The sequence below is a fragment of the Rhizobium aouanii genome, from assembly GCF_037002925.1.
GTDB classification, from domain to species: Bacteria; Pseudomonadota; Alphaproteobacteria; order Rhizobiales; family Rhizobiaceae; genus Rhizobium; species Rhizobium aouanii.
Genome location: NZ_JBAMYD010000023.1, coordinates 1 through 92271, shown reverse-complemented (window position 1 = coordinate 92271; position 92271 = coordinate 1). Strand labels below are relative to the sequence as shown.

84 protein-coding genes are annotated in these 92271 nt (G+C 61.6%); 35 read left to right on the top strand and 49 right to left on the bottom strand.

Annotated features, from left to right (window positions below; translation table 11 throughout):
• Window positions 1-84: 84 nt before the first annotated feature.
• A complete protein-coding gene (locus tag V8P77_RS30690; RefSeq protein ID WP_168341949.1) occupies window positions 85-723 on the bottom strand; it encodes a 2-dehydro-3-deoxy-phosphogluconate aldolase in 639 nt (212 codons plus the stop codon).
• A 154-nt stretch (window positions 724-877) separates the two neighbouring features.
• On the opposite strand from V8P77_RS30690, the gene V8P77_RS30685 reads away from it, so the two are divergent.
• From V8P77_RS30685 to trhO, 4 genes are all read left to right on the top strand, one after another.
• Complete coding sequence (locus tag V8P77_RS30685) at window positions 878-1366, top strand: CYTH domain-containing protein (protein WP_335915968.1); 489 nt, start codon at window positions 878-880, stop codon at window positions 1364-1366.
• Window positions 1344-2252 (top strand): CHAD domain-containing protein, encoded by a 909-nt coding sequence (locus tag V8P77_RS30680; RefSeq protein ID WP_335915967.1) that lies wholly within the window; start codon window positions 1344-1346, stop codon window positions 2250-2252. Before V8P77_RS30685 ends, V8P77_RS30680 begins: the two co-directional genes overlap by 23 nt.
• Window positions 2253-2396: 144 nt before the next feature.
• Window positions 2397-2873 carry a VOC family protein gene (locus tag V8P77_RS30675; RefSeq protein ID WP_335915966.1) on the top strand — a complete coding sequence of 159 codons (477 nt, stop codon included), beginning with the start codon at window positions 2397-2399 and terminating at the stop codon, window positions 2871-2873.
• Between the two features lie 71 nt (window positions 2874-2944).
• Window positions 2945-3874 (top strand): oxygen-dependent tRNA uridine(34) hydroxylase TrhO, encoded by a 930-nt coding sequence (gene trhO, locus V8P77_RS30670; RefSeq protein ID WP_335915965.1) that lies wholly within the window; start codon window positions 2945-2947, stop codon window positions 3872-3874.
• 8 nt (window positions 3875-3882) lie between these two features.
• Here trhO and V8P77_RS30665 read toward each other — a convergent pair whose 3' ends face one another.
• Together V8P77_RS30665 and V8P77_RS30660 are read right to left on the bottom strand one after the other, a co-directional pair.
• Complete coding sequence (locus V8P77_RS30665; protein WP_335915964.1) at window positions 3883-6105, bottom strand: putative bifunctional diguanylate cyclase/phosphodiesterase; 2223 nt, start codon at window positions 6103-6105, stop codon at window positions 3883-3885.
• A gap of 202 nt (window positions 6106-6307) precedes the next feature.
• Entirely contained in the window at window positions 6308-7681 is a 1374-nt protein-coding gene (locus tag V8P77_RS30660; RefSeq protein WP_335915963.1) for a GH1 family beta-glucosidase, read from the bottom strand.
• 237 nt (window positions 7682-7918) lie between these two features.
• Between V8P77_RS30660 and V8P77_RS30655 the strand changes: the two genes are divergently transcribed.
• The gene (locus V8P77_RS30655) at window positions 7919-8323 is read left to right on the top strand and encodes a DoxX family protein (RefSeq protein ID WP_335915961.1); all 405 of its coding nucleotides are present in this window, start codon (window positions 7919-7921) and stop codon (window positions 8321-8323) included.
• Window positions 8324-8515: 192 nt separating this feature from the next.
• Here V8P77_RS30655 and V8P77_RS30650 read toward each other — a convergent pair whose 3' ends face one another.
• The 5 genes from V8P77_RS30650 to V8P77_RS30630 all read right to left on the bottom strand — a co-directional run bounded on the left by V8P77_RS30650 (window position 8516) and on the right by V8P77_RS30630 (window position 14872).
• Complete coding sequence (locus V8P77_RS30650; RefSeq protein ID WP_003543019.1) at window positions 8516-9703, bottom strand: Gfo/Idh/MocA family protein; 1188 nt, start codon at window positions 9701-9703, stop codon at window positions 8516-8518.
• Window positions 9704-9928: 225 nt separating this feature from the next.
• Window positions 9929-10981: a sugar phosphate isomerase/epimerase family protein gene (locus V8P77_RS30645; protein WP_335915959.1), complete on the bottom strand. Its 1053-nt coding sequence runs from the start codon at window positions 10979-10981 to the stop codon at window positions 9929-9931.
• 250 nt (window positions 10982-11231) lie between these two features.
• Window positions 11232-12179: a substrate-binding domain-containing protein gene (locus tag V8P77_RS30640; RefSeq protein WP_025396077.1), complete on the bottom strand. Its 948-nt coding sequence runs from the start codon at window positions 12177-12179 to the stop codon at window positions 11232-11234.
• Window positions 12180-12262: 83 nt separating this feature from the next.
• Entirely contained in the window at window positions 12263-13267 is a 1005-nt protein-coding gene (locus tag V8P77_RS30635) for an ABC transporter permease (protein ID WP_335915957.1), read from the bottom strand.
• A 78-nt stretch (window positions 13268-13345) separates the two neighbouring features.
• A complete protein-coding gene (locus tag V8P77_RS30630) occupies window positions 13346-14872 on the bottom strand; it encodes a sugar ABC transporter ATP-binding protein (protein ID WP_335915956.1) in 1527 nt (508 codons plus the stop codon).
• Window positions 14873-15042: 170 nt separating this feature from the next.
• On the opposite strand from V8P77_RS30630, the gene V8P77_RS30625 reads away from it, so the two are divergent.
• Window positions 15043-16074: a LacI family DNA-binding transcriptional regulator gene (locus V8P77_RS30625; RefSeq protein WP_335915955.1), complete on the top strand. Its 1032-nt coding sequence runs from the start codon at window positions 15043-15045 to the stop codon at window positions 16072-16074.
• A gap of 81 nt (window positions 16075-16155) precedes the next feature.
• Here the strand turns inward: V8P77_RS30625 and xylA are convergent, their stop codons facing one another.
• The 5 genes from xylA to V8P77_RS30600 form a co-directional block, all read right to left on the bottom strand.
• Window positions 16156-17466: a xylose isomerase gene (gene xylA, locus V8P77_RS30620; RefSeq protein ID WP_335915954.1), complete on the bottom strand. Its 1311-nt coding sequence runs from the start codon at window positions 17464-17466 to the stop codon at window positions 16156-16158.
• A 191-nt stretch (window positions 17467-17657) separates the two neighbouring features.
• The gene (xylB, locus tag V8P77_RS30615) at window positions 17658-19112 is read right to left on the bottom strand and encodes a xylulokinase (protein WP_335915952.1); all 1455 of its coding nucleotides are present in this window, start codon (window positions 19110-19112) and stop codon (window positions 17658-17660) included.
• A 19-nt stretch (window positions 19113-19131) separates the two neighbouring features.
• The gene (locus V8P77_RS30610; protein WP_335915950.1) at window positions 19132-20157 is read right to left on the bottom strand and encodes a LacI family DNA-binding transcriptional regulator; all 1026 of its coding nucleotides are present in this window, start codon (window positions 20155-20157) and stop codon (window positions 19132-19134) included.
• A 208-nt stretch (window positions 20158-20365) separates the two neighbouring features.
• A complete protein-coding gene (locus V8P77_RS30605) occupies window positions 20366-21964 on the bottom strand; it encodes a DHA2 family efflux MFS transporter permease subunit (protein WP_335915949.1) in 1599 nt (532 codons plus the stop codon).
• Window positions 21965-21991: 27 nt separating this feature from the next.
• Window positions 21992-23203 (bottom strand): HlyD family secretion protein, encoded by a 1212-nt coding sequence (locus V8P77_RS30600; RefSeq protein WP_335915947.1) that lies wholly within the window; start codon window positions 23201-23203, stop codon window positions 21992-21994.
• 150 nt (window positions 23204-23353) lie between these two features.
• Between V8P77_RS30600 and V8P77_RS30595 the strand changes: the two genes are divergently transcribed.
• The 5 genes from V8P77_RS30595 to lysS all read left to right on the top strand — a co-directional run bounded on the left by V8P77_RS30595 (window position 23354) and on the right by lysS (window position 29175).
• Entirely contained in the window at window positions 23354-24046 is a 693-nt protein-coding gene (locus V8P77_RS30595) for a TetR/AcrR family transcriptional regulator (protein ID WP_335915946.1), read from the top strand.
• Window positions 24047-24139: 93 nt separating this feature from the next.
• Window positions 24140-24979 carry an AraC family transcriptional regulator gene (locus V8P77_RS30590; RefSeq protein ID WP_335915944.1) on the top strand — a complete coding sequence of 280 codons (840 nt, stop codon included), beginning with the start codon at window positions 24140-24142 and terminating at the stop codon, window positions 24977-24979.
• A 212-nt stretch (window positions 24980-25191) separates the two neighbouring features.
• Entirely contained in the window at window positions 25192-25947 is a 756-nt protein-coding gene (locus V8P77_RS30585) for a TerC family protein (protein ID WP_335915943.1), read from the top strand.
• A 242-nt stretch (window positions 25948-26189) separates the two neighbouring features.
• The gene (gene gltX, locus V8P77_RS30580; RefSeq protein WP_335915942.1) at window positions 26190-27656 is read left to right on the top strand and encodes a glutamate--tRNA ligase; all 1467 of its coding nucleotides are present in this window, start codon (window positions 26190-26192) and stop codon (window positions 27654-27656) included.
• 22 nt (window positions 27657-27678) lie between these two features.
• Window positions 27679-29175, top strand: a complete 1497-nt coding sequence (gene lysS / locus V8P77_RS30575) for a lysine--tRNA ligase (protein ID WP_335915940.1) — start codon at window positions 27679-27681, stop codon at window positions 29173-29175.
• 168 nt (window positions 29176-29343) lie between these two features.
• On the opposite strand, the gene V8P77_RS30570 is transcribed toward lysS, so the two are convergent.
• The gene (locus tag V8P77_RS30570; protein WP_335915939.1) at window positions 29344-30096 is read right to left on the bottom strand and encodes an SDR family NAD(P)-dependent oxidoreductase; all 753 of its coding nucleotides are present in this window, start codon (window positions 30094-30096) and stop codon (window positions 29344-29346) included.
• Between the two features lie 132 nt (window positions 30097-30228).
• On the opposite strand from V8P77_RS30570, the gene V8P77_RS30565 reads away from it, so the two are divergent.
• Window positions 30229-31119 carry an AraC family transcriptional regulator gene (locus tag V8P77_RS30565; protein WP_335915938.1) on the top strand — a complete coding sequence of 297 codons (891 nt, stop codon included), beginning with the start codon at window positions 30229-30231 and terminating at the stop codon, window positions 31117-31119.
• A 12-nt stretch (window positions 31120-31131) separates the two neighbouring features.
• On the opposite strand, the gene V8P77_RS30560 is transcribed toward V8P77_RS30565, so the two are convergent.
• The gene (locus tag V8P77_RS30560; RefSeq protein WP_335915936.1) at window positions 31132-31821 is read right to left on the bottom strand and encodes a hypothetical protein; all 690 of its coding nucleotides are present in this window, start codon (window positions 31819-31821) and stop codon (window positions 31132-31134) included.
• A gap of 179 nt (window positions 31822-32000) precedes the next feature.
• Here V8P77_RS30560 and V8P77_RS30555 point away from each other — a divergent pair, with 179 nt between their 5' ends.
• The 7 genes from V8P77_RS30555 to V8P77_RS30525 all read left to right on the top strand — a co-directional run bounded on the left by V8P77_RS30555 (window position 32001) and on the right by V8P77_RS30525 (window position 38844).
• Window positions 32001-32909, top strand: coding sequence for a LysR family transcriptional regulator (locus tag V8P77_RS30555; RefSeq protein WP_003566676.1), 909 nt, complete (start codon window positions 32001-32003; stop codon window positions 32907-32909).
• Window positions 32910-33025: 116 nt separating this feature from the next.
• Window positions 33026-34186, top strand: coding sequence for an ABC transporter substrate-binding protein (locus V8P77_RS30550; RefSeq protein ID WP_335915933.1), 1161 nt, complete (start codon window positions 33026-33028; stop codon window positions 34184-34186).
• Between the two features lie 232 nt (window positions 34187-34418).
• Window positions 34419-35405, top strand: a complete 987-nt coding sequence (locus V8P77_RS30545; protein WP_335915932.1) for an ABC transporter ATP-binding protein — start codon at window positions 34419-34421, stop codon at window positions 35403-35405.
• Entirely contained in the window at window positions 35402-36364 is a 963-nt protein-coding gene (locus V8P77_RS30540; protein WP_335915931.1) for an ABC transporter permease, read from the top strand. The genes V8P77_RS30545 and V8P77_RS30540 overlap by 4 nt, the downstream gene beginning before the upstream one ends.
• Window positions 36354-37166, top strand: a complete 813-nt coding sequence (locus V8P77_RS30535) for an ABC transporter permease (RefSeq protein ID WP_335915930.1) — start codon at window positions 36354-36356, stop codon at window positions 37164-37166. Before V8P77_RS30540 ends, V8P77_RS30535 begins: the two co-directional genes overlap by 11 nt.
• Window positions 37167-37179: 13 nt before the next feature.
• Window positions 37180-38607 carry a gamma-aminobutyraldehyde dehydrogenase gene (locus V8P77_RS30530; RefSeq protein WP_335915929.1) on the top strand — a complete coding sequence of 476 codons (1428 nt, stop codon included), beginning with the start codon at window positions 37180-37182 and terminating at the stop codon, window positions 38605-38607.
• A gap of 63 nt (window positions 38608-38670) precedes the next feature.
• Window positions 38671-38844, top strand: coding sequence for a DUF1328 domain-containing protein (locus V8P77_RS30525; RefSeq protein ID WP_003552965.1), 174 nt, complete (start codon window positions 38671-38673; stop codon window positions 38842-38844).
• A 302-nt stretch (window positions 38845-39146) separates the two neighbouring features.
• Here the strand turns inward: V8P77_RS30525 and V8P77_RS30520 are convergent, their stop codons facing one another.
• From V8P77_RS30520 to tal, 3 genes are all read right to left on the bottom strand, one after another.
• Entirely contained in the window at window positions 39147-39593 is a 447-nt protein-coding gene (locus V8P77_RS30520; protein ID WP_335915927.1) for a DoxX family protein, read from the bottom strand.
• A gap of 49 nt (window positions 39594-39642) precedes the next feature.
• The gene (locus V8P77_RS30515; protein ID WP_335915926.1) at window positions 39643-40311 is read right to left on the bottom strand and encodes a DUF1345 domain-containing protein; all 669 of its coding nucleotides are present in this window, start codon (window positions 40309-40311) and stop codon (window positions 39643-39645) included.
• Between the two features lie 93 nt (window positions 40312-40404).
• On the bottom strand, window positions 40405-41370 hold the full coding sequence (gene tal, locus V8P77_RS30510; RefSeq protein ID WP_003543075.1) for a transaldolase: 966 nt from the start codon (window positions 41368-41370) through the stop codon (window positions 40405-40407).
• Between the two features lie 425 nt (window positions 41371-41795).
• Between tal and V8P77_RS30505 the strand changes: the two genes are divergently transcribed.
• Together V8P77_RS30505 and V8P77_RS30500 are read left to right on the top strand one after the other, a co-directional pair.
• Window positions 41796-42773, top strand: a complete 978-nt coding sequence (locus V8P77_RS30505; protein ID WP_335915925.1) for a sugar-binding transcriptional regulator — start codon at window positions 41796-41798, stop codon at window positions 42771-42773.
• 6 nt (window positions 42774-42779) lie between these two features.
• Entirely contained in the window at window positions 42780-43295 is a 516-nt protein-coding gene (locus V8P77_RS30500; protein WP_335915924.1) for a hypothetical protein, read from the top strand.
• Window positions 43296-43309: 14 nt separating this feature from the next.
• On the opposite strand, the gene V8P77_RS30495 is transcribed toward V8P77_RS30500, so the two are convergent.
• Both V8P77_RS30495 and V8P77_RS30490 read right to left on the bottom strand, forming a co-directional pair.
• Window positions 43310-44182 (bottom strand): methylated-DNA--[protein]-cysteine S-methyltransferase, encoded by an 873-nt coding sequence (locus V8P77_RS30495; protein WP_335915923.1) that lies wholly within the window; start codon window positions 44180-44182, stop codon window positions 43310-43312.
• Window positions 44183-44360: 178 nt separating this feature from the next.
• Window positions 44361-44858 (bottom strand): DUF2244 domain-containing protein, encoded by a 498-nt coding sequence (locus tag V8P77_RS30490; RefSeq protein ID WP_029871804.1) that lies wholly within the window; start codon window positions 44856-44858, stop codon window positions 44361-44363.
• On the opposite strand from V8P77_RS30490, the gene nth reads away from it, so the two are divergent.
• Complete coding sequence (nth, locus tag V8P77_RS30485; protein WP_222355188.1) at window positions 44857-45663, top strand: endonuclease III; 807 nt, start codon at window positions 44857-44859, stop codon at window positions 45661-45663. The two genes, V8P77_RS30490 and nth, sit on opposite strands and share 2 nt — an antisense overlap.
• On the opposite strand, the gene V8P77_RS30480 is transcribed toward nth, so the two are convergent.
• Window positions 45628-46206 carry a TetR family transcriptional regulator gene (locus V8P77_RS30480; RefSeq protein ID WP_335915922.1) on the bottom strand — a complete coding sequence of 193 codons (579 nt, stop codon included), beginning with the start codon at window positions 46204-46206 and terminating at the stop codon, window positions 45628-45630. The genes nth and V8P77_RS30480 overlap by 36 nt on opposite strands.
• A gap of 83 nt (window positions 46207-46289) precedes the next feature.
• Here V8P77_RS30480 and V8P77_RS30475 point away from each other — a divergent pair, with 83 nt between their 5' ends.
• The gene (locus V8P77_RS30475) at window positions 46290-46715 is read left to right on the top strand and encodes a VOC family protein (protein ID WP_335915921.1); all 426 of its coding nucleotides are present in this window, start codon (window positions 46290-46292) and stop codon (window positions 46713-46715) included.
• Window positions 46716-46718: 3 nt separating this feature from the next.
• Here the strand turns inward: V8P77_RS30475 and V8P77_RS30470 are convergent, their stop codons facing one another.
• Window positions 46719-47432: a sulfate transporter family protein gene (locus V8P77_RS30470; RefSeq protein WP_335915920.1), complete on the bottom strand. Its 714-nt coding sequence runs from the start codon at window positions 47430-47432 to the stop codon at window positions 46719-46721.
• Between the two features lie 234 nt (window positions 47433-47666).
• Here V8P77_RS30470 and V8P77_RS30465 point away from each other — a divergent pair, with 234 nt between their 5' ends.
• Window positions 47667-48521: a MurR/RpiR family transcriptional regulator gene (locus V8P77_RS30465; protein ID WP_335915919.1), complete on the top strand. Its 855-nt coding sequence runs from the start codon at window positions 47667-47669 to the stop codon at window positions 48519-48521.
• Window positions 48522-48586: 65 nt separating this feature from the next.
• Here the strand turns inward: V8P77_RS30465 and V8P77_RS30460 are convergent, their stop codons facing one another.
• The 9 genes from V8P77_RS30460 to V8P77_RS30420 form a co-directional block, all read right to left on the bottom strand.
• Entirely contained in the window at window positions 48587-50170 is a 1584-nt protein-coding gene (locus tag V8P77_RS30460) for an FGGY-family carbohydrate kinase (protein ID WP_335915918.1), read from the bottom strand.
• Window positions 50170-50859 (bottom strand): HAD family hydrolase, encoded by a 690-nt coding sequence (locus tag V8P77_RS30455; RefSeq protein WP_335915917.1) that lies wholly within the window; start codon window positions 50857-50859, stop codon window positions 50170-50172. Before V8P77_RS30455 ends, V8P77_RS30460 begins: the two co-directional genes overlap by 1 nt.
• Window positions 50860-50953: 94 nt before the next feature.
• Window positions 50954-52435 (bottom strand): mannitol dehydrogenase family protein, encoded by a 1482-nt coding sequence (locus tag V8P77_RS30450; protein ID WP_335915916.1) that lies wholly within the window; start codon window positions 52433-52435, stop codon window positions 50954-50956.
• Between the two features lie 81 nt (window positions 52436-52516).
• Window positions 52517-53515, bottom strand: coding sequence for an ABC transporter ATP-binding protein (locus V8P77_RS30445; protein WP_335915915.1), 999 nt, complete (start codon window positions 53513-53515; stop codon window positions 52517-52519).
• An 18-nt stretch (window positions 53516-53533) separates the two neighbouring features.
• Complete coding sequence (locus V8P77_RS30440) at window positions 53534-54364, bottom strand: carbohydrate ABC transporter permease (protein ID WP_335915914.1); 831 nt, start codon at window positions 54362-54364, stop codon at window positions 53534-53536.
• A 1-nt stretch (window position 54365) separates the two neighbouring features.
• Complete coding sequence (locus V8P77_RS30435) at window positions 54366-55238, bottom strand: carbohydrate ABC transporter permease (protein WP_335915913.1); 873 nt, start codon at window positions 55236-55238, stop codon at window positions 54366-54368.
• Between the two features lie 138 nt (window positions 55239-55376).
• The gene (locus tag V8P77_RS30430; RefSeq protein ID WP_335915912.1) at window positions 55377-56687 is read right to left on the bottom strand and encodes an ABC transporter substrate-binding protein; all 1311 of its coding nucleotides are present in this window, start codon (window positions 56685-56687) and stop codon (window positions 55377-55379) included.
• Between the two features lie 146 nt (window positions 56688-56833).
• Window positions 56834-57787 (bottom strand): sugar-binding transcriptional regulator, encoded by a 954-nt coding sequence (locus tag V8P77_RS30425; RefSeq protein WP_064650889.1) that lies wholly within the window; start codon window positions 57785-57787, stop codon window positions 56834-56836.
• 150 nt (window positions 57788-57937) lie between these two features.
• Complete coding sequence (locus tag V8P77_RS30420; RefSeq protein ID WP_206103077.1) at window positions 57938-58516, bottom strand: exopolysaccharide biosynthesis protein; 579 nt, start codon at window positions 58514-58516, stop codon at window positions 57938-57940.
• A gap of 275 nt (window positions 58517-58791) precedes the next feature.
• On the opposite strand from V8P77_RS30420, the gene V8P77_RS30415 reads away from it, so the two are divergent.
• Window positions 58792-59703, top strand: coding sequence for an ROK family protein (locus tag V8P77_RS30415; protein WP_335915909.1), 912 nt, complete (start codon window positions 58792-58794; stop codon window positions 59701-59703).
• A 44-nt stretch (window positions 59704-59747) separates the two neighbouring features.
• Here V8P77_RS30415 and V8P77_RS30410 read toward each other — a convergent pair whose 3' ends face one another.
• The 10 genes from V8P77_RS30410 to V8P77_RS30365 all read right to left on the bottom strand — a co-directional run bounded on the left by V8P77_RS30410 (window position 59748) and on the right by V8P77_RS30365 (window position 72898).
• Window positions 59748-61658 (bottom strand): beta-N-acetylhexosaminidase, encoded by a 1911-nt coding sequence (locus V8P77_RS30410; protein WP_335915907.1) that lies wholly within the window; start codon window positions 61656-61658, stop codon window positions 59748-59750.
• A 214-nt stretch (window positions 61659-61872) separates the two neighbouring features.
• Complete coding sequence (locus V8P77_RS30405; RefSeq protein WP_335915906.1) at window positions 61873-65019, bottom strand: efflux RND transporter permease subunit; 3147 nt, start codon at window positions 65017-65019, stop codon at window positions 61873-61875.
• A 27-nt stretch (window positions 65020-65046) separates the two neighbouring features.
• A complete protein-coding gene (locus V8P77_RS30400; RefSeq protein WP_335915904.1) occupies window positions 65047-66186 on the bottom strand; it encodes an efflux RND transporter periplasmic adaptor subunit in 1140 nt (379 codons plus the stop codon).
• Between the two features lie 48 nt (window positions 66187-66234).
• Window positions 66235-66843, bottom strand: coding sequence for a TetR/AcrR family transcriptional regulator (locus tag V8P77_RS30395; protein WP_168346388.1), 609 nt, complete (start codon window positions 66841-66843; stop codon window positions 66235-66237).
• Window positions 66844-67124: 281 nt separating this feature from the next.
• Window positions 67125-67556 carry an OsmC family protein gene (locus V8P77_RS30390; RefSeq protein ID WP_017962203.1) on the bottom strand — a complete coding sequence of 144 codons (432 nt, stop codon included), beginning with the start codon at window positions 67554-67556 and terminating at the stop codon, window positions 67125-67127.
• 148 nt (window positions 67557-67704) lie between these two features.
• Window positions 67705-68484, bottom strand: coding sequence for an SDR family oxidoreductase (locus V8P77_RS30385; protein WP_335915902.1), 780 nt, complete (start codon window positions 68482-68484; stop codon window positions 67705-67707).
• A complete protein-coding gene (locus tag V8P77_RS30380) occupies window positions 68485-69375 on the bottom strand; it encodes an aldose 1-epimerase (RefSeq protein ID WP_335915901.1) in 891 nt (296 codons plus the stop codon).
• Window positions 69372-70322 carry an L-arabinose ABC transporter permease AraH gene (araH, locus tag V8P77_RS30375; RefSeq protein ID WP_011653625.1) on the bottom strand — a complete coding sequence of 317 codons (951 nt, stop codon included), beginning with the start codon at window positions 70320-70322 and terminating at the stop codon, window positions 69372-69374. The genes V8P77_RS30380 and araH overlap by 4 nt, the downstream gene beginning before the upstream one ends.
• The gene (gene araG, locus V8P77_RS30370; RefSeq protein ID WP_335915900.1) at window positions 70319-71845 is read right to left on the bottom strand and encodes an L-arabinose ABC transporter ATP-binding protein AraG; all 1527 of its coding nucleotides are present in this window, start codon (window positions 71843-71845) and stop codon (window positions 70319-70321) included. The genes araH and araG overlap by 4 nt, the downstream gene beginning before the upstream one ends.
• Before the next feature lie 69 nt (window positions 71846-71914).
• Window positions 71915-72898, bottom strand: coding sequence for an arabinose ABC transporter substrate-binding protein (locus V8P77_RS30365; RefSeq protein WP_335915899.1), 984 nt, complete (start codon window positions 72896-72898; stop codon window positions 71915-71917).
• A 212-nt stretch (window positions 72899-73110) separates the two neighbouring features.
• Here V8P77_RS30365 and V8P77_RS30360 point away from each other — a divergent pair, with 212 nt between their 5' ends.
• The 4 genes from V8P77_RS30360 (at window position 73111) to V8P77_RS30345 (ending at window position 76492) form a co-directional block, all read left to right on the top strand.
• Entirely contained in the window at window positions 73111-73866 is a 756-nt protein-coding gene (locus tag V8P77_RS30360) for a FadR/GntR family transcriptional regulator (protein ID WP_335915897.1), read from the top strand.
• A gap of 66 nt (window positions 73867-73932) precedes the next feature.
• Window positions 73933-75081 carry a galactonate dehydratase gene (gene dgoD, locus V8P77_RS30355; RefSeq protein ID WP_335915896.1) on the top strand — a complete coding sequence of 383 codons (1149 nt, stop codon included), beginning with the start codon at window positions 73933-73935 and terminating at the stop codon, window positions 75079-75081.
• A 152-nt stretch (window positions 75082-75233) separates the two neighbouring features.
• Window positions 75234-75635: a DoxX family protein gene (locus V8P77_RS30350; protein WP_168265076.1), complete on the top strand. Its 402-nt coding sequence runs from the start codon at window positions 75234-75236 to the stop codon at window positions 75633-75635.
• 77 nt (window positions 75636-75712) lie between these two features.
• Window positions 75713-76492: an SDR family oxidoreductase gene (locus V8P77_RS30345; protein WP_335915891.1), complete on the top strand. Its 780-nt coding sequence runs from the start codon at window positions 75713-75715 to the stop codon at window positions 76490-76492.
• Between the two features lie 22 nt (window positions 76493-76514).
• Here the strand turns inward: V8P77_RS30345 and V8P77_RS30340 are convergent, their stop codons facing one another.
• Together V8P77_RS30340 and V8P77_RS30335 are read right to left on the bottom strand one after the other, a co-directional pair.
• Complete coding sequence (locus tag V8P77_RS30340; protein ID WP_335915889.1) at window positions 76515-77732, bottom strand: adenylate/guanylate cyclase domain-containing protein; 1218 nt, start codon at window positions 77730-77732, stop codon at window positions 76515-76517.
• Window positions 77733-77797: 65 nt separating this feature from the next.
• On the bottom strand, window positions 77798-78826 hold the full coding sequence (locus tag V8P77_RS30335) for a LacI family DNA-binding transcriptional regulator (RefSeq protein WP_335915887.1): 1029 nt from the start codon (window positions 78824-78826) through the stop codon (window positions 77798-77800).
• Between the two features lie 94 nt (window positions 78827-78920).
• On the opposite strand from V8P77_RS30335, the gene V8P77_RS30330 reads away from it, so the two are divergent.
• The 3 genes from V8P77_RS30330 (at window position 78921) to V8P77_RS30320 (ending at window position 82028) form a co-directional block, all read left to right on the top strand.
• Entirely contained in the window at window positions 78921-80108 is a 1188-nt protein-coding gene (locus V8P77_RS30330) for a phytanoyl-CoA dioxygenase family protein (protein WP_335915886.1), read from the top strand.
• 91 nt (window positions 80109-80199) lie between these two features.
• Complete coding sequence (locus V8P77_RS30325; RefSeq protein WP_335915885.1) at window positions 80200-81021, top strand: SDR family oxidoreductase; 822 nt, start codon at window positions 80200-80202, stop codon at window positions 81019-81021.
• A 95-nt stretch (window positions 81022-81116) separates the two neighbouring features.
• Window positions 81117-82028: an SMP-30/gluconolactonase/LRE family protein gene (locus V8P77_RS30320; RefSeq protein ID WP_335915884.1), complete on the top strand. Its 912-nt coding sequence runs from the start codon at window positions 81117-81119 to the stop codon at window positions 82026-82028.
• 1 nt (window position 82029) lies between these two features.
• Here the strand turns inward: V8P77_RS30320 and V8P77_RS30315 are convergent, their stop codons facing one another.
• From V8P77_RS30315 to V8P77_RS30295, 5 genes are all read right to left on the bottom strand, one after another.
• Window positions 82030-82779, bottom strand: a complete 750-nt coding sequence (locus tag V8P77_RS30315) for a ThuA domain-containing protein (protein WP_335915882.1) — start codon at window positions 82777-82779, stop codon at window positions 82030-82032.
• A gap of 43 nt (window positions 82780-82822) precedes the next feature.
• Entirely contained in the window at window positions 82823-83905 is a 1083-nt protein-coding gene (locus tag V8P77_RS30310) for an ABC transporter ATP-binding protein (protein ID WP_335915880.1), read from the bottom strand.
• A gap of 19 nt (window positions 83906-83924) precedes the next feature.
• Entirely contained in the window at window positions 83925-84836 is a 912-nt protein-coding gene (locus V8P77_RS30305; protein WP_027689374.1) for a carbohydrate ABC transporter permease, read from the bottom strand.
• Window position 84837: 1 nt separating this feature from the next.
• Window positions 84838-85725: a carbohydrate ABC transporter permease gene (locus V8P77_RS30300; protein WP_335915876.1), complete on the bottom strand. Its 888-nt coding sequence runs from the start codon at window positions 85723-85725 to the stop codon at window positions 84838-84840.
• Window positions 85726-85830: 105 nt separating this feature from the next.
• A complete protein-coding gene (locus V8P77_RS30295) occupies window positions 85831-87123 on the bottom strand; it encodes an ABC transporter substrate-binding protein (RefSeq protein ID WP_335915875.1) in 1293 nt (430 codons plus the stop codon).
• A 196-nt stretch (window positions 87124-87319) separates the two neighbouring features.
• On the opposite strand from V8P77_RS30295, the gene V8P77_RS30290 reads away from it, so the two are divergent.
• From V8P77_RS30290 to V8P77_RS30280, 3 genes are all read left to right on the top strand, one after another.
• The gene (locus V8P77_RS30290) at window positions 87320-88327 is read left to right on the top strand and encodes a Gfo/Idh/MocA family protein (RefSeq protein WP_335915874.1); all 1008 of its coding nucleotides are present in this window, start codon (window positions 87320-87322) and stop codon (window positions 88325-88327) included.
• Window positions 88328-88336: 9 nt separating this feature from the next.
• Window positions 88337-89335 (top strand): LacI family DNA-binding transcriptional regulator, encoded by a 999-nt coding sequence (locus tag V8P77_RS30285; RefSeq protein WP_335915873.1) that lies wholly within the window; start codon window positions 88337-88339, stop codon window positions 89333-89335.
• Between the two features lie 101 nt (window positions 89336-89436).
• The gene (locus tag V8P77_RS30280; protein WP_335915872.1) at window positions 89437-91680 is read left to right on the top strand and encodes a glycoside hydrolase family 2 protein; all 2244 of its coding nucleotides are present in this window, start codon (window positions 89437-89439) and stop codon (window positions 91678-91680) included.
• 101 nt (window positions 91681-91781) lie between these two features.
• Here V8P77_RS30280 and V8P77_RS30275 read toward each other — a convergent pair.
• Window positions 91782-92271, bottom strand: a 490-nt coding sequence (locus V8P77_RS30275; protein WP_507237392.1) for a TOBE domain-containing protein, incomplete at its 5' end; no start/stop codon positions are given.

The following is a 92271-nucleotide window of genomic DNA, read 5'->3' as shown; positions in this document are numbered from 1 at the left end:
ACCCATCTATCCGGTTCAATCTGTTACCCATCTATCGGCTGGACACAGGACAGAGGGGGGGTGTCGCCACCACCGAACAAAGGTTTAGGCCTTCAGCGCCGCCGCCTCTGCCGCGAGCTTGGTAATGCCGGCCCAGTCGCCTGCCGCGACCAGTTCCTTTGGCGCCACCCACGAGCCGCCGACGCAAATGACGTTCGGCAGCGAGAGATAATCATTGGCGTTCTTCAGCGAAATGCCGCCGGTCGGACAAAACAGCGTGCCGGCAAGCGGTGAGGACAGCGCTTTGAGATAGGCAGCGCCGCCGGCTTGCTCGGCCGGGAAGAATTTCAGCACCTGGTAGCCTTCTTCGCGCAGCGCCATGACTTCGCTGGCGGTCGCAGCCCCGGGGAGCAGCGGCACGTCGGAATCGGCGGCGGCATCGAGCAGTTCCTGCGTCGTGCCCGGGCTGACGATGAACTTCGAACCGGCCTCGACGGCGGCTTTCCAATGGGCGACATTGAGGATCGTACCGGCACCGACTTCGGCGCCCTCGACCTCTGCGGCGACGGCGCGCACGGCCTCGAGCGCCGCCGGCGTGCGCATGGTGATCTCGATCGCCTTCAGGCCGCCCGCGACGAGCGCGCGGGCCAGCGGCACCGCCGTCTTCGCATCGTCGACGATCAAGACCGGAACGACAGGCTGGAGTTTCAGGATGGAAAGGAGCTTCTCTGTTTTCTCGCCCATGGTCGCGCGACCTCCTTGAAACAATTGAATTCGGACCCCGAATAACGCCCCGGCGGAACCTTGTCGAGATAAAACCGGACCGCATGACGAGAAGGGTATGAAATGCGTGGAAATTGGGCTACCGTGCCGCAATCGTCACAAAAGGTTCACCGATATGGCGAAAGAGATCGAGCGGAAGTTTCTTGTACGCAGCGATGGATGGCGTTCCGCCGTCGAGACGAAATCTGTCTTCAGGCAGGGTTACATCGCCTCGATGGACGATCGTTCCGTGCGCGTGCGCATCCTCGACGGCAGGAAGGCGAAACTGACGATCAAGATCGGCCGCAGCACCATCACCCGTGACGAATTTGAGTACGATATTCCGATCGCCGATGCCGAAGAGCTGTTGCAGAACGCGATCGGCGTCGTCATCGAGAAGACGCGCTATCGCGTTCCGCATGAGGACTTCGTCTGGGAAGTCGACGTCTTTACCGGCGAGCATCGCGGACTGGTGATTGCCGAGGTGGAGCTGACGGCGGAAACTGATGATCCGGCCCTGCCCACCTGGCTTGGCCGCGAAGTGACGGGCGATTTCCGCTATTCCAATCAGGCCCTTGCCACAGAATACGGGCACGACAGGCATGGCCTATCGCATTCGGCCTGACGCCGATTTCACCAAGGCATTCCGCAGCGTCGCGACGGAGCAGCTGGAACGCGCCGTCACTTTCCTTGAGGAACGCCCGGACGGCGCGCATGAGGCGATCCATTCTTTCCGCAAGAACCTGAAACGGCTGCGCTCGCTCTACCGCCTCGTGGCCCGCGAGGTGCCGGATTTTCAGGCCCAGGAAAATGCGAGACTGCGCGATACCGCACGCTCGCTTTCGGCGATCCGCGACGCTGCCGCCCTCATCGGCACTGCGGAATATCTGCAGCATGCAGCCCGCGGGAAAGAGGAGAGCGAGGCGCTCGGCCGCATCGTCACCATTCTCGAAGGGCGCCGTGATTGGATGGCGGAAGCCGAAAGCGGCCTGGAACAGCGGCTCGCGGAAACCTCCGTCCTTCTGAAGGAAGCGATCGCCGCCCTGGATGCCGTCTCCTTTGATGGCGGCCACCGCAAGAATGCCCGCATGCTGGCAAAGAGCTGGCGACGCACGGCGCGGAAGGCCAAGACCGCGCTTGCGGCTTGCCATGGCGAGGCATCGGCCGACGATTTCCACGATCTGCGCAAGCGCACCTACGACTATCGGCTCTATCATGCCCTTTTGCGTGACGTCTGGCCGGGCGCGATGAAGGCCAAGCGCGATGCCGCCAAGGAACTCGTCGAGGATCTCGGCCACATCCACGATCTCGCCGTGCTCTCCGAACTGGTCGAAGCCGAACCGCAGCTCTTCACCCGCAACGACGACCTGGCGCATCTGCTCGACATCATCATCTTCCGCCAGCAGGAAGACCGGCGGCAAGCGCTGGTCAAAGCCGAAGCCGTGTTCGCCGATGATGCCGACGAGGAAGCGGAGCGCATCGAGCTCCTCTGGCTGATGGCCGGGAGTTGAGAGACGGCGAAATCGGAGGTGCTTGCGCAGCCCTGCATTTCCCATCGCATCTGCAATATCACAAGGAACCCTATTGACCTCAACCAATCTTGAGGTCCTAGCCTCCGGTGGTCGAACAAGCAGAGACTTGACCGCGAGGAAAAAATGACCGCCGAAAATACCGCGATGCCGAAGGTGCTCGGGCTCTATGAGACCCATCTGACCGTTGCCGATCTCAAGACCTCCGTCGATTTCTACCGCGATGTCGTCGGGCTCGAACCGGCAGCCTCATTCGAGGAGCGTAAAGTCGCTTTCCTCTGGGTGGACGGCAGGAAGACCGGCATGCTCGGCCTATGGGAAGCCGGAAGCGGGCCGCTGAAGATGCGGCTGCACATCGCCTTCCGCATGGCCGCCGAGGGCGTGCAGCAGGCACCCGCCATTCTCAGGGCAAAAGGTGTGGAACCTCTCGGCTTTACCGGCGAACCGGTGACGGAGCCGGTGGTTCTCGGCTGGATGCCGGCACTGTCGATCTATTTCAAGGATCCGGATGGGCACTCGATCGAGTTCATCAGCATTCTCGACGACATCCCAGACCGGAGCTTCGGCGTGCGGCCGTTTTCCGCGTGGCAGGCGCGGGCGTAATCGGTCACCGGTCAAGGCCGCCGCTGGCGAAGGCAATTGCGCGGCCCGTCGATTTTCTGTATTTCCGGCCTATGACCGACAGCCTGACACACACCAGCCCGTTCCTCGTGGCCGCACTCTATCATTTCGTTTCCGTGCCGCGCTTTGCCGGACTGCAGGCGCCGTTGCAGACGCTTTGCGAGCAGAACGGCGTCAAGGGCACGCTGCTTCTGGCGCATGAAGGCATCAACGGCACGATCGCAGGCCCGGATACCGGCATTCACGCCGTGCTTGCCTTCCTGCGCGCCCAGCCGGAATTTTCAGGCCTCGAGCACAAGGAAAGCCGCGCCTCGAAAATGCCCTTCCTGCGCATGAAGGTGAAGCTGAAGAAGGAAATCGTCACCATGGGCGTCGAAGATATCGACCCCAACAAGGTGGTCGGCACCTATGTGGCCGCCAAGGACTGGAACGCGCTGATATCAGATCCCGACACCATCGTCATCGACACCCGCAACGACTACGAGACCGCAATCGGCACCTTCCGCGACGCGCTCGACCCGAAGACCAAGAGCTTCCGTGAGTTTCCGGAATGGGTGCGTCAGAATCCCGATCTTCACAACAAGCCGAAGGTCGCCATGTACTGCACCGGCGGCATACGCTGCGAGAAGGCCACCGCCTTCATGAAGGCTGAGGGCTTCGACGAGGTCTATCATCTGAAGGGCGGCATCCTGAAATATCTGGAGGAAGTGCCGCAGGAGGAAAGCCTCTGGGATGGCGCCTGCTTCGTCTTCGACGAGCGCGTGTCCGTCGAGCACGGGCTGAAGGAAGGCGAACACCGGCTCTGCCACGCCTGCCGCAACCCGATCACTGCCGAGGAAATGACTTCACCGCTTTACGAGGAAGGCGTTTCCTGCAGCCACTGCTACGACACGCGCACGGAGGAAGACCGGCTGCGTTACCGTCAGCGTCAGCACCAGATCGCCCTGGCGAAGAAGCGCGGCCAGCGACATATCGGCAGCTGAGCCAGGATTCAGGCCGCCGGTCGAGCTGCGCCGATGTGGCGTCGGGCCGCCGGCTCCGCTGCACGTCGCTCGTTCAGCATCTCGGTGATAAGGTCTGATGTCACAGGCTTTCCGAACAAATAGCCCTGCAGGCAGTCGCAGCCGAAAAGGCGCATGGCTATCGCCTGCTCCTCGGTCTCGATGCCCTCGGCCGTCACCGGAATGTCGAGCGAGCGGGCGAGCGCCACCGTCGCCTGCAGCATCTCGCGCTGGCGTTTGTCGTTGACACCCATGACCAGCGAGCGATCGATCTTGATGCGGTCGAAGCCGAACTGCCTGAGATAACCGATCGAGGAGAAGCCGGAACCGAAATCGTCGAGCGCCACCTTGACCCCCAGTCCCTTCAACCGTTCGATCGACTGGCGGGTGCGCTGCGGATTCTGGATCATGTAGCCTTCGGTGATCTCGAGCGTGATACGGCCGGCCTCGATCTCCGTCTGCTTCAGCACGTAGCGCACATAGTCGCTAAAGGCGGGATTGCGGAACTGGCCGGGCGAGACGTTGACCGAGACATTGAGTTCCGGCCATTGCTTGGCCGTCTCGCAGGCTTTGCGCAGCACGAACAGACCGAGCGATTCGATGAGGCCGCTGGTCTCGGCGATCGGGATGAACAGCTCGGGCGAAACGGGGCCATGGCCCGGGCGGTTCCAGCGCACCAGCGCCTCGACGCCGGTCATCGCATGCGTCGCCGCATCGATCAGCGGCTGGTAGGCGAGCGTCAGGTCACCGCTTTCGATGGCGGTCCGGAGATCGAGCTCCAGCGCATTGCGCTGCTCTCGATCGGCGTCCATCGACGGATCGTAGAGCGTCATGCGCGCGCGGCCGGCCTCCTTCGCCTTGTACATGGCAAGGTCGGAACGGCGCACCAGCTCCTCACGCCCGATCGTCCCGGAAGGCGACATAGCGATACCGATGCTTGCCCCGACGACGACGACACGGCGCCCGATCTCCAGCGGCTCGACCAGAAAATCGAGGATCTGCTCGGCCAGCTGCAGGGCGGCGGCATTCTCGCTGTCGGAGAGAAAGGCGATCGCAAATTCATCGCCGCCGATACGGGCGAGAACCGCACCCTGCGGAATGAGCACATCGAGCCCGGCCGCGACCGCACGGATCAACTGGTCGCCGGTGCCGTGGCCGTAACTGTCATTGACTTCCTTGAAGCCATCAAGATCGAGATAGAGGAGCAGCACGTTGCGCTTGGCCTGGCATGCCTCGACGACAAAGCGATCGACAGCGAGCCCGAGACCGTCACGATTTGAAAGGCCACTCAGCCTGTCGCGCAACGCCTCCTCGCGGGCGCTGCCTTCCTCTGCCTTTAGGCGGCGGCCGGTAAGCCAGCCGATGACCAGCAGCACCACGAAGAACAATCCGACGAGGCCGAGAGCCTGGATGACCATCGGCCGCACCTGCGCATAGGCGATATCGCCCGGTGAACGCGAGGTCCAGACGAGCTTGCCGAGCGTTGCCCCCGTCGGATCGACGATGGGTACGCGATAGTCGGCGGCAAAACTCGGCGGCGCCAGCTTCAGCCCGCCGATGACATAGGTCTGGCCGAGCGCGGTCACTCTGTCGTCATCGAGATGGCGGGCGAAAACAAGGTAGCGGCGCTGGCCGGCGGGCGCATCCAGCGCACCGGACTTTTCCCGCACCAATGCCACGCCGACAGCGGCAATGCCACGTTTGGTGGTGACGAAACCCACCGCCTGAGGACGATCGGCCGGGCCGGCCGCCTTCACCCTGTCGAGCAGAATCCAGAGCGACGGCGCAAAGAAATCCGCGAGCGGCTCCTCCATCGGTTTGCCGTCGCGATAAGCCATGATCGCCTTCTTCTCGTCATCGATGACGATCGCCATGTCGAACAGCGAGCTGTTGACCGACATCTCGCCGTAGTTGCTTACCGTCCAGGCCATACCGTCCGGCGCGTAGACGTTGGCGGCGGCATCGTCCCAGGCGGCATAATCGTCGAGCGTCGCGCCGAGCTGGTCCTCGAAAGTCTTGACCGCGCCGATCGTCGTTTCGCGCGAGCGCTCGTCATCGAGGAGATTGGCGTTTTCGGTCACGCGTTCGAGCGCAGTCAGCACCATGACGGTGACGACGGCGACGATGACCGCGAAGGAGAAAAGTACGCCGGTGACGGTAATGTGACGGCCTATTCCCGATTCCTTGCTCTGCGACTTTCCGACTGCCTGCATAACAGCTCCCTGACCGGTGCACTTTGCCAGCCAAGGGTTCAAAAACGCTTAAACAACCGCCTGTTGCACGTGTCTGACAATCGATTTTTGTCCGTGCCGCCGGTGGTCGCGAAATTAACGGCAAGCAGCGTCAGCTTGCCGTGCCGCCGGACGGGGCAAGTTCAAAAAGCGCCTGGATCAAGCGCCCGCTGGAGTAATTGCGCTAACCCGCTTTGTGATTGCCCTTCGGGAACTGAGCCACCAGTTCGCGATACCACTTGCCGCTCTTCTTCACCGTGCGTAACTGCGTCTGATAATCGACATGGACGAGGCCGAAGCGCATGCGGTAGCCTTCCGCCCATTCGAAATTGTCCATCAGGCTCCAGGCGAAATAGCCGCGCAGGGGATAGCCGTCCTTGACGAGGCCGGCGACGATGTCGAGGTGATCGCCGACATAGTCCAGACGCATCACATCGTCGACCTCGCCGTCGACGACATCGGTGTTGTCGCAGGCGCCGTTCTCGGTGATGTAGAATTCCGGCAGGTCGTAGCGGCGGTAGAGATCCTCGACCGAGAGCTTCAGGCCCGGCGCATAGATTTCCCAGCCGATATCGGTCTTGACGTCGCTTGCCGGCGGCGCTTCCACCGTCCAGGGGAAATCGCCCTTGCGTTCGGCATCGTCGGTGACACGCTCGGGCTTGTAGTAGTTCAGGCCCCACCAATCGAGTTTCTGGCTGATGAGCTTCAGGTCGCCATCCTCGATGACGGGCATGCGATCGCCGAGCGCTTCGACGAATTCCTTGGGATACTCGCCCTTGAAGACGGGGTCGAAGAAGGCGCCGTTGTGGAACTGATGTGCACGCTCGGCGGCGGCGCGATCGGCCGGGCTGTCGGAGCCGGGAATGATCGAGGCGGCATTGAGCACGAGGCCGACCGGCACATTGGGGGCTTCCGAGCGTATCGCCTCGACGCCGAGCCCGTGGGCCAGGTTCATGTAATGCATGGCGTGAAGGGCGGCCTGCATGTTGCGCTCGCCAGGAGCATGAATGCCGTAGAGGTGGCTCAGCCAGACGATGCACCAGGGCTCGTTGAAGGTGGCGACACTGTCAAGGCGATCCCCCAAGCGGTTCATCACCGTCTTGGCATAGCGCTGATAGGCGTAGGCGGTCGAGCGCGCAGTCCAGCCGCCCTCGCCGGCGAGCAACAGAGGCAGGTCCCAATGGTAGAGCGTCGCGAAGGTCTTGATGCCCCGCGCCTTGCAGCCGTCGACCAACCGGTCGTAAAAATCGAGGCCGGTCTCGTTCACCGGACCCGTGCCGTCGGGGATAATGCGCGGCCAGGCGATCGAGAACCTGTAGGCTTCGACACCCATCTCCTTGATGAGATCGAGGTCCTGCTCCAGGCGATTGTAGTGGTCGCAGGCAACGTCGCCGTTATCGCGATTATGGACGCGGCCGGGCATATTGCAGAAAGCATCCCAGATGGATGGCTTGCGGCCATCGGCCTTGCTGGCGCCTTCGATCTGGAAGGCGGCGGTGGCAACGCCGAAAGTGAAGTCGCCGGGAAAGCGCTCCGCGAGTTTCTTCGGATCGATCATCTGCAAATCCTATCTCTCAGGTTCAGCCGTTTGCGCCGGATTTAGCCAAGCCTGAGTGCAAAGTACAGGCTGGCGGCGAGAAAAACTGCAACGTTGCAGGAGGAAATACAGGGCAGCTGCAACGCCGCTCCCTATCCGGCAACCATCCTCATAACGGCATTGTCAGCAGTCGTGACTTGGCCGTTGAGACCGAGATCCTTACACGGGAAATGGCATGACAAATGTGAAAGGAATCCAATGCTCTCTTCGGTCCATTCGCTGCAGCCTCATCTGCTGAGCCTGTTGCGCATCGTCTCGTCACTTGTACTTTTCAGCTATGGAACACAGAAGATCCTGCATTTTCCGGCCGCGGCAAGCGTGCCGCCCCCGGGCTCGCTCTCCTGGATTGCCGGGCTGCTCGAACTCACCTTCGGCTTCCTGGTCCTGGTGGGATTCCAGACCCGTATCGCAGCCTTCGTGCTCTCGGGCCTGATGGCCTTTGCCTATTTCATCGGGCATGCATCGAAGGGCATCTACCCCGTCCAGAACGGCGGCGTCGCGGCGATCCTGTTCTGCTTCGTGTTTCTTTATCTGGTGGCGGCAGGTGCCGGACCGTTGAGCGTCGACAACCTTCTGAAGCGCGGCCGCACTGCTGCGGCCTGATCAGAAATAAAATAAAAAGCCGAGGCGACTCTACAGCGCCGCGCGTCTTCTCAGACGAGCAAAGGACGCTGTAGCACTTTGAATTGCTGCATAATTTTGTCCTTAAATCGATTCCGATTTAAGGACAAAATTATGCAGTAGACCGCCTCGGCGTTTTTCATTGGGCGACGCCAATGACGCGGATCATTAAATTCAGACCTTGACCCAGGCGCCGTTCTTCTTCGAAGACGCGACGCAGGCTTCGACGAAAGCCACACCCTTCACGCCGTCATCGACCGTCGGGTAGACCACTGCCTTGTCGACGGCCTTGCCCTTCTTGCGGGCGTTGATCGCATGCGCGGCTTCCGTATAGATCGTCGCGAAGGCTTCGAGATAACCTTCCGGATGCCCGGATGGCACACGCGTGACACGGCCGGCAGCCGCCCCTGAACCGGCGCCACCCCGGGTGATCAGCCGCTTCGGCTCCCCGAAAGGCGTGTACCACAAGTAGTTCGGGTCCTTCTGTGTCCATTCGAGCCCGCCCTTGGTGCCGTAGACGCGGACCATCAGGCCGTTCTCGTGGCCGGGCGCCACCTGGCTGCACCAGAGCATGCCCTTTGCCGGTTTCTCCGAGCCCTTCGCCTTGAAGCGCAGCATGACATGGGCGTTGTCGTCCAGCCGGCGGCCGGGAACGAAACTGTCGAGATCGGCGGCGAGGCTGTCGAGCTCGAGACCGGTGATGAAGGCAGCGAGATTATAGGCATGCGTGCCGATATCCCCGGTCGAGCCGCCGACGCCGGACTGCGCCGGATCGGTGCGCCAGGCGGCCTGCTTCTGGCCGGTTTGCTCGACCGCTTCCGTCAGCCAGTCCTGCGGATATTCGGCCTGGACGACGCGGATGTCGCCGAGTTCACCGTTCGCGATCATCTCGCGTGCCTGGCGGACCATCGGATAGCCGGTGTAATTATGCGTCAGCACGAAGAGCGCGCCGCTCTCGTCGGCGATCTTCTTCAGCTTCTTCGCATCGGCAAGGTTGGACGTCAGCGGCTTGTCGCAGATGACGTGGATGCCGCGCTTCAGGAATTCTTTGGCCGCATCGTAATGCACATGGTTCGGCGTGACGATCGCCACCGCCTCAATGCCGTTCTTCAGCTTCGCCTCGCGGATCGCCATCTCGCGATAGCTGGAATAGGTCCGCGACGGATCGAGGCCGAGGTCGCGGCCGGATGCGATCGCCTTTTCGGGCGAAGCCGACAGCGCGCCGGCGATGAGATCGTACTGATCGTCGATGCGTGCCGCGATACGGTGGACCGCGCCGATAAACGCGCCCGCGCCGCCGCCCACCATGCCGAGCCGGATGCGCGGCTCGCGGGTCTGTTCGGATGATGCTTCGATTGCCATTGATTCCTCCTGAATTTTTCTTCCCTTCTCCCCTCGGGGGTTCGAAGGACGGGTTGAGCCCCGTCGCTCAACCCCGGTCGGTGGCCCGGAGGGCCGGATGAGGGGGCCCAGCGACAGATATTGCCTTTCGCTTGTCGCTCAAGGCATTCGTCGCTATCGCTCCTCATCCCCCTCATCTGCCCTGACGGGCATCTTCTCCCCGCTGGGGAGAAGGGAAATGAAAGCCTAAAGCCCCAGCATCCGCCGGTTCGCCGCCTGGTCCGTACCGCTGCCGGCGAAATCGTCGAAGGCTTTCTCGGTGACGCGGATGATATGGGCGGCAACGAATTCGGCGCCTTCGCGGGCACCGTCTTCCGGATGCTTCAGCGCGCATTCCCATTCGACCACGGCCCAGCCATCGAAATTATTCGCCGTCATCTTCGAAAATACCGCGCCGAAATCGACCTGGCCGTCACCGAGAGAACGGAACCGGCCGGCACGTTCGACCCAGCCCTGATAGCCGCCGTAGACGCCCTGGCGCCCGGTCGGATTGAACTCCGCATCCTTGACGTGGAACATCTTGATGCGGTCCTTGTAGATGTCGATGTTGTCGAGATAATCGAGGCACTGCAGGACATAGTGCGAGGGATCGTAGAGCATGTTGGCGCGCGGATGGTTCTTCACGCGCTCGAGGAACATCTCGAAGGTGATGCCGTCATGCAGATCCTCACCCGGATGGATTTCGTAGCAGACGTCGATGCCGTTCTCGTCCGCATGGTTGAGGATCGGCGTCCAGCGGCGGGCGAGTTCGTCGAAGGCAGTCTCGACCAGACCGGCAGGACGCTGCGGCCAGGGATAGATGAAGGGCCAGGCAAGCGCGCCGGAGAAGGTCGCATGCGCCGTAAGCCCGAGGTTCTTGGATGCCGTCAGAGCCATCTTGACCTGCTCGACTGCCCACTCCTGACGCGCCTTCGGATTACCGCGCACCTCCGGTGCCGCAAATCCGTCAAAGGCTTCATCATAGGCCGGATGAACGGCGACGAGCTGGCCTTGCAGATGGGTGGAGAGTTCGGTGATCTCGATGCCGTTTTCGCGAGCCTTGCCGGCGAATTCATCGCAATAGGCCTTGGATGTGGCAGCCTTCTTCAGATCGATCAACTGGCTGGCCCAGGTCGGCACCTGGACGCCCTTGTAACCGATGTCGGACGCCCATTTGGTGATGGCGTCCCACGAATTGAAAGGAGCGGTATCGCCCGCGAACTGGCCAAGGAAAAGGCCGGGGCCCTTGATCGTCTTCATGTCAGATTCCTCCCTGAATATCGACCGTAAACGTTTCTGAAGTGTTGTAACACGCTATTTGGCGGGAGCAAGGCGCCTCCTCGCCCTTGCGTCGAATTTGGCGCGAGGCCAAATGCGATATGGCTGCGAGCTAATCATGATGGGCTTTGGCGGGCAAGAGGTACGTGCAGCATTTTCGGCCAGCCGCTGTAGTGGAACCATAAAAAATGCGCCCATCCTTTCGAATGGGCGCATGTCTCAAATCGATGGATCAGAACGGCGAATCCGGGAAATAGAAGTCCTTGGCATTCTCCTTGGTGACGAGCGTCGCATCGAGAATGTAGCTGCCATGAACCGGAACCTGATCGTAGAGGGCCGCCGCCGTCAGCTCCATTGCCGTGCCGACCATTGCCGGCGGATAGAGAACGTCGACGGGGATCATCTTGTCGCCGTCCATGACCTTCTTGACCATGTCCTTGGAGCCGGCGCCGGCGACGACATACTTGATGTCGGTGCGCTTGGCCTGCTCGATCGCCTGCAGAACGCCGACGGCCATGTCGTCATCCTGGCACCATACGACATCGATCTTCTGGTATTTGGTCAGGTAATCCTGCATGACCTTGAAGGCATCGTCGCGGTTCCAGTTGCCGTACTGGCGGTCGAGAACCTTGACGTTCGAGCCGGCAATGCCCTTGTCGAAGCCATCCTGGCGCTGCTGATCGATCGGGATCGGCAGACCGCGGATGATGACCACTTCGGCGTCCGGCGTCGTGTCCTTGATGTACTTGCCGGCGACTTCGCCGAGAGCCGGGTTGTTGCCGGCGACATAGAGGTCGCGCACGGAATTGTCATTGTTGCTCGGCGCGCGGTCGACGAGGGCGACGAACTTGCCCTTGGCCTTGACTTCCTTGATGGCGTTGACGAGCGGATCCGGGTCCGACGGCAGGATGACGAGAGCGTCGATGCCTTGCGTATCGAGATCCTGCACGGCGTTGGCCTGGCTGGCGGCGTCCGGCGAGGTCTTGACGATGACGTTGAGACCGGGATGCTCGGCCATCAGCAGCTTGGCGACGCGTTCGGCATGGAACACGACGCCCGAGGTCCAGCCGTGGTCGGCGGCCGGAATGGATACGCCGATCGTGAATTTCTTGTCCTGGGCATGAGCGGCGCCGGCGAACGTCACCGCCGCAACCGCCAGGCCCAACATCAATTTACGCATGCTATTTCCTCCCAATAAGGTCAGGGACTTTTCCATACGGGACCGGACGCCCTGTAAGTCCGGTCAATTCATGATTTGGCAGTTCAAGCTTTGCGCACCAGCGAGCGCTGGACGAACATGGCGATGATGATGATCGCACCCTGGATGGCGCCGATCAGATACTCGCTGATGAAATTCGAAAGCAGCATGATGTTGCCGACCAATTCGAGAATGAAGGCGCCGCAGATCGTGCCCCAGACCCTGCCCGCGCCACCCTTCAGCGCCGTGCCGCCGACGACGACGGCGGTGATCGCCTGCAGCTCCCACAGGATACCTGTCGTCGCCGATGTCGAGCCGAGACGGGGAACGTAGAGCAGCACGGCAATGGCGACGCACAATCCCTGGATGACGAAGGCGATCGTCCGCACACGATCGACCGCGATGCCCGAATAGCGGGCGACATCGCTGTTTGATCCGACCGCGACGACGTGGCGCCCATAGCGGGTGCGATAGAGGATGAAGGCAGCAACCGCCGTCACCGCCAGGATCACCACGATCGGCACAGGCACGCCGGCGATATTGCCGAAATAAGCAGGGCGATAGAGCGTCTGGATATCGGCGGAGCGAAGTGTGATCGCGCCGCCCTGCGACAGCCATGTCGTCAGGCCGCGATAGATGCCCATCGTGCCGAGCGTCGCGATGAACGGCTCGATCCTGCCGACCGTCGTGATCAGGCCATTCGCCAAGCCGCAGAGTGCGCCGGCAACCATGGTGAAGACGACCGCGACCACCAGCATCAAAGCCGGATTTTCGACGGCGCCCGAATTCATCAGCAGGATCATCAGGCTGGCGACGAAGGCCACCATCGAGCCCACCGACAGGTCGAGATCTCCCGCTGATATCACGAAGGTCGCACCGACTGCGATGATGGCGATGAAGGCGCTGCGTGTCGCGACATTGGCAAGGTTGGTGATGCCGATGAAATTAGGATTGACCAGGGCTCCGACGATCAGCAGCAGCGCCAGGGCGACGAAGGGCGCGACCGCGCGCAGGTCGACATCCCGCCAGGATCGGCGCCGGATTTCCCTGGTCTCCTCGTTGACACTCATTTCCAAAACCAACCTCCCGTCCCATATTTTCTGGGAATCTTATCTGTCGTCCTGATCGGCAAAGCCCTGCTTCAGCCTTCAGGCAGCTGCCTTCTTCTTGAGCCCGGCGGCGTAACGCATGATCTCCTGCTCGGAAATCTCCTCGCCCTCGAGCACGCCGACGATACGCCCTTCGCGCATCACCGCCACTCTCGTGCAGAGGCCGATGACCTCCGGCATCTCCGACGACACGACGATGATCGACCGGCCGTCCCGGGCGAGCGCCGAGATGAAATGATAGATCTGCTGCTTGGTGCCGACATCGATACCGCGCGTAGGCTCGTCGATGATGATGATCTGAGGTTCGGTCTCCATGACCTTGGCGAGCAGCAGCTTCTGCTGGTTCCCCCCCGACATCCGGCCGGCGACGATATTGCTGTCGCGAACCCTGATATCGAAGCGGCGTTTGGCCTTTGCCATCGCGGCCGCCTCGCTGCCCGGGCTGAGATAACCGTGGCGAGCGTGCCTTCCGAGCGATTGCAGGGTCAGATTGGTCACCATGCCGGAGCGCAGCAAGAGGCCTTTCGACTTGCGGTCCTTGGTCATATAGGCGAGCCCGCAGCGGTTGGCGGCATGGACGTCGCCGGAGGGAACTGTTTCACCCTTGATGACCACCTCGCCATCGAGACGGGTCCGCAACCCGGCGATTGCTTCCATCAGCTCGGTGCGGCCGGAGCCGATCATGCCTGAAAAACCGATAATCTCGCCCTTGCGCACCTCGAAGCTCGCGTCCTTCACATAGCCCGTGGACAACGATGCGACCCTGAGGACAATCTCCTCGTCGACATCAGGCTCGACCTTGGCGGGATAGAGGCTGGAGAGTTCGCGGCCGACCATCAGCTGCGCGATCGATTCGCCGTCCAGAACGGATGTCGGCGAAGTCTTGATCCATTGGCCATCGCGAAGGACGGTGACCCGGTCGGTCAACTCCATCACTTCGTCGAGTTTGTGGGACACGAAGACGAAGCTGGTACCCTGGTCGCGGAGCTTGCGGACCTGCTTGAACAGCATGCTGGTCTCTTCACTCGACAGCACTGCGGTCGGTTCGTCCATGAACACCACCCGCGCATCGCGGCTGATTGCCTTGGCGATTTCGACCATTTGCTTGTCGGCGATGGAAAGCGTGCTGATCAGCGCATTCTCATCGACATGCGAACCGAGGACATCGAGAACCTTGCGTGTCTCCGACCGCATAAATTTGCGGTCGAGCACGCCGAAGCGCGTGACTTCGCGCCCGAGAAAAAGGCTCTCCGTCACGGTCAGATGTTCGGCGAGGTTGAATTCCTGGTGAATGATGACGATACCAAGCGCCTCGGCGGCGCCATTGGGCGGCAGGACGACCGGCTTGCCGTCGAGCAGGATCTCGCCGGAGCTCGGCTGTTCGAACCCGGATAAAACTTTGACAAGCGTTGATTTGCCGGCGCCATTTTCGCCCATCAGCGCGTGGATTTCGCCGGCGCGGAGATCGAAGTTCACGCTGAAGAGGACCTGCACTCCACTGAAGGATTTGCATATGCGCCTGGCGGACAGCACCACGGGTGCGGTGTCGGCAGCTTCCACAGTCATCCGGTCCTCCCAAAGCGGCATCCCACCCGCTCTGGGGCCTTATGTAAACCTTTACATACATCGTGTAAAGGTTTACATCGTTGATTTACACAGATCAGTTGAAGCCTGCCTTTGACCTCTCGACAAGTCTGTGTAGTGTCGCGGCGAAGACAGCCCTAAGGCAGAGCCAAGTGTCGAATTCCACGCCCGCAACCATCGAAGACGTCGCCCGGATCGCCGAGGTCTCCATCGCGACGGTTTCCCGGGCAATCCACATGCCGGAGAAGGTCGCCAATTCCACCCGCCTCAAGGTCAACCAGGCGATCGCCATCACCGGCTATACGACCAACGCCATGGCGCGCAGCCTGAGGCTCGGCCGCTCCAACATGATCCTCGTCGTGGCGCCCGATATCGGTGATCCCAATTTCTCCAACATTCTCGTCGGGCTGGAAAACGAAGCGCGCGCGCACGGCTACGGCATCCTGATCGGCCACACGCAGAACGACGCCCAGCGCGGCCTGGAATATCTGAAATTCTTCAATTCCAACCAGGCGGCCGGGCTGATCCTCTTCACCGGCATCCTGCCCTTCGGGCATCAGACCATGACCGCGCGGCTGCCGCCGAGCGTCGGCGTTTTCGAGCCCGTCTTCAACGGCGGCATTCCCTATGTCGGCGTCGACGACACCGAGGGCGCTCGCAAAGCGGTGGACCTGCTGCTGGCCGAAGGGCATCGCAAGATCGCCTTCATCGGCGATTCGCGCACCCGGCTTGCCTATACCAGGCGCCGCATGGGTTATGACGCCGGTCTCGACGCCGCCGGCATCCCACCCGACACCAGGATCGTGCTCGAAGGCGACGGCACGATCGAAAGCGGGCGGCATGCGGTCGAACAGCTTTTCATGCGCGACACGCTTCCAACTGCCTTCATGTGCGTCAACGACCAGACGGCGATCGGCGTCATGGTCGGGCTTGGCGCGCGAGGTTACGACATTCCGCGGGATTTCTCGGTGACCGGTTTCGACGACGTGCCACAGGCCGTTTTCATATCCCCACCGCTGACCACGATCCGCCAGCCGAGAACGGCGATCGGCAAGCAGGCGATGGCGCTGCTGCTGGAACTTCTGTCCGATGGCCGGCCAACCGAAACGGAAATCCTGCTGCGGCCGGATCTGGTGGTTCGAAACTCCGTCTCGACGCCGTCGCGCAACTGGTCGAAACGTTGACCAATAGAGGCTGAGGGCTTCCTGCCCGCGCGCCCGCCGGAGAGGGTTGCGCCGACGGCCGATGACCGCCGGCGCACTTTATCAAACGTAGCGGTTGACGACGTTCTCCAGCAGTTCCTGCTTGCCCGACCGTGGCTGCGGGTTCACGTCGTGGCTCTCGACATAGTGGGTGATCTCATCCAGCGAGTACTCGCCGCGAAAGAGCTTCTGCGCCTCGGCGGATTCCCAGCCGGCATAACGATCGGCGAGCGGCTGCGACAGAGCCTTGTCCTCGATCATCTTGGCAGCGGCCTTCAGGCCGCGGGCGCAGCAATCCATGCCGCCGATATGGCCGATCAGCAGGTCCGCCGGGTCGAGAGACTGGCGGCGCAGCTTCGAGTCGAAGTTGGTGCCGCCGGTCTTGAAGCCGCCGCCTGCCAGAACATGGTAGTAGGCGAGCGCCATTTCCGGAACATTGTTCGGGAACTGGTCGGTATCCCAGCCGGACTGGTAGTCGTTGCGGTTCATGTCGATCGAGCCGAAGATGCCAAGCGCATTGGCAAGCGCCAACTCGTGCTCGAAGGAGTGGCCGGCAAGGATCGCGTGGCCCTGCTCGATATTGAGCTTCACCTCGTTTTCAAGGCCGTGCTTCTTGAGGAAGCCATAGACGGTTGCGACGTCGTAGTCATACTGATGCTTGGTCGGCTCCTGCGGCTTCGGCTCGATCAGGATCGTGCCCTTGTAGCCGATCTTGTGCTTGTATTCGACGACGAGGTTGAGGAAGCGTCCGAGCTGGTCGAGCTCGCGGCCGATATCGGTGTTGAGCAGCGTCTCGTAACCTTCGCGCCCGCCCCACAGCACGTAGTTTTCGCCGCCGAGCTTCTGCGTGGCGTCGATGCAGGTCTTGACCGTCGCAGCCGCGAAGGCGAAGACGTCGGGATCGGGGTTGGTCGCAGCACCCGACATGTAGCGGCGGTGGGAGAAGAGGTTCGCCGTGCCCCAGAGCAGCTTGGTGCCGGTTGCAGCCTGCTTCTCGGCGAAATAATCGACGATCTCGTTGAGGTTTTTGGTGTTCTCGGCATAATTCTTGCCCTCAGGACGCACGTCGGCATCATGAAAGCAGTAATAGGGCGAGCCGAGCAGCGAGAAGAATTCGAAGGCGACGTCAGCCTTGAGCTTGGCTGCCTTCATCGTGTCTTCGAACCAGGGACGCAGGAAGGTCTGGCCGCCAAAGGGATCGCCGCCGGGCCAGGTGAAAGTGTGCCAATAGGCCACCGCAAAGCGCAGATGGTCTTCCATACGCTTGCCCATGACAATCTCGTCCGGCTGGTAATAGCGGAAGGCCAGCGGATTGGTGCTGTCCGGGCCTTCATATTTTACTTTCTGGATATCGCCGAAAAATCCGGTGCTCATGTTAGGTCTCCTTGGGTTCGTATCTTTTCGAAGTTCAAGATTGTTGGTCTACGCCAGAGGCCCCCTCATCCGCCTGCCGGCACCTTCTCCCCGATGGGGAGAAGAGACTCGCAGCATCGCCTCTTTTCCCTTCTCCCCTCGGGGAGAAGGTGGCCCGAAGGGTCGGATGAGGGGGCCGCCGGCTCGAACTCTCAATGCGCCAGCGACTTGATCGCCGGGTAGAGCGCACGGTAGCGCTTGTAAGCATCCTCATAAGCGGCGCTCAGTGCGGACACCGGCTCGATCGTGCCCGCCGTCACCGGCGGCGTGCAGACGGCAATCGGATCCGCGCCCGTTGCCGCGATCAGGCCGAGGCGGGCAGCGCCGAAGGCCGCGCCGAAATCGCCGTCGGCCGGCAGGTCGACGGGAACGCCGAGCGCGGTTGCGATCGAGGCCAGCCAATAGCGCGAGCGCGAACCGCCGCCGATTGCCGTGACACGGGAGATGCCGGTGCCGGCCGAACGCAGGGCTTCGAGATTATCGCGAATGGCGAAGGCGACGCCTTCGAGCACCGCTTGAGTGAGAACGACACGGCTGCTTTCATGTTCAAGGCCGATGAAGGCGCCGCGGATGACGGCATCATTGTGCGGCGTGCGTTCGCCGGAGAGATAGGGCAGAAAAGTGACGCCGGTAGGCGCCTTCAGCGTCTCGCCGAGTTCGCCGGTGAGATCGGCGGCCGACTTGCCGGTCACGCCGGAATGCCAGTTGAGCGCATCGGTGGCCGATAGGATGACGCCCATCTGGTGCCAAGTGTTCGGCAGCGCGTGGCAGAAGGCATGCACGGCGCTTTCCGGCTTCGGCAGATAGGAACCGTTGGCGGCAAAAAGCACGCCTGATGTGCCGAGCGAGACGAAGGCGGCGCTATCGCTGACCGTACCCATGCCGCAGGCCGAGGCCGCATTGTCACCGGCACCGCCGGCAACGACGACATCACCTGATATACCCCATTGCGCCGCCAGTTCGGACCGCAGCTTACCGGCCTGCTCGGTGCCTTCGACGAGCGCCGGCATCTGCTCCTCGGAAAGGTTGGTGGCGGCGAGCAATTCGGACGACCAGGCGCGCTTGCCGGTATCGAGCCAGGAGGTGCCGGCCGAATCCGACATTTCCGAAATATAGTCCCCGGTCAGCCAGAGACGCAGATAATCCTTCGGCAACAGCACCTTGGCAATTTTGGCGAAGACATCGGGTTCGTGCTTCTCGACCCAGGCGAGCTTCGGCGCCGTGAAACCGGGGAAGACGATGTTGCCGGTGAGCGCGCGGAAACGCGGATCGGCATCGAGTGCCGCAGCCTCGACATAGCTGCGCGTGTCGTTCCAGAGGATGCAGGGGCGCAGGACCGTGTCAGCGGCATCGATCAGCGTCGCGCCGTGCATTTGGCCGGAGAGGCCGATGCCCTTGACCGCCGCCAACTCCTTCGGATGTTTTGCCTTGAGGCCGGCGACAGCCTCCTCCGAGGCGCGCACCCAGTGGGACGGCTCCTGCTCCGACCAGCCGGAATGCGGACGCGAGACGTCGAGCGAACCATTGGCCGAGCCGACGATCTTCTGATCACCGTCGATCAGCATCGCCTTGACGCCGGAGGTTCCGAGATCGAGACCGAGATACATGGGGTATTCTCCTTTGCCGTTACGGCAGATTGTCTTTCAGGAATATGTCGAGGCGGATGCGCTCCTGCGCTTCGATGACGGCAATTCCGTCCGCCTTGGCTTTCAGCACCCGGATCGCGCTGCGCACCTCATGGCCGGCATCCTGGTTGAGGATTGCATCGATCGTGTTGTCGATGAGTGCTGCGCGCGTATGGGCGGTCAGTTCGTGGGCAATCACGGTCAGCACGCGGTCGACGGCCTTCTCCTTCAACGCTCGGATCAGGCCGCGATTGCCGGCGCCGAGGCTGTAGACGCCGATGATGCTGGCATGTCTGGAGAGCGCGTCGGCGACGAGCATATGGGCGACCTCGGGGTCGTCGCGGCCTTCGAGAACCGGCAGGATCGCCAGATGAGGAAATTCCTCGGCCATGACTGTGCTAAAACCCTCCAGCCGCTCGCGATGGTCACGCACCAGCATGGAGCCGGCGAGCACGGCGATCTCGCCCTTTCGCGGCCCGAGGAATCGCCCGAGCAGCCGGGCGGCTGTGCGGCCGGCGGCGATATTGTCGACGCCGGCATAGTGATGGCGGAGCGACCCCGTGAGATCGGAAACCAGGGTGACGATGGGAAAGCGCCCGCGCACCAGCCTGTCGACGGCGGCGCGCACGTCAGGCGCATCGGTCGCAACCAGCGCGATGCCGCAGGGCTTGTCGCGGGAAAGCTCTTCGAGCACGGAGACGAGGGCGGCCGGATCGAAGGCCGGCACCTCGATGGTGCGGATATTGGTGCGCTCAGCCGACGATCGGAGGACTGCCTCGCGGATCTCTGCATTGAGCCCGTGCATGAAGGAATTGTCGCTGGCCGGCAGGATGAAGACCAGCGGATAGGTGCGCCCCTTGGCAAGATTGGCGGCGGCGACATCTCTGACATAACCGAGCTCACGGATCGCGGTCTCGACCTTTTCCCGCGTGACGTGGCGCACACCGGGACGCTGGTTGAGAACCCGGTCGACAGTCGCCAGACTGACACCGGCGGCGGCGGCGATATCGTGAACGGTTGGCCTCATCATTCCTCCTGACGAGACCATTAGCGCCAATTTTGATGTACGTAAATCAAAAAATCCAGCGAGCCGATTCCCGCGTCATTTCTCGGCATTGCCTATCCGATTCGGACTGATCCAGCCGACGATCATCCGCCTGATGACACAGCGGCCGGAAAACAGCAACAAAAAGGCCCTCCGAAGAGGGCCTTTTCAAGGGGCGGCAGGCCGGAGGTCAGTGGCCGCCACCGCCTCCCCCGCCTTGCGGCGCGGGTTTCTTGATCATGGCGACACCGAGGATCATGGCAAGGAAGAGCGCGGTCAGGATCAGGAACACATCGCTGAAGGAAAGAATGATCGCCTGTTTGGTGGCAAGGCCGACCATCTGCTTGATCGCAACCGAGGCGCCGTCCATGCCGTACGTGTTGAAATTGGCGGCCATGTTGTTCATTTGGTCGATCGCCGCCGGATTTCCCCAGTCCATATTCTCCCGCAGCCGCTCGTAGTGCACGTCCTGCCGGTTGGTGAGCACGGTATTGATGACGGCAAGGCCGACGGCGCCGCCGAGATTTCTGGTCAGGTTGAACAGGCCGGATGCGCCGCGGATGCGCGAGGGCGGCATCGTGCCGAGCGCGATGTTGTTGATCGGCACCATGCACATCATCAGCCCGAAGCCGCGCAGGATCTGCGGGATGAAGAGTTCGTAGAAATCCCAATCCGCTGTCAGATGCATCATGATGAAAGTGCCGGCGGCGAAGCTGACGAAGCCGATCACCATCATCAGGCGCAGGTCCATCTTGGTCGACAGCCGTCCGGCGATCGGCGCGGTGAGAAACATCGCAAGTCCGGAGACGAACATCGTCTCACCGATCATCAATGAGTCATAGCCACGGATGCGCCCGAGATAGACCGGGTAGATATAGGTGAGGCCATAGAGGCCGATGCCCATGACGAAGGAAAACACCGAACCGAAAGAGAAGTTTCGGTTCGCAAAGGCCTTGAGGTCAACGACCGGGAAATCCACCGTGAAGGCGCGATAGAAGAAGACGATGGCTGCAGCGCCGGAAGCGACGGCCGCTATGGTGATGTAGCTGTCGTTGAACCAGTCGTTGGAATTGCCCTCTTCGAGCACATATTCAAGGCCGCCGAGGAAGACGCCCATCGAGATCAGCCCCCACCAGTCGAACTTCTTGAAGAGCGACAGTTCCGGCTTATCGAAATCGATGAAGTTCCAGGTGACGATCGTGACGATGATGCCCGGAATGATATTGACGAGGAACAACCAGTGCCAGGAAAAGGCGTGGCTGAGATAGCCGCCGACGGTCGGGCCGATGGTCGGCGCCAGCGTGGCGATCAAACCGATGATCGGCGAGACGATGCTGCGCTTCGACGGCGGGAAGATGGTGAAGGCGGCCGCGAAGACCGACGGGATCATGCCGCCGCCGATGAAGCCCTGAATGACCCGGTAGACGATCATCTGGTCGATATTGGTCGCCGTCGCCGCAAGCGCGCTCGCCATGGTGAAGCCGGCAGCCGAGATCGCGAAAAGATAGCGCGTCGAGATGATGCGCGCCAACGTGCCAGAAAGCGGGATCATGATCACTTCGGCGATCAGGTAGGACGTCTGCACCCAGCCGATCTCGTCGCTGCCGGCCGAAAGGCCGGCCTGGATCTCCGCAAGCGAGGCCGAGACGATCTGGATGTCGAGGATCGACATGAACATGCCGAGCACCATCGCGAAGAAGGCGATGAGCTTCTTCGGATCCATGCGCTCGTCGGCATGGGCGGGTGCCGCCGGAATCGTTCCTGCCGTTGCTGTCGCGCTCCCGGCCATCAGATCACCTCTGCCTTTCCTGAAGGCTTACTTGCTCGGCGCCGTACGGGTGTCGACGTCGACGACGACGCTCAGCCCCGCGCGCAGACGGCCGCTGTCGAGCGCATCCTGCGGCAGCGCGATCCGCACCGGCACGCGCTGGATCACCTTGGTGAAGTTGCCCGTGGCGTTTTCCGGCGGCAGCAGCGAAAAGACCGAGCCGGAAGCCGGCGAGATCGATTCGACGGTGCCGACGATCGGATGGTCGTCATAGGCATCGACATGGACGTTGACCTTCGAGCCCGGGACCAGATGCTGGATCTGCGTTTCCTTGAAATTGGCGTCGATATAGAGTTGGCGCACCGGAACGAGCGCCATCAGGCGCTGGCCGGGAGAGACGAGGTCGCCTTCCTGGACGGAGCGGTTGCCGACAATGCCGTCATAAGGCGCCTTGAGTACGGTGAAGGAAAGGTCGCGGACGGCCTTGTCGCGCGAGATCTCAAGCGAACGGACCGAGCCTTCGGCTTCCTTGCGCTGGGCCTGGAGGATGGTGATGTTGGCCTGTGCGGCGGTGATGTTGGCGTCGCCGCCGGCAAGATTGGCCTTGGCCTGGTCGAGGGCGATATTGGCATTGTCGAGATCGGCGGCGGTGCCGACCGACTTCGCCTGAAGGTCGCTCTGGCGCTTCTGGCTGATTTCGGCACCGCGAACGGCCGCTTCGAGTGCCACCTTCTGCGCCTGCGCCTGCACGAGGCTCGCATTCGCGCCTTCGATCTGCGCGTCGATACGCTGCAGAGAAAGCTGTTCGGTGACGATTTGGGCCTGGGCCAAGTCGAGGGCGTTCTGATAGTCGCCGTTATCAAGCGTGACAAGCACGTCGCCCGCTTTGACTTCCTGGTTGGCGACAACGTTCACCTTCGCGACGTAGCCCGTGACCTTTGGCGAAATCGTTGCGATATCGCCTTCGATATAGGCGTCGTCGGTCGACACCATGAAGCGGCCGTTCGTCCACCATTCGTAACCGTACCAGCCGCCGCCTGCGAGAAGGGCGATCACGACGATCGGCAGCACAAGGCTGCGGCGCTTCTTCGCAGCCGCGGGTGCAGCGACCGAAGCCGGCGCCGACTGCGCGGGAGCTGAAGGCACTTCGCGGGCTTCCGCCGTCGAAGCTTCTACGGCCGCGACCTCGGCCTTTGCCTCTTCGGTCTCGGCGTTTTCGCTGACGATACGCGCGACGTTGCTCTTCTGGTTGCTCGACATAGCCACTTACCAATCTGGAGTAAATAATCGAACTGAACGGTTCGGTTCAGTTGACTTAAACCTGTTTTATCGTCATATCAAGGTGCACAGAACCAATCGGTTCGATTTCTTTTAAAGAACATACGAAACCGTCAACACGGTTAAGAGGACATGACGCTGAAACCCGACAACGCCGCCCTATTCAGTCCTCCCGCTGCCGGAGGCCGATTTGCCGCAGGCGAAGATCCGGCCAAGCGCCAGCAGATCCTCGCCGGCGCCAAGCGCGTCTTCATGAAGATGGGTTTCGACGCCGCCAGCATGAACGACGTGACCCGTGAGGCCGGTGTCTCCAAGGGAACGCTTTACGTCTATTTCACCAACAAGGAAGAGCTGTTTTCGGCAATGATCGAGACCGAGCGCGCCGCCTTCGTGGCGGCCGTGCGCACGGCGCTTGCCGAACATGACGATCCCGAAGCCGGCTTGTACGAATTCGGGATAAGCTTCGTTACCCATATGACCGATGAAAAGGTCATCAGCGCGATGCGCACCGTGCTCGGCGTTCGAGACCGCATGCCTGTGCTCTGTCAGCGCTTCTTCAAGGGGCCGGTCAATCTGCGCACCATCATGCGCGATTTCCTGGAACGCCATATCGCCGAAGGCACACTCGAGATCGATGACATCGATCTCGCGGCCGGTCAGTTTCTCGATCTTGCCAGCGGCAGTTTCTTTAAGCTTCGCCTGTTCGGCAGCATGGAAGAGCCGCCGCCGCGTGACGAAATCGAGCGCGTCATCCGCGGCGCGATCCGGGTCTTCATGGCCGCCTACGGCGCGCGCCGGCACGAGACCGTCCGACCGCATCCTTGACCGCCGCGCTCCATCGGCCAAAATCCCGCAATAGCGATCAAATCCGGCTGCCGGTTTTTCTCTAAGGAAGAAGCTGCAACCAGGAGAATGAGGATGAGCGCCGTCGGACGGGCGATCTGGTTCATCGAGAGCCATTTCGAAAGCGATATATCGCTGGAAGAGATATCGGAAGCAGCCGGATTGTCGCGCTACCATCTGTCGCGCGTCTTTGGGCTCGTCACCGGTCACTCGATCAGCGGCTATATAAGAGGGCGGCGCCTCAGCCGCGCCGTGCCGGCGTTGGTCGGCGGTTCATCCACCATTCTCGAGGTTGCGCTTTGCGCGGGCTACGGCTCGCACGAGGCCTTCACCCGTGCCTTCCGCGACCAGTTCGGCATGACGCCCGATGCGGTGCGCAGACAGGGGCACGCCCGTAACCTTGTCTTGCTGGAGCCGATCAGAATGGACCCCGCCCACCTCAACGACCTTGAACCGCCCCGTTTCGAAACCCTCCAACCGATGCTGTTTGCCGGCTTGCAGGAGACCTATCCCTATGGCGGCAATGCCGCCATTCCCTCTCTCTGGCAGAAATTCAACGCCCATTTCGGTCATATCTCCGGCCAGAAAGGCAATGTCGCCTACGGCATCTGTACGCATATCGACGGTGAAGCGGAGAAATTCCGCTATATGGCCGCGGTCGAAATTTCCGATGCCGGCGATCTGCCGGCGGATTTCGCAACGCTCAAGCTTCCGGGCCAGCGCTATGTCGTCTTTGTCCATCGCGGCCATGTCTCCGGCATTCCGGCGACCATGAACCGGATATTTGGCGCATGGTGGCCAACCTCAGGCCTGGAGCACGGCGAGACACCCGACATGTTCGAACGCTACGACGAGCGCTTCGACCCCTATACCGGCATGGGCATCACCGAAATCTGGTTGCCGGTCAGAGCATGATGCCGGAAAGCGTCAACGGTTTTCGGACGACATCATGCTCTAACTCTTTAATTTAGAACAGGATTCAAATTTAAGGCCGACCCGACCTCAAATCATCCTGTTCTAGGGAATAAAAGTCACATCGATTTCGTATACCCCCTTGCGGCGCTTGCCTGAGAGGCCGGCAACATTACATTGCGAGCGTCAATACTCACGTGACGCAAAGGGGATATATGCTGATGCAGGAAATCATGACGCTCATTCAGGATCCGGCCGCCTGGGTGGCGCTCATCACGCTGGTGGTGATGGAAGTCGTTCTCGGGATCGACAACCTGATCTTCATTTCCATTCTCACCAACAAACTGCCGCCCGAGCACCGGGAGAAGGCCCGCAAGATCGGTATCGGTCTTGCGCTCGTCATGCGTCTCGTCCTGCTCGGCACCATCGCCTGGATCGTGCAACTGACCGAACCGCTGTTTGAAGCCTTCGGCCACGGCTTCTCCTGGAAGGATCTGATCCTGATTGCCGGCGGTCTGTTCCTCGTCTGGAAGGCCACCAAGGAAATCCACCACAGCGTCGATCCGGAAGATCACGGCGAGGACTTCATCGCAAGTTCGGCCACGACAGGTTTTGCATCGGCCATCGGCCAGATCCTGCTGCTCGATCTCGTCTTCTCCGTCGACAGCATCATCACCGCCGTCGGCATGACGCCGCATCTGCCGATCATGGTAGTCGCCGTCGTCGCCGCCGTCACCGTCATGCTGGTCGCCGCAACGCCGCTTGCCAACTTCATCGAGCGGAATCCGACGATCGTCATGCTGGCGCTCGCCTTCCTGCTGATGATCGGTACGACGCTGATCGCCGAAGGCATGGGCTTCCATGTGCCGAAGGGCTACGTCTACGCCGCCATGGCCTTCTCGGCGCTGGTCGAGGTGCTGAACATGTTCGCGCGCAACGCCCGCAAGCGGAAACGAGGCGGCGCTCATTGAGGCTGGGGTTGAGAGGGCGCGTCCCAACGGCGCGTCCTCCCTCATCGCCATCAAGCCCTTGCAGGCGTGGTTTTTCTTGACGCGCCCGGTTGAATATGGCCTAAGGCCAGCCGAACGGACGATCGGCGGATGGTGCGGGCGCATGCCCTTTCCCGGCCGGTTTGCCGAAGATATCTGCATCCTTCCGGCCGAACGTCGCTTTCCCCGTGAAAGCCGTCCGGCATTATTGACGGGCACACACAATGACAGTTTCCGGGACAGCCACCGGCGTCCGCGTCCGCATCGCTCCCTCGCCGACCGGCGAGCCGCATGTCGGCACCGCTTACATCGCTCTCTTCAACTACCTTTTCGCCAAGAAGCACGGCGGCGAGTTCATCCTGCGCATCGAGGATACCGATGCGACGCGCTCGACCCCGGAATTCGAAACGAAGGTGTTGGACGCACTGAAATGGTGCGGGCTGGAATGGAAGGAAGGCCCAGATATCGGCGGCCCCTACGGCCCCTATCGCCAGTCCGATCGCAAGCCGATGTACCAGCCCTATGCACAGGAGCTGCTGGACAAGGGCCATGCCTTCCGCTGTTTCTGCACGCCCGCGCGGCTGGAACAGATGCGCGAAACCCAGCGCGCCGCCGGCAAGCCACCAAAATATGACGGCCTCTGCCTGAATCTTGCGGCCGAGGAAGTCACCTCGCGCATGGCCGCCGGCGAGACGACCGTCATCCGCATGAAGATCCCGGCCGAAGGCTCCTGCGACTTTACCGACGGCGTCTATGGCGACGTCAGCATCCCGTGGGATTCCGTCGACATGCAGGTGCTCGTCAAGGCCGACGGCATGCCGACCTATCACATGGCCAACGTCATCGACGACCATCTGATGAAGATCACTCATGTGGCGCGCGGCGAGGAGTGGCTGGCTTCGGTGCCGAAGCACATCCTGCTCTATCGCTATTTCGGCTGGGATCAGCCGGTCTTCATGCATCTGTCGCTGATGCGCAATGCCGACAAGTCGAAGCTGTCGAAGCGCAAGAACCCAACCTCGATCTCCTATTACTCCGCGCTCGGCTATATCCCGGAAGCGCTGATGAACTTCCTCGGCCTGTTCTTCATCCAGATTGCCGAAGGCGAAGAGCTGCTTGATATCAACAAGCTCTCCGAGAAGTTCGATCCGGAGAACCTCTCCAAGGCCGGCGCTATCTTCGACATTCAGAAGCTCGACTGGCTGAACGGCCGCTGGATCCGCGAGAAGCTCTCCGAAGAAGAATTCCAGGCACGCGTGCTGACCTGGGCGATGGAAAACGACCGCCTGAAGGAAGGTCTGCGCCTGTCGCAGACGCGCATTTCCAAGCTCGGCGAACTGCCCGATCTCGCCGGCTTCCTGCTGAAGTCCGATCTTGGCCTGCAGCCTTCCGACTTCGCCAAGATCAAGTCGCCGCCGGAAGAGATCCTGGAGATCCTCAACACCGTTCAGCCGGATCTCGAAAAGATCCTGGAATGGAATGTCGAGACGATCGAGGCGGAGCTGCGCGCGATCGCCGACCGCATGGGCAAGAAGCTGAAGGTCGTGGTCTCGCCGCTCTTCGTCGCCGTGTCCGGCTCGTCGCGCTCGCTGCCGCTCTTCGATTCCATGGCAATCCTCGGCCGGTCCGTTGTGCGTCAGCGCCTGAAGCTCGCCTCGCAGGCGGTCGCCGCCCTCGTCGGCTCTAAGTAAGAACAGTCAGAGGATTTCGACAGTGGCTGACAATAAGACCGAAAACACCCTTTCCTCCGACGCAACGGAAGTGCGTGCCCAGAAGCTGAAGCTGCTGCGCGAGCAGATCGGCGAGGTCTATCCGGCGCATTTCCACCGCACGATGACCAATGCCGAGCTCATCGCGAAATATGAGAACCTGGAACCTGACGTCGAGACGCAGGATGTCGTCACCGTCGCCGGCCGCGTCTACTCGTCGCGTAATTCCGGCATGTTCATGGACATCCACGATGCCGGCGGCAAGATCCAGATTTTCAGTCACAAGGACACGACCCCGGAAGAAGCCCGGGCGCTTCTGCCGATGATCGACATCGGCGACATCATCGGCGTCACCGGCATCGTACGCCGCACCAAGCGCGGCGAGCTGACGATCAATGCGCAGACGATTACCATGCTGACCAAGTCGCTGCTGCCGATGCCCGAGAAGTGGCACGGTCTCTCCGATATCGAGCTGCGTTATCGCAAGCGCCATCTCGATATCATGACCAACGAAGATTCGAAGCTGCGCTTCCAGCAGCGCTCGAAGATTGTTTCAGGCATCCGCCGCTTCATGGAAAATGACGGCTTCATGGAAGTCGAGACGCCGATGCTGCATTCGGTCTATGGCGGCGCCACTGCCGAGCCGTTCAAGACGCATCACAACACGCTGAAGCTCGATATGTACCTGCGCATCGCGCCGGAACTGTTCCTGAAGCGCACGCTGGTTTCGGCCCTCACCGACAAGGTCTTCGAAATCAACCGGAACTTTCGCAACGAAGGCGTCTCGACGCGGCACAATCCCGAATTCACGATGATGGAATGTTACTGGGCCTATGCCGACTACGAGGATATGATGGACCTCGTCGAGCGGCTGTTCGAGAGCTTGGCGCTCTCCATTCACGGCACCACGGAATTCGATTTCGTCGACAAGCGCATCTCCTTCAAGGGACCGTTCAAGCGTGTGCCGATGCCGGATGCCGTCAAGGAAGCGACCGGCATCGACTTCCGCGCCATCAAGACCGATGAAGAGGCGCGCGTTGCCGCCAAGGCTGCCGGCTTCGCGGTCGAGAAGGATTGGACCTGGGGCGAATGCCTCGCCTTCATCTTCGAGGAAAAGGTTGAAGCCACACTGATCCAACCCTCACACGTCACGCATTTCCCGAAGGACATCTCGCCCTTCGCCAAGGAAGTGCCGGGCGAGCCGCGCCTCGTCGAGCGCTTTGAGACCTATTGCAATGCCTGGGAACTCGGCAACGCCTTTTCGGAACTCAACGATCCCGAAGAGCAGCGCCGCCGAATGGTCGAGCAGCTCGAACAGGCGCATGCCCGCGGCGAAAAGGAAAAGCAGCTGGACGAGGAATTCCTCGACGCGATCGACCAGGGCATGCCGCCGGCAGGTGGCCTCGGCATCGGCGTCGACCGTCTCATTATGCTTCTGACCAATGCACCGTCGATCCGCGACGTCATCCTCTTCCCGGCCCGCCGCAGCAAGGCCGACTGAGAACCACATTCTTTAAATGAAAAAACGGAGCGCCCGAAAGGACGCTCCGTTTTGTTTTAAGCAGACTGGTGAAAAAACCAAGCCGATGGACCAAGACACAGTGGTTTGGTCGATCACGGAATGACGTTATTTCGTTGGTTTTTGTTATGACCGAGTTCGTCGTCACACTCAGATCATGTAACCGCCGGTGACCTCGATCGTCTGCGCATTGATCCATGCGCCGTCGTCCGACGCGAGCATGGCGATGACGCGGCCGACGTCCTCGGCTTCGCCGATACGGCCGAGAGCCGTCTGTGAGGCGAGCAACGCGGCGAACTCCGGGTTCTTGTCCAGCGCAGCGTCGGCAAGATTGGTGCGGGTAGGACCGGGCGAGATGGCATTGGCGCGGATCCTGCGATCGCCGAACTCCTTCGCCTGATAGCGGGTCAACGTCTCAAGTCCGGACTTGAGGGCTGCATAGGGCGCGACACCTGCTGTTGCGACGCGAACGGAAGCGCTCGTTACATTGAGGATCACGCCGCCATCAACCATCAGCGGCAGCAAGGCCTGCGTCAGGAAGAACGGCCCTTTCAGGTGGACATTCATCAGAGCGTCGAACTGGTCCGTCGTCACCGTCTCCATGAGATTGAACATGCCGAAACCGGCATTGTTGACGAGGCAGTCAAACGTATTCTGGCCCCAATAAGTGGAAAGCAGCCGTTTCACCTCCGCCACGAAGGCCGGAAAGCTGTCGGCATTACCGACATCGAGGGCAAGCGCAACGGCCTGACCACCGTCTGCCTTGATCGCGGCGATGACTTCATCCGCACCTGGCCTGTGGCTGTTATAGGTGAGAATGACACCCATGCCGCGCCTTGCGCATTCCTGCGCTGCCGATTGACCAATGCCACGGCTGCCGCCGGTAATGATTGCGATTTTCATTTCTGTCTCCTTTGCTTCGGTGGCCGGAAGCTATGGGAAACAGCCGGCCTGCACTCCGCCGGAAACTGCCTCGTTCTTGCCTATTCCTGCTTTTGCCTTGCGCCGTGTCACTTGCTGGGTCAGGATTTCGCCATGCAAACAATGCTCGAAGAGATGCGCCGCTTGACGGCCCACGCTGAAAACCGCCCGACGGAAACCGGCATACCCGGCATACTGATGGTCAAGGGGGAGATTCCCGAACACAAGCTCGGCGCCGTTTATGAGCCGATGGTCAACCTGATCCTTGATGGCAGCAAGACGCTGACGATCGCCGGACAGGACTATTATTACGATCCAGCGAGCTACTTCGTGATATCGATCGATGTGCCGGCGACGGGCATGGTGCAGCAGGCAGGTCCCGACCGGCCCTATATCGGCGTCAGCCTATCGCTCGATCCGGCAAGGGTCGCAGCGCTTCTCCTGGATCTTCCGCCGCAATCCTATCAGGAGGGACAAAGCGGTGGCTATTCCGTCTGTCGCATGACGCCGGAACTTCTGGGTGCCTGGCTGAGGATGCTGCAACTCATGGAGCGCCCGCAGGATATCCCTGCCCTTGCCCCGGCCTACGAACGCGAAATCCTCTATCGCGTGCTGCAGGGACCGCAGGGCTGGATGCTACGCGATATCGCAGCACCCAATAGCGCCCTGTCGCGGATACGGCTCGCCATCCGCTGGGTTCGCGAGCACTACGCCGAAGCGGTCGAGGTCGAAAAACTTGCTGCCCTCACCTCCATGAGCGTCTCGGCTTTTCATCGCCATTTCAAGGCTGTGACGGCGATGAGCCCGATCCAGTTCCAGAAGCGTATCCGCCTGCTGCAGGCCCGCCAGCTTCTGATTTCTCAATCAGGAAACGCCTCCTCGGTCGCCTATTCCGTGGGCTACGAGAGCGCCTCGCAATTCACCAGGGAATATGCACGCTTCTTCGGCCAGCCGCCGGCGCGTGACGCCTCGCTGATAAGGGAAAGTATCAGGCCTGCCGCCTGATGTTTTTCGGGTTTAGTGCCCGCTCTTGGCGGGCGGCGCCTCTTCGGGAGCGGCTTTTGCTGGAGTGGCTGCATCCTTGGGCGCTGCGCCGTGTCCGCCGGCTGCCTTGCCCTCACCCTTTGTGGAAGCAACCGCGACCGGGTCGACGCAATCCTCGGGATCCTTGAAAGCGGCGCTGATCATGGCGATCTCGTCGAACGGCATCTCTATCCGCTCACCGAAGAACAGCCCGCTTTCGCTGGCCTTGCCGTCGTAGTAGCGCGCTGTATAAGACTTGTCGTCGAGGCCCGGAACGGCCTTGTCGGGATGCGGGATATAGACGACATCGGCGCCGATCGCCCGACCGCGAATATCGGCCCGCAACGTCGGTCCGTTTTCGTCGAGCACCACCACCTGCACCAGATCGGGCTTCTGCGCGGCATAAACCGCCTGGGCGACACGAAGCGCGGTCTTGACCCGCGTCATCCCGTCGGTCGGTTCGGTCTTGATGTATTTGCGCACCCAGACACGATCCTGCTTGCGGATCGTCACCAGGTTGACGTCGCTGCATTCGAGCCCGTAGCCACCACCAGTTGCACCGATCAGCCTGTCCTTGCCGACATAAACCGCCGCACCGCCGGACACGCCCATGAGAAGAGCGACTCCGCCAATGATGATTGCCAATTTCCGGGAAGGCCGGAATATGCGCAGTAAGGCCTTCACGCCAACTGCTCCGCCATCTGAAACTCCAACGCAGGACAAGTGCTGAGAACGCTAAGGAAATGACGTTTCCGAAAGTTTAAGTGGGCATGCGAAGCCCGCTCCATTTTAGGAAAATACCAAAAAAGGTCCGCTTTTTTGGGCCGCTTGCCACGGCCCGTTCCGCCATGCTCTAAAACCCCATGGCCTTCACGCTTCGCCAGGTTCAATATTTTGTCGCCGTCGCTGAACAGGGTTCGGTGACGCGAGCCGCACAGAACCTTTCGATCTCGCAATCCTCGGTGACGGAAGCGCTGAAGGAGCTCGAAACCGACCTCGGCGTCGAGCTGTTCGAACGCCATCCGCGCGGCCTGACGATCACCCATAACGGACACCAGTTCCTGCGTCATGCGACGAAGATCCTGGCCTCCGTCTCCGATGCACGGACCAGCTTTTCCGGCCAGCAAAGCGCTCTCTCCGGCACGCTGAACATCGGCGTCACTTCGCTGGTCGCCGGCTACGTCCTCTCCGACCTCCTGGCGCGATACCGGCGCGCCTGTCCTGGTATCGAGGTCAGCGCCATCGAGGATAATGGTGGTTACCTCGAACATCTCCTGGTCGGCGGCGAACTGGATGTCGCCGTGATGGTGATATCAAACCTGCGCGACCGCATGGCGCTGCAGGCGGAAATCCTCGAAACCTCGCCCTATCGACTATGGCTGCCGATGGGCCATCCGCTGGTGTCGGCCGATATCATCTCGGTCGCCGACATCGCCCGCGAACCGCTAATCATGCTGACGGTCGACGAAATCGAGGAGAATACCGGCAAGCTGCTCTCAGCCCTCGGCGCCCGCCCGCATGTCGCCTTCCGCACCCGTTCGGTGGAGGCGGTGCGCAGCCTGGTTGCAACAGGCGCCGGCGTGGCCCTGCTTCCCGATCTCGTCTACCGACCATGGTCGCTGGAAGGCGACCGCATCGAGAGCCGCGACGTCTCCGGTTCGCTGCCGGTCGTCCAGGTCGGCATGGTCTGGCGTAAGGGCTCCAGCCTGCCGCAGGCGGCCCGCGATTTCGTCGGCATCGCCGAAAGCTTGCGCTCCGGGCGTATCCGCTGATATCGGAATTTCCGATACCGCCTTTCTGATAAATGAATTTGCGAAAGCGGCTTTTTCGCGTCACCTTTTCATCCGGGAACAAACCGCCACAGAAGTGGCAAACCGGGAGACGGATGATGACGAATCTGTTGAAATCCTGCACGGCAGCGCTCGCCTGCCTGAGCTTCGCGACGCAGGGAATCGCCGCCGAACCGCTGAAGGCCTTGGGCAAGGGCGAAGGTGCGGTCAGCATCGTCGCCTGGGCCGGCTATATCGAACGCGGCGAAACCGACAAGAACTACGATTGGGTCACCGATTTCGAAAAGGAGACCGGCTGCAAGGTATCCGTCAAGACCGCCGCCACCTCCGATGAAATGGTGTCGCTGATGAACGAAGGCGGCTTCGATCTCGTCACGGCATCGGGCGATGCCTCGCTCCGCCTCATCGCCGGCAAGCGTGTCCAGCCGATCAACACCGATCTGATCCCGAGCTTCAAGACCGTCGACGAGCGCCTGCAGAACGGCCCGTGGTATACAGTCGGCGACGTGCATTACGGCGTGCCCTATCTCTGGGGGCCGAACGTGCTGATGTACAATACCGATGCCTTCAAGGACAAGGCGCCGACCAGCTGGAACGTCGTCTTCGAGGAGCAGACACTGCCCGACGGCAAATCGAACAAGGGTCGCGTCCAGGCCTATGACGGCGCGATCTACGTCGCCGATGCTGCCATGTATCTGATGGCCCACAAGCCGGATCTCGGCATCAAGGATCCCTACGAACTGACAGAGGACCAGTACAAGGCTGCCCTCGACCTGTTGCGCGGCCAGCGCAAGCTCGTCTCCCGCTACTGGCACGATGCGATGATCCAGATCGACGACTTCAAGAACGAAGGCGTCGTCGCCTCCGGCTCCTGGCCTTTTCAGGTGAACCTGCTGCAGGCCGACAAGCAGAAGATCGCCTCCACTTTCCCGGATGAAGGCGTCACCGGCTGGGCCGACACCACCATGCTGCACGCCGACAGCGAACATCCGAACTGCGCCTATATGTGGATGGAGCATTCGCTGAAGGCCAAGGTCCAGGGTGACGCCGCCGCCTGGTTCGGCGCCGTGCCCTCCGTTCCCGCCGCCTGCAAGGGCAACGAACTGATGGGTGAAACCGGCTGCGCCGCCAACGGCTTCGATCACTTCGACAAGATCAAGTTCTGGAAAACCCCGGTCGCCAAATGCACCACGCAGAGCGAATGCGTGCCCTATCATCGCTGGGTGTCGGATTATATCGGCGTGATCGGCGGGCGGTAATTTGCGTCTCACTGAGGGGACTGTTGCAGCGTAAGACCCCTCCCCAACCCCTCCCCACAAGGGGGAGGGGCTTCAGCGGCATCGCCTGTAGTCCCTGCTGCATGCAGCAGTAAGGTTGTATCCGGAGGGTCCGCGGGTTAAGTCCCTCTCCCTTGTGGGGAGGGGTTGGGGAGGGGTTTTTACGCTTGCAAAAATCGTACCACTCAACGCACTCCCAAGACCCGGAGCCCCCATGACGTCAGCCGTCCGTTTCCAGCAGGTATCGCGCCATTTCGGCCAGGTGCGCGCCGTCGACGGCGTCGATCTCGAGATCGCGCCCGGCGAATTCTTTGCCATGCTCGGGCCATCCGGCTCCGGCAAGACGACATGCCTGCGATTGATCGCCGGCTTCGAACAGCCGACCGCGGGCCATATCCAGATCTTCGGCGAGACGGCTGACGGCGTTCCGCCCTATCGCCGCAACGTCAATACCGTGTTCCAGGACTACGCGCTCTTTCCGCACCTCAATATCCTCGACAATGTTGCCTACGGGCTGATGGTCAAGGGCGTCGGCAAGGCGGAGCGGATGAAGGCGGCAGGCGATGCCCTCGAGCTCGTCAAGCTACCGGGTTACGGCGCCCGCCGCCCCGGCCAGCTGTCCGGCGGCCAGCGGCAGCGCGTGGCGCTCGCCCGCGCGCTGGTCAACAAGCCGAAGGTGCTGTTGCTCGACGAGCCGCTCGGCGCGCTCGACCTGAAGCTACGCGAGCAGATGCAGGAAGAATTGAAGAGCCTGCAGCGCGCGCTCGGCATCACCTTCGTCTTCGTCACCCATGATCAAAGCGAGGCACTGTCCATGGCCGACTGCGTCGCCGTCTTCAACGATGGCAACATCGTTCAGCAGGGCACGCCACAGGATATCTACCGCTGCCCGAAGACCCGCTTCGTCGCCGATTTCGTCGGCTCGTCGAACGTCATCGCGCCTGATCTGATGGCCTTGCTCGGCGGCGAGAAACGCTGGGCGAGCCTGCGCCCCGAAGCGATCCGGCTGGCAAGCGACGGCGTCGAGGCGAAAGTCGAAAATGCAAGCTTCCTCGGCGCCGCCACCCGTCTCAGCGTCGATCTCAAGGGCAGCCGGCTGCATGTCATGCTGCCGGCGGGCGCGCCTGTGCCGGATCTCGGCGCCCGTATCCGCCTCGCCTGGCAACCGGCCGATATCCACTACATGGATGACGCGGCATGACGGCGCTCACCATCACAAGCGGCAAGACATCGATTCTACCGGGCCGCGGCGGGTTCTTCGGCCAATTGTCGGATGCCTTCTGGCGGCACCCGAAGCTGCTGCTCTTCCTGATGCTGACGCCGCCGCTGCTCTGGCTCGGCATCATCTATATCGGCTCGCTGATCGCCCTGCTACTGCAGAGCTTCTTCTCGATCGACGATTTCTCCGGGCTGGTGAATACCGAATTCACCCTCTCGACCTATGCCCAGCTGCTGAACCCTGCGAATTTCGATATCATCATCCGCACCCTTGTGATGTCGGCGCTGGTCACCCTCGCTGCCGCCCTGATCGGCTTCCCGATTGCTTACTATGCGGCGCGTTATGCGCAAGGCAAATGGAAGGCGCTCTTCTATCTCGGCGTCATGCTGCCGCTCTGGTCGAGCTATCTCGTCAAGATCTACGCCTGGAAGCTGATCCTCGCCAAGGAAGGCATCCTCACCTGGATCTTCGAGAAGCTCCATCTCTCCTGGTTGCTTGACGCGACCCTGAACCTGCCCGTCATCGGCGGCAATTCGCTTTCGGTGAGCTACCTCGGCACCTTCATCGTCTTCGTCTATATCTGGCTTCCCTACATGATCCTGCCGACGCAGGCGGCCCTCGAGCGTGTGCCCGGCAATCTGATCGAGGCCTCGGCGGATCTCGGTGCCACGCCGCGCCAGACCTTCCGCACCGTGCTCCTGCCCTTAGCGCTCCCCGGCATCGTCGCCGGTTCGATCTTCACCTTTTCGCTGACACTGGGTGATTACATCATCCCGCAGATCATCGGCTCGTCCAGGCTGTTCATCGGCCAGGCGGTCTATGCCCAGCAGGGAACCGCAGGCAATGTGCCGCTCGCCGCGGCCTTCTCCGTCGTGCCGATCGTCATCATGGCGCTTTATCTGTCGCTCGCCAGGAAATTGGGGGCTTTCGATGCGCTCTGACCTCAAGAGATCGCCACTGCCCCTGAAAATTGCCGCAGCCGCCGGACTGCTCTTCCTGCACCTGCCGATCCTGCTGATCTTCGTCTATGCCTTCACGACGGAGGAAAAGAGCTATCAATGGCCGCCGCCCGGGCTGACATTGCAATGGTTTGCCGTCGCCTGGAACCGGCCGGACGTCTGGTCGGCGCTTGGCCTCTCCGTGCAGGTCGCTGTCATCGCCACGGCGATTGCGCTGGTCCTTGGCACGCTCTGTGCGGCAGCCGTCAGCCAGACGAAATTCTTCGGCCGCGAGGCGATCTCGCTGCTGGTCATCCTGCCGATCGCCCTTCCCGGCATCATCACCGGCATTGCGCTGCGCTCCGCCTTCAGTCTGTTCGACATCCCCTTTTCGGTCTGGACGATCGTGCTCGGCCACGCCACTTTCTGCGTGGTCGTCGTCTACAACAATGCGGTCGCCCGCTTCCGCCGCACCTCCGGCTCGCTGATCGAGGCCTCGATGGATCTCGGCGCCGACGGTTTTCAGACCTTCCGCCATGTCGTCCTGCCGAATATCGGCACCGCCCTTCTGGCCGGCGGGATGCTTGCCTTCGCGCTGTCCTTCGACGAGGTCATCGTCACCACCTTCACCGGCGGCCAGCAATCGACCCTGCCGATCTGGATGCTCGAAGAACTCATCCGCCCGCGCCAGCGCCCCGTCACCAATGTGGTCGCCATGGTCGTGGTGCTCGTCACATTCCTGCCGATCCTGGCAGCCTATTACCTCACCCGCGACGGCGACCAGATCGCCGGCGCCGGCAAATAAAAGGGAGAACATCATGGATATCCAAATGCTGATCGGTTCCCGCTTCGAAAAAGGCACGGAGACGGAAGAGCACATCTTGAACCCGAAGACGGGCGAGACGGTGATCGACCTTGCCGAGGCCTCGCTTTCCCAGGTCGATGCCGCCGTCGATGCCGCCGAAAAAGCCTTCACAAGCTGGTCGCAGACGACGCCGGGCGAACGTTCCGGCTACCTATTGAAGATCGCCGATGCGATCGAGAAGGATGCCGCCGGCTTCGCCACATTGGAGGCTTTGAATTGCGGCAAGCCTATCAATGCCGTGCTGAACGACGAGATCCCGGCGATCGTCGATTGTTATCGCTTCTTCGCCGGCGCCGTGCGCAACCTGCACGCACCGGCGGCCGGCGAATATCTGCCCGGCCACACCTCGATGATCCGCCGCGATCCGATCGGGATCGTCGGCTCGATCGCGCCGTGGAACTATCCGCTGATGATGATGGCCTGGAAGCTGGCGCCGGCCATTGCCGGCGGCAATACCGTCGTCTTCAAGCCTTCGGAGCAGACGCCGCTGACGGCGTTGAAGATGGCGAAGCTGCTCTCCGAAATCCTTCCCGAAGGCGTCGTCAACGTCATCCTCGGCCGTGGTGAAAGTGTCGGCAACGCGTTGATCAATCACGCCAAGATCGGCATGATCTCGATCACCGGCGATGTCGCAACCGGCAAGAAAGTGCTGCAGGCTGCGGCCAAGACGGTCAAGCGTACCCACCTGGAACTCGGCGGCAAGGCCCCGGTCATTGTCTTCGACGATGCCGATGTCGATGCCGTCGTCGCAGGCATCCGCACTTTTGGCTATTACAATGCCGGTCAGGACTGCACCGCTGCCTGCCGCATCTATGCCGATGCCAGGGTCTACGACAATTTCGTCGCCGACCTCTCCTCGGCCGTCTCGAGCATCCGCTTCAACCAGACCGACGATACCGAAAACGAGATCGGTCCGCTGATCTCCAAACGCCAGCGCGACCGCGTCGAAAGCTTCGTTGCCCGTGCTTCCGAACACAAGCACATGGAAATCACCACAGGCGGCAAGGTCTCCGGCGACAAGGGCTTCTTCTTCACGCCGACTGTCATTGCAGGCGCCACACAGGACGACGAGATCGTCCGCCGCGAGGTCTTCGGCCCGGTCGTCTCGGTCACCCGCTTTTCCGATGCCGACGAAGCCGTTGCCTGGGCGAACGACAGCGACTACGGCCTGGCCTCCTCCGTCTGGACCAAGGATATCGGCCGCGGCATGAAGACCGCCGCCCGCCTGCAATATGGCTGCACGTGGATCAACACACATTTCATGCTCACCAACGAGATGCCGCATGGCGGCCTCAAACAGTCGGGCTACGGCAAGGACATGTCGGTCTACGCGCTGGAGGACTACACCGCCGTCCGCCACGTGATGATCAATCACGGCTGACCACGAACTGGAACAATTTCCCGGTTGCCGCGTCTTTCCCAGACAACCGCTAAGGATGACGTCATGCTGAAATGGGCCCTGATATTTTTCGTGATTTCGATCATCGCCGGCTTCTTCGGTTTCTCCGGCGTCTCCGCCGCTACTGCGACGATCGCCCGCGTTCTCTTCGGCATTGCCCTGGTGATCTTCCTGATCTTCCTCGTCCTTGCGCTGATGGCCGGCCAGGCGATCTTGTGAGCGGTTGCGAACGGCGGCGCGCAGCCTGAAGCATGTCGCGCAAAAGTGTGCGGCGGTCTTGCGATCGCAACATGTGGAAAGCAAAGACCTAAACGTGGCAAGCGATTTGAATGATCGCGACGCGTTTAGATTCTTTCCGACACACGATTCGGAAGAGAGGTTGACATGGAGGGGGCGGCGCGGCCTCTCGCCCCACTACTCGGCGTTCCGGTAACGGGCGGCGACCCCTTTGATCCCGCCGCATATTCCCTATGCCATCGTCATTCGTTCTCTTGCCAAGTTAACCTGACCTCGGTGCGTACTCACGACAAGACCGCCCTGAGCCAGGGATGCATCCCGGTCCGCTTTCTCAGCAGTCTGTCGATCGATATCGATCCCGCACCCGAAGCCGCGAGCACGAACATGCCGCCGGCAATCGCCAGGTCCTTCTCGAAATGCAGCAACTCGTTCTGGCTTGAAAAATTCGTGTGGAAGAGCAAGGCGGTCGCCAGGCAGAAGAGTGCCAGTGCCAGTGCGCCAAGCCGGCTGAGGAAGCCTGTCGCGATAGAAAGGCCGGCGCCGATCTGAAGGGCGATGGTGGCAAGCGCGACCGGCGCCGATAACCCTAGTTTTGCGAAAATGTCGATGGTCGCCGTGATATCTGCCGCGAGCGACCAACCTTCGTGCAGGAAGATCAGCGACAGCAGAAGCCTGCCGAGGAGAAGAATGAGATCGGCCAGTGGGGGCCGGCTTGAGGCGCTTTCCATCATACCCTCCGGTTTGAAGAGCAGGTGGTTAGCCCGCTCATAGCAAGGCGCATTATAACAGGCTCGCCCCGACATTGATCGCCAGCGCCAGGATCGTCGTATTGAACAGGAACGACAGCACGGCATGCAGCAGCGTCAGCTTGCGCATGCTGGTCGAACTGACCGCGACATCCGCCGTCTGGGCAGCAACGCCGATGGTGAAGGAGAAGTAGAGGAAATCCCAGTAGCCGGGCTCTTCGATCCCGTCGGGAAACTTGAGACCGCCCTCCTCGTCCGCCCCGCCGTAGAAATAATGGGCATAGTGGATGGTGAAGAGCGTGTGCAGGAAGATCCAGGAGATCAGGATCGTCAGAACCGCAACACCTGCCCGCGCCAGCGCGACGTCGGGTGCCGCCTCCTTGATCGAATGCAGCTCGAGGCCGATCCCGGCAATGCTGGCAAGTGCGGCACCGATCGAAAGAGCCAGCAGGACAGTGTCGGAGAAATCGAGATCCGCCGAGCGTTTCCGGATGCTTTCAACCGTCGCCCGCAGCATCTTGCGCCAGCTGAGCCCGACAAAAACGCCGGCGCTGACATTCCAGCCAAACAGGATATTGCCGGCGCTGACGTCGCGCGAGGTCGCAGCCAAGAAAACCACCAGTCCGGCAACAACGGCGATGATGAAGCTCGCATGCTTGTAGGCAAATGCCGCAAGCGAGTTTGCCCGTTCCTCATCCGCCATTTCGGTCTCCGACAGCATATGTCCTTGATAACAGCATGAAAAAGGCGCGCCTGCCAGCTGGCAGCCGCGCCTCCGATTGCATTCCGCGCCTTATCAGGCGGCGGCGAGCTGCAGTTCTTTCTGCACCATGGTGCGCAGCGTTCCGAGATCCTTGGCGAAGGCGCGGATGCCTTCGGCGAGTTTTTCCGTCGCCATCGCGTCTTCGTTCATCATCCAGCGGAAGGTCTTCTCGTCGACCGAGACCTTCGGGTCCGGCTTGCGGCTCTCCGGCGAGAGCTTGCGCTCCAGCTTGCCTTCATCCTTGGCGAGCTCGTCGAGCAGGTTCGGGCTGATGGTCAGGCGGTCGCAGCCGGCAAGGGCTTCGATTTCGCCGGCGCTGCGGAAGGAGGCGCCCATGACGATCGTCTTGATGTCGTTCGCCTTGTAGTAGTTGTAGATTTCACGGACGGAGATGACGCCCGGATCTTCCTCGGCCGTGTAGTCCTTGCCGGTCGACTTCTTGTACCAGTCGAGGATGCGGCCGACGAAGGGCGAGATCAGGAACACTTTGGCGTCGGCGCAGGCGATCGCCTGGGCCTTGCTGAAAAGAAGCGTCAGGTTGCAGTCAATGCCTTCCTTCTGCAGCACTTCCGCGGCGCGGATGCCTTCCCAGGTGGAAGCGAGCTTGATGAGGATACGGTCCTGGCCGATGCCGCGGTCCTTGTAGGCGGCGATGATCGCGCGCGCCTTGGCAAGCGAAGCCTCGGTATCGAAGGAAAGATCGGCGTCGACTTCGGTCGAGACGCGGCCCGGAACGAGCTTCACCAGGGCTGCACCGACAGAGATGGCGAGACGATCGGCGACGGCGGAAGAAACGGCTTCGGGATTGCCGCCCTGCTTCTTGCCCCAGGCGACGGCTTCCTTGATGGCGTCGGCAAACATCGGCGTGCCGAGAGCCTTGAGCACGATGCTCGGGTTCGTCGTGCAATCGACCGGCTTCAGGCGGGCGACGGCTTCGATGTCGCCGGTATCGGCGACCACGGTGGTAATCTCGCGGAGTTGGTCAAGCTTGGATGTCATGGTCAATAATCCTTGTTGAACTTGGGCTGCGACCGGCGCGAGTTCCGCCGGGCAAAGGTGATCTACCAACAGGTTGTTTGCATGCTGCAGGCGAAAATGCGCGCATCCGTCACGGATGATTCATAAACGTGAAGGACAGTGGCCGTGTTCCGGCCGCGAACGAACGGCTGCTCGGACGCAAGCGATGCCGCCTGCGGCTGGAAGGCCGGTCGTGACTTTCGGCATGCCCGCACTATGTCCTCCTCGGACGGACAAGAACGACGTGTGTCACCCGGACTATCGCCATTCGCCTTGCGAAAAGTCAAGGACATTTGTGCATTTCAATTGACATAAGTGTCACACCCGTCATTATCCCCGGCAACAAAAGCGTCGCTAAGGCCTTCATCCCATCAGGGATCTAGGGCAGGAAATCGTGCGGAGGAGATGTGGTCAAGCTCAAACGCGGCACGCACACGGCCTATTCGGAGGCATCCTCGCTGCGGCTAAGGGCGGCGTGGCTCTATTACAACGAGGGCCTGACCCAGAAGGACGTCGCCGAACAGCTCGGCATCAGCCGCACCACCGTGATCCGCTTGCTCGACGAGGCGATGAAACGCAGCGAAGTCCAGATTTGGATCAACGATTCGATCGGCGACTGCGTTGAACTTTCGGTGAAGCTGGAGCGCGCCTACGGCCTCGACGAGGCGATCGTCGTCCCTGCGCCGGTCAATGGCGACGTCAATTCGCTGGCTAAAAATGTCGGTCTGGCGCTTGGCCAGTTCCTCTCCGAAGCTATCCCCGACGATTACACCATCGGCGTCGGCTGGGGCCGCACCATGACCGCCTCGCTGTCGAGCTTCCGGCCGCCGCGCCGGGCCAATTGTAAGGTCGTCTCGCTGCTCGGCGGCATCGTTGCCGTGCACCAGACGAACCCGATCGATTACACATGGCGGCTGGCAAACCAGCTCGGCGCCGAATGCTACATGTTCCTGGCGCCGCTTCTCGTCGATTCCGTCGAGACCAAGCGTAATCTGATCGAGAAATGCGGGCTGGACACGATCTACCGCCTCGCCGAGAACCTTGATCTGGCGATCGTCAGTTGCGGCGATATTGGCCCGCATTCGACCTCGCTGTCGGAGGGCTGGATCTCGAAGGCCGAGTTGCAGGAACTGATCGATGCCCGCTGCGTCTGCGACACGATGTTCAACTTCCTCGACAAGGACGGCAATTCGGTCGACCACTCGATCAATCGGCGCGTCATGTCCGTCGATCTCGACACGCTGAAGGAGGCAAAGCACATCGTGCTCTCCTCCGGCGGCGCCCACCGCGCCGTGGCGATCCGTGCGACAATCAAACGCATCGGCTGCAACACGCTGATCACGGACGAAAGTGCTGCACGGGCGTTGCTGGAATTGGCGGAATAGAAACACATGCTTCCACTTGACAACAAGCGTTGGGGTGAGTTGAGACATTGCTATGGCCCGGCAGCCGATACCCCGGCGCTGCTGAGAGCATTGGACTTGCCGGCCGGACCAGACTTGTCTCCCGATGCGGAACCTTGGTTCAGCCTATGGTCAAGCCTCTGCCATCAAGGCGACGTCTACACTGCTTCATACGCGGCGGTCCCTCACATCGTCAGGATTGGGCTTGCGACGACGACACCGATCGACTTCTCTTTCTACCAACTGCCGGCAAGCATCGAAATTGCCCGGATGACCGGGCGGGGACCGGAAATACCTGCCGATCTGGCAGAGGCCTACCACCACGCGATCGCATCGATGACTGACTGCGTCAGCTTGCACCGCCATGAAGCCTGGAGCAGATCGACGCTCCTGTCGGCAGGCGCAGCCCAAGCAGTCGCGAAAGGTCACATCGACATCGCCGAAGCCCTATTGAATCTGGATGACAACATTATCGCCCGGATCAACAATTTTGACTTCGACTAATTGCGGCCGGCCCCTCAGGCGTGCGCCGATTCCCAGCCCAGCATCGCCCGCTTGCGGGTGAGGCCCCAATGGTAGCCCGTCAGCGCCCCGTTCTTGCCGAGCGCCCGATGGCAGGGCACCACGAAGGAAATCGGGTTTGCTCCGACCGCCGCACCGACGGCGCGCTGCGCCGTCGGGCTGCCGATATCGTTGGCGATATCGGAATAGGTGACGGCCTTGCCGAACGGGATTTTCAGCAGGCTCTGCCAGACGCGTACCTGGAAGTCCGTGCCGATCAGCACGACACGCAGCGGCTGGTCGGAGGACCATTTGCCGGGCTCGAAGATGCGGGCGGCATAGGGGACCGTCGCCTGCAGGTCTTCGACATAACAGGCGTTCGGCCAGCGGCAGGTCATATCCTCGAGGCAGGCCCTCTCATCGCCGGAATCGCTGAAGGCTAGGCCGGAAAGGCCGCGGTCGGTCACCATGATCAGCGCCACGCCGAAGGGGCAGATGTGGAAGCCGTAGCGGATGATGAGACCACCGCCCTTGGCCTTCCATTCGCCGGGCGACATCGCCTCATGGGTGACGAAAAGATCGTGCAGCCGGCTCGGCCCGGAGAGACCGACCTCGATCGAGGTCTCGAGCAGCGGCATGTCTTCCTTGCGCAGCAGCCGCTTGGCGTGGTCGAGCGTCACCGCTTGCAGGAAGCCCTTGGGCGATAGCCCGGCCCAGCGGGTGAAGGTCTTCTGCAGCTGGGTCGGCGACTGGTTGAGCCGCGCCGCGATCGCCTCCAGCGAAGGCTGGTCGCGGTAATCCTCGGTGATGAGTTCGATCACCCGACGGACAATGTCATAATCAGGGCCGTCAGGCGTGATGTCTGTCTGCAGGTTGGCAATCATATTCATCGTCTTTCTCCTTGTCACAAGGAGATAGTCAATAGGCGGTGAGCAAACCACCCGATTCTTGCGCATCCGCCGGATAGAGCAATGCCAGGAAAAGTGCGAAGCGGTTTTCCGTCCGGAATTGCGTAAAAACAAAAGCTAGAGCGGTTCTGCGCTTCCGTGAAAAGCTGAACAGCTCAGTTCAGATCCGCTGCTTGACCGTCGCCAGCGCTCCCTTGAAGGCCTTGGCGAAGCTTTCGCGATCATCGGGATTGAGGAAGGAGCCGATATCCGTGCGCCGGCCTTCGCCGAAGATATGCATGGAAAGGATGCCGATCTCCTGGTGCCGGCGAACGAGGAAGCGCGTCCAGAACGGATTGAAATGATGCTCCACCATCCGTCCCGATGGCGCAAACTTGCGCACCGACACGTCCGTGCGCGATACCGTCACCTGTTCGCGCGCTTTCCCGGAGCGGTAATTCAGCCAGAAGGCGCCGTAGAGAAGCAGGAAATCCAGTCCGAAGAACAAGCCGATCGGCCAGGCCCCCGTCGCAATGAAGAACGTGCCGTAAAGCAGGCAGACGGCACCGGATAGGGCAAGCAGCACCTTGAAGCCCCGGCGGCCGAGCGACCGGTGGGGAAAGAGCTCGGCAGCGAAAACAGGCTGCTCATTGAAGCTGTCGGCGTTGCTTTCCATCATGGCTGCTGATTATAGAGTTTCCATGGCAAATCCGAAACTCAAATCCGTTACCAAGACGCCGCAGGACGCGAATGTGATCGCCCGCCGCAAACCGGCGGCAGCGGTGCGCACGGCCTATTCGCTGGCCGAGCGCGAGGAGATCTTCCGCCGCTTCTCGGTGCAGCGGCCGGAACCGAGAGGCGAACTGGAGCACACCAACCCCTTCACGCTCGTCGTTGCCGTGGCACTTTCGGCGCAAGCGACCGATGTTGGCGTCAACAAGGCGACGCGCGCGCTCTTCAAGGTTGCCGATACGCCGGAAAAGATGCTCGATCTCGGCGAGGAGCGGCTGCGCGATTACATCAGAACGATCGGCCTCTACCGCAACAAGGCGAAAAACGTCATCGCGCTCTCGCAGATGCTGGTCGACCAATTCGGCGGCAAGGTGCCGGAGACCCGCGACGAACTGGTGAGGTTGCCGGGCGTCGGCCGCAAGACCGCCAATGTCGTGCTTTCCATGGCCTTCGGCCAGGCGACGATGGCCGTCGACACGCACATCTTCCGCATCGCCAATCGTATCAGGCTTGCCCCCGGCAAGACGCCCGATGAGGTCGAGGCGCGGCTGATGAAGGTGATCCCGAACCATTACCTCTATCACGCCCATCACTGGCTGATCCTGCACGGTCGCTACACCTGCAAGGCGCGCCGCCCAGAATGCGAGCGCTGTATCATCGCCGATCTCTGCAAATCGCCGGAGAAGAGTTGGGATGTGCCGGCGCCGCTGGTCGAGCTACCGCCGCAGGTGATCGGCGAGGCCGTCGAGTAGGACGGCGATCGCCTGCTCGTAATGCCGCCTTTCAGCGCCCGCTTCAATCGCGATTGCCGCGCGATCGAAGGCTGCCGACAGCAGCGACGTCAGCGGTGCGAGCATAGCGCCGGCCTCTGGAAGCATCGCTGCAAGCCCTGCCCGCAGCGTCGCTTCCGCATTCTCTGCATCGATCGCCGCACTCGCCAGCGGGCCGAGAACGGCAGGTGCCTCGATCAGCAGCAGCCGCGTGCGCCCTTGCGCCATCATCGCGTCGAAATAGGCCGAGGAACCGGCGATCAGCATGGCACGCGGCGCGGCGTAGGGCGCCGAGCGCGCCTCGATCGCCTCGGTCACCGCGCGCGCCTCGCATTCGATAACCGCCCGAAAAAGCGCCCTCTTGTCTTCAAAATGATGATAGAGCGCGCCCCGCGTCACTCTCGCCGCCGCGACGATCTCCGGCGTCGCGGTTTCGGCATAACCTTTCTCGACGAAGAGACGCCGACCGGCATCGATCAGTGCCTGTCTCGTCTGTTCCGTTCTCTCCCGATTGCTGCGGCTCATGCACACCTCTTTACATACAAACAGAATGTATGTTAATAGTGAAAAACATACAGATTGTATGTAAACAAAAGGAGGAAAACGAGATGAAATCGACGAGCTATTATCCTGTCATCATGACCGACGACGTTGCCGGCACCGCCAGCTTCTATTGCACGCATTTCGGCTTCAAAGCTCTGTTCGAGAGCGACTGGTATGTTCACCTGCAATCGGCAGAGGAGGAGCATATCGCGCTTGCCATCCTTGACGGCAGCCACGAGACCATCCCGGCCGTAGCCCGCGGCAGGGTGTCCGGCTTGCTCCTCAATTTCGAAGTCGACGATGTCGATGCGATCTATGCAGCCTGCCGGAGCGCCGGCCTGCCAATTCTGAGAGAAATCCGCGACGAGGATTTCGGCCAGCGGCATTTCATCACCGCCGATCCGAACGGCGTGCTGATCGACATCATCAAGCCGATCCCGCCGAGCGCCGAATTCGCGGCGATGTACGACGCCTCCGCCCTGCCCGCTTGAGCCTTAGACTCGCAACCCGGTGTCTCGTGCGGAAATCAGCTTGTGCAGATGCACCATCATGCCGGCGGCAAAAAGCGGCGTCAGAAGATTGACGATCGGGATCGCCAGGAAAAGGGCGATCATCAGCCCGCCGAGAAAGACGGTGGAGGCATGCTTGGCGCGAAAGAGCCGCGCCTCATCCGGCGAACGGAAGCGCATGGCGGCGAATTCGAAGAATTCCCGCCCGAGCAGATAGCCGTTCACCAGAAAGAACGCGACCAGATTGACGCCGGGAATGAACAGCAACAGCAGCGCCACGATGTTGCCGAGGATCACCACGCCGAGGAACTTGATCGAGCTTGCCATCGCCGGACCGAGCGGCATCGCAGTGCCCGGCGCGTCCTTGGGATAATCGCGCTTTTCGATGACATCGGCGACGTCGTCGAGAAACAGGCCGGCGATCAGCGCCGTGACCGGCGAAAGCAGCAGCGCCAGCATCAGCGCAAGGCCGATACCGGCAAGAATTGCGAAGATGAGAGCGAACCACCCCGCCCAATCCGGCATATCGGGAAAGAAGCTCGTGAGCCAGGGAAAGAGAAAGGCCATGAAGGCCCCGCGCAACGCGAACCAAAGGCCGACGAGCACGAGAAGCGTCAGGCCGAGCACCTTCCAGAAGACGGAACGTGTTTCCGGTGCGAACAGGTTGGCGAGCGAAAGTCGAGCGGCGTCAAGAATCATGTCTCAGGCGTCTCCGGTTGCGCCGAAGATGTAGGAAAGATGCGGGCCACCGACAAGAGAGAATAAAATTGCATTCAGTAATAGAAAACTTGTCGAAAACTAAATACTAATATAATATTGTGACATACATGAAATACGCACGGGCCTGAGAAGCAGCTTCCGACATAGTTGCAAAGACAAGGGGTCGCAACAGCGCATCCACGGAACGCCTCTGAGGAAAACGGGGAGGCTGACGTGGAAGACTTTGTGCAAAAACTCAGGCAATACGCAAAAACCGGCACGCCAGCCGAGCGTCGTATCGCGAAATATTTCACCGAACATCTGAACGACCTGCCGTTCGAGACGGCCGCGTCCGTCGCCGACAGGCTGGATCTCTCGCCGATGACCGTCGGGCGCTTCCTGCGCGCGCTCGGCTACCAGGGATTGGACAGCGTCAAGGTGGAGATTCGCGAGACCGTGACGACATCGCCAGCGCAATTGCAGAGCGCCATGAGCGAGCTGCATGCCGACGCCGCGGAGGGCAAACCGCTCGCCGTGCTGGTTGCCGAACAGATCCAGGCCCTCCATCATATCTATCATCTGACGGCGCAGCCGCACTGGTCGGAAGCCGTCGGCCTGATCAGCACTGCGCGCGAAGTGTCGATCGCCACTCATGCGCGGCTCGCAAGCCTGGCCAACCATTTCTGCCAGCGGCTGACGCAAGCCCGTGACGGCGTGCGCACGCTCGACGCCGCCGACAATCGTTTCGCGGAGCTTTTCGCACGGCTGGCGGTCGACGACGCGCTGCTCGTCATCATCGATTGTCGCCGCTTTGCCAAGGCGCGGCTGCTTGCCAGAACGGCGCGGCGCTATGGCTATAAGGTGGTTCTCATTTCGCCGCAGCAGGCGGACTGGATGGCGGACCAGTCGAATGTCATGCTGTCCTTGCCGCCCGCGCGCGCCCCCGATCTCGACAATCTTCCGCCGCTGATCGCGCTGCTCGATTGCCTGTCGGAATCCGTCATCCTCCAAGTCGGAGAGGAAGCGGCACTTCGCCGCCGCCGCATGATGGAATTCGCGACCGTCCTCGGCGAGGCGGCGAACCACTAATGTTAACAGGATTAGGCGCAGATTCAACGTGATGGAGCGCCCACGTCTGAAAGACGCGCGCCGCCCTATTGCATCGTTTCCAATTCGGAGCGGTGCCGGTGCATGGCGAGAAGACGGCGGTAGTCGCGGTCGTAGAGTGCCTGCTTCGCCCTGTCGGGAAGCCGTTCGTCGCCGCCCGGATACATCGCCTCGCCGGCCGCCGCCAGATCCTTGTACAAGCCGCAGGCGACGGATGCTGCGATCGCCGTGCCGAGCAGCACCGCCTCGTTCATCTTCGGCACCACGACCTTGCAACCGGTCGCATCGCTATAAAGCTCCATCAGCACCGGGTTCTTCACATGCCCGCCGGCAATATGCAGCGTATTGGGCATGTAGCCGTATTCCTTCATCATTTCCAGGATATGGCGGATGCCGAGCGCAATCGCCACCGCAGAGCGCCAATAGAGCGCGCAGAGACCGTCGAAGGACGTATCGAGCGTCAGCCCGCTGACGACGCCGACGGCATGCGGATCGGCGAGCGGCGAACGGTTGCCATGGAAATCCGGCAGCACGAAGATCCGCGCGCCGAAGGCATCGCCCTCCTCGGCCCGCAATTCGGCGATGCGCGCGACGATCTTCTGATGCAGCGCTGCCGTCGGCTCGCCACCGGCCGCATGCATCCGCACGATATGGTCGAGCAACCCACCGGTCGCCGATTGCCCGGCCTCCACCAGCCAGGATTGCGGAAAGACAGCCTCGTAATAGGGACCCCACATGCCATGGCTCGGCTTGCGTTCCCGCGAGAAGGTAACGATGCAGCTCGACGTGCCGGCAATCAGCGCCAGCTGGTGCTCGCGTTTGACAGGATCGGCGGCGTAACCGCCGAGCGCACCGAGTGCGCCGGCATAGGCGTCGATCATCCCGGCGGCGACATGGCAGTCCGTCGTCAGCCCCAGCGCTTCCGCCGCTTCCTCAGTCAGCCGGCCGACGCTGTCTCCGACAGGCGTGGTCTCATCCGGCAGGTGGCCGCGCGCCTGAAGGTCCTCGAGGCCGATCCGCTCCAGGAAATCCTGCTGCCAACCGTTTTTGAGATGCGCGAGATAGTTCCATTTCGCCGTCAGCGTGCAACGCGAACGGGCGGGCGATCCGGTCGATTTCCACGTCATGAAATCGGCGAGATCGAAGAAGTAGCCGGCCTTTTCCCATGTAGCGGGCAGCTTTTTCTTCAGCCACATCAGCTTCGGCATTTCCATTTCCGGCGACATCACGTGGCCGGAATGTTCGAGCACCCTGTGCTCCGTCGCCGTGCAGAAATCGGCTTCCTTCAGCGCCCGGTGATCGAGCCAGACGATCGTGTCGAAACGCGCCTCGCCGCCTGTGGAAACGCTGAGCTGCCGACCCTCGATATCACGGACGACGAGCGAACAGGTGGCGTCGAAGCCGATCGCTCCGACCGAGGCGGCGGCGATGCCGGATTGCTCCATCGCCCTGCGCACGGCTATGCAGGCGGCCGACCAGATGTCTTCGGAATCGTGCTCGGCATGGTTTTCGCGCGGCCGGTTCATCACGATCGGATGCTCGGCCTTGGCGAGCAGGCGGCCGCGTGCGTCGAAGACCCCGGCGCGCGCGCTGCCCGTGCCGATATCCACCGCAACCACATAATCACGCATCAAGTCTTGGTCCCGTCCAGCTTATGGTTGCGGACAAGGTGTATCAAATCCGGCATGGCGTCAAACACCACTTCCGGCGAAAGGCGGTCGAGTTCGGCGCGGTATCCGGCGAAATTGGCGTGTGATCCACCGGTGAAGGCAAAGACCGTCATGCCGGCCGCCTTGGCGGCCGCAATGCCGGCCGGACTGTCCTCGACGACAAGGCAATGAGCAGGCTCGACCTGCATTTCACGCGCCGCATGCAGGAAGAGGTCGGGCGCCGGTTTGCCGCGCTTGACCATCGTCGCGCTGAAGATGTCGGGCAGCTTGTCGAGAAGTCCGGTCACCGACAGCGACAACCGGATTCGTTCCATCTGGCTGGACGAGGCAACGCAACAGGGAACGCCAAGCCCGTCGATCGCCGCGGCGATACCGTCGATCGGCTTCAATTCTGTGCGAAAACGGGCGTAGAGATCGGTGCGGATACGCTCGAGGAATTCCTCGTCGGCATGGACGTTGAATTCGGTTTCCAAAGTATCGATGAGGGTCGACAGGCTGCGGCCGAGAAAACGCTCATAGGCCTGGTCCTCGGTGATCGAGACGCCGAGATCGTTCATCGCCCCGACGAGCACGCTGATCGAGATCGGCTCGCTGTCGACGAGTACGCCATCGCAATCGAAGATCACCAGCCGTGTTTCAGCATCAGCCATGGAAGACCCAACCTGAGTTCAATTCGGACGTTACCGTCCCGCTTCACTCGCAAGGCCGGATGAATGGCGGCAGTAGATACCGCCGCCGAATTCCTTACACTGCGAGCTTGCCGTCGAGATAGAGCTGCAGCGTCTCCCGCGTGCCTTTTTCCCACAGGGTTTTGAGAGCATGGGCGAAACGCTTGCGGAAAAGTTCGGACTTCGCCACTTCGCCGAAAATATCGTCGAAGACGAGAAAGGCCGACGGATCGTCCTTGGCTTTCAGCGCCGCCGCATGCAGGCGCTCTGCGCTCGCGTCGTTGAAGACGATGTCCTTGCCGCTGTCGGTCTTGCCGGCGAAATAACGGCACCAGAGTGCTGAAACCAGCGCCAGACCGACCACATCCCTGCCCTGACGCAGATTGTCGAGCGTCGACGGCAGGATGAATTTCGGTTGGCGGTTCGAGCCGTCCTGCGCCAGCCGCGGAATGGTATCGGCAATCTTCGGGTTGAGCAGGCGATGTTCGATCAGCGCGAAATAATCCGTCAGCGACGTGTTCGGCACCGGCGGCACGATCGGAATGATCTCGTCTTTCTCGAGTTTGGCGAGGAAGGCGCGGATCAACGGGTCTTCCATGGAATCATGAACAAAATGAATGTCCATCAACGCCGCCGGATAGGCGATCGCGGCATGTCCGCCGTTGAGGATGCGGATCTTCATATGCTCGTAAGGCGTGACATCGGCAACGAAGGTGACGCCGGCCTTTTCCAGCGCCGGCCGGCCGGCGGTGAACTTATCCTCGAGCACCCATTGTTTGAATTCCTCGCAATAGACCGGCCAACTGTCCTCGATCTGGAAATTGTCCCTGAGGAAATCGACCTCGCGCTGGCTGGTCGCCGGCGTGATGCGGTCGACCATGGCGTTCGGGAAGGCGACATTCGCCCGGATCCAGTCGGCAAAGGCAGGGTCCGAAAGGGCTGCCGTGCCGACCACGGCATTGGCGGTGACGATGCCGTTGTGGGGAATGTTGTCGCAGGACATGACGGTGAAGGGTCGGATGCCCTTGTCCTTGCGCGCCTTCAGGCCGGCAACGATCAGGCCGAACACCGTCTTCGGCGCGTTGGGATTCTCTCCGTCTGCGGCGATCGCCGGATGGGCAGGATTGAACGTGCCTGATGCATCGATGAAATAACCGCCCTCGGTGATTGTCATCGAAACGATGCGGATCTCGGGATCGGCAAGCCTGGCGATGATCGCAGCGGCATCGCCGACCGGCAGGATGTCGATCATCGGTGCGGTGACCCGCGCCGCCGTCTTGTTGTTGTCCTGTTCGACCACCGTCGTCAGGAAATCCTGCGCCGCAAGCTTTTCGCGCATGGCGGCATCCGACGGCAGCACACCGGCGCCGACGATCGCCCAGTCGTGATCCGTGCCGGCATTGAAGAGATCGTCGAGATAGACCGCTTGGTGGGCGCGGTGGAAATTGCCGACGCCGAAGTGCACGATGCCGGCTTTGAGCGACGCCCTGTCATATCCAGGGATGGCCGCCGTTTTTGCCACGTCCGAAAGCGTTGCCAGCGATAGTTTGCACGTCATGTTTCAGTCCTCTTGAAGGTCTTGCCGAGACGGCCGGGCATCATCGTCCGGCTCGCATGCCTGCCCCCCCGGTGGCCCGCGTCAGATGGCAAGGCCGCCCTCGTTGAATTTGTGAATGCGCGAACGGTCCGGCGTCAGGAAAACCGTGTCGCCGGCCCTGGCTGCAAAATCGCCGCTGCCGCGCGCCGTCATCATGCCGATGCCCTCGGCATCGATATGCAGGAAAGTGTCGGAGCCGAGATGTTCGGCGACCACGACCCTGCCCTTCCAGTCGCCGCTCTCCATCGACAGCAGCACGTGTTCGGGCCGGACGCCGATCGTATGAGCATTCAGCGCGGCGGCATGTTGGCCGGTGATGAAGTTCATCTTCGGCGATCCGATGAAGCCGGCGACGAAGAGGTTGCGCGGGCGGCTGTAGAGTTCGAGCGGCGAGCCGACCTGCTCGATATTGCCCCTGTTCAAGACGACGATCTTGTCGGCCATGGTCATGGCTTCCACCTGGTCGTGGGTGACGTAGACCATCGTCGTCTTCAACTGCTGATGCAACTCGCTGATTTCGAGACGCATGTTGACGCGCAGTGCCGCATCGAGGTTCGACAGCGGTTCATCGAACAGGAAGGCCGAGGGCTGGCGCACGATGGCCCGGCCGATCGCCACGCGCTGGCGCTGGCCGCCGGAAAGCTGGCGCGGCTTGCGCTCGAGATAATCGGTGAGGTTGAGCACCCGGGCGGCATCGCTGACCTTGCGATCGATCTCCGCCTTGTCGATGCCGGCCATCTTCAGCGGGAAGGCGATGTTGTTGCGCACGCTCATATGCGGATAGAGCGCGTAGGACTGGAACACCATGGCAAGGCCGCGCTCCGACGGCGCCTTTTCGGTGGCGTCCCTGCCGTCGATGACGATCTTGCCGCCGGAGACGTCCTCGAGCCCGGCGATCAGCCTGAGCAGCGTGGACTTGCCGCAGCCCGACGGGCCGACGAAGACGACGAACTCGCCGTCCTTGATGTCGAGATCGATCGAAGGGATGACCTTCGCTTCGCCGAAGACCTTGGAAACCTTCTGAAGGGTAATGCTGCCCATGTTTCTCTCCCTTTTATGTTATTTCACAGCGCCGAAGGTCAGGCCGCGGACGAGTTGTTTCTGGCTGAACCAGCCGAGGATCAGGATCGGCGCGATCGCCATCGTCGATGCCGCCGAGAGCTTGGCGTAAAACAGGCCCTCGGGGCTGGAATAGGACGCGATGAAGGCCGTCAGTGGTGCTGCCTTCGAGGCAGTGAGGTTGAGCGTCCAGAACGCCTCGTTCCAGGCAAGGATGATGTTCAAGAGCAGCGTCGAGGCAATGCCGGGCACCGCCATCGGCGTCAGCACATAGATGATTTCCTTGGCAAGCGACGCCCCGTCCATGCGGGCAGCTTCGAGGATCTCGCCGGGGATTTCCTTGAAGTAGGTGTAGAGCATCCAGACGATGATCGGCAGGTTGATCAGCGTCAGCACGATCACCAGGCCGGTGCGCGTGTCGAGCAGACCAAAATTGCGGAACATCAGATAGATCGGGATCATCGCGCCGACCGGCGGCATCATCTTGGTCGACAGCATCCACATCAGCACGTCCTTGGTCCGCTTGGTCGGCGAAAACGCCATCGCCCAGGCGGCCGGAATGGCGATGATCAGGCCGATCAGCGTCGAGCCGAAGGAGATGATCACCGAGTTCATGAAGTGGCTGAGATAGTTCGACCGGCTCTGCACCTCCGCATAGTTCTCCGTCGTCCAGTGGAAGAACAGGAACTGCGGCGGCGAGGCGATGGCGTCGGCTTCCGACTTGAAGCTGGTGAGAAACGTCCAGAGAATCGGGAAGAATATCAGGATGCCGAGCGTCCAGGCGATCGCAGTGAAGATGAGCTTGCGCTTGGTTGTGACTTTTCTGGCCATCTCAAGCCTCCAGATTCTTGCCGACGAGGCGGACAAGGAAGATCGCGACGATATTGGCAAGCACGACCGCAACGATGCCGCCCGCCGATGCCCCGCCGATATCGAACTGCAGCAGCGCCTGAGCGTAGACGAGATAGGTGAGGTTGGTGCTGTCGGTGCCCGGCCCGCCATTGGTGGTGACGAGGATTTCGGCAAAGACCGAAAGCAGGAAGATCGTCTGGATCAGGATCACCACGGTGATGGCGCGCGCCATGTGCGGCAGGATGATGTAGATGAACTTCGAGATCGGCCCGGCGCCGTCCATCTCAGAGGCTTCCTTCTGCTCCTCGTCGAGCGACTGCAGCGCGGTCAGCATGATGAGGGTGGCAAAGGGCAGCCATTGCCAGGCGACAATCAGAATGACGGAAAACAGCGGCGCATTCGCCAGCCAGTCGATCGGCTGCAGGCCGAGCGCCTTGGCAAGATGGGCAAACAACCCGTTGACCGGGTTCATGAACATGTTCTTCCAGACGAGTGCGGCCACCGTCGGCATGACGAAGAACGGCGCGATCACCAGGATGCGCACGATGCCCTGGCCGTACATCGGCTGGTCGAGCAGCAGCGCAAAGGCGATGCCGCCGATGACGGTGATCAACAGGACGCCGGCGACGAGCAGCAGCGTGTTGATCAGTGCGGCGAGGAAGGCCGGATCCGTCAGGAAGTATTCGTAGTTCAGAAAACCGACGAAGCTTTCCATGCCGGGGCTGAGCAGATTGTAGTTCAGCAGCGAGAAATAGATCGTCATCACGAGCGGGACGATCATCCACGCAAAGAGCAGCAGCACGGAGGGCGCAATCATCAGGCGCGCGGAGGAGCGGGTGTGTAAGGTTGCCATGGCAATCACCGATCTGGACTGAAGCGGGGAGCGGCCGCAAGGCAGCTTTGTCTGAAAAAAGCGGCCGCCGATGCAGTTCGGGCAATCGGCGGCCCAGAGAGGCGGATTGTCAAGCATCCGCCTCTTGCTCGGGAGGCTTTATTTGATGTAGCCGGCCTTAGTCATTTCGCGGGTTGCCAGCTGCTGTGCGCTCTGCAGGGCCTGATCGACCGAAAGCTGGCCGGCAAGGGCTGCCGAGAACTGCTGACCGATCGCCGTGCCGATGCCCTGGAATTCCGGGATCGCCACGAATTGGACGCCGACATAGGGAACCGGCTTGACGGTCGGCTTGCTCGGATCGGCCGCGTTGATCGAGTCGATCGTCGTCTTGGCGAAGGGAGCCGCTTTCTGGTACTCGGCATTCGCATAGAGCGAGGCGCGGGTGCCCGGAGGTGCGTTCAGCCAGCCGTCCTTCTCGGCAACGAGGTTGGTGTAATCCTTGCTCGTGGCCCAGGCGACGAACTTCTCGGCGGCTTCGGCCTTCTGCGAACCTGCCGGGATGGCAAGGCTCCAGGCCCACAGCCAGTTGCCGCGCTTGCCGAGGCCCTTATCCGGAGCCAGAGCGAAGCCGACCTTGTCGGCAACCGTGGATTCCTTCGGGTTGCTGACGAAGGACGCAGCAACGGTGGCGTCGATCCACATGCCGCACTTGCCGGTCTGGAACAGCGCCAGGTTCTCGTTGAAGCCGTTGGAGGAAGCGCCCGGAGGGCCGGCATCCTTCATCAGCTTGACGTAGAAGTCGAGCGTGTCCTTCCATTCGGGCTGGTCGAACTGCGGCTTCCAGCTTTCATCGAACCAGCGGGCGCCGAAGGAGTTGGACATGGCCGTCAGGAAGGCCATGTTCTCGCCCCAGCCGGCCTTACCGCGCAGGCAGATGCCGTAGACTTCCTTGTCCTTGTCGGTGATCTTGCGGGCAGCATCGGCAATGAAGTCCCAGGTCGGGGCTTCGGGCATCTTCAGGCCGGCAGCATCGAACAGGTCCTTGCGGTACATGACCATTGAGCTTTCGCCGTAAAACGGCGCCGCATAAAGCTTGCCGTCCATGGTCAGGCCGCTGCGGATCGCCGGCAGCAGGTCGTCGACGTCGTAATTGGCGCCGAGATTGTCGAGCGGCACCAGCCAGCCCTGCTTTGCCCAGATCGGAACTTCATAAGTGCCGATCGTCAAGACGTCGTACTGGCCGCCCTTGGTCGCGATGTCGGTCGTGACCTTCTGGCGCAGCACGTTTTCTTCGAGGGTGACCCATTCAACGTCGATGCCGGGATTCTTCGCCTTGAAATCATCCGTCAGCTTCTGCATCCGGATCATGTCGCCGTTGTTCACGGTTGCGATTGTCAGCGTTTCGGCCGAAGCCATGCCGGCAAACGCCAGTGCTGAGCAGGCGCCCAGCAGAAAAGTTCTCAATGTCATAATCTTCCTCCCAGAAGATGGGGTGTGAGCATTCGCTTCGCTCATGGGCAATTACTCACCAAACGGCAATGAATGTCAATCGACAATCGTTGCTGCGATGCCGAAGGGGATGGTTATCGCGCTGATTTAATTAGAATATTTTTTGCTCAATTCCTGAGCAAAAACTCAGCAGTCTCTTCATCGGTGATCAGAGCGTTGATTTGGTGGCCGACAACGGCAGCCCTGATCGCCTTGAATTTTCGCTTGCCCTTGGCCAGCCCAATGACCATTGACGCGTCGCGGGACGGGATCGGCGCCGACGCGACGCGCTCGTTGATCGGGTTGTCGATCAACCTGCCGTCGACATCGAAGATCCAGCCGCAGATTTCGCCGACGGCGCCCCCGCGCATCAGCTCCATCATCTCGTCCTTCTCCAGAAAACCGTCGACGCAGAGCGGCCCATCGATACCGAGCTCACCGATGCCGACGAAGGTGACATCGGCTTGTGCGCTCATGTTGAGCGTCGAGCGCACCAGCTGTTGGCCATGCAGCAGCTCCCGCTCCTCCGCCGAGGTGACGAGCACCGGCAACGGCATCGGATAGTGCCGCGCCTTCACGGCATCAGCCATGCTGAAGATGACGTTGTAATAGGCGGCCGATCCGTCCGGGGCGATATTGCCGGTCAGCGAAACGATGCGGTGATTGGGACATTCGATCGCCGGCAACTGGTCGACGGCCGCCTTCAGCGTGCGGCCGGTGCCGATGGCAAGCACGATCGGCTCCGGCCGTTTCAGCCACCGCTCGATCTCGGCCGCGGCCGCCTCGGCGATACCGACCGTCGTCGACGACGACGCGGGATCGCTCGGCACCACTTCCACATGTTTCAGCCCGAATTTCCGGCGCAGCTGATTGCCGAGCTCCAGGCAGGCGGCGATCGGATGATCGAGCCGCACCTTGATAAGGCGCTCGGCGACCGCCAGCGACACCAGCCGCTGCGCCGATTGTCGTGAAATGCCCATCGCCGCGGCGATTTCATCCTGCGTGCGCCCGGCGACGTAATAGAGCCAGCCGGCACGCGCCGCATCGTCGAGCCGTGCAGGGGTCTCGGATCTTTTTACCATCTATTGCCTACCGCGCAAAATGAACCGGCGTGCCGCCGCCGAACATGATTTGAGTCTGTATCGCGCCAGATCAAAACAAAATTCCGGCAAATGTCGAGCCTGTTGCAAAGAGGTCGGCCAAATAACCGCCGTCACTCAAGCAAACTCCGTTTACGCAAACCATTGCACGACGAGATAGATCGCCGCCTTCACGAGACCGTAAATCACCCCGCCGGCAACGACGAGCGACACGGCCGTCATCACGAAGCCGATGAGCGCGAAGAGCCCGTCACGGCCCAAGATCCCGAACGCGAAGACCGAGATCGTGACCGCCGGCAGGATATTGCCGAGCGGGACCGGCAGCAGCAGCACGATCGACAGCAACAGGCATGCCGCCCCGGCAAGATATTCCGCGGGCGGTTCGGCGAAGATCGCAAGCCTCGGCTTCAGCATGCGCTCGGCCCAGGCGAGCCAGCGGTGGATGCGGCCGACGATGGTCTCGAAATCCTCCCGCCGCATCGAACGGTCGGCAATCACCTTCGGAAGCCAAGGTTTCAGCCCGAAGGTCAGCTGCGCTGCCAGGAAGACCAACGGCGCGCCGAGCACGGCAGAAGTGCCGGGCGGCGTGGGAAAAGCGTTCGGCAACGCGAAGATCAGCATCAACGCGCTGATCGCCCTGTCGCCCATCGTTTCGAACAGATCGCCGATCGAGATCCGCTCGCGGCTCTGGTCGGCGGCCATCTGCCGCAGGATGGATGAGAGGCGACGGCCTTTGGGACGTGGTCTTCGGCTTCTGCGTCTGTCGGTGTCGGCGTTTTCGATCGTCATGGGTCCGGGAACTGATGAAAGTCTAGGGTCGAATTCTGGCGATGCAATATGCCATTTGAATGACTTGCCGGGTTAGAAATTGGGCTGCCACACGGCACGACCCTAAACCCGACGACACCGCAGCCGAATGAAGGCTTGAAATTCCCTGCCAACAGTGCGAGCAGACGCTCGAAGACCAGAAAAACGGCAGAGTGGCAATGATCATTTCATTCGACATCGGCGGCTCCGCCATCAAGGGCGGCATCGCCCGCTCCGAAACAGACATCCTTCCCCTCGTCCGCCGCCCGACGCCCAGGGATGATTTTGCCGCTTTCGTCGAGACCCTGCGCGGCATCATAGCCGAGACCGGCGAGCAGCCGAGCCGCATCGTCCTTTCCATCGCCGGCGTCGTCGATCCCGATACGCAGCGCCTGATCTGCGCCAACATTCCCTGCATCCACGAACGCACGCTTGGCGCCGACCTCGAAGCCGAGCTCGGCCTGCCGGTGCTGATCGCCAACGACGCCGACTGTTTCGCGATGGCCGAAGCCGGTCTCGGCGCCGGCCGCGGCCACCGCATCGTCTTCGGCGCCATCCTCGGCACCGGAGTCGGCGGCGGCCTGGTTGCCGACGGACGCCTCGTCAACGAGGCCGGCGGCTTTGCCGGCGAATGGGGTCATGGGCCGATCATCGCATCGGCAGCCGGCAATCCACCCGTCGCTATTCCCGCCTATGCCTGCGGCTGCGGCCAGAAAGGCTGCGTCGACACCGTCGGCGGCGCCCGCGGCCTGGAGCGCCTGCACAAGACGCTGCACGATCTCGACCTTGCCAGCGAGGAGATCATCGCCCAGTGGTGCCATGGAGAGGAGAAGGCGACACGGACGATCGACGTCTATGTCGATCTCGTTGCCTCGCCCTTAGCGCTGACGATCAACATCACCGGCGCGACCATCGTGCCGGTCGGCGGCGGGCTTTCCAATGTCGAGCCGCTGCTTGCCGAGCTCGACCACGCCGTGCGCGCCCGCATCCTGCGCAAGTTCGACCGCCCGCTGGTGGTGCGCAGCGTATGCCGCATCGAGCCCGGGCTGATCGGCGCAGCACTGCTGGGACTGAAGGCCGAGACGGCCTGAAGCAATTCTACGAAAGTGCGTTTTCCGTCCGGAATTGCGATTCCTTAAAGCACCGGCCACATCCGTACGATCGCGACGAACCGATCCCAGTCCTTGCGCGCAGAAGGCGTCCAGGCAGCCTCGGCGATTGCCGGGAGACGCGGAAAAACCAGTCGGTTGAAATAGGCGCGAGAGAGGAAGTTCTCGGTCCAGATACAGGCCTGGATGCCGCGCATCTTTTCCTGCAGCGCCTCCGGCAGCTCGCCCTCGGCCTCGTAAGCATAGGTGTGTTCCGGCGGCGCGTGGCCCGCCCAGCTGGCGCCCGGCTCGGCCCAGGCTTCTGCCTGCGCCATGTCGAGATAATAGGCCTGCCCCGGCGTCATCACCACGTCGTAGCCTTGCTGCGCGAGCTCGATGCCGACGGCGGGCTTTTCCCAGGCCATCAGCAGCGTGCCGTCGCGATCGACCCCGCCGCCGTGCGAGACCTCGTTCCAGCCGGCAAGTTTCCTGCCGCGCTCCGACAGCATGGCCTTGATACGTTTCAGGAAATAGGATTGCAGCTCGGCGGTGCCGGCTAGTTTCTCCCGCTCCATCAGTGCCTTGCAGAGCGGCGAGGCAAGCCAGGAGCAATGCGCCACCTCGTCGCCGCCGATATGGAGATATTCGCCGGGAAACAGCCTCACCATCTCGTCGAACACCTTGCCGAGAAATTCATAGGTGAATTCCACCGCCGGATTGAGGGCGTTGTTCGGATAACCCTGCACCGAGCGGTAACTGTCCGGCGCCTCCTGCCCGTCGACAAGCTCGGGCAACGAGAACAGCGTCGCCATGCTGTGGCCTGGAATATCGATTTCCGGCACCACTTCGATATGCAGCGAGGCGGCATGCGCAACGATCCGGCTGGCATCCTCCTGCGTGTAATGGCCGGAGCGCGTTTGCGCCCCGTCGCCGAGCTGCGGCACGAGCACTTCATCCGGCCCGCGCCGGGCACCAATCTCCGTCAGCGCGGGATAGGCCTTGATCTCCAGCCGCCACGCTTCGTCATCGGTCAGATGCCAGTGGAAGATGTTGAGCTTGTTCCAGGCGAGAATATCGATCAGCCGCACGACGTCTGCCACCGGATAGAACTGCCTGGACACATCGAGATGGCAGCCGCGCCAGTCATAACGCGGCTGGTCGGCGATCGCGCCGAAATTGGGGAATTTGAAGCGCTCGCGATCGGCGCGGGCGCCGTGCAGCAGTTGCGCCAGGCTGATCAGCCCGTAATGCCGCCCGGCGTCATCCGCACTCGAAAGCACGATCTCATGCGCCGTAAAGCGCAATTCGTAGGCAAAGGCGGCGATCGACGATTCGGTGACGAAACGAATCGCCCGCCCGCCTTCGACGGCACTGAGGGAAAACGGCATATTGTCGGCCGGATAGAGCCGCTGGTAGAGCTCCAGAACCAGCGAGAGCCCCTTGACCGCATCGGGCAGCGTCCGCGCTGCCGGATAGAGGACGACCGGCAGCTCTCCCGCCTTCAGCCCGAGCGCCAGCGGCCAGGGCAGCAGCGAATAAGGTTCCTCCGTCCGGCCCGGCGGTAGAAGCGGCAACGCCACGCCGCCATCCCGACCTTCGAGCATGAGATCGCCGAAACCAACAGGAACGTGACGTCCGTCGCCAAGTGTCAGATAGGCCGATTTGACGCCAGCCGTCATATGTTTCGGCTCCCTGGTCAGCCCCTCGACGGTGAACCGCCAGCGCCCGCCGGGCGGCACGCTGAGCTCCTCGGGCGGCAGGAATTCATGGAAATGCGCGACCCGCCGCTTGAGGCTGCCGCCGTCGCAGACATGTTTGTCGGCAACCCGCGTCTCTGAGGTATAGGCGAGCGAGAAGCCGGACAGCGGCTCGGTCGAAAGATTGAAAAGCGTGAAGGTGAGGCGCCCGAAACTGCCCTCGATCGGCCTCCAGCTTGCTTCCAGATGGTAATCGGCCATGGTCGTGCCCTGCCTCGTCGCTGAGTGGCCGGGATCGCGGTTGGTCTTCCGGCATGCTTTCGCAGCTTAGCTTTTTCGAGGCGGCAATGGAATCGGCGCGCGGCTCCAAGACGGAGCAGGCGGTAAAGACTGCGCGGCGCTGGAGGCAGCGACGCGCTTTGATGAGCAAGCTGTGACCTGCAAGGAAAACGGCGCGGCCTTCGCCGCGCCGTCCTCACTCTGCTGCCAACGCCGGCGGATGTCTGTCATCCGCCTCTTCCTGGATGGCGTCGGCATGCTGGCCTGGCTCGTCCTTTGCTTTCGGCTCCCGGCCGAAGAAAAGGGCGTAACCGGCGGGCAGAACCAGAATGGTGAGCACGGTCGCAACCAGGATGCCACCCATCATCGCGTAGGCGAGCGGACCCCAGAAGACACCGCGCGAGATCGGGATCAGCGCCAGCACTGCCGTCAGCGCCGTCAGCATGATCGGCCGGAAACGCCGTACGGCCGCGCCGACGATCGCCTCCTGCCGGTGCATGCCGGCCTTGATATCCTGGTCGATCTGATCGACCAGGATGATCGAGTTGCGCATGATGATACCGAGCAGCGCGATGACGCCGAGGATCGCCACGAAGCCGAAGGGCGCGCCGCTGATCAGCAATGCGGCAGCCGCACCGATGATGCCGAGCGGACCGGTGGCGAGCACCAGCATTGCCTTGCCGAAATGCTGCAGCTGCACCATCAGCAGCACGATGATGACGGCGAGCATGATCGGCGCCTTGGCGGCGATCGACATCTGGCTTTCCGCCGCATCTTCGGCGCCGCCCTGGATCTCGACATTGTAGCCGGCAGGCAGGCTGTCGCGCAGGTCCTTCATGTCGGCATACATCTTCATTACCACGTCGTTCGCCTGCACATCGTCAGGCAGCGTGGCGCGCACGGTGATCGTCGGCAGGCGGTTGCGCCGCCATTCGATGCCCTGCTCCATGACGGGCACGACCTTGGCGACCTGCGAGACCGGCACGAAGCCGCCGAAATCCGTCGGCACATAGACCGAGTTGACCGCTGACAGCAGCGAGCGGCTGGCATCCGGCTCGCGGGCGACGATCGAGACCGTCTCCTCGCCGTCGCGGAAATCGTCGAGCGCGGCACCCGACATGGCGGTCTGCAGCATCTGGCGCACGCGCTGCGAGGTGACGCCGAGTGCCCGGGCGCGGTCCTGGTCGATCACCAGCTTCATCCCCGGCACCTCTTCCAGCCAGTCGTCATGGATGGCGCCGAGCATCGGATTGGCCTGGAAGCGCGCCTTTACCTGATCGGCGATCTCCCTGACTTCCTGGCGGTCGGGCCCCATGACGCGCATCTGCACCGGCCAGCCGGTCGGCGGACCGAGGAAGAGGCGGTCGACCTTGCCGCGAATATCGGGGAAGTCTTCCGCAAGGATCGTCCGCAGCTTGACGATCAGCCGCTCGCGTGCCGGTTCGTCGTTGGCCATGACGAGCAGCTGAGCGAAGTTCGGATTGCGCAGCTGCTGGTCGAGCGGCAGGAAGAAGCGCGGCGCGCCTTCGCCGATATAGGTGGCGATGAACCGCTTGTCGGGATCATCCATCATCTTGGCTTCGAGCGCCTTTGCCTGTACCTCGACTTCCTTGATGCTGGTGCCCTCGGGCAGCCAGAGATCGACGAGAATTTCCGGCCGCGAAGATTGCGGGAAGAAATTCTGCGGAATGAACTGGAAGGCCCAGAGGCTGGTGACGAAGGTGCCGAGTGTCAGCAGCAGCACGATGACGCGGTGGCGCACCGCCCAGCCGACCGTGCTGCGCAGCCGACGGTAGAAGCCGGTGTCGAAGGCGTCGTGATGCTCGCCAGCGTGATGGCGCTGCTTGAGGATCATATAGCCGAGCCACGGCGTGAAGTAGACCGCGACGAACCACGAGGTGACGAGCGCGATGCCGACGACGTAGAACAGAGACCGCACATATTCGCCGGCCGTCGAGGCGGCAAAGCCGACTGGAATGAAGCCAGCCGTGGTGATCAGCGTGCCGGTCAGCATCGGGAAGGCGGTCGAGGAATAGGCAAAGCTTGCCGCCTCGATCTTGACGAGCCCCTCCTCCAGCTTTCGCTCCATCATCTCGACGACGATCATCGCATCGTCGACGAGCAGGCCGAGCGCGATGATCAGCGCGCCGAGCGAGATGCGCTGCAGGTCGATGCCGAGTTCGTACATCAGCGCAAAAGTGGCTGCGAGCACCAGTGGAATGGCGATGGCGATGACGAGACCCGATCGCCAGCCGATCGACACGAACGAGACGACCAGCACGATGATGAGAGCTTCGCCGAGCGCATGCATGAATTCGCTGACCGCATCCGTCACCACGTCGGGCTGGTTGGCGATCTGATCGACGGCGACGCCGTAGGGCAGCGCCTCTTCGAAACGCTGATAGGTCGCCTCTACGCCCTTGCCGACATCGGTCACATTGAAGCCCTTGGCCATCACGACGCCGACCTGAACGCTGTCGTGGCCGTTGAAACGGTACTTGCGCTGGTAGGGATCTTCGAGACCGGGACTGACGGTGGCGATATCGCCGAGGCGCGTCACCTGGCCGCCGGCGCGAAGGCGCAGCTCGCGGATATCGGCCGCCTTCTTCACGTCGCCTTCGACCGATATGCGCACCGAGCGCAGGCCGGTATCGACCGAGCCGGCCGGATCGACATTGTTCTGGCCCTTGATGGCGTTCTGCAGATCGAGGATCGTCAGGCCGCGCTCGGCGAGCGCCTTGGACGAGACGTCGATATAGATCTTCTCAGGCTGGTCGCCGATGATGACGGCTTTCTCGACGCCCGGCGTCGTCAGCAGCATGTCGCGCGCCTGGATCGCGAATTTCTTCAGTTCCGGATAGGAATAGCCTTCGCCACTGATCGAATGCAGCGTGATGAAGGTATCGCCGAACTCGTCGTTGAAATAGGGCCCGAGCAGGCCCTGCGGCAATTCGCTGGAGATATCGCCGACCTTCTTGCGCACCTGATAGAAGGCATCGGCCACTTCTTCCGAATTCGTGTCACCCTTGACCTGCAGGGTGATGATCGCACTGCCTGCTCGCGTATAGGACTTGACCCAGTCGATATGCGGCGTTTCCTGCAGCTTGCGCTCGATCTTGTTGACAACCTGATCTTCCATTTCCTGGATGGAAGCACCCGGCCAGATCGCCTGAACGACCATGACGCGGAAGGTGAATTCGGGGTCCTCGCGCTGGCCCATGCGCATCAGACCGAGCACGCCGGTGATGATGATAAGCCCGAAGAGGAAGCGGGCGATGCTCGGATGTCCGATCGCCCAGCGCGACAGATTGAAGGGCCGCTTTTCGGTGGTGGTGGCGTCCATGGTCTTGTTCCCTATCCTATGGCGCTATCAGCGGACCGTCTGGTCCGTGGCGGCCAGGGCCGACTGCTGGTCCGGCACCTTCACCTTCAGGTTCTCGCTCATGAATTGCGTGCCGGCGGAAACGACGAGATCGCCGGTATCGAGACCCTCGCTCACATGCACGCCGTCGCCAGTGAAATCGGCGACCTTGATGTCGCGGCCATGGACGGTCGCCGTGTCGCGGTCGACGGTCCAGACCATCTGCTTGCCGTCCTTTTCAGCCAGGGCGCTGAGCGGGATTGAGACATAGCTGTTGCCGTTGCTGACGTCGGCCTCGATCGTCGCCGTCATGCCGAGGAGCACGCGCGGATCGTTCGGCAGGCTCACCCGGACTGCAAAGGTGCGCGACTGCTGGTCGGCGCTTCCGGAAACCTCCCGCACCTTGCCTTCGAGCACCAGCCTGTCGTCGGCCCAGAAGCTGGCCTTGACTGTCTTGCCCGGCTTGAATTCGGCAATGTCGTTTTCCGGAACCGCGATCTGCACTTCCTTTTCGCCGTCGATAGCGACCGTAACGACCGGGGTGCCGGAGGCCACGACCTGACCCGTGTCCGCATTGACTGTGGTCACGATGCCGTTCTGGCCGGCCTTGAGCTCGGTGTAGCTCACCTGGTTCTTCGCCTGGTCGAGAGCGGAAAGTGCGGCATCGCGCTGCGAGATCGCCTGGTCATGGCTGAGCGAAGCCTGCTCGACCTGCGACTTCGGGGCGACGCTCTTGTCGAAAAGCTGCTCGGCGCGTTTGTTGACCAGATCGGTGGTTTCGACGCTCCTCTCCGCCGCGGCGAGATTGGCTTCCGCCGTCTTGACCGCCAGCTGGTAATCCGTGGCATCGACACGGGCGAGAACGTCACCCGGCGTCACCCGGTCGCCGATATCGACGAGGCGTTCGGTGATCTTGCCGGCGACGCGAAATCCGAGGTTCATCTCCGTGCGCGCCTTGACCGAGCCCGAATAATCGAGCTTGCGTGTGTCGCCGGCCTTGGCGATCTCGACGACCTTCACCGGCCGGATGACGTGCTTGACCTCAGCCTTCTCTTCCGAGCAGGCGGAAACGCCGATGCCGATGGCGCCGACGAACATGAGACTGGCGATTGACGGCATGCGATGGCTGAGGGTCTTGAGCGAAAACATCTTCCGCACTCCTGGATTGTTTCGGGATTCGACGGCGGCTGCCGTCCATTATTTCTTCAGCGCCCTGATCACGTAATTGATCAGTTCGTCGACGCTCGCGCGGTTGGTTTTGGCAAGACATTGCGCCACCATTTGCGGGTGGCAGAGAGTGTTCGTCGCAGCACCGAAGCAGCGCGAGGCAACGACCGGGTCCTGCTCGGCGAATTCCCCGGCTGCAATGCCTTCGGCGATGATTTCGGCAATGAGATCATGAACACGATCGATATGCTTTTCGATGACATGCCAGTCGCGCTCGATCGCGACGACGATCATCTCGTGCACCTTCATCTCGTCCAGCATCAGATCGAGCGTCAACTGATGCTGGGTCTCGACATAGCGGCGCAGCCGCTCGCTGGCGCTGATCGGCTGATGGCGGATGTCGTAGGCGATTTGATAGGCGGTGGCGAGCATGCGCCCGCAGAGTGCTTGATGGATTTCCACCTTGGAGGCGAAGAAACGATAAATATTGGCCGGCGACATGCCGAGATCGCGGGCAATGTCGGCCACGGTTGTCTTGCTGTAGCCATAATGCCGAAACAGCCGCTCGGCCGCATCGAGAATGCGCGTGACATTCTCCTGCCGCGCGACGTCCAGCGTATTTTCCGCGATGTCGTTCATAAGTTTCGGGACCTGATTTACGACTGACGATTTTCGAATTTCGTCAGTCGTAAAATATCAGGCGTTACTTGTCAAGATGCTGTAGAGCAGCACAAGGTGTCGCGGGACGAATCCGGCGGAGGCGATAACTCGAGATGATCGATAAATGGCAAGAAAGATTCTCCCGCAGCGTCGTCCCGGCGACCGACGGCATCGGACTAGGTGGACCCTGGAATGCGGGCGCACCAAATGGAAAGCGCCGCGGCGACAAGCGCGCGGCACTTCATCCATGGAGTGACGGGTCAGACGACCTTGACGTCGAGTGTGATCGGAACCGACGCAAGCGCCTTGGAAACCGGGCAGCCGGCTTTCGCCTTGTTGGCAAGTTCGGTGAAGGTCGCTTCATCGGCACCGGGAATACGGCCGGAGAGCGAGAGATGGATGGCGGTGATGGCAAAACCGCCCTCGACGCTTTCGAGCGTCACCTTGGCGGAGGTTTCCATATGCTCGGCGGTAAAGCCGGCTTCACCGAGGATCAACGACAGCGCCATGGTGAAGCAGCCGGCATGGGCGGCACCTATCAGCTCTTCCGGGTTGGTGCCGGGGATGCCTTCGAAGCGGCTTGCAAAGCCGTAGGGATAGTCCTTCAGGGCGCCGCTTTGCGTCGAGATCAGGCCTTTGCCGTCCTTGAGGCCACCCGTCCAATGGGCCGAAGCCGTGCGATTGATCTGCATGCCGTCCTCCTGTTTTCGATTGTGCTTTCAGAAAGCGGCGGGGCGCCGCTCCGTGCCTGCGGGAGATCAGATAGCCTTCCCGATGGGCAATATAATGCTCTATGCCGAGAAGACGACAGGCATGTAAAAATAGCGGGATCGAAGCCCTTCAGGCGGGATGCTGCAGCACGCTGAGGCCGCCGTCGATCGTCAGGTAGGTGGCATTGATGAACGGGCACTCGTCGGAGATCATGAACACGGCCGCCATGGCAATCTCCTCCGGCGTCGCGATGCGCCCGCCGGGATGCAGTTTCATCGTCTCGGCCTTTGCCGCCTCCGGATCAGGGAAGCCGTTCCAGTAATCGATCACCTTCTGCGTCGAGACATAGCCCGGCGCCAGCGCGTTGACGCGGATATTGCGGGCGGCATATTCGAGCCCTAAGGATTTCGTCATTCCGAGCAGGGCGTGTTTTGCCAGCGGATAGGGAAATGTGTGCGGGATGATGGTGAAGGCGTGCGTCGAGGCGATGTTGAGGATGACGCCGCCGCCCTGTTTGATCAGGCCCGGCAGCACCGCCTTGCAGCAGTTCCATGCGCCCTTCAGATTGATGTCGAAGCAGCGGTTCCATTCCTCGTCCGTCGTCTCGAGCGGTTCGGCGAAGACATTGACCCCGGCATTGTTGACGAGCGCGTTCAGCTGTCCGATTTCTTCATTCGCCTGAGCGACCAATGTGGTGATCGTCCCGGCATCGGTAATATCGGCCGGCAGATAACCAAGACGGCCGCCACTGCTCTGGAGCTCTTTCGCCGCCTGCGCCAGCAGCGCCGCATCGCGATCGACGAGAAAGACGGCGGCATCCTCCCGCATGAAAGCCTTTGCGATCGCCAGGCCGATACCCTGCGCAGCACCTGTTATCAGGATGTTCTTGCCCTGCAGGCGGCCGCTCATCTACCCCTCCTCCGGTTGAACCGGCAGCGCCGACATCAGCATCGTCACCGTGCCGGCAAGAGCCTCCCCCGGCGCAAGTGGCGCGAGCCCACCGAAATCAGGAAGGTGATGGCCGTTCGGCAGGTGGCTCATCGGCTCGAGGCAGAAGAAGTCGCTCCGGTTGACAGGCATATACAGCATGAAGCGATCGAGCGCACCGTCGGCTTCCAGCGCCGCCTGAATCCCAAGTTCCGGCCAGGCGATCGCAGCTCGCCCATTCCAACCCTCGAAGGCATTGTTCATCCATCTCTGCGGCAAAGGCCTTTCGGATCTGAAATCGAAATAGTCCGGCACAGGGCCAGGCATCTCTGGCAGATGGTCCGGCCGCTCGCTCCAATAGCGATCAGCCGCAATCGTCAGTCGCGTCTTTGGCGTGCGCGCGAAGAAGGGATGTTGACCGAGCCCGAAAGGAAGAGCCGCTTCGCCGCGGTTTTCCACGGAAAGCCTCAGCACCAGCGCATCGCCGGCGAGACGGATCTCCTGTCGGGTAAGATAGGCATAAGGTGAAACACTGTCGGCGCTGCGGGAAAAGCAGAACTGCGCATGCTCCGGGCTGGAGTCTTCAAGCTGCCAGAGGCTGAGCCAACCGTCGCCGTGCCGATAGAGCGGATCGGAAGTATTCGGCTGGAAGGCATAGTCGCGTCCGGCAAAGGACATGGCGTTGCCTTCCACGCGATTGCCGAATGGCACCATCGCGAAATTCGCCATCATTCCTTCAGGACCGCCGGCCGCCACGAGAAAGGGGATGCCTCGATACGTCGCGGCGGTGACGGCGGCACCCCGACGGCTGACCCGGACGGCGAGGTCGCCGTGCCTCAATTCGATGTCGTTACCGGCTTGTCCCTGGTTCATCCGCGCCGTCCCGCAGCCGAAGACCTCAAATTGTCGAGCAACACTGCGATCAGCAGGATCAGCCCGCGTACCACATACTGATAGAACGCCTGGATATTCAAGAGGTTCATGACGTTTTCGGCGATGCCCATGATCAGCACGCCGACAATGACGCCACTCATCGCCGCCCGGCCGCCGGCCAGCGAGACGCCGCCGAGAACGCAGGCCGAAATCACCGAAAGCTCAAGCCCTGTCGCCGCATTCGGCTGGCCGGAGGTGATGCGCGAGGCAAGCAGAATGCCGGCAATGCCGCAGACAAGCCCCTGCAGCGCAAAGATCCAGACGCGCATGTTGACGACATTGACGCCGGCAAGCCGCGAGGCCTCGGGATTGCCGCCGATCGCCAGGGTATTCTTGCCGAAGACGGTGCGGTTGAGCACGAAACCGAAGAGAATAAAAAGGATCAGCATGATCCAGATCGGCGTCGGAACGGTGAGAAATCGCGACAGGGCAAGCTGGTAGAAGGCGGGATCATTGATGCCGACGGCGCGGCCATCGGAGGCGATCAGCGCCAGCCCGCGCACGATCTGCATGGTCGCAAGCGTGGTGATCAGCGCATTGATGCGAAAGCGCGCAATGACGATACCATTGACGAAACCAACGACGGCGCCGCAAAGCAGGGCGGCGAGCAGCCCGACGGGAATGGAGCCCGTCGCATTCGAGACCATCACCGCGATCATGCCGGAGAAGGCGACGATCGATCCGACCGAAAGGTCGAAATCGCGCGACGCCAGGCAGAACATCATCGTGCAGGCGACGATGCCGATCGTGACGACCGACTGCAGCAGCCCCAGCATGTTTCGCTCGGTCAGGAAGTTCGGAACGAAGAGCGAGACGATCACGAAGGCGGCAGCGAAGATCACCACCAGCCCTTGTTCGCCGAGAAGAATTTTTTTCAACGAATTCATCGTCCGTATTCCTGGTTCCAAAAGGTGCCTGCGGCATTCTTGTCGGGAAGCGCCGCCGTCAGGATGCTGCGCTCGTCGAAATCCGGACGGGTGACAGTGGCCGCCACCCTGCCCTGGCACATCACCATGATGCGATCGGAGATGCCCATGACTTCGGGCAACTCGCTGGATATGACCACGATCGCCATGCCGCCGGCCGCAAGGTAGTAGAGGATTTCGTAGATTTCCGATTTCGCCCCGACATCGATGCCGCGAGTCGGCTCGTCGATGACGAGGACCTTGATCCCCTGCTCCGACAGCCAGCGGCCGAGAATGACTTTCTGCTGGTTGCCGCCCGAGAGGTTGATGATGTCCTGCTTGCGCGACGGCGTCCGCACTCGAAGCTTGGCGATAAACCGATCTGCCAGCGCTGCCTCTCGTCTCGGGCTCAGAATGCCGAAGGGCGAAAAATGCCGGCGCGACGAGATCGCGATATTCTCCTCGATTGATCGCCCTTGGATGATGCCGTCGAACTTGCGGTCCTCGGGGCAAAGCACCATGCCGGCATTGATCGCCGCTTTCGGATTGTTCGGCGAAACGGCAACGCCGTCGATCGTGACCTGGCCCTGATGCCTGGCATCGGCGCCGTAAAGCAGCCGCGCCATCTCGCTGCGGCCGGCTCCGATCAGGCCGAAGAAACCGAGGATTTCGCCCTGGCGGACGGAAAAGCTGATCGGATGGCGTAGCCTCGGCCCCGACAGGCCCTTGACCTCCAGCCGTATGTCGCCGAGCGGACGTTCGCGCCATCCCCAGACATTGCTGATCTCGCGCCCGACCATTTCCGAGATGATCTGCTCGCGGGTGGTTTCGGCGATCTGAGGATGGTGGGCGGCAAGCTTGCCGTCACGCAGCACCGTCAGGCTGTCGCAAAGACGGAAGATCTCGTCGAGGCGATGCGAGACGTAGAGAATGACCGTTCCTTTCGCCTTCAGCCTTTCGATGAGTGAAAACAGGATTTCGCTTTCGCGGGAGGAAAGCGAGGACGTCGGCTCGTCGAGCGCAATCACCCGTGCATCGAGCATGACGGCCTTGGCGATCTCGACCATCTGCCGCGCACCGATCGAAAGCGAGGCGACCTTGGCCGACGGATCGACATCGATGCCGATCTCCTCGAGCTTCGACCGCCCCGTCTCGATCAGCGTCTTCGAATGGATGACGCCACCCTTGGCCGGAAAGCGTCCGAGCCAGAGATTTTCGGCGACGGTCAACTCCGGAACGAGTTGCAGTTCCTGATGGATGACGATGACGCCGGCATGGAAGGCGTCACGGACGGACGCATATTTCTGCTGCTCGCCGTCGATGAGGATGTGGCCGGCATCCGCGGCCTGATCGCCCGACAGTACCCGGATCAGCGTCGATTTACCCGCGCCGTTTTCACCCATCAGGCCGTGGACGGCACCCTTCTCGACAGTGAAGGACACATTCGCCAGCGCCTGCACGCCGGGATAGCCCTTGGAGATATTGCTGAATTCGAGGAAAGCCATCATCGCTCCGCCGAGAAGAGCCAGCGGCGCGCTGAGCGGCCGCCGGACGATATCATCTTGGAAGGACGATCACTCGATGCCAAGATCCTTGCGGACCTTTGCAAAATCGCCGCGCAGTGCTAGGGAACCCGAAGTCAGCGTCAGCTTTGCCGGCTCCTTGTCGTTGGCGATCCAGTCATACATGTTGAGCGCCGTCTCATAGCCGTGACGCTTCGGCGAGATGATGACGGTCCCGAAGAAGCCCGTCGCCGCCGGCTTCTTGAATTCGTTGATCGCCGATTCCGCCCCGCCGATGCCGACACCGATGACGTTGGCCGCCGGGATGCCGACCGATTCGGAAGCACGGACGGCGCCGAGGACGGCTTCGTCGTTGAGGCCGAAGGCGACCCAGTATTTCACGTCGGCATGTTTGTTGAGAACGGTAGTTGCCGCGTTGAGCGCCGCTTCCGTATCCGTCTTCGCCTGTGGCGCATCATAGATGTTTTCGGCCGGGAAGCCGGCGGACTTCAGCACCGACATCGCACCTTCGACGCGGTCGACGGCTGTCGGCAGTTGGTCATAGGAGACCCGCACGGCGCCGACATCCTTCATGTCCCAGCCGCGCTTTTTGATTTCGTCGACGATCGCCTGGCCGACGGTCTCGCCGATCTTGGTGGCCGAAATGCCCATATGCGGCACGTCTTCCAGCGGCTTGCCGTCGGCGCTAACGAGGCGGTCGTCGACCGTCATCAGCTTCAGCTGGTTGGCTTCGGCCTTGGCGACGATGCCCGGGCCGAGCTTGACGTCGGGCGTGCAGATGATGAAGCCCTGCGCACCCTGGGCGCCGAGATTGTCGATCGCCGACTGGACCTTCTCGCCGTCTTCGGCGCCGATTTTGACGACGGTGAAGCCTTTTTCCTTGGCGGCCTGGTCAGCGAATTTCCATTCGTCCTGGAACCACGGCTCCTCAGGTTGCTTGACGATGAACCCTATCTTGACGTCCGCGGAAAATGCCGAGCCGGCTGCCAGAATGGCGAAAGTGCCAGCCAGAATGGCTGCTTTGAACAAGCGCATGTCTCTCTCCCTAACTCTCAAAAACCAAGCCGCTGCCTCCCAGGCAATGTCCACTGAATTATGATAAATCATCATACCAGTCAATTGCCAATGTATGATGATTGGAATAATAGGATTATTAACGAGGTGCCGGGAGGAAGCGTCGCAAAGCGGATCGAATTCGGATAATCAGGTTCGGTTGCCTAGCACGCGAGACAGAGCGGAGAGGTGAATTGGAAATAATCGAGCGACAGAGCGGGGCCGAAAGCCGCCGCATCGAGCGCCGCCCGCGCGTACGCCGCAACGTCACGGCGGCGATCGCTCAGGATATCTGTGCGGACCGCTATCCCGCGGGCTCGCCGCTGCCCCGCGAAAACGATCTCTGCGAACTCTATGGCGTCAGCCGCACTGTCATTCGCGAATCGCTGAAAGTGCTGGAATCCAAAGGCCTTGTCCGTGGCAAGCCGCGCATCGGAACCACCGTCTGCGACAAGGATGACTGGAATATCCTCGACGCCGACGTGCTTGAATGGATGGGTCCCTATATCAAGGATTTCGACCTGCTCGGCTGCATTCTCGAAGCCCGCCGCACCATCGAGCCGGCAGCCGCCGAATATGCCGCCGAGCGCGCCAGCGCCCAGGAGATCGCCGATCTCGACAATGCCTGGCGGCAGATGCGCGACAGCGCCCGCGACCCGGAAAGCTTCACCGATGCCGACGTCATGTTCCACACGGTGCTGCTCACCGCCAGCCACAATCAAGTCTTTCGCCGCCTGTCGAGCGCCATTCACGCTGCGCTGAAATATGCGCTGCATGCCTCCAATATCGGCGTCGAGAATCGCGAGGATGCAGTGCTCGTCCACGGTCAGCTGGTCGAGGCCCTGCGCATGCGCGACAAGGCTGGCGCCCGCGAATGCGCCAACCGCATGCTTGATCTTGCGGTGCGCGATCTTGCCGCCGCCGAAAAAGCGATCGGCAGAACGAAATGACCGATCACGGCAAATCTGCGGACGCGCCGACGATCGCACACCCGGGAAGAGACTGAAAGAACAGCGATGAAGATCACCAAACTCACCACCTATATCGTTCCCCCGCGCTGGCTGTTTTTGAAGGTCGAGACCGACGAGGGCATCGTCGGCTGGGGCGAGCCGGTCGTCGAAGGCCGTGCGCTCACCGTTCAGGCCGCCGTCCATGAGCTGGAAGACTACCTGATCGGCAAGGATCCCTTCCTGATCGAGGACCACTGGACCGTGATGTATCGCGGCGGCTTCTATCGCGGCGGCGCCGCCCACATGAGCGCGATCTCGGGCATCGACCAGGCGCTGTGGGACATCAAGGGCAAGGCGCTCGGCCAGCCGATCCATTCCCTGCTCGGCGGCCAGCTTCGTGATCGTATCAAGGTCTATTCCTGGATTGGCGGCGACCGTCCCTCGGATGTCGCCAACAATGCCAGGGACGTGGTTGCCCGCGGCTTCAAGGCGATCAAGCTCAACGGCTGCGAGGAAATGCAGATCGTCGACACCAATGAGAAAGTGGAAAAGGCGGTCGAGACCATCGCCATCATCCGCGAGGCGATCGGCCCGCATATCGGCATCGGCGTCGATTTCCACGGCCGCGTCCACAAGCCGATGGCCAAGGTTCTTGCCAAGGAGCTCGATCCCTACAAATTGATGTTCATCGAAGAACCGGTGCTGTCCGAAAACAAGGAAGCCCTGCGCGATATCGTCAACCACACCTCGACGCCGATTGCGCTGGGTGAACGGCTCTTTTCGCGCTGGGACTTCAAGCAGGTCCTTTCGGACGGCTACGTCGACATCATCCAGCCGGATCTCTCCCATGCCGGCGGCATCACCGAATGCCGCAAGATCGCGGCAATGGCCGAAGCCTATGACGTGGCGCTGGCGCCGCATTGCCCGCTGGGCCCGATCGCGCTTGCCGCCTGCCTGCAAGTCGATGCCATCAGCTACAATGCCTTCATCCAGGAACAGAGCCTCGGCATCCACTACAACAAGGGCAACGACATCCTGGACTACATCTCCAACAAGGAGGTGTTCCAGTATGCCGATGGTTTCGTCTCGATCCCGCAGGGTCCAGGGCTCGGCATCGAGGTCGACGAGGCCTATGTCATCGAACGCGCCAAGGAGGGCCACCGCTGGCGCAACCCGATCTGGCGGCATGCCGACGGCAGCTTCGCCGAATGGTGAGAGCGCATAACCCCGAAAATCGAAATCGACTTTCGGAAAGGATTAGCCGCAATTCAAGTGATGGGGTCGCGCAGGCGGCCCTTTTTCATTCGCCGTGTAGGATGTCGGGGATCTCGTCCGTCATTGTGAAAACTCAAAGAGGAGATTTCAGGATGGCCAGAGCAATCGCAATCATCGTCGCCCGTATCATATTCAGCTTCGTCTTCTTCATGGCCGCCGGCTTCAAATTTGCCGATATCGGCGCAACAGCAGGCTATATCACCGCTGCCGGCTTTCCGATGGCGACATTCCTTACCTGGGTCGCCGCCTTCTTCGAGATCGCGCTGGCACTCGCATTTATATCAGGCGCCTTCTTCACCGAAGCCAGCCTGCTCGCAGCCATCTATGTGATCTTCCTCGCTTTCGCCTTCCACGGCCCATCCCATTGGCAACAAAACCAGGCCGAATTCGGCTTCTTCATCGATCACTTTACCTTCCTCGCCGGTCTGCTCTTTGCCGCCGTCCACGGACCGGAGAAATGGACACTGCAACACAGCCTGCTCAGGAGGAGCTAACGATCCGCTCTCGTTTCGGAACCAACTGCCGCGCCGAACAGTTCGCATGTCGGCAAAACGGCAAGGAGAGCCCACCCATGGAGCTGAAGGGAAAGATCGCACTGGTAACAGGCGCCGGTTCAGGCATCGGCAAAGCGGCCGCGTTGCGGCTCGCCGCCGAGGGGGCAAGGGTGGCCGCACTGAGCCGCACCGCCGACGAGGTCGAAAAGACCTGCGCCGAGATCAAGGCCGCCGGCGGCGAGTCGATCGTGTTGACGGCAGACACCAGCGACGAAGCGCAAATGCGGGGCGCCGTCGCGCAACTGACCGACACCTTCGGCGGCCTCGACATCGTTGTCGCCAACGCCGGGATCAACGGTGTTTGGGCGCCGATCGACGATCTGAAACCAGAAGAATGGGACAAGACCATCGCCGTCAATCTGCGCGGCACCTATCTGACCCTGCATCTCACTGTTCCGCATCTGAAGCGTCGCGGCGGTTCGATCGTCGTCGTCTCATCGATCAACGGCACCCGCACCTTCACCACGCCGGGCGCCACCGCCTACACCGCGACCAAGGCGGGCCAGGTCGCCATGGTCCAGCAGCTTGCCCTCGAACTCGGTCGGCATGGGATCCGCGTCAATGCCGTCTGCCCCGGCGAGATCGAGACCAATATCAGCGCCAATACCAATAGCCGCCGCCGCGAGGAGACGGAGGTTCCGGTCATCTGGCCTGAGGGCGATATCCCTATTGCCGGCGGAAAGGCCGGCAAGAGCGAGGATGTTGCCGAATCCATCCTCTTCCTTGCCTCCGACCGCGCCCGACACATCACCGGTACACCGATCTGGATCGACGGCGGCCAAGGCTTGTTGCGATGACCCTTGAACGTGTCGCGGCGTATCAGCCGTTCAGCCGGGCGCTGTCGAGCGTATAGAGTTCCTGCGCACGCTGAACGCCACGCAGGGCATAACGTCCGACGCAGGCGAGCGCGGTGCGCTCTTCCTCCGGTATGGCTGCGGCGAAATCGGAGGAGATCAGCAGGTTGAGATCGACAGAGCGGCACATCGAGGCGATCCGGCTGACCTCGTTGACTGCAGGACCGATGACAGTGAAGTCGAGCCGGTCCTGGCTGCCAATATTACCGTAGAAGACATCACCGATATGCAGGCCGATATAGACGTCGGTCGTCGCCCGGCCGTCGGCCGCGCGCGCCGCATTCAGCGTGATTAGCTTTTCCCTCAGCAGCGACTCGGCGCTCAGCGCCGCACGACACGTTTCGGCCGGCACCTCGCCCTTGAAGATGGCGAGCACACCGTCGCCGATCAGCTTCAGCACGTTGCCGCCGGACTCGTGGATCGCCGTGATCACCGCCTCGCTATAGTCGTTGAGCAGCGGGATGATTTCCTCCGGCGGCACGCTGTCGGAAATTTTGGTGTAGTTCAGCAGGTCGGAAAACCAGAGTGCCGCGGAAATCCGCTCCGATTTGCCGCGGCTGATCTTTCCCTCCATCACCTGGCGCGCGGCGTCCTCGCCGAGATAGACTTCTGCAATGGTGCGGGCGATGCGGCCGAGCGCGATGCATTTGATCGCCAGCCCCAACACCGGCACCAGCTTGCGCAGGATGGCGAGGTCGTGATCGGAGAAGCCCTCAGGATGTTTCGTCGCAAAATGCGAGAAGAAGCAATCCATCTCGCCGATCGTGCCAGCCTCGGAAAAACGATGCATCATAGCCACGAAATCCGTGTGGCCGGCTTCGGCGATCGTATCGAGCATGGAGAAATCGATCGGATCGCCGAAACCGAGACGCCGGCGTATCTCCCGCTCGTTGCGAGACCAAAGATGATAGAAGGCCGAACGCTGCCAGTTCGACGCCGCTTCCCCCGAAATCGTCGGACCATATTCGAACTCGGCCTGGATCTCCTCGATACTGTCCCAGCGGAAGGCGCGGCCCTCATGCACCGGATGCAGCGTATCCATCAGCGCCAAGCCGCGGTCGAGCGGCAGGCCGGCATCCCGGCAAGCCGAGCAGAAGCCGGTCATGAGCTCGGATTCGGAAACCCCCTTCAGTCCCTGCTCGGTCACCCAGGCTGCAATCGTGCTGACGTCGCTGTAATCCATGCCGCTCACCTTCACTCGTGCCAAAGCTGTAGCCCGAATTTGGCACGGAAGGAAAGCCAATTGGCTCAATCGGGCGCGGGCATATTGTAGGGCGTGACGATTTCGACTGATGAGAGCGAGGGCGTAACCGTGCGCGGCAAGGCGGTCGCCCGACTCATGATCGCCCGGAAGGCCGAACGCGCATCGGTTTTGAGATCATGATGCAGCACGAAGCCGATCCGACGCGCCGCAAGCAGGGCGCGATTATCGGCATCGAGATCATGGGCGACGAAAACGCGGACGGGGCGTTCGGCCATGTCGAAGGCCGCAAGCACCGCCCGGTTGCCGCCGCCGATCGAATAGACGGCGTTGATGGCGGGGTCGGCCGCAAGCGCTGCCGTGGCAAGCGTTCCCGTCGCCACATCGGTGCCGTGCCCCTCGCTGATTTCGGTAATGCCGATGTCGGGATAACGGGCGCGGATGACGCGGCGAAAGCCGATTTCGCGCTCCTCCTCGCCGCGGAACCTTCCGCTCGACAGCGTTACCAGCACCTTGCCGCCGCCATCACTCCCGAGGAATTCGCCGATGAGATAGGCGGCGGTCTCTCCCGCCGCCCGGTTGTCGGCGCCGGCATAGGCGATCCGCGCCGAATTCGGCAGGTCGGTCACCAGCGTCACGACAGGAATACCGGCCGCATCCGCCCGCGCGACGGCGGCGGCCACCTCGGTGACGTCAGGCGCCTTGAGCACGATGCCGTGCGTGCCGCGCAGCCGGATGCGATCGAGAAGCTGCGCCAGCTCGGCCGGCTTCATCACCTCGGCAAAATGGAACCGGCAGCGGAAGATGCCCGGCAGGAAGGTCGCCATCTCCGCCTCGAAGGCGGCCCGCACCGCATCGCTGAAACGCTGCGGCGTCTCCATGACGATATCGATTGCCAGCATGCGGCCGCTGCCCATTGCCCCTGGCTGCTGCTTCTCCAGCTCCGCGATCGCCGCCTTCACCCGCATCTCGGTCTGCCGGCGCACTCCCGGTCTGCCGTTCAGCACCCGGTCGACGGTCGCGGTGCTGAGCCCTGCCTGGAAGGCAATATCCTTGACGAGAAAGAGGTGTGCCATGCGACCGGCCTGATGGTTTTTTGATTGATTTCTGATCTATATCACCTGGCATCACGGCGTATAGTGCCTCCATGGAAAGAGGGAGGAGCCCGCCATGAAAACCGACAACCAGCAGAAACTGCGCGCCGACCGCGTCTGGCTGAGCGAAGACGCCTGCGATCTCGATGAGTTTCGCGCCCTTGCGGAAAAGACGACGGCACTTGCCGATTACCCCTCGGCGTCTGTGGTCGAAAAAAACGTGCTGATCTATGACAGCAGCAAGGTGATGACGGCGGCTGCAACGCCAGAAGGCCGACGCGCGGTCCTGGCGGAAATCTGCGAGGCCTTCGGCGATGGTCCTGGTGTCGTCGTGTTCAAGCGCGCTTACGAAGACACCGGCATCATCGACCGCGCCAGCACGATCTTCGATGCGATCATCGAGGAACAGCACCGCACCTCGACCGGCGGCGGCGACCACTTCGCCAAGCCCGGCGCCAACGACCGCATCTGGAATTCGCTGGAAAAACATTGCCTCGCCGATCCGGCAAATTTCGCCGAATATTACGGCAACGCCATCGTTGCGCTGGCAAGCGAAGCCTGGCTCGGTCCGAGCTACCAGATGACGGCGCAGGTCAACCGCGTCAATCCGGGCGGTTCGGCGCAGTCGGCGCACCGCGACTACCATCTCGGCTTTCAGTCCTCAAAGGTGATTGAGCAGTTCCCGGCACATGTGCATCGGCTTTCGCCGGTGCTGACATTGCAGGGTGCGGTCGCCCATTGCGATATGCCGCTCGAAAGCGGCCCGACGCTCTTCCTGCCGTACAGCCAGACCTATGTACCGGGCTATCTCGCGCTGAAGCGGCCGGAGTTCCGGGACTATTTCGAGACCAACCATGTCCAGTTGCCACTCGAAAAGGGTGACGTCGTCTTCTTCAATCCCGCCCTCTTCCACGCCGCCGGCACCAACCGCTCGGCCGGCATCAAACGTGTCGCCAACCTCCTGCAGGTCTCCTCCGCCTTCGGTCGGGCAATGGAAACCGTCAACCGCGAGAGAATGAGCGCTAGGCTGTTTCCCGCCTTGAAGACCTTGCAGGGCAGGCTCTCGCCTGACGAAATCGCCAACGCCGTCGCCGCCTGCGCCGAGGGCTACTCCTTCCCGACCAACCTCGACCGCGACCCGCCGCTCGGCGGACTGGCGCCGAAGACACAGGCGCAACTGATGCACGAGGCGTTGCGGGAAGGCTGGAACGATGAAGTCTTTACGGCAGCACTTGCCGAGCAGGCGCAGAAGAAGTTGAGCTGACGGGCAACGGAGCAAGCTGCCTATCCACACCGACGAAGGCCTTCCGCACCCGCGGGAGGCCATTCGTACGTCATCACAAAGGAGGAACCTCATGAGCACAGACCACGGTCGCCTCGACGGCAAGATCGCCATCGTCACCGGCGGCACGCAAGGGCTGGGAGCAGCCATCGCCCGTCTCTTCGCCGAACGCGGCGCGGAAGGCATCGTCATCTGCGGCCGCAACGAAGCCAAGGGCAAGGCGAGGGCGGCGGAGATTTCGGCTGCGACCGGCGCCAGGATCGTCTACGTCAAGGCCGACCTCGGCAAGGTCGAGGATGTACAGAATGTCGTGCGCACCTGTGACGAGACCTTCGGCCGCGTCGACGCGCTGGTCAATGCTGCCGCCATCACCGATCGCGGCACCATTCTCGATACCAGCCCGGAACTCTTCGACTCCATGTTCGCCGTCAATGTTCGTGCGCCGTTTTTCCTGATGCAGGAGGCGGTGAAGGTCATGCGCCGCGAAAACATCGAGGGTACGGTCGTCAATATCGGCTCGATGTCAGCCAAAGCCGGCCAGCCCTTCATCGCCGCCTATTGCGCCTCCAAGGGCGCGCTGGAAACGCTGACGAAGAACACCGCCTACGCGCTCCTGCGCAACCGGATCCGCGTCAATGGTCTGAACATCGGTTGGATGGCCTCCGAGGGCGAGGACCGGATCCAGCGCGAATATCACGATGCCCCTGCCGATTGGCTGGAGAAGGCGGCGGCAAGCCAGCCCTTCGGCCGACTCGTCGATCCGCACGAGGTGGCGCGCGCCTGCGCTTACTTGTCGTCGTCCGAATCCGGCTTGATGACCGGCTCGGTCATCTGCTTCGACCAGTCGATCTGGGGCGCTTACGACGGCTCGCCGCATCCGGTCGCGGCCCTCTGAAGCGACCGGAGCCCGGCATTTCCATCGCCGGGCTCTGGCACCTCCAGCTTTTTGCCGCTAGGAAAAGAACGGCAGCATTCAGGGAGGAAACTGGCATGGGCGACAATCCGATTTATGAGATCCGCGACGAACGCTTCGGTGCAATGGTCATCGGCAGCGCCGGCCTCGAGGAGCTTTATTCCGGCTGCCGCTGGACGGAAGGCCCCGTCTGGTTTTCCGATCTGAACTGCCTTCTTTGGAGCGATATCCCGAATGAACGCATGATGCGCTGGACACCGGATGGTACGGTCTCCGTCTTCCGCTCGCCCTCCAACTACGTCAACGGCAACACCCGCGACCGGCAGGGCCGGCTGGTCTCCTGCGAACATGGCGGGCGCCGTGTCACCCGCACCGAGACGGACGGCACCATCACCGTTCTCGCCGACAGCTATCATGGCAAACGGCTGAACTCGCCGAACGACGTCGTCGTGCACTCCGACGGCGGGGTCTGGTTCACCGACCCGACCTACGGCATCCTGTCGGATTATGAGGGCCACAAGGCCGAGCCCGAGCAGCCCACGCGCAATGTCTACCGGATCGACCCCGTAAGCGGGACGATCAATGCCGTCGTCGAGGATTTCATCCAGCCGAACGGCCTTGCCTTCTCGCCTGACGAAACCAAGCTCTACATCGCCGATTCCGGCTCCGCAAAACATGAAGTGCCGCGCCATATCCGCGTTTTCGACGTCATCGACGGCAGGGCGCTTGCCAACAGCCGCTACTTCTGCAGCCTCGATGTCGGCCATCCCGACGGCTTCCGTTTCGATATCGCCGGCAATCTCTGGACGAGTGCCTCCGACGGCGTGCACTGCTTTTCGCCCGAGGGAACGCTGCTCGGCAAGATAAGGGTGCCGCAGACGGTGTCCAACCTCACCTTCGGCGGCCCCAAGAAAAACCGGCTTTTCATCACCGCGACGCGTTCAGTCTATTCGATTTATATCAAGACGACCGGCGCGCAATATCCATAGATCAGGCCTTCGCCTTGTCGGGGCGGCCGTGCAGCGGCTCGGCCCGATGCCAGTTTTCCAGGATGCGGCCATCGGTGTGTTTCTGCTTTGCCCAGCGGATGCCGTTCGAGATCACCTTATGCACGGTTTTGTCGTGATAGATCGGATAGGTCTCGTGGCCGGGGCTGAAAAAGAAGATGCGCCCACGCCCGCGCTGGAAGGTGCAGCCGCTGCGGAACACCTCGCCGCCGGAATACCAGGAAATGAACACCAGCTCGTCCGGCTGCGGAATATCGAAGGGCTCGCCATACATTTCCGAGGCATTGACCTCGAAATAGGGCGGCAACCCCTCGGCGATCGGATGCGAGGGATTGACCACCCAGACGCGCTCCAGGTCGCCTTCCGGCGTCTCGCGCCAGGAAAGGTTGGCATTGGTCCCCATCAGCCGGCGGAAGAGCTTGGAATGATGGCCGGAATGCAGGACCAGCAGGCCCATGCCCTTGAGCACGCGCTGCTGCACGCGGTCGATCAGCCCGTCGCTGACCTCCTCATGCGCCATATGCCCCCACCAGAGTAGCACGTCGGTATTGTCGAGCACGCTGTCCGGCAGGCCTTGATCAGGATCATCGAGCGTGCCGCGACGAATTTCGAAATCCGGATGGGCAATGCCTGACGCGATCGCTCCGTCGATACGATCGGGGTAAATCTCCTGAACCTCCTTGTGGAGCTGCTCGTGGCGTCCCTCGTTCCATATGGTGACCTTGATTGTCATGGCATTCCTCGATGTTTAGGTCTTGATGTGTCGGGCGAAACTGTCAGGCGGTTGCCGGGCGGATCACCCGGCCAGCGGAATCGAACAGATGGCAGGCGGCGGGATCGGCCGTCAGCGACACACGGTCACCCGGCCGCACGGCGATATCGCCCTCGGCGCGCACGACGATCGGCTGCTCCTGCGAGCCGACGGTCATGTAGGTCTCGACGCCGAGGCGCTCGACGATGACGACTTCGGCCGTAAAGTGCTCCTGGCCCTCGGCTGCGATCTTCAGATGCTCCGGCCGGATGCCAAGCTTGGCCTCGCCCTGCGGCACCGCGCCGTCGGCGTCGGCGAGATCGAGCGAAAGCCCGATCGGACTGTCGAGATGCACCTTGCCGGCAGCAAGCCGCGTTACAGCAACGGGAATGACGTTCATCTTCGGCGAGCCGATGAAGGTCGCGACGAATTCGTTGTCCGGCTGATGGTAGAGCGACATCGGCGCACCCTCCTGCGCCACCACGCCCTTGTTCAGCACGACGATACGGTCGGCCATCGTCATCGCCTCCACCTGGTCGTGGGTGACGTAGACAACCGTCGCCTTCAGCTCGCGGTGCAGGCGCTGCAACTCGGCGCGCATCTGCACGCGCAGCGCCGAATCGAGGTTCGACAGTGGCTCGTCGAACAGGATCAGCGCCGGCTTCTTGATGATGGCGCGGCCGATCGCGACACGCTGGCGCTGGCCGCCGGAAAGGGCGGCCGGGCGGCGGTCGAGATAGTCGGTGAGCTGCAGGATTTCGGCGACACCTTCCACCTGCCGGCGGATCTCCGCCTCCGGCACCTTCTTCAGGCTGAGCGAGAAGCCGATGTTTTCGGCAACGCTCATATGCGGATAGAGCGCATAGGACTGGAACACCATGGCGATGCCGCGCTTGTCTGGCGGCACGTCGTTGATGCGTTTGCCGTTGAGGATCAGGTCGCCGTCGTCGATGCCTTCGAGGCCGGCGATCATGCGCAGCAGTGTGGACTTGCCGCAGCCGGACGGGCCGACGAAGACCGCGAATTCGCCGTCTTCCACGGTGATGTCGACGCCCTTGATAACCTCGAGCGCGCCGTAGAATTTGCGAACGTTTCTGAGATTGATCATCTGTTTCTCTTTCTTGATCTCAGCCCTTCACGCCGCCCGAGAATGTCTGGACGAGGAAGCGCCGCGCAAAGCCGAAGGCGACGACGGCAGGCAGCAGGTAGATGAATGCCAGAGCCGTCAGCAGGCCATAATCGATCTCGTTGATGCGCAGGAAGGCGCGGAAAAGACCGAGCGGCAGCGTCTGCAGCTCCGGCGACGACAGGAAGATCAGCGGCAGCAGGAAATCGCCCCAGGCCGACATGAAGGCGAAGAGACCGGCAGCGGCAAGCCCGGGCAGCGCCAGCGGGATCAGCACCCGGCGGATGCGCTGTATCAGTGTTGCCCCATCCATCAGCGCCGCCTCCTCATAGTCCCTCGGCAGCCCGTCGAAGAAGGTCTTCATGATCCAGAGCGCCAGCGGCAATTGCATCGTCGCAAGCACCAGGATCAGCCCGAGATAACCGTCGATGAAGCCGGTCCAGCGCATGATGTCGCGGGCATAGCTGCCGAAGATCGGTCTGAGCACCGCCGCTTCCGCATTGTTCAACGTCAGCAGGAATTTGTAGAGCGGCACGACGAGCGCCGTCGGCGGCAGCACCCGGATGAGCAGGATCGCGTAGAGGAAGGGCAGCTTCCACCAGGCGCGGGTGCGCGACAGCGCATAACCGCCGAGCCCCGAAAGCACCATGACGAGCAGCGTCGCGCTAGCGACCACGAAGAGCGAGTTGAACAGCCACTTCGCCCCGTCCTCCTTGGTGAAGACGCGGATGTAGTTGGCGAAGGTCCACTGCTCCGGCCAGTGCAGGAAGAGCTGGGCATTACCGTCGAGCGAGGCAAGCAGCACCCAGAAGAAGGGCACCGCGCAGAAGATCGAGATCAGCGACAGCGTCGCATAGGCGATGAGGTCGGAGCGACCCTTGTTTGCAGTTTCGCTTGGGGAAACGACGGCCATGTCAGACCTCCACCTTCATGGCCCGGACATAGGCGATACCTAATATCAGCGAGATGACGAGCGCGACGACGGCGACCGCGGCACCATAACCCAGCTGGAACGACGTAAAGGACTGGTTGTAGATATAGATGCTGATCACCTCGGTCGCCCCGCCCGGTCCGCCGCGCGTCAGCGCATAGACCAGGCCAAAGACGGCGATGGTGGAGACGGCCGAGATCAGCATGTAGAGCAGGATCGTTGGCATCATCAGCGGCAGGGTGATGCGGCGAAACATCTGCGACGGAGTGGCGCCGTCCATGCGCGCCGCCTCATAGATCTCCGCTGGAATGGTGCTGAGGCCGGCCGTCAACAGGATCATCGCCGTGGCGATGCCGCGCCAGGTGTTGACGACGATGATCATCGACAGCGGGAAGACCTGCAGCCAGTCGGCCGGCGTGATGCCGAAAAAACTGACGATGCGGCTGAGTGTGGCATTATCGCCGCCTGCCAGCATCGAGATCCACATGAAACCGGCGACGACTTCAGGGGCTGCATTCGGCAACAGGATGATCGACGAGAACACCCGCCGAAAGCGGATCGGTCGGCGCAACGCAATTGCCGAGATCAGGCCGAGCACGAACTGGCCGATCACCGCCGAACCGATGACGAAGACGAAGGTGACGAACAGGGAATTCCAGAACTTCGCGTCGTTGAAGAGCCGCGTGTAATTCCTGAAACCGACGAAACGGGGCCGAAGGGCCGCGGCCCCGGTCAGCGCTTCATTGGTGAAGCTCAGATAGATCGAATAGAGGGCCGGATAGATGACGAAGGCCAGAAGCAGCACCAGCGAGGGCAGCAGGATCAGCAGCCATTGCCGCTCGGCGCGCTTTTCATGAGAGTTTCGGGCCATGGAAGCTCACAAACCTTATCGATGGAACCGGCTTATCGAATGAAAGCGGGAAGACGCGGGCGTTGGCGCCGCGTCCCGTCCTGGCGGAAGAGAGGGTGCCGGAGCCTACTTGACCATGTCGTCGCCGAGCGTTTCCTTGACGTAGTCGACAAGGATCTTCTGGGCGCCGGCGGCATCGGTTTCCTTGCGCAGCAGCGCCTCGGTGGCGCGCGCCACACCTTCCGAGACCGTACCGAAACCGGAGGCCTGTTTCAGGAACACGCCGTTTCCGGCCGCCGCGTGGATCGGAACCAGTTCCGTTAACTTCTGGAACTCGCCATTGTCAGCCGCATCCGTGCTGGCGGGGATGTTGCCGATGCGGGCAGCGTAGGAAATCTGCGTCTCGATCGAGCCGATCTCCATCAGCGCCTTGATCGCCAGCTCGGTATTGGCCGACTTGGAATTGACGGCCCACGGCGCAGCGAGATTGGCAAGCACATATTGGCCGCTGCTCTGGCCGGGAACGGTCCAGGTGCCGACCACCTTCGTCACGTCAGGGATCGGATTCTTGCTTTCGCGACCCCAGTCGAAAATATAGCACCAGGAGCCGCAGGTGGTCGCGGCGAGCTTGCCTTCCGGGAACATCTGGTACTTCGGCACGACCCAGGGCTCGGGTCCGAGCAGCGGCTGCGTCGGCATCAGATCCTTGTCGATCAGTTCCTTGTAGACGTTGAAGACATCCTTGATGCCTTCGCCATTCAGATCGAGCTTGCCGTCGGCATCGACCAGCTGCGGCGTCTTGGAACCGACGAGCAGATGCTGGAAGCCTTCGTCGAAGGCACCGCTTCCCCAGGAGACGCCGGCCGGGAAGAGCAGGCCGTAGGCGCCGGTCTTCTGCTTGACTTCGGCCGCGCGGTCGAGAAGCTCCTGCCAGGTCTTCGGCTGTTCGGTCGAGATACCGGCCTTTTCGAGAACGTCCTTGCGATAATAGATTTCCTGGATGCCGAGCATGAACGGCATCACATAGGTTTCACCATCCGGGCTGACGGCAAGCTCCTTGGCGACGTCATAGAGGTTGGCGTAGCCGTCCCAGGCCTTGAACTCCTTGGTAACAGGCGCGAGGTAACCGGCCTCCACCATGTCGGCGACGGCAGCCGTCGTCGGGATGGAGAACAGGTCGGGCGCGTTGCCGGCGCCGAGCTCGGTCAGGAGCTTGGTCAGATAATCCTTGTCGGGTGCCGGATATTCGATGACCTCGACGGTGACGCCATATTTCTTTTCGATCCGCTCGACCGTCGACTTCATCGCATCGATGCCGGCCTGACCATGATTTGCAATTCGGATTGTTTCTGCCTGTGCCAGCGTCGAAACCGCGCTCAGCAGAATGGCGCATAGGCCGCCAAGAACCATTTTCTTCAACGGAAGTCCTCCCTTTTTTAGAGACACGGCGCCCTCCAGCACCGGTTGCGAAAATGTACACGCATTCCAAACACTGACAAGACGGTTTTTGAAAAGATTCGAATGCGAGTTTTAATATACTGATATTACTTATCTATTTAGATATTGCCATCGCCATAATGTTTGTGTAATCGTGTGCACAGCAGGGAGGAATTTCATGACTAGGAAATTGCGCCTCGGCGTCATCGGCGCCGGCTTGAAGGCGGCGGAATATGCCGAGAGCTGGGTCAAGATGCCGGAGATCGAATTTGCTGCACTCGCCGACACCACGGCGGCGTCGCGCCAGCGCCTGATCGACGTCTGCCTCGCCGCCGACACACCCAAACCGAAGGGCTTCGAGGATTATCGCCAGATGCTTGCCGAATGCCGGGGCGAACTCGACATCGTCTACGTCTCGACCCCGCACGCCTTCCATGCCGAGCAGGCAACTGCCGTCGCCGAGGCTGGCCTCGACCTCTTCCTGGAAAAGCCGATGGTGACGACGGTCACTGAAGCCGAGAGGCTGATTGCCGCGCAGAAAAAGAGCGGCGCCACCATCGTCACCGCCTTCCAGGGCGGCCTGTCGCCGCTGGTCCTCGACACGCGCCGGCGGGCTCTCACCGGCGAATTCGGCGCGTTGATCGCCATATCGGGCATGATCTGGGAAAGCTGGTCGTCCAATTATGACGGCCACTGGAAGCAGCAGCCTGATATCTCCGGCGGCGGCTTCATGTTCGACACCGGTGCCCATATGATGAACACGGTCTGCCTGCTCGCCAATTCCGATTTCGACAGCGTGTCGGCCTACATGAACAATCACGGCAGACAGGTCGATATCGCCACCGCCGTCTCCGCCCGGCTGAAGAACGGCGCGCTCGCGACATTGACGGCCGCCGGTGAAGGCCCTCCGGGCTGCGCTTCCTATATCACCTTCTTCTATTCGAAGGCGATCGTGCGCATCGACGCCTGGGGAGGCTGGCGCGAGATCAGTATCGGGCGTACCGCCGAGCCGCGCGAGGAAGCCGAGATTCTCGGCAACCCGATGAAGAATTTCCTCGCCATTCGCGAGGGAAAGATGGAAAACTCCGGCTCCGTTGAAATGGGCCTCAGATTCGCTAGGCTATGGGATGCAATCAAGGAATCGGCAGCGGCCGACGGCGCTTCCGTCAGGATCGTCGCCCGATAGGCGTTGAAGATGAGCGGTATGAGCAGACGGCGGATCACCTCGAAGGAACTGGCGAAACTCGCCGGCGTCTCCTCCGCCACCATTTCCCGCGCCTTCTCGCCGGATTCGCGCATTGGCAGCGCCACGCGCGACCGCATCCTCGCCGTCGCCCGTGAACACGGCTACCAGCCGAACGCGATCGCCCGCTCGCTGAACAACCAGCGTTCGCGGCTCGTCGCCCTCGTCGTCAATGCGATCGGCAACCCTTGCGAGGCCGAGGAGCAGCAGCTTCTCGTCCACCGTCTGCAGGCGAGACAATTGCTGCCGATCATCCTCTGCTGCGCCGATCATTCCGACCGGCTGCAGTTGATGCGCCTTGCCTCCACCTATCAGGTCGATCACGTCGTCGTCTTCTCCGACATGGTGTCGATGCAGGATGCCGTCGATATCTTCCACACGACGAAGCCGATCATCGTCTCCTTCGAGCCGCTCGAAAACGAAAGCGTCTCCAGCATCCGCATCGACGGCGCTGAGGCCGCCGACGAGATCATCGACAAGATCATCCGCGACGGCAAGAAGCGTTTCGCCTACCTCTCCGGCACCAATTCAAGCTGGATCGACAAGCTCAGGCGCAAATGGTTCGCCGATGCGCTGGCCAAGCGCGGCCTTGCTTTCGAGGCACAGGCCTTCGGTGACTACTCCTATGATTCCGGCTTCAAGGAAGCCGTGCTCCTGCTGCACCGGGATAAGGTCGATGCCATCATCTGCGGCAACGACGTCATGGCGATCGGCGCACGTGATGCAGCCCGTCGGGTGATTGGCAAGAACACGCCTGATGATATCGCCATCGTCGGCCAGGACGGCATTGCCATGGCCGCCTGGGATTGCAACGACCTGACCACGCTGAGCCTCGACCACGTCGCCTTCATCGATGCCGTCGTCGAACTGATCGAACGCCATGACGCCGAGGTCGAAGGCCCGCACAGCATCACGCTCACCTGCACCGCCCGCTGGGGCTCGACCGCCTGACAGCTCGCATACCCATTGCATCAAGGAGGATAGTATGACTCAATTTTCACGCGCCGAAAGGCGCCGCACCGTCCCTGATGCCGTAACCGGGAGAGCCTGAAATGCGTTCCGTCGTTTCCTTCAACGAAGGCTGGAGTTTCCATGAGGGCTTCGGCCAGCGTTTGCTCGAAGCTTTCGATGCGGCCAAGTCGGTCAGCCTGCCGCATACCGCCGTCGAACTGCCTTTCAGCTATTTCGACGAGACCAGCTATCAGCGCGCCTTCACCTATCAGAAGGTGCTGCGCTGGCTGCCGGAATTCGAGGGCCGCGAGGTCTCGCTCGTCTTCGACGCCGCCATGGCCGACAGCGTCGTCTACCTGAACGGCGAAGAGATCATTGCCCATAAGGACGGCTACACTCCCTTCGAGGTCCGCCTCACCGGCAAGCTCGTCAAGGGCGAGAACCTCGTCACCGTCAAGATCGACGGCAGCGAAAACCCCGACATTCCGCCTTTCGGCGGCCGCATCGATTATCTGACCTATGCCGGCATCTATCGCGACGTCTGGCTGAAGGTCACCGACCCGGTCTCGATCCGCAATCTCAAGATCGAAACCACTGACGTTCTTCGCCCGGAGAAATCGGCGACCATACGCGTCGACATCGCCAATCCCGAGGGCCGCAGCTTCTCGGCGACCGTCACCGCCACGCTGAAACAGGCCGACGGCACGGTGGTCGCCACTGCCGCGACCGAAACGATTGGCAGCCGCACCACGCTCTCGTTTGGCGGCCTCACCGGCATCGCCCTCTGGGACATCACCGATCCCACGCTCTATGACGTCACCGTCGAGCTCAGGACCGAACACGGCTCCGACCGTATTTCCACCCGGTTCGGCTTCCGCACCGCCGAATTCACGCCGGAAGGTTTCCTCCTCAACGGCAAGCCGCTGAAGCTGCGCGGCCTCAACCGTCACCAGGCCTTCCCCTATGTCGGTTATGCCGCCGGCCGCTCTGCCCAGGAGCGTGACGCCGACATCATGAAGACGGTGCTGAAGTGCAATGTCGTCCGCACTTCGCATTATCCGCAGTCGAAATGGTTCCTCGATCGATGCGACGCGATCGGCCTGCTCGTTTTCGAGGAGATCCCCGGCTGGCAGCATATCGGCGATGCCGACTGGCAGCAGGAATCGATCGAGAACGTCCGCCGCATGATCGAGCGCGACTGGAACCACCCCTCCATCATCATCTGGGGCGTGCGCATCAACGAATCGCAGGATAATCACGATTTCTACGCCGAGACCAACCGTCTCGCCCGTGAACTCGACAGCACCCGTCAGACCGGCGGCGTGCGTTATCTCACCGAGAGCGAGCTGCTCGAAGACGTCTATACGATGAACGACTTCATCCTCGGCAACGAGGAACTGCCGGGCGCCAACCGCCCGCGCACCGCGCTGCGCGCCCAGCAGGAAAATACCGGACTATCGCACAAGGTGCCGTACCTCATTACCGAGTTCAACGGCCACATGCACCCGACGAAGATTTATGACCAGGAGCAGCGCCAGGCCGAGCATGTGCGCCGTCACCTGGAAGTGCTGAATGCCGCCTATGGCGATCCCGATATCTCCGGCGCCATCGGCTGGTGCATGTTCGATTACAACACCCACAAGGATTTCGGCTCCGGCGACCGCATCTGCTATCACGGCGTCATGGACATGTTCCGTGAGCCGAAATTCGCGGCCTATGCCTATATCAGCCAGTGCGACCCTTCCGAGGAGATCGTCATGAAGCCGGTGACCTTCTGGGCGCGCGGCGAACGCAATATCGGCGGCGTGCTGCCGCTGATCATCCTGACCAACTGCGACGAGGTGGAGCTGCAATATGGCTCGCTTTCCAACCGTATCGGTCCGGACCGCGAGAACTACCCGCATCTGCCGCATCCGCCCGTCGTGCTCGACCATCGTCATTTCACTGCCGATGAGCTCGGCACCTGGGGTCTCGAATGGATCGACGGCACCTTCACCGGTTATATCGGCGGCGAGCCGGTGGCCAGCCTGACGCTGGCGGCCGATCCATTGCCGACGACCCTGGAAGTGGTTGCCGATAGCCCCACGTTGAAAGCCCGCGAACGCGACAGCACGCGCGTCATCATCCGCGCCCTCGACCAGCGCGGCCAGCGTCTGCCTTTCATGAACGACAGCATTTCGCTGAAGGTGCACGGCCCGGCAAGGATCGTCGGCCCGACCAACGTGCCTCTGCAGGGCGGCACCGCCGGCTTCTGGTTGGAGGCGACAGGGTTCACCGGCGAGATCACCGTCAAAGCGGTCTCCTCTCGTTTTCCTCCGGTGAAGGTCAGTGTGACGGCCGCCTAGCGCATAACCCGGAAATCGAAATCGATTTCGGGGTTATGCGCAAACTCAAAGTGTTAGAGCGTCCTTAGCGCATCTATAGACGCGCGGCGTTCCAATGGCCCTCACGCGATCCGCGCGTGTGTTTCGGGATCGAAGAACACGGCCTTATCGAGATTGAAGGCGAGGCGGGTGTTTTGTCCTGGCGCGATGCCGGTATCGGCGCGCAGGCGGGCGACGACGGATTTGCCGCCGAGCTTGGTGACGGCGAAGGTGTCGGAGCCGGCGGGTTCGACCACCTCGATCAGGCAATCACCCTCGGTCAGCGAGCGTGCCTTGCGGTCGGCGCCATCGGGATCGGTCAAGGCCTCCGGGCGGATGCCGAAGATCACCTGTCTGCCGGTATAGGCGCTCAGGCCGTCATTGCCTGAGATGACGGGCAATCGGAGCGGGGCGGCATTCGGCCGCTCCAGCGAGACTTCGAGGCCGCCGGCGCCGTTCTCGACGGTGGCGGTCAAGAGGTTCATCGCCGGCGATCCCATGAAGTCGGCGACGAAGATGTTGGAAGGGCTGTTATAGATCTCGGCCGGCGTGCCGAACTGCTGCAGCACGCCG

Coding starts and splice junctions, on each gene's coding strand:
- V8P77_RS30690 (WP_168341949.1), bottom strand. CDS start 723: ATGGGCGAGAAAACAGAGAAGCTCCTTTCCATCCTGAAACTCCAGCCT.
- V8P77_RS30685 (WP_335915968.1), top strand. CDS start 878: ATGGCGAAAGAGATCGAGCGGAAGTTTCTTGTACGCAGCGATGGATGG.
- V8P77_RS30680 (WP_335915967.1), top strand. CDS start 1,344: ATGGCCTATCGCATTCGGCCTGACGCCGATTTCACCAAGGCATTCCGC.
- V8P77_RS30675 (WP_335915966.1), top strand. CDS start 2,397: ATGACCGCCGAAAATACCGCGATGCCGAAGGTGCTCGGGCTCTATGAG.
- trhO (WP_335915965.1), top strand. CDS start 2,945: ATGACCGACAGCCTGACACACACCAGCCCGTTCCTCGTGGCCGCACTC.
- V8P77_RS30665 (WP_335915964.1), bottom strand. CDS start 6,105: ATGCAGGCAGTCGGAAAGTCGCAGAGCAAGGAATCGGGAATAGGCCGT.
- V8P77_RS30660 (WP_335915963.1), bottom strand. CDS start 7,681: ATGATCGATCCGAAGAAACTCGCGGAGCGCTTTCCCGGCGACTTCACT.
- V8P77_RS30655 (WP_335915961.1), top strand. CDS start 7,919: ATGCTCTCTTCGGTCCATTCGCTGCAGCCTCATCTGCTGAGCCTGTTG.
- V8P77_RS30650 (WP_003543019.1), bottom strand. CDS start 9,703: ATGGCAATCGAAGCATCATCCGAACAGACCCGCGAGCCGCGCATCCGG.
- V8P77_RS30645 (WP_335915959.1), bottom strand. CDS start 10,981: ATGAAGACGATCAAGGGCCCCGGCCTTTTCCTTGGCCAGTTCGCGGGC.
- V8P77_RS30640 (WP_025396077.1), bottom strand. CDS start 12,179: ATGCGTAAATTGATGTTGGGCCTGGCGGTTGCGGCGGTGACGTTCGCC.
- V8P77_RS30635 (WP_335915957.1), bottom strand. CDS start 13,267: ATGAGTGTCAACGAGGAGACCAGGGAAATCCGGCGCCGATCCTGGCGG.
- V8P77_RS30630 (WP_335915956.1), bottom strand. CDS start 14,872: ATGACTGTGGAAGCTGCCGACACCGCACCCGTGGTGCTGTCCGCCAGG.
- xylA (WP_335915954.1), bottom strand. CDS start 17,466: ATGAGCACCGGATTTTTCGGCGATATCCAGAAAGTAAAATATGAAGGC.
- xylB (WP_335915952.1), bottom strand. CDS start 19,112: ATGTATCTCGGTCTCGATCTCGGAACCTCCGGCGTCAAGGCGATGCTG.
- V8P77_RS30610 (WP_335915950.1), bottom strand. CDS start 20,157: ATGAGGCCAACCGTTCACGATATCGCCGCCGCCGCCGGTGTCAGTCTG.
- V8P77_RS30605 (WP_335915949.1), bottom strand. CDS start 21,964: ATGGCCGGGAGCGCGACAGCAACGGCAGGAACGATTCCGGCGGCACCC.
- V8P77_RS30600 (WP_335915947.1), bottom strand. CDS start 23,203: ATGTCGAGCAACCAGAAGAGCAACGTCGCGCGTATCGTCAGCGAAAAC.
- V8P77_RS30595 (WP_335915946.1), top strand. CDS start 23,354: ATGACGCTGAAACCCGACAACGCCGCCCTATTCAGTCCTCCCGCTGCC.
- V8P77_RS30590 (WP_335915944.1), top strand. CDS start 24,140: ATGAGCGCCGTCGGACGGGCGATCTGGTTCATCGAGAGCCATTTCGAA.
- V8P77_RS30585 (WP_335915943.1), top strand. CDS start 25,192: ATGCTGATGCAGGAAATCATGACGCTCATTCAGGATCCGGCCGCCTGG.
- gltX (WP_335915942.1), top strand. CDS start 26,190: ATGACAGTTTCCGGGACAGCCACCGGCGTCCGCGTCCGCATCGCTCCC.
- V8P77_RS30570 (WP_335915939.1), bottom strand. CDS start 30,096: ATGAAAATCGCAATCATTACCGGCGGCAGCCGTGGCATTGGTCAATCG.
- V8P77_RS30565 (WP_335915938.1), top strand. CDS start 30,229: ATGCAAACAATGCTCGAAGAGATGCGCCGCTTGACGGCCCACGCTGAA.
- V8P77_RS30555 (WP_003566676.1), top strand. CDS start 32,001: ATGGCCTTCACGCTTCGCCAGGTTCAATATTTTGTCGCCGTCGCTGAA.
- V8P77_RS30550 (WP_335915933.1), top strand. CDS start 33,026: ATGACGAATCTGTTGAAATCCTGCACGGCAGCGCTCGCCTGCCTGAGC.
- V8P77_RS30545 (WP_335915932.1), top strand. CDS start 34,419: ATGACGTCAGCCGTCCGTTTCCAGCAGGTATCGCGCCATTTCGGCCAG.
- V8P77_RS30540 (WP_335915931.1), top strand. CDS start 35,402: ATGACGGCGCTCACCATCACAAGCGGCAAGACATCGATTCTACCGGGC.
- V8P77_RS30535 (WP_335915930.1), top strand. CDS start 36,354: ATGCGCTCTGACCTCAAGAGATCGCCACTGCCCCTGAAAATTGCCGCA.
- V8P77_RS30530 (WP_335915929.1), top strand. CDS start 37,180: ATGGATATCCAAATGCTGATCGGTTCCCGCTTCGAAAAAGGCACGGAG.
- V8P77_RS30525 (WP_003552965.1), top strand. CDS start 38,671: ATGCTGAAATGGGCCCTGATATTTTTCGTGATTTCGATCATCGCCGGC.
- V8P77_RS30520 (WP_335915927.1), bottom strand. CDS start 39,593: ATGATGGAAAGCGCCTCAAGCCGGCCCCCACTGGCCGATCTCATTCTT.
- V8P77_RS30515 (WP_335915926.1), bottom strand. CDS start 40,311: ATGGCGGATGAGGAACGGGCAAACTCGCTTGCGGCATTTGCCTACAAG.
- tal (WP_003543075.1), bottom strand. CDS start 41,370: ATGACATCCAAGCTTGACCAACTCCGCGAGATTACCACCGTGGTCGCC.
- V8P77_RS30500 (WP_335915924.1), top strand. CDS start 42,780: ATGCTTCCACTTGACAACAAGCGTTGGGGTGAGTTGAGACATTGCTAT.
- V8P77_RS30495 (WP_335915923.1), bottom strand. CDS start 44,182: ATGAATATGATTGCCAACCTGCAGACAGACATCACGCCTGACGGCCCT.
- nth (WP_222355188.1), top strand. CDS start 44,857: ATGGCTGCTGATTATAGAGTTTCCATGGCAAATCCGAAACTCAAATCC.
- V8P77_RS30490 (WP_029871804.1), bottom strand. CDS start 44,858: ATGATGGAAAGCAACGCCGACAGCTTCAATGAGCAGCCTGTTTTCGCT.
- V8P77_RS30480 (WP_335915922.1), bottom strand. CDS start 46,206: ATGAGCCGCAGCAATCGGGAGAGAACGGAACAGACGAGACAGGCACTG.
- V8P77_RS30475 (WP_335915921.1), top strand. CDS start 46,290: ATGAAATCGACGAGCTATTATCCTGTCATCATGACCGACGACGTTGCC.
- V8P77_RS30470 (WP_335915920.1), bottom strand. CDS start 47,432: ATGATTCTTGACGCCGCTCGACTTTCGCTCGCCAACCTGTTCGCACCG.
- V8P77_RS30460 (WP_335915918.1), bottom strand. CDS start 50,170: ATGCGTGATTATGTGGTTGCGGTGGATATCGGCACGGGCAGCGCGCGC.
- V8P77_RS30455 (WP_335915917.1), bottom strand. CDS start 50,859: ATGGCTGATGCTGAAACACGGCTGGTGATCTTCGATTGCGATGGCGTA.
- V8P77_RS30450 (WP_335915916.1), bottom strand. CDS start 52,435: ATGACGTGCAAACTATCGCTGGCAACGCTTTCGGACGTGGCAAAAACG.
- V8P77_RS30445 (WP_335915915.1), bottom strand. CDS start 53,515: ATGGGCAGCATTACCCTTCAGAAGGTTTCCAAGGTCTTCGGCGAAGCG.
- V8P77_RS30440 (WP_335915914.1), bottom strand. CDS start 54,364: ATGGCCAGAAAAGTCACAACCAAGCGCAAGCTCATCTTCACTGCGATC.
- V8P77_RS30435 (WP_335915913.1), bottom strand. CDS start 55,238: ATGGCAACCTTACACACCCGCTCCTCCGCGCGCCTGATGATTGCGCCC.
- V8P77_RS30430 (WP_335915912.1), bottom strand. CDS start 56,687: ATGACATTGAGAACTTTTCTGCTGGGCGCCTGCTCAGCACTGGCGTTT.
- V8P77_RS30425 (WP_064650889.1), bottom strand. CDS start 57,787: ATGGTAAAAAGATCCGAGACCCCTGCACGGCTCGACGATGCGGCGCGT.
- V8P77_RS30415 (WP_335915909.1), top strand. CDS start 58,792: ATGATCATTTCATTCGACATCGGCGGCTCCGCCATCAAGGGCGGCATC.
- V8P77_RS30410 (WP_335915907.1), bottom strand. CDS start 61,658: ATGGCCGATTACCATCTGGAAGCAAGCTGGAGGCCGATCGAGGGCAGT.
- V8P77_RS30405 (WP_335915906.1), bottom strand. CDS start 65,019: ATGGACGCCACCACCACCGAAAAGCGGCCCTTCAATCTGTCGCGCTGG.
- V8P77_RS30400 (WP_335915904.1), bottom strand. CDS start 66,186: ATGTTTTCGCTCAAGACCCTCAGCCATCGCATGCCGTCAATCGCCAGT.
- V8P77_RS30395 (WP_168346388.1), bottom strand. CDS start 66,843: ATGAACGACATCGCGGAAAATACGCTGGACGTCGCGCGGCAGGAGAAT.
- V8P77_RS30390 (WP_017962203.1), bottom strand. CDS start 67,556: ATGCAGATCAATCGCACGGCTTCGGCCCATTGGACGGGTGGCCTCAAG.
- V8P77_RS30385 (WP_335915902.1), bottom strand. CDS start 68,484: ATGAGCGGCCGCCTGCAGGGCAAGAACATCCTGATAACAGGTGCTGCG.
- V8P77_RS30380 (WP_335915901.1), bottom strand. CDS start 69,375: ATGAACCAGGGACAAGCCGGTAACGACATCGAATTGAGGCACGGCGAC.
- araH (WP_011653625.1), bottom strand. CDS start 70,322: ATGAATTCGTTGAAAAAAATTCTTCTCGGCGAACAAGGGCTGGTGGTG.
- araG (WP_335915900.1), bottom strand. CDS start 71,845: ATGGCTTTCCTCGAATTCAGCAATATCTCCAAGGGCTATCCCGGCGTG.
- V8P77_RS30365 (WP_335915899.1), bottom strand. CDS start 72,898: ATGCGCTTGTTCAAAGCAGCCATTCTGGCTGGCACTTTCGCCATTCTG.
- dgoD (WP_335915896.1), top strand. CDS start 73,933: ATGAAGATCACCAAACTCACCACCTATATCGTTCCCCCGCGCTGGCTG.
- V8P77_RS30350 (WP_168265076.1), top strand. CDS start 75,234: ATGGCCAGAGCAATCGCAATCATCGTCGCCCGTATCATATTCAGCTTC.
- V8P77_RS30345 (WP_335915891.1), top strand. CDS start 75,713: ATGGAGCTGAAGGGAAAGATCGCACTGGTAACAGGCGCCGGTTCAGGC.
- V8P77_RS30340 (WP_335915889.1), bottom strand. CDS start 77,732: ATGGATTACAGCGACGTCAGCACGATTGCAGCCTGGGTGACCGAGCAG.
- V8P77_RS30335 (WP_335915887.1), bottom strand. CDS start 78,826: ATGGCACACCTCTTTCTCGTCAAGGATATTGCCTTCCAGGCAGGGCTC.
- V8P77_RS30330 (WP_335915886.1), top strand. CDS start 78,921: ATGAAAACCGACAACCAGCAGAAACTGCGCGCCGACCGCGTCTGGCTG.
- V8P77_RS30325 (WP_335915885.1), top strand. CDS start 80,200: ATGAGCACAGACCACGGTCGCCTCGACGGCAAGATCGCCATCGTCACC.
- V8P77_RS30320 (WP_335915884.1), top strand. CDS start 81,117: ATGGGCGACAATCCGATTTATGAGATCCGCGACGAACGCTTCGGTGCA.
- V8P77_RS30315 (WP_335915882.1), bottom strand. CDS start 82,779: ATGACAATCAAGGTCACCATATGGAACGAGGGACGCCACGAGCAGCTC.
- V8P77_RS30310 (WP_335915880.1), bottom strand. CDS start 83,905: ATGATCAATCTCAGAAACGTTCGCAAATTCTACGGCGCGCTCGAGGTT.
- V8P77_RS30305 (WP_027689374.1), bottom strand. CDS start 84,836: ATGGCCGTCGTTTCCCCAAGCGAAACTGCAAACAAGGGTCGCTCCGAC.
- V8P77_RS30300 (WP_335915876.1), bottom strand. CDS start 85,725: ATGGCCCGAAACTCTCATGAAAAGCGCGCCGAGCGGCAATGGCTGCTG.
- V8P77_RS30290 (WP_335915874.1), top strand. CDS start 87,320: ATGACTAGGAAATTGCGCCTCGGCGTCATCGGCGCCGGCTTGAAGGCG.
- V8P77_RS30285 (WP_335915873.1), top strand. CDS start 88,337: ATGAGCGGTATGAGCAGACGGCGGATCACCTCGAAGGAACTGGCGAAA.
- V8P77_RS30280 (WP_335915872.1), top strand. CDS start 89,437: ATGCGTTCCGTCGTTTCCTTCAACGAAGGCTGGAGTTTCCATGAGGGC.